Origin of the sequence: Ferrimicrobium acidiphilum DSM 19497, assembly GCF_000949255.1 — a bacterium.
Taxonomy (GTDB): domain Bacteria; phylum Actinomycetota; class Acidimicrobiia; order Acidimicrobiales; family Acidimicrobiaceae; genus Ferrimicrobium; species Ferrimicrobium acidiphilum.
Map to the genome: position 1 here is coordinate 57,672 of NZ_JXUW01000006.1, position 84,440 is coordinate 142,111.

General features: G+C 54.6%; 73 protein-coding genes, 3 tRNA genes and 1 pseudogene (1 of these 77 only partly in view). 48 read left to right on the top strand and 29 right to left on the bottom strand.

Going from position 1 to position 84,440, the window contains the following annotated elements; all coding sequences use genetic code 11:
* A protein-coding gene (locus FEAC_RS04540) for a glycosyltransferase family 2 protein (RefSeq protein WP_152623080.1) crosses the window boundary here: on the top strand, nucleotides 1-309 show its 3' portion. 3,387 nt of this gene lie to the left of the window's left edge; the window shows 309 of its 3,696 coding nt (coding positions 3,388-3,696); its start codon lies beyond the left edge, outside the window; its stop codon occupies nucleotides 307-309.
* 189 nt (nucleotides 310-498) lie between these two features.
* Complete coding sequence (locus FEAC_RS04545; RefSeq protein ID WP_035392542.1) at nucleotides 499-2,838, top strand: glycosyltransferase; 2,340 nt, start codon at nucleotides 499-501, stop codon at nucleotides 2,836-2,838.
* A gap of 702 nt (nucleotides 2,839-3,540) precedes the next feature.
* Here the strand turns inward: FEAC_RS04545 and FEAC_RS04550 are convergent.
* From FEAC_RS04550 to FEAC_RS04565, 3 genes are all read right to left on the bottom strand, one after another.
* Nucleotides 3,541-6,036 (bottom strand): glycosyltransferase family 2 protein, encoded by a 2,496-nt coding sequence (locus FEAC_RS04550; RefSeq protein ID WP_052565580.1) that lies wholly within the window; start codon nucleotides 6,034-6,036, stop codon nucleotides 3,541-3,543.
* A complete protein-coding gene (gene purL, locus FEAC_RS04555) occupies nucleotides 6,033-8,207 on the bottom strand; it encodes a phosphoribosylformylglycinamidine synthase subunit PurL (protein ID WP_081901320.1) in 2,175 nt (724 codons plus the stop codon). The genes FEAC_RS04550 and purL overlap by 4 nt, the downstream gene beginning before the upstream one ends.
* 1,158 nt (nucleotides 8,208-9,365) lie before the next feature.
* Nucleotides 9,366-9,746, bottom strand: coding sequence for a hypothetical protein (locus FEAC_RS04565; protein WP_035392547.1), 381 nt, complete (start codon nucleotides 9,744-9,746; stop codon nucleotides 9,366-9,368).
* 1,157 nt (nucleotides 9,747-10,903) lie between these two features.
* Here FEAC_RS04565 and FEAC_RS04570 point away from each other — a divergent pair.
* Genes FEAC_RS04570 through purQ form a run of 6 tightly spaced genes read left to right on the top strand, consistent with a single transcriptional unit; the run spans nucleotide 10,904 to nucleotide 16,634 of the window.
* Nucleotides 10,904-12,184, top strand: coding sequence for an adenylosuccinate synthase (locus FEAC_RS04570; protein WP_035392548.1), 1,281 nt, complete (start codon nucleotides 10,904-10,906; stop codon nucleotides 12,182-12,184).
* Entirely contained in the window at nucleotides 12,181-13,428 is a 1,248-nt protein-coding gene (purD, locus tag FEAC_RS04575; protein WP_035392550.1) for a phosphoribosylamine--glycine ligase, read from the top strand. The genes FEAC_RS04570 and purD overlap by 4 nt, the downstream gene beginning before the upstream one ends.
* A 49-nt stretch (nucleotides 13,429-13,477) precedes the next feature.
* Nucleotides 13,478-14,806: an adenylosuccinate lyase gene (gene purB / locus FEAC_RS04580; protein WP_035392552.1), complete on the top strand. Its 1,329-nt coding sequence runs from the start codon at nucleotides 13,478-13,480 to the stop codon at nucleotides 14,804-14,806.
* Nucleotides 14,788-15,675, top strand: a complete 888-nt coding sequence (locus FEAC_RS04585; protein WP_035392553.1) for a phosphoribosylaminoimidazolesuccinocarboxamide synthase — start codon at nucleotides 14,788-14,790, stop codon at nucleotides 15,673-15,675. Before purB ends, FEAC_RS04585 begins: the two co-directional genes overlap by 19 nt.
* Before the next feature lie 24 nt (nucleotides 15,676-15,699).
* On the top strand, nucleotides 15,700-15,957 hold the full coding sequence (gene purS, locus FEAC_RS04590; protein ID WP_035392555.1) for a phosphoribosylformylglycinamidine synthase subunit PurS: 258 nt from the start codon (nucleotides 15,700-15,702) through the stop codon (nucleotides 15,955-15,957).
* Entirely contained in the window at nucleotides 15,954-16,634 is a 681-nt protein-coding gene (purQ, locus tag FEAC_RS04595; protein ID WP_035392557.1) for a phosphoribosylformylglycinamidine synthase subunit PurQ, read from the top strand. The genes purS and purQ overlap by 4 nt, the downstream gene beginning before the upstream one ends.
* A gap of 378 nt (nucleotides 16,635-17,012) precedes the next feature.
* On the opposite strand, the gene FEAC_RS04600 is transcribed toward purQ, so the two are convergent.
* The 3 genes from FEAC_RS04600 to FEAC_RS04610 form a co-directional block, all read right to left on the bottom strand.
* Nucleotides 17,013-19,412 carry a hypothetical protein gene (locus FEAC_RS04600; RefSeq protein WP_152623081.1) on the bottom strand — a complete coding sequence of 800 codons (2,400 nt, stop codon included), beginning with the start codon at nucleotides 19,410-19,412 and terminating at the stop codon, nucleotides 17,013-17,015.
* 275 nt (nucleotides 19,413-19,687) lie between these two features.
* The gene (locus tag FEAC_RS04605; RefSeq protein ID WP_052565583.1) at nucleotides 19,688-20,548 is read right to left on the bottom strand and encodes a hypothetical protein; all 861 of its coding nucleotides are present in this window, start codon (nucleotides 20,546-20,548) and stop codon (nucleotides 19,688-19,690) included.
* A 666-nt stretch (nucleotides 20,549-21,214) separates the two neighbouring features.
* The gene (locus tag FEAC_RS04610; protein ID WP_201773839.1) at nucleotides 21,215-21,988 is read right to left on the bottom strand and encodes a PhzF family phenazine biosynthesis protein; all 774 of its coding nucleotides are present in this window, start codon (nucleotides 21,986-21,988) and stop codon (nucleotides 21,215-21,217) included.
* Between the two features lie 856 nt (nucleotides 21,989-22,844).
* On the opposite strand from FEAC_RS04610, the gene FEAC_RS04620 reads away from it, so the two are divergent.
* The 3 genes from FEAC_RS04620 (at nucleotide 22,845) to FEAC_RS04630 (ending at nucleotide 27,875) form a co-directional block, all read left to right on the top strand.
* A complete protein-coding gene (locus FEAC_RS04620) occupies nucleotides 22,845-24,323 on the top strand; it encodes a transketolase C-terminal domain-containing protein (RefSeq protein WP_035392562.1) in 1,479 nt (492 codons plus the stop codon).
* A gap of 191 nt (nucleotides 24,324-24,514) precedes the next feature.
* Nucleotides 24,515-26,833, top strand: coding sequence for a xanthine dehydrogenase family protein molybdopterin-binding subunit (locus tag FEAC_RS04625; protein WP_052565586.1), 2,319 nt, complete (start codon nucleotides 24,515-24,517; stop codon nucleotides 26,831-26,833).
* Complete coding sequence (locus FEAC_RS04630) at nucleotides 26,826-27,875, top strand: LacI family DNA-binding transcriptional regulator (RefSeq protein WP_035392564.1); 1,050 nt, start codon at nucleotides 26,826-26,828, stop codon at nucleotides 27,873-27,875. The genes FEAC_RS04625 and FEAC_RS04630 overlap by 8 nt, the downstream gene beginning before the upstream one ends.
* Nucleotides 27,876-27,904: 29 nt before the next feature.
* Here the strand turns inward: FEAC_RS04630 and FEAC_RS04635 are convergent, their stop codons facing one another.
* Nucleotides 27,905-28,966, bottom strand: coding sequence for an alpha/beta hydrolase family protein (locus FEAC_RS04635; protein WP_035392566.1), 1,062 nt, complete (start codon nucleotides 28,964-28,966; stop codon nucleotides 27,905-27,907).
* 394 nt (nucleotides 28,967-29,360) lie between these two features.
* Here FEAC_RS04635 and FEAC_RS04640 point away from each other — a divergent pair, with 394 nt between their 5' ends.
* The 12 genes from FEAC_RS04640 (at nucleotide 29,361) to FEAC_RS04695 (ending at nucleotide 41,741) form a co-directional block, all read left to right on the top strand.
* Complete coding sequence (locus FEAC_RS04640; protein ID WP_035392568.1) at nucleotides 29,361-30,290, top strand: NAD(P)-dependent oxidoreductase; 930 nt, start codon at nucleotides 29,361-29,363, stop codon at nucleotides 30,288-30,290.
* 84 nt (nucleotides 30,291-30,374) lie between these two features.
* A complete protein-coding gene (locus FEAC_RS04645) occupies nucleotides 30,375-31,661 on the top strand; it encodes an amino acid ABC transporter substrate-binding protein (RefSeq protein WP_035392570.1) in 1,287 nt (428 codons plus the stop codon).
* A gap of 100 nt (nucleotides 31,662-31,761) precedes the next feature.
* Nucleotides 31,762-32,640 (top strand): branched-chain amino acid ABC transporter permease, encoded by an 879-nt coding sequence (locus FEAC_RS04650; protein WP_035392571.1) that lies wholly within the window; start codon nucleotides 31,762-31,764, stop codon nucleotides 32,638-32,640.
* An 86-nt stretch (nucleotides 32,641-32,726) separates the two neighbouring features.
* Nucleotides 32,727-33,728, top strand: coding sequence for a branched-chain amino acid ABC transporter permease (locus tag FEAC_RS04655; protein ID WP_160290330.1), 1,002 nt, complete (start codon nucleotides 32,727-32,729; stop codon nucleotides 33,726-33,728).
* Nucleotides 33,725-34,501, top strand: coding sequence for an ABC transporter ATP-binding protein (locus tag FEAC_RS04660; RefSeq protein ID WP_052565588.1), 777 nt, complete (start codon nucleotides 33,725-33,727; stop codon nucleotides 34,499-34,501). Before FEAC_RS04655 ends, FEAC_RS04660 begins: the two co-directional genes overlap by 4 nt.
* The gene (locus FEAC_RS04665) at nucleotides 34,449-35,252 is read left to right on the top strand and encodes an ABC transporter ATP-binding protein (protein ID WP_201773840.1); all 804 of its coding nucleotides are present in this window, start codon (nucleotides 34,449-34,451) and stop codon (nucleotides 35,250-35,252) included. The genes FEAC_RS04660 and FEAC_RS04665 overlap by 53 nt, the downstream gene beginning before the upstream one ends.
* Nucleotides 35,253-35,318: 66 nt before the next feature.
* Nucleotides 35,319-36,320: an amidohydrolase family protein gene (locus tag FEAC_RS04670; RefSeq protein ID WP_052565590.1), complete on the top strand. Its 1,002-nt coding sequence runs from the start codon at nucleotides 35,319-35,321 to the stop codon at nucleotides 36,318-36,320.
* Nucleotides 36,321-36,355: 35 nt separating this feature from the next.
* On the top strand, nucleotides 36,356-37,609 hold the full coding sequence (locus FEAC_RS04675; protein ID WP_052565594.1) for a M24 family metallopeptidase: 1,254 nt from the start codon (nucleotides 36,356-36,358) through the stop codon (nucleotides 37,607-37,609).
* 24 nt (nucleotides 37,610-37,633) lie between these two features.
* Entirely contained in the window at nucleotides 37,634-38,638 is a 1,005-nt protein-coding gene (locus FEAC_RS04680) for a thiamine pyrophosphate-dependent dehydrogenase E1 component subunit alpha (protein WP_035392577.1), read from the top strand.
* Nucleotides 38,626-39,603 carry an alpha-ketoacid dehydrogenase subunit beta gene (locus tag FEAC_RS04685; RefSeq protein ID WP_035392579.1) on the top strand — a complete coding sequence of 326 codons (978 nt, stop codon included), beginning with the start codon at nucleotides 38,626-38,628 and terminating at the stop codon, nucleotides 39,601-39,603. The genes FEAC_RS04680 and FEAC_RS04685 overlap by 13 nt, the downstream gene beginning before the upstream one ends.
* 3 nt (nucleotides 39,604-39,606) lie before the next feature.
* Entirely contained in the window at nucleotides 39,607-41,064 is a 1,458-nt protein-coding gene (locus FEAC_RS04690) for an NAD-dependent succinate-semialdehyde dehydrogenase (RefSeq protein WP_035392581.1), read from the top strand.
* Nucleotides 41,065-41,159: 95 nt separating this feature from the next.
* Nucleotides 41,160-41,741, top strand: coding sequence for a P-loop NTPase family protein (locus tag FEAC_RS04695; RefSeq protein WP_201773842.1), 582 nt, complete (start codon nucleotides 41,160-41,162; stop codon nucleotides 41,739-41,741).
* Between the two features lie 76 nt (nucleotides 41,742-41,817).
* Here the strand turns inward: FEAC_RS04695 and pyrE are convergent, their stop codons facing one another.
* From pyrE to purF, 3 genes are read right to left on the bottom strand one after another with little or no spacing between them, the layout of a single operon-like run.
* Complete coding sequence (pyrE, locus tag FEAC_RS04700; RefSeq protein WP_035392583.1) at nucleotides 41,818-42,390, bottom strand: orotate phosphoribosyltransferase; 573 nt, start codon at nucleotides 42,388-42,390, stop codon at nucleotides 41,818-41,820.
* Nucleotides 42,381-43,385, bottom strand: coding sequence for a phosphoribosylformylglycinamidine cyclo-ligase (purM, locus tag FEAC_RS04705; RefSeq protein ID WP_035392585.1), 1,005 nt, complete (start codon nucleotides 43,383-43,385; stop codon nucleotides 42,381-42,383). The genes pyrE and purM overlap by 10 nt, the downstream gene beginning before the upstream one ends.
* An 11-nt stretch (nucleotides 43,386-43,396) precedes the next feature.
* Nucleotides 43,397-44,848: an amidophosphoribosyltransferase gene (purF, locus tag FEAC_RS04710; RefSeq protein WP_236684604.1), complete on the bottom strand. Its 1,452-nt coding sequence runs from the start codon at nucleotides 44,846-44,848 to the stop codon at nucleotides 43,397-43,399.
* A gap of 252 nt (nucleotides 44,849-45,100) precedes the next feature.
* On the opposite strand from purF, the gene FEAC_RS04715 reads away from it, so the two are divergent.
* The 8 genes from FEAC_RS04715 (at nucleotide 45,101) to FEAC_RS04750 (ending at nucleotide 52,187) form a co-directional block, all read left to right on the top strand.
* Nucleotides 45,101-45,601: a hypothetical protein gene (locus FEAC_RS04715; protein ID WP_152623082.1), complete on the top strand. Its 501-nt coding sequence runs from the start codon at nucleotides 45,101-45,103 to the stop codon at nucleotides 45,599-45,601.
* A 453-nt stretch (nucleotides 45,602-46,054) separates the two neighbouring features.
* Nucleotides 46,055-47,011 (top strand): PHP domain-containing protein, encoded by a 957-nt coding sequence (locus FEAC_RS04720; protein WP_152623083.1) that lies wholly within the window; start codon nucleotides 46,055-46,057, stop codon nucleotides 47,009-47,011.
* A 70-nt stretch (nucleotides 47,012-47,081) separates the two neighbouring features.
* A tRNA-Asp gene (locus FEAC_RS04725) sits at nucleotides 47,082-47,159 on the top strand.
* Between the two features lie 14 nt (nucleotides 47,160-47,173).
* Nucleotides 47,174-47,249 (top strand) — tRNA-Phe (locus FEAC_RS04730).
* Between the two features lie 197 nt (nucleotides 47,250-47,446).
* Nucleotides 47,447-48,079, top strand: a complete 633-nt coding sequence (locus tag FEAC_RS04735; RefSeq protein WP_052565596.1) for a TetR/AcrR family transcriptional regulator — start codon at nucleotides 47,447-47,449, stop codon at nucleotides 48,077-48,079.
* A 341-nt stretch (nucleotides 48,080-48,420) separates the two neighbouring features.
* Nucleotides 48,421-49,875, top strand: a complete 1,455-nt coding sequence (locus FEAC_RS04740) for a hypothetical protein (RefSeq protein WP_052565597.1) — start codon at nucleotides 48,421-48,423, stop codon at nucleotides 49,873-49,875.
* A 256-nt stretch (nucleotides 49,876-50,131) separates the two neighbouring features.
* On the top strand, nucleotides 50,132-50,803 hold the full coding sequence (locus tag FEAC_RS04745) for a response regulator transcription factor (protein ID WP_035391761.1): 672 nt from the start codon (nucleotides 50,132-50,134) through the stop codon (nucleotides 50,801-50,803).
* A complete protein-coding gene (locus FEAC_RS04750; RefSeq protein ID WP_035391763.1) occupies nucleotides 50,796-52,187 on the top strand; it encodes a sensor histidine kinase in 1,392 nt (463 codons plus the stop codon). The genes FEAC_RS04745 and FEAC_RS04750 overlap by 8 nt, the downstream gene beginning before the upstream one ends.
* A 320-nt stretch (nucleotides 52,188-52,507) precedes the next feature.
* On the opposite strand, the pseudogene FEAC_RS16310 reads toward FEAC_RS04750, so the two are convergent.
* A pseudogene (locus FEAC_RS16310) lies at nucleotides 52,508-52,997 on the bottom strand (transposase); the annotation flags it as partial.
* A 467-nt stretch (nucleotides 52,998-53,464) separates the two neighbouring features.
* Here FEAC_RS16310 and FEAC_RS04755 point away from each other — a divergent pair.
* Together FEAC_RS04755 and FEAC_RS04760 are read left to right on the top strand one after the other, a co-directional pair.
* Nucleotides 53,465-54,064 carry a helix-turn-helix domain-containing protein gene (locus FEAC_RS04755; protein ID WP_035391766.1) on the top strand — a complete coding sequence of 200 codons (600 nt, stop codon included), beginning with the start codon at nucleotides 53,465-53,467 and terminating at the stop codon, nucleotides 54,062-54,064.
* A complete protein-coding gene (locus FEAC_RS04760) occupies nucleotides 54,057-54,590 on the top strand; it encodes a DUF6036 family nucleotidyltransferase (protein WP_052565599.1) in 534 nt (177 codons plus the stop codon). The genes FEAC_RS04755 and FEAC_RS04760 overlap by 8 nt, the downstream gene beginning before the upstream one ends.
* A 499-nt stretch (nucleotides 54,591-55,089) precedes the next feature.
* On the opposite strand, the gene FEAC_RS04770 is transcribed toward FEAC_RS04760, so the two are convergent.
* The 8 genes from FEAC_RS04770 to FEAC_RS04785 all read right to left on the bottom strand — a co-directional run bounded on the left by FEAC_RS04770 (nucleotide 55,090) and on the right by FEAC_RS04785 (nucleotide 58,748).
* Nucleotides 55,090-55,866, bottom strand: coding sequence for a transposase (locus FEAC_RS04770; RefSeq protein ID WP_052565600.1), 777 nt, complete (start codon nucleotides 55,864-55,866; stop codon nucleotides 55,090-55,092).
* Complete coding sequence (locus FEAC_RS15095; protein WP_152623084.1) at nucleotides 55,853-56,029, bottom strand: transposase; 177 nt, start codon at nucleotides 56,027-56,029, stop codon at nucleotides 55,853-55,855. The genes FEAC_RS04770 and FEAC_RS15095 overlap by 14 nt, the downstream gene beginning before the upstream one ends.
* Nucleotides 55,986-56,090: a hypothetical protein gene (locus tag FEAC_RS16315; RefSeq protein WP_371525198.1), complete on the bottom strand. Its 105-nt coding sequence runs from the start codon at nucleotides 56,088-56,090 to the stop codon at nucleotides 55,986-55,988. Before FEAC_RS16315 ends, FEAC_RS15095 begins: the two co-directional genes overlap by 44 nt.
* A gap of 82 nt (nucleotides 56,091-56,172) precedes the next feature.
* A complete protein-coding gene (locus FEAC_RS14560) occupies nucleotides 56,173-56,442 on the bottom strand; it encodes a transposase family protein (protein WP_081901215.1) in 270 nt (89 codons plus the stop codon).
* A gap of 1,004 nt (nucleotides 56,443-57,446) precedes the next feature.
* Nucleotides 57,447-57,782: a DUF6922 domain-containing protein gene (locus tag FEAC_RS04775; protein ID WP_035391773.1), complete on the bottom strand. Its 336-nt coding sequence runs from the start codon at nucleotides 57,780-57,782 to the stop codon at nucleotides 57,447-57,449.
* The gene (locus FEAC_RS04780) at nucleotides 57,779-58,270 is read right to left on the bottom strand and encodes a hypothetical protein (protein ID WP_201773843.1); all 492 of its coding nucleotides are present in this window, start codon (nucleotides 58,268-58,270) and stop codon (nucleotides 57,779-57,781) included. Before FEAC_RS04780 ends, FEAC_RS04775 begins: the two co-directional genes overlap by 4 nt.
* Complete coding sequence (locus tag FEAC_RS15790; RefSeq protein ID WP_201773844.1) at nucleotides 58,267-58,467, bottom strand: hypothetical protein; 201 nt, start codon at nucleotides 58,465-58,467, stop codon at nucleotides 58,267-58,269. The genes FEAC_RS04780 and FEAC_RS15790 overlap by 4 nt, the downstream gene beginning before the upstream one ends.
* Nucleotides 58,468-58,529: 62 nt before the next feature.
* Nucleotides 58,530-58,748 (bottom strand): hypothetical protein, encoded by a 219-nt coding sequence (locus FEAC_RS04785; RefSeq protein ID WP_052565602.1) that lies wholly within the window; start codon nucleotides 58,746-58,748, stop codon nucleotides 58,530-58,532.
* A gap of 68 nt (nucleotides 58,749-58,816) precedes the next feature.
* On the opposite strand from FEAC_RS04785, the gene FEAC_RS04790 reads away from it, so the two are divergent.
* Nucleotides 58,817-59,176: a hypothetical protein gene (locus FEAC_RS04790; protein WP_035391776.1), complete on the top strand. Its 360-nt coding sequence runs from the start codon at nucleotides 58,817-58,819 to the stop codon at nucleotides 59,174-59,176.
* A gap of 300 nt (nucleotides 59,177-59,476) precedes the next feature.
* Here FEAC_RS04790 and FEAC_RS04795 read toward each other — a convergent pair whose 3' ends face one another.
* Genes FEAC_RS04795 through FEAC_RS04805 form a run of 3 tightly spaced genes read right to left on the bottom strand, consistent with a single transcriptional unit; the run spans nucleotide 59,477 to nucleotide 62,620 of the window.
* Nucleotides 59,477-60,292, bottom strand: a complete 816-nt coding sequence (locus tag FEAC_RS04795; RefSeq protein WP_052565604.1) for a class I SAM-dependent methyltransferase — start codon at nucleotides 60,290-60,292, stop codon at nucleotides 59,477-59,479.
* A complete protein-coding gene (locus FEAC_RS04800) occupies nucleotides 60,273-61,193 on the bottom strand; it encodes a 3-hydroxyacyl-CoA dehydrogenase (protein ID WP_081901273.1) in 921 nt (306 codons plus the stop codon). Before FEAC_RS04800 ends, FEAC_RS04795 begins: the two co-directional genes overlap by 20 nt.
* Before the next feature lie 35 nt (nucleotides 61,194-61,228).
* Entirely contained in the window at nucleotides 61,229-62,620 is a 1,392-nt protein-coding gene (locus FEAC_RS04805) for a G1 family glutamic endopeptidase (protein WP_052565607.1), read from the bottom strand.
* A gap of 234 nt (nucleotides 62,621-62,854) precedes the next feature.
* On the opposite strand from FEAC_RS04805, the gene FEAC_RS04810 reads away from it, so the two are divergent.
* The gene (locus FEAC_RS04810) at nucleotides 62,855-63,409 is read left to right on the top strand and encodes a uridine kinase family protein (RefSeq protein WP_052565609.1); all 555 of its coding nucleotides are present in this window, start codon (nucleotides 62,855-62,857) and stop codon (nucleotides 63,407-63,409) included.
* 43 nt (nucleotides 63,410-63,452) lie between these two features.
* Here the strand turns inward: FEAC_RS04810 and FEAC_RS15100 are convergent, their stop codons facing one another.
* Nucleotides 63,453-63,863 carry a hypothetical protein gene (locus tag FEAC_RS15100; protein ID WP_152623087.1) on the bottom strand — a complete coding sequence of 137 codons (411 nt, stop codon included), beginning with the start codon at nucleotides 63,861-63,863 and terminating at the stop codon, nucleotides 63,453-63,455.
* A gap of 417 nt (nucleotides 63,864-64,280) precedes the next feature.
* Here FEAC_RS15100 and FEAC_RS04820 point away from each other — a divergent pair, with 417 nt between their 5' ends.
* Nucleotides 64,281-65,459, top strand: coding sequence for an NAD-dependent epimerase/dehydratase family protein (locus FEAC_RS04820; protein WP_035391032.1), 1,179 nt, complete (start codon nucleotides 64,281-64,283; stop codon nucleotides 65,457-65,459).
* A gap of 82 nt (nucleotides 65,460-65,541) precedes the next feature.
* Here the strand turns inward: FEAC_RS04820 and FEAC_RS04825 are convergent, their stop codons facing one another.
* Nucleotides 65,542-66,324: an ArdC-like ssDNA-binding domain-containing protein gene (locus FEAC_RS04825; RefSeq protein WP_052565611.1), complete on the bottom strand. Its 783-nt coding sequence runs from the start codon at nucleotides 66,322-66,324 to the stop codon at nucleotides 65,542-65,544.
* Nucleotides 66,325-66,542: 218 nt separating this feature from the next.
* Between FEAC_RS04825 and FEAC_RS04830 the strand changes: the two genes are divergently transcribed.
* Both FEAC_RS04830 and FEAC_RS04835 read left to right on the top strand, forming a co-directional pair.
* Entirely contained in the window at nucleotides 66,543-67,694 is a 1,152-nt protein-coding gene (locus FEAC_RS04830; protein ID WP_035391034.1) for a Type 1 glutamine amidotransferase-like domain-containing protein, read from the top strand.
* A 16-nt stretch (nucleotides 67,695-67,710) separates the two neighbouring features.
* Nucleotides 67,711-67,783 (top strand) — tRNA-Glu (locus FEAC_RS04835).
* Nucleotides 67,784-68,530: 747 nt separating this feature from the next.
* Here FEAC_RS04835 and FEAC_RS04840 read toward each other — a convergent pair.
* From FEAC_RS04840 to FEAC_RS04850, 3 genes are all read right to left on the bottom strand, one after another.
* Nucleotides 68,531-68,926: a flagellar export chaperone FliS gene (locus tag FEAC_RS04840; RefSeq protein ID WP_035391036.1), complete on the bottom strand. Its 396-nt coding sequence runs from the start codon at nucleotides 68,924-68,926 to the stop codon at nucleotides 68,531-68,533.
* 18 nt (nucleotides 68,927-68,944) lie between these two features.
* Nucleotides 68,945-71,488, bottom strand: a complete 2,544-nt coding sequence (gene fliD / locus FEAC_RS04845; RefSeq protein WP_035391039.1) for a flagellar filament capping protein FliD — start codon at nucleotides 71,486-71,488, stop codon at nucleotides 68,945-68,947.
* Between the two features lie 121 nt (nucleotides 71,489-71,609).
* A complete protein-coding gene (locus tag FEAC_RS04850; RefSeq protein ID WP_035391040.1) occupies nucleotides 71,610-72,443 on the bottom strand; it encodes a flagellin N-terminal helical domain-containing protein in 834 nt (277 codons plus the stop codon).
* 234 nt (nucleotides 72,444-72,677) lie between these two features.
* Between FEAC_RS04850 and FEAC_RS04855 the strand changes: the two genes are divergently transcribed.
* A complete protein-coding gene (locus tag FEAC_RS04855) occupies nucleotides 72,678-74,045 on the top strand; it encodes a glycosyltransferase family 4 protein (protein WP_035391042.1) in 1,368 nt (455 codons plus the stop codon).
* Between the two features lie 71 nt (nucleotides 74,046-74,116).
* On the top strand, nucleotides 74,117-74,842 hold the full coding sequence (locus FEAC_RS04860; RefSeq protein WP_035391044.1) for a nitrogenase component 1 family protein: 726 nt from the start codon (nucleotides 74,117-74,119) through the stop codon (nucleotides 74,840-74,842).
* 18 nt (nucleotides 74,843-74,860) lie between these two features.
* On the opposite strand, the gene FEAC_RS15485 is transcribed toward FEAC_RS04860, so the two are convergent.
* A complete protein-coding gene (locus tag FEAC_RS15485; protein ID WP_156099310.1) occupies nucleotides 74,861-75,016 on the bottom strand; it encodes a hypothetical protein in 156 nt (51 codons plus the stop codon).
* Nucleotides 75,017-75,136: 120 nt separating this feature from the next.
* Between FEAC_RS15485 and FEAC_RS04865 the strand changes: the two genes are divergently transcribed.
* The 4 genes from FEAC_RS04865 (at nucleotide 75,137) to FEAC_RS04875 (ending at nucleotide 77,927) form a co-directional block, all read left to right on the top strand.
* A complete protein-coding gene (locus FEAC_RS04865) occupies nucleotides 75,137-76,216 on the top strand; it encodes an HAD-IIIC family phosphatase (RefSeq protein WP_169741683.1) in 1,080 nt (359 codons plus the stop codon).
* Between the two features lie 575 nt (nucleotides 76,217-76,791).
* Entirely contained in the window at nucleotides 76,792-77,061 is a 270-nt protein-coding gene (locus FEAC_RS14565; RefSeq protein ID WP_081901215.1) for a transposase family protein, read from the top strand.
* Between the two features lie 82 nt (nucleotides 77,062-77,143).
* Nucleotides 77,144-77,248, top strand: coding sequence for a hypothetical protein (locus tag FEAC_RS16320; protein WP_371525198.1), 105 nt, complete (start codon nucleotides 77,144-77,146; stop codon nucleotides 77,246-77,248).
* Nucleotides 77,205-77,927 (top strand): ISL3 family transposase, encoded by a 723-nt coding sequence (locus tag FEAC_RS04875; RefSeq protein WP_052565618.1) that lies wholly within the window; start codon nucleotides 77,205-77,207, stop codon nucleotides 77,925-77,927. The genes FEAC_RS16320 and FEAC_RS04875 overlap by 44 nt, the downstream gene beginning before the upstream one ends.
* A 141-nt stretch (nucleotides 77,928-78,068) precedes the next feature.
* Here the strand turns inward: FEAC_RS04875 and FEAC_RS04880 are convergent, their stop codons facing one another.
* A complete protein-coding gene (locus FEAC_RS04880; RefSeq protein WP_052574668.1) occupies nucleotides 78,069-78,428 on the bottom strand; it encodes a hypothetical protein in 360 nt (119 codons plus the stop codon).
* Nucleotides 78,429-78,731: 303 nt separating this feature from the next.
* Between FEAC_RS04880 and FEAC_RS04890 the strand changes: the two genes are divergently transcribed.
* From FEAC_RS04890 to FEAC_RS04905, 4 genes are all read left to right on the top strand, one after another.
* Nucleotides 78,732-78,911, top strand: coding sequence for a hypothetical protein (locus FEAC_RS04890; protein ID WP_052565624.1), 180 nt, complete (start codon nucleotides 78,732-78,734; stop codon nucleotides 78,909-78,911).
* 45 nt (nucleotides 78,912-78,956) lie between these two features.
* Nucleotides 78,957-79,268, top strand: a complete 312-nt coding sequence (locus FEAC_RS04895; RefSeq protein WP_052565626.1) for a helix-turn-helix domain-containing protein — start codon at nucleotides 78,957-78,959, stop codon at nucleotides 79,266-79,268.
* 973 nt (nucleotides 79,269-80,241) lie between these two features.
* A complete protein-coding gene (locus FEAC_RS04900; protein ID WP_035391052.1) occupies nucleotides 80,242-83,307 on the top strand; it encodes a glycosyltransferase in 3,066 nt (1,021 codons plus the stop codon).
* 558 nt (nucleotides 83,308-83,865) lie between these two features.
* Nucleotides 83,866-84,440 (top strand): helix-turn-helix domain-containing protein (locus FEAC_RS04905; RefSeq protein WP_160290331.1); only part of this gene is annotated, 575 nt, incomplete at its 3' end.

The window sequence follows — 84,440 nt, forward strand, 5'->3', positions numbered from 1 at the left end:
ACGACAGATGGGCTTGCGGTGCTTCGTGTGAAGCTCAATGGAGAGGAGGCGATTAGCGTGCAACCGCTCGATGACCTCGCCAAGGGAACAACGCTTACCTTCGAGTTTGATAGCAAGCAGTTGATCTTCATCTCCTCGGGTGGCATCTTGGAATGCACGTTCACACTCGCAAAAGCTACCTTTCCGGTTGGACTGCCGGTTTACCCCTCAAGCGAGGACTGGTCGCATCACCTGGATGGATTGTCGGCACATGCGTTGCACGTGGAGCTCGGATATCTAGAGGCTGTCGATGTAGCAGTGCTGCCATAGGTGGTCCTAACGTGTGTGGCCGATCTGAATGTGTGATTGCCGTCTGGTTATGGAGGCATTTAGCAATATGAGCTCACTTCAGATTCCTGGAGATTCCTCCTCGAACTAGAGTTGTATCGAAGATGCGAGTAGCAAGGCATCGCTAGCGCTGCTAGATATGCGTTCCTCGATGGACATTTGGAGAAGACATTGAAACCGACCAATGCTGCGGCTGTTCTCATCGCTGACAAGCTTCATCTTTTTCGGACATCTCGCAGTTTTGTCTTTGCAGAGCGAATAAGCCAGCTCACCGGCATGCGTGACAGGGCGTTACTGAAGGAGATCGCCGAATTGGATCAGATGCTTGCAGATCCAAACAAGCTCGCCGTATGGGCGGCAAGTAACGGCAATGCGAGATTGCGAGATCTCCTTGACGAGCTGGCGTCTTCGAAGATATATCTGATTGCTCGATCTAGCTCCCAGATCACCAATGCGTTGAAGTTACAGTTGGCGGAGCCCACCGCGTACTCTGAGCTCGCCCTCCTGCTTCGGCGATCATTGGAACCTGAGCCGATCCCGTTTTGGGATGACAATCTAGAGATGGCGTTGAGAGCCAATCCCTATCTTGGCACTGAACAGCCTTCCGTGGATGTTATCGTACCCGTGTACGGAACCTGGGCTTATCTCAACACTGCGATCATCGCCTTGGCGAGAACTGTAGAGGTGACATTTAACCTGATTCTTGTAGACGATAGGTCTCCGGAACCAGTACCTACCTGGCTCGAACACATTCCTGGGGTCACTGTGTTGAGGAGGGAGGCGAATGGGGGTTTCGCTGAGGCCTGTAACACTGGGGCACGCCATGCGAGAGCTCCAAGGTTGCTGCTGTTGAATATGGACGTACAGGTTCAGCCGGACACAGTTCAACATCTGATGAACCGTCTGGATTCGTCGGTTGATATCGGGATCGTAGGCGGCAAACTTTGTTATCCGAATGGGATGCTCCAAGAGGCTGGAGGGCTTGTCGACGCGGGGGGTGTGGTGGCAAACCTCGGTTACCAACAGGATCCATGGCACCCAGACTTTAACTTTGTCCGTCAGGTCGATTATGTCTCTGGCGCTCTACTCATGACGAGAACGGAGCTCTATCACGAGTTGGGTGGGCTCTCGACAGAATTCGGAAGCGGCTATTTTGAGGACACGGATCTTTGCATGCGTGTTCGTCAATTGGGTCACCGCGTTCTCTATGAACCCCGAGCTCAAGCCATGCATGCGGGTGGAGGATCGTTCTCCGAGGAGAACAAAGCAACACTGATGTCGCAAAATTCTGCACTTTTCTTTCGCAAATGGGAAAGCGAACTGAAACTATCGCCAAGATTGCGAAGTCAACGCCGATCGACACGTCCTCGGGTCTTGGTTGTCGATTCAACCGTTCCTGTTCCCAATCGAGATTCGGGCAGTACGGATACCTTCATGCTTATCCGCGCCCTTCGAGAACTAGATGTCGATGTTGCGATGTATCCGATCGAGAGTTCTGAGCTCGATGGCGTGGGGGCACAAGAACTCCAAGGGTTGGGAGTAGAGGTTCTCTATCACCCATATGTTGATAGTCCCGCTAGCGCTATCAAATGCATCGAGCCAGTTGATTGCATTTTTCTTTTGCGATATCCTGCAGGTGGTAGGCATATCGATGCTTTCCGTCAAGCGGCACCACAGGCAAAGATTATCTTTCTTCCTGTCGACCTTCATTATCTTCGGCAGTCGAGAGGATTGTCGCTTGGGCTTTTGAACATCAGCGACAAGGATGTGCTTGATATGCGTTCTAGGGAACTAGGAGCTGCAGAGAGTGCGGATGAAGTATGGGTTTTGGGCGAGAATGAGGCGAATGTGTTACATGCTGAACTGCCCAACCAAAAGATCCGGATTGTGCCCTTCTTCCGGAGTCCACCTACCGCATCGGCTGCGGTTTTGAGTTTCGATGGAAGGGCCGACATTGGCTTCATCGGGAACTTCGAACATCCGCCCAACGTGGACGCCGTCAGTTGGTTTATCGAGACGATATGGCGAGAAATACTTGCGGAGGAACCTGATCTCAAGTTGGTAATCGCAGGCTCCAACATCTCTCGTGCCCCGAGGGATATATGGTGCCAGGTGGATAACGTCGAGGTGGTTGGCTGGGTGCCCTCTGAATATGATTTCCTCAAGACCAAGCTTCTGTCGATCGCGCCACTTCGTTTTGGAGCTGGCATCAAAGGTAAGGTGGCGAGCAGCTTATTAGTTGGCACCCCTTGCGTAGGTACCAGAGTGGCGTTCGAGGGTATGAATCTCAGCGATGATCAGGTCATAGTCGCAGATGACCCGGAAGAGACGGTGGCAGCGGTGCTCGGGATCTTGCGGAATCGTGAGCGTTGGTCTCAACTCTCAAAGAACGGCTTCGAGCGCTCTCGGGCTCTCTGGTCGTATTCGGCAGGTCACGAGCGGCTCAGGGCCATCTTGAACGAGATGAAGCTTCTTCCGGCGACGGGGGTCGACGGCAGCGAGGCCCACTAAGAATACTGTTGGAGCTGACGGCGTCCACCTTGCTGTTAACGCCCGTACAGTAGGGCATCTATGCTGCGGAATAGGTGTATAGCAACCAGATGGCGCTCCCCGCCAACGAGCAGATAGCTGGAGATTATGATCGAGGTGTCGTGTAACTCCCTGTCGTCTACGGAGGCGACACCCTTGTGAGCTGGCATGCGACCTTCGGTTCAGAACTGCAGGCAAAAGCCGGTTAAAGTTATGATAATGCTCTCGCTGGAAGAGCTTGTACAAGACGGAGTTGATTCATGCCATCGCTATCTCCGGCGATTAGATCGCTGTCGATTGGCAGACGGAACAAGTGGATGAACTGGACCTCTTCATGGGATCTCGTCTACTACGTTCATGACCTCATGAGAAGTGGTTGCACTCCTCGATTCGAATGATGTCGCCAGTCGAATACGAAGCTCTCCACCATACCCCGAGGAAGTCTGGCAACCACTTGATGACAGGTAACCGGGTCTCCGAAAAACCAAGGCTGGTTTAGAGTCGATATCCTGCTAAATTTCGCGACTGCAACAGATAGCACCAGCCCTCAGCGCAGCCAAAAAGCTGATCTAACCTTTCGAAGCCGGCCGCCAACCTAGTGGAAGTGAACCAAAAAGCTTGGACGGATTCCGGCTCCAAATCTCACGATTTTTAGAGTTCAGGAGAATTCTGGAGTCTGTGGATTTACGCGAGCGCGCCACCGAAACCTGAGTGATGCTGTCGTAAGGTGACACGCAGCGAGCTACGAGTATCGATACTAAGGGCTTCTACGAGAACCGGAGTTGGCCCATTATGGCGTAGGTTCAGCGGAGCTTTGAGAACCCCTTCGTGTGCTTTGATCGTCACCGGATCAAGGTGCAGCCAGGATGGTGTGCTCTTTGCACTCTCTCCGTTGATCGAGAATTGATGGACCCAATTGGCCTTGGGTTCTGTCTCCATGACCCAGATAGTTACACTGTCAATCTCGGTCACGGTTCCCTCCGGTATCGATAGGCGACATTCGAGGTCACCATCCGGTTCGAGTAAAATCGGAGTTGAAGGGAAGTATCGGGCTGGATCTGGACATGGAAGTTCAATGCTGCGGCAAGAATCAAGCCATGGGATTCGAACCCTAGGTGGCCAAGCCAATCCGCCATCGACATCAGAGATCGAAATGTTTGGATTGTGGAAGGGGTCATTGAGGATCTGGGGTGCCCACTTTTGCCAATAACGGATGACCTCGGTACCATGACGTTGTCTCTTGGAGGGCTCAGCGTCAGTGCCACGGGATGCTGACTCATGATGGATGAGCTGGGCTGCTGGGCTGTAACCGACATGGTAGCCCGCCTGGATGAACCTCAAGCAGAGATCGATGTCGTTTAAGGAGATGGCGAATTGTTCGTCAAAACCATTGATTGCCTGGAAGGCGGTACGGGAGACAACCATGGCGGCACCGGTGACAGCGGAGAGACGCTGCGTGAGCACAATTTGACCGTTTGGTCCGGTGGCACCACGTTCGCTGTATTTGTAGCGATGGCCTGGTTCCCCGATGACATTCAATGTTATTCCACAGTGCTGGACAGTGTTATCTGGGTATAGCAACAGAGCCCCTACCGCCGCCATCTTGTCCTGCTGGCATAGACCGACCATCTCTGTGAGCCAGGATGGATTGATAGCCTCGGTATCGTTGTTGAGCATGCATATGTAGTCAGCCTCTACTTGGGAGATTGCCCAGTTGTGCATGGCGGCGTAGTTGAATGGGTGAGGGTAATCGAGGACGCGATGTCGAGGACGTGACTTTACCTCTTCGAGAAGGGTGAGAGTCTCTTGCTCATCGCTCTCGTTGTTGATGATCACGATCTCGTAGTTTGGGTAGTCGGTTATTGCAAGGCTTTCGAGGCACTGACTGAGGAGGTCAGCATGGTTCCGAGTGGGGATAATGATCGACACCTTCGGGTTGCCGACAGGACGAAAGTGGATCAAATGGTAAGCATCTTCAGCGACAGGCTCGATGGTTGCAGGCAGTCTGCGGCGTTCGATCGCCTCGGCGACCGCTCGCATTCCGTTCGCCATCGCTTGCGGTTTGAGTTGCACCTTGATCGCGGTCGAGCCCGTGGCCATCCGCCAGTGGTATAGGATCGCTGGAATATGTTGGATCTGGGATTCGTCGACGATCTCGGTCAGTCGGAGCGCGAGATCCCAGTCTTGAGAGCCATCAAAACCTAGCCGCTGCCCACCAACCTGATCGAGCTCGACTTTGCGGACAACGAAGAAGTGGGTCATGTAATTTTGGGCTAGAAGCAACAGCGGATCGAAGTCGGGCTTGAAGTAAGGGCTATAGCGTCGTCCGTCAGGCGTGAGTTTGTCCTCGTCGGAGTAGAGTATGGCGGTATCGGGGTGCTGGTTGAGCGTAGCCACTACCCAGGCAAGACTATGAGGGCGCAGCAGGTCGTCGTGGTCAAGGAGACCGACGTACTCGCCAGTCGCCATGGCAAAGCCGTCGTTGGTGGCTGCAGCAATGTTGCCAGTCTCGACTCGCATGTGCGAGATGATGCGCTGATCAACTTGGGTGTATTCGTCTATGATCTGGCGAACCATGGGTTCTGTTGAAGCATCGTCCACGATGCAGAGTTGCCAGTTGGGGTAGATCTGGGACCTGACCGACTCAATCGCCTCGCGCACGTACTCGGGTGGAGAGTTGAAGGTGGGCATCACGATCGAGACGACTGGCTGGTACGTTAACCCTCGAAGATAGGAGCGTATAGCCGGTTCGTCGATCTCGTTATCGTACTCACGGACCCACGCGAGGTAGGACTCGATATCGAGCTTCTCCTCTTCTGTTGAACCGTGTTGTGACGGTGGCTGGTCGATGAGCCGGCCCCCAAGGCCTGGACGGATGCGATCAAGGAGCGACGGGAGTTTAGGGTTACGGCGCGCCTCGGCAGCGAGTCGGGGGACGACATCTCGCTTCACTATCGCCGAGAGGGAACGTACCCCTTTTGTGAGCTGCCAGCTAGTTGATGCGAGAACTTCGGCGAGCTGCGCACTTCGAGTGGATAGCTGGCGGGCAAGATCATCGCGTTCGATAGCTCGATTATCGAGGACTAGGTGAAGGTATTCGACCTCGCTGAGAGCTTGCGCATGTGAAGTGCGGGTAATAGTGCTGGGGATCACGGCGCGACGCCGTTTTGGAGGGGTCATGCCACTCCTATATCAATCGAGAGCTGAAGCCAGTCTTCGAATTCAACACTGTCACCTCCGAGTTCGCCGATGACTGCCGTTTGCAATCCCTCGTTCCTGAGGTAGTCGAGTAGCTCAGCCGGCTTCTCCGTGGCGAGCAGGAAGCGGCTCGGGTGTTCGCCGAGCAAGGCCTCTACACTTGCATCCGCCAGCTCGATTCGAATTCCCTTTGCTGCAAGGCGAGCGAGCTTCACGGTTCCGGCGAGGAGGCCTCCAGCGCCTAGGTTGGTAGCAGCGTTGACGAGATCATCGGCTGTCACCAACTCTGCGATCACTCCAAGTAGGTGATTGAGACGCTCAAGGTCGATCGCAGGGAAGCTACCTCGTCTGTCGCCGATGATTTCGGCAAAGACTGATCCGGAAAGGCTTGGCGTCTCTCCGGTCGTCACCAAAATCACGTTCCCACTAGCTCGACGTGGATCAGGAACCGGATGGGTGGGAAGTGGCCGGTATCCGATGGTTGAGACCACCGGAGTTGGATCGATGTCACTTCCATAGGCTTCGTTGTAGAAGCTGACGTTGCCACCAATGACTGGGACGCCAAGTGCGGTGCAGATCTCCGTGATCCCATCGATCGCCTCTGAGAACTGCCACATCACCTCGGGGTGCTCAGGGTTTCCGAAGTTGAGACAGTCAACGAGTGCGACTGGAGTAGCACCGACGCAGGCGAGGTTAGCTAGCGACTCAGCCACCACCGCTAGTGTCCCCAATTTAGGGTCTGATCGTGACCAGAGCTGGTTGCCATCGACCGATAACGCCATGGCTAAGTCAGTGCCACCTACACCTGGTGCACGAATAGCGAGGAGGGAGGCGTCAGCACCGGGGGTGACCAGGGTATTGCGAAAGAGCATGTGATCGTATCGCCGGTAGATAGAGCTCGGGTCAAAGTCGAGCGTCTTTAGCACCTCGAGCGCGATTGGATGCCAGTCGTCGGGTGGTAGGACGCTTTGATCTGTTCGAACCCGAAACTCGGCAGGCTCTTGTTGTGGACGATCATAGAGCGGAGCCTCATCAGCGAGGGCGGCGGCTGGGATTTCGGCGACGAGCACGCCATCGAAGTAGGCTCGAAGTACTCCTCGGCCAGCGTAGAGTCCCTCCTCATCAGGTGGGGTGACCGTGCCGATCACGGTCGCTAGCACCTCCTCGGCCTCACAGATGGCTAGCACCTCCTCCAGATGCTCTGGAGCCACGATCGCGAGCATCCGTTCTTGCGACTCTGAACATAGGATCTCCATCGGAGTCATCCCGGTCTCACGGACCGGCACCTTGTCGACTATGACCTCCATTCCATTGCCGGCGTTGGCGGCGGTCTCCGAGGTCGCACAGGTGAGCCCAGCGCCACCGAGATCTTGAATTCCAACCACGAGTTTGGCGTCCAGCAGGCGTAGACACGCCTCTATTAGCTTCTTCTCCTCAAAGGGATCACCGACCTGTACCGAGGGTCGCTTGTCACTCGAGGCGTTATCAAAACCGCTCGAGGCGAGAACCGACACACCCCCGATGCCGTCTCTCCCGGTGGCGGCACCGAGGAGGACGACATGATTGCCGGCTCCTGAGGCCAGCGCTCGCACCAGTTGGGTCGTCTCGGCGATGCCGACTGCGACTACGTTGACGAGTGGATTCTCCGCATATGGTGGCGCGAAATGGATCTCCCCACCCACGGTTGGGACGCCTACGGCGTTGCCGTAGGAAGAGATTCCTCCGACGACGCCATCGAAGATCCATCGAGATCGAGGATCATCCTGGGTTCCCATCCAGAGGGAATCAAGGAGAGCAGTCGGGCGTGCGCCGACGGTGAAGATATCGCGGAGAATCCCACCGACTCCGGTGGCTGCACCCTGGGTTGGTTCGATTGCGCTCGGATGGTTATGGCTCTCCATCCGAATGGCGACCGATATCTTGTCGGTCGCGGCGACGACTCCGGCGTTCTCGCCTGGCCCCATGATGACCCGGGGACCGGACGTGGGTAGCCGACGAAGATGGATACGGGAGGACTTGTACGAACAGTGCTCAGACCACATGATTGAGAACATGGCAAGCTCAACGAGATTGGGTTCCCTTCCTAACTGGTGCACTATCAATTTGAACTCGTCGTCGGTGAGGCCAAGTGGCCTATATATTTCGCTCTCCACGCTCTAGGAGCTTACCCTATTTGGCATCGGTCACCAGGACTTGGTGAGATGGTTGCAGCTAGCGGTGCCGATTTGGCACACTGATAGGTTTCAGTGACCGTTAACAGCCGGATCTGGCGAAGAAACCCTCAAAGCCTCCGAACTCAGTACGCCCCGGCTCGAGATCCAGCCTTCGCTCGCTGTCACGGCTAACTCGACGGCTGTTGGAATCGGTCTAGCAGACTAGATGCGCGAACGCTCCGTTGAGGCAGGTTCTACCTTGTACTACTATCGCGCTAGAGAGTATGCGTTTGGAACCATGTTCGCAGCTAGCTTGATAACGGATAGGCACCAACTCAACTAGAAGACCATATTAGAACTGGGTCTTCCGAACGAGTTAGGCCCCCCACCAAGACCTGTCCCGGGTAGCTGGTACGCAACCGATCATGTCAACACGACCGGCGTAGGAATCTAGCCTGAAAATTGCTTGCCGTCTAGATGCGGTGGTGGAGATAACTATCCTCCGAAAACCAATATGTGGGAAATGTGCAACCATAAAATCAGCGGTGATAGTCAGAGTCAGCCATGCGCGGGCTCTCAGAAGCTTTTGGTCAAGGTGACGCAGATCGTTCTCCATAGTGCTACAAAAAGAGCCCTGTGTAGTGTCTGGAATCGAACCTTGTCTGCGACAACTCAGATTAGCAAGCCAAAGTTGGCGAACTCATCCGCCGATACCGGTTCATCGCCACCAGACAAGTTTCGAGTGGGCTGGTTTCCACTAGACAAGTTCCCACTGCGCCAGTTGGTCGGTACAAGCCAGTTAGTTGTGTTTGCATAATGGGGACGCTACTAGTTAACACAAACAGCGAAGCTGTAGGTAACTCAAACAGCGGAGTCAGAAGTCTGGTGCGCAAGGGCGAGCTGATTCACCACATAGAGAATGGTGCCTGTCCCTAGCGGCTAAAACCGATAGGACGAGGACAGAACGCGCAGTGGCTGCTACTTGAAATCCAATGGTACAGCTGAAAAGAAGCGAGAATGAACGCGGTCATTGCACGCGAAGTGGACGACACCAAGACCATCTAGTGGCCTCCTGCGCCTCACCTCCCTGTCCTCGTGCCGTCGTAAAACGACATTTTAGCTAGGGAAGTGAGAGGCGACTAGGAGTAAGGGTGTCGATCAGGCGTGTGGCCGAATGCCAGCTTTGGCAAGAATGGATGCTGGTACACCAGCCTCCAGCCAGGTCTCGTAACGGATTCCTTTGCGAGCTGAGTAGGAGGCGGCGTATTCCACGAACAACTTTTCAAGCTGAGTGCCATCGTTTGCAGAACCAAGTCGCTCTAACTCCTGGTTGAGATCGGCACGCTTTTGTAGCAGGTCGACTCGTCGAATCCCACTCACTTCGGCCAGTCTTTTCTCGATCTCTTCTAGTTGGACGCGCACCTTGCCAACGTCACGCTTACGACCTCTGCGGGGCTTAGAGGTCTCAAGGTGTGCAAGATAATCATTAATCGCCTTATTCTCTAGTCGCAATGAACTCGTAGTTCCTTTTTCTGCCATCTTCTAATCTCCTCATATTTTCTCAATTCCGCAGGCTCGTACTGGGTACTCTTTCACCTGTGGCTCAGTTTGTGAGATGGCGAACAGACTTAAACTTCCTGTTCATCCTCTCGACGCCCGTTTTTCCTGCACATCAGTGGCGTAGCCGAACCGTCGGAAGCTGATTACTTGCACAGTACAACCAATAATTCGATGCAATTGCCAGACCGAGGTCTTCATCTTGTAACTCCATGCCCGATGGAAATCGCAAGACTGTCAGCTGATCGTGTTGACATTAAGCAAAAATTAGCTATTACTCCAAGTTTCTCCGCAACCGAATATTCAGCCTTGGCCACCACCACACTCTAGTCTACTCATTCTTTCCGGTCCTATTGCGTTCTAAAAATGTCTAATTGTGTTTGTAGAAATCCTGAATTGTAGTTGAGACTGCGCTGAGTTTTGCTTATATGCTCTTTGCCCTGCTTCTAGCGTTGTGTCGCGGTAGAAGTAAGTGGTTGTTCGCTAGCGAATCGCTGCCTTTACCTCTTTTGCTGGTGGTGCTCTCTCATTCTGCAACGTCGTGGGCCCTGGCTAACCTTGCTGTTGTCGGTTAGTCGGTGTAGAGATGATTGTTGTATCAAGGTTATAGTAGACCAGGATTCGTAATCAGTATTGCTGATTATTCTCGATCGATTTACTCGGTGTTGCCACGCATGTGAGGTTACGTAACACGTGAGCAACCGAGGAGATTGAATCGGCATCGAGAGGGAGGCGCTCTCTCCTATTGTGTGGGCTGTGCTGGCGAGTCCACCCGCAACGCACCCAGTCGTCTCTCTTGCATGTAACCGGATGGTTGTCGATTGAGTACGAACTGGTTGGGATATATGGCAGGGTAGGTCTCGTACTGCCGGTCTCGTACTGCCAATTCTGCACTGTTGTGCTCCGACAAGCCCTTATTGCTCGTACTGATGCGCTCATGTAGAGTCGGGATCTGGATAACTCGCGTCTCCTACGAGTTCGAGACGCCGTTGATGATGGTGTATGCAGATGGATAGGCTCTTCTGCTCGGGCTGGTGCACTGCTCCATGTGCTTGTGGCAAGGGCGAGACAGTTTTGGCGAGTAAGCTGTTCTGCGGCTATGGCCGTCGTCGCGATGATCGCAAAGGGAGCACGTATCGATGAGTACCACCGTTGTTTTGGGAACCCAATGGGGCGACGAGGGTAAAGGCAAATTTACCGACCTCTTTGCCGCTGATATGGCGGCGGTTGTTCGCTACCAAGGCGGACACAATGCAGGTCATACGATCGTGGTCGGTGATGAGACTTTTGCACTCCAACTGGTCCCGAGTGGAATTCTCTATCCGCATGTGACTGCGGTTATCGCCAACGGAGTGGTGGTCGACCCGAAGGTGCTCTTCGAAGAGCTCGATCTCTTGGAGAGTCGAGGTATCGATACCTCGAAGCTGGTCGTATCGGGTAGTGCACATCTTGTGATGCCCTATCATCATGAGATCGATCGCCTGACCGAACGTTTCCTCGGAAAGAATCAATTAGGAACGACCCGTCGTGGAATCGGACCAGCCTATGCCGATAAGTCAACGCGTATTGGCCTCAGGGTTCAGGACCTACTCGATGAAAAGATCTTCGCCGAGAAGCTCGATGTCGTTCTGAAAGAGAAGAATCAGATTCTTGCAAAGATCTATAACCGCCTCCCTGTCGATGCCGAACAGATTCTCGCCGACTATCTCGGTGAGTATGCGCAACGGATGGCTCCACGGATCGTCGATACAGTCAAGCTTTTGCACGATCTATACAATCAAGGGCAAGGCATTTTGCTCGAGGGGGCTCAGGCCACCTTCCTCGATCTCGATCACGGAACCTACCCTTATGTCACCTCATCGAACCCAACCGCTGGTGGTGCCTGCACCGGTACCGGTCTTGGCCCACGTCAAATAGATCGAGTGATGGGGGTGGCCAAGGCCTACATTACCCGGGTCGGAGCTGGGCCATTCCCCTCTGAACTCACCGACGAGATCGGTGATCTCCTAGTTGATCGCGGTCATGAATACGGAACTAACACAAAACGTCGCCGCCGGGTTGGCTGGTTCGATCTGCCGATGTTGCGACATGCGGCAGCTCTTAACTCGTTGTCCGATCTCGCGATTACCAAGGCCGATGTGCTCGATACTCTCGACACCGTGAAGGCCTGCATCGGCTACACCGTCGGTGGCGAGTACACCGAGGACTGGCCCTACCATCAGTCGGACCTGCATAAAGCACGAGCCGTCTATCAGGAGTTCCCGGGGTGGAAGAGGGATATCGGTGGCTGTCGCGTGCGTGCTGATCTGCCCAAGGAGTTGATGTCCTACTTGAGCTTTCTCGAGGAGAAGAGTCAGGTAGCTATCTCGTGGCTGGGCGTTGGACCCGGTCGTGATCAGGTGGTAGATCTGCGCGCATGAGGATCGTCATTGTTGGTCAAGGAGGACGAGAGCACGCCTTTGCCCAGAACCTGTCGCGAGAGCACGAGGTGATCGTCACCCCTGGTAATCCTGGCATGGAGGCGGATGTAACCGTTAGCGACCGGGACCCGGCCACACTCGCGCCCGACCTTGTCGTCATTGGTCCTGAGGCACCGCTGGTCGATGGACTAGCGGATCGACTTAACCACAAAGGCATCACAGCACTAGGACCCGGTGCGGCCGGCGCCCAGCTGGAGGGGTCAAAGGCCTTCTTAAAACAACTCTGTGCCGAGGCAGGAGTCCCAACTGCTTCCTTTGGTGTCGCGACCTCGATCGAGGCGGGTCTCGAGTTGTTCGACCGCTTTGGGCCCCCGTACGTGATAAAGACTGACGGTTTGGCGGCCGGCAAGGGTGTGCTGGTGACCCAGGATCGTGCCGAGGCTGAGGAGGATCTGGCGGCCAAACTTTCTGGTCTATCCTTTGGGGCTGCGGGTACTCGGGTTGTTATAGAGGAGGGGATGCTTGGTCCTGAGCTCTCCGTCTTTGCACTCTGTAATGGAGAAGATTTTCTTCTCCTGCCGCCAGCACGGGACTACAAGCGCCTCCTCGATGGTGACCGCGGCCCCAACACCGGCGGCATGGGCTCTATCTCGCCGGTCCCGGACGTCACCGCGGGGGTGATCGATCTGGTCGCCTCGTCGATGATCGCACCGACGCTCGCTCGTCTGGGGGAACTTGGCATTGAGTATCGAGGTATCCTCTATGCCGGGGTTATGCTGACCCCGTCTGGACCAAAGCTAGTCGAGTATAACGTACGCTTTGGAGACCCGGAGGCGGAGGTGGTTCTCCCTCGGATCACCAGTGGACTCGGAGAGGCGTTGTTGGCAGCAGCTCGAGGTGAGACGATCCCTAGCGTTCAGGTATCCAATCAGAGCGCGATCACCGTCATCCTCGCTGCCCCTGGTTACCCTGACTCCCCGGAGCGTGGACTCGAGATCACCGGCGTCGAGGAGGCTCGGGCATCTGAGGAGGTATCGGTCTTTACGGCTGGAGTCGCGAGGCGTTCCGAGGAGTCAGCGGCCAGCAAGCGTTTGCCGTATCAGGATCTTGCAACCGATGGTGGACGTGTGCTTGCGGTGACCGGTATGGGTGATACACCTATCGATGCCAGAAGGCGAGCCTATCGCGGTGTAGAACTCATCCACTTTGATGGACTCCAGTATCGTCGGGATATAGGGTTTTGATTGAATCGGGATTCGGCCGTCTGGCCCTCTCGAAGCGAAGGAGAATGAGATGATTCCAAGGTATGAATCAGCGGAGTTGGCCGCGATCTTCTCCGATCGAAGGCGTATGCAGCTTTGGCGAGATGTCGAGCTGGCGGTGGTGCGAGCGATGACTGACGCTGGCGAGCTGAAGTCGAGCGAGGTCGCTCCTTTGTTTACACATGAGGTAGAGATCGACGACGATTTTGTCGCTCGAGTCCTAGCTCGCGAGGCGGTGACCAATCATGATCTAGCTGCCTTTGTCGACGTCCTCCAAGCCGATTACGACACCCCCGCTGCTCGCTTTATTCACTTTGGTCTCACCTCTTCAGATATCGTCGACACCGCCCTCTCGCTTCAGATTGTTGCGGCTATGGAGCTCCTGCTTGATGGTGTCGATCATCTGCTTGCGACCTTGCGAAGCCAATCGCTCAGATATCGTCGTACCGCGATGCTAGGCCGTACCCACGGTATGGCTGCTGAACCGACGACCTTCGGCGCCAAGTTAGCGCTTTGGACGCTGGCACTCGATCGAGAACGAACTCGGCTCGTGCGTGCGAGAGAACAGATTGCGGTTGGCAAGCTCTCAGGAGCGGTCGGGACCTATTCGAATATCGCCCCAGCGCTCGAGGCGACGGCTCTGTCAAGCCTTGGACTCGACCCTGCTCCTGCTACCCAGGTGATTGGCAGAGATCGACATGCGGAGGTGATCATGGCGCTCGCCTCAACGGCGGCGATGATCGAGAGCTGCGCACTTGAGATTCGTCACCTTGCTCGCAGCGAGGTGATGGAGGTGCAGGAGCCATTTGCTCCCGGCCAGAAGGGTTCATCGGCGATGCCGCACAAGCGTAACCCGATCCTCTCTGAACGCCTCTGCGGCATGGCACGGCTTGCCAGAGGCTTTGTAGTACCCGCTCTGGAGGACATCTCCCTATGGCACGAGCGAGACATCTCACACTCCTCGGTGGAGCGAATGATGGTCCCAGACGCCTTTCAGTTGGTGTTCTATATGGTAACTCGCTTTGACCGGTTAGTGGCCGACCTCGTGGTTCACGAGGAGTCGATGGCACGAAATCTGGCCAACACCCACGGACTCATCTACTCACAGAGTCTGCTTCTAGCGATGGTACGCACCGGCCTCGATCGTGATGAGGCCTATCGAATTGTCCAGGAGGCGACCACTCGAGTGCTCGCAGGCGAAGGTGAGCTCGGTGATCTCTTGACCAAGGACGAACGTTGCCCGCTGCCGGCGTTGATGATCGAGGAGTTGACCTCGATCGACCGACTTCTGGCGAACCTTGATCCACTCTTTGGTCGTCTCACTACATTGGAGGGCAGCCGATGGAACTCGAACTCATAGCTTCTGGCAAGGTTCGTGAGGTCTATGCCGTTCGCGATGACCCGACCAAGTTGCTCATGGTGGCTACCGATCGTATCAGCGCTTATGATCGCGTCTTCGCCGAGCCGGTGATCGACAAGGGGCGGCTCCTGAGTGCGATCAGTGCCGCCGCGTTCACTGCTCTTGGCGATCGATTCCAAACCCATTTTGTTGATGTCCCGATCGATGTCCCGGCTCAGTTTCTTGGTCGAGCGACGCTCGTGAAGCGAGCAGCGATGATCCCAGTTGAGTGTGTCGCCCGTGGATACCTAGTTGGGAGCGCCTGGGATGCCTACCGGACCGATGGAACGGTACAGGGTGTAGCCCTGCCGACGGGCCTCGGCTTTGGTGACCGACTCAAAGAGCCGATCTTTACTCCGACGACTAAAGAGGAGACTGGACATGACCGGCCCTTGACTCCTTTGGAGCTACGTGATCTTCATGGTATCGAACTCGCTCAACGTTTAGAGGAGTTAACCAAAGCTATCTATGTCGCGCTGGCTACTTGGTTCAGCGAGCACGGGTTGACTCTGGTCGATAGCAAGTTCGAGTTTGGTTGGGTCGATGGCGATCTGGTGCTGGCCGATGAGATCGCCACTCCTGACTCCTCGCGGATAGTGCGAGGTGAGCCAGGAGCTAGTCCAGAGTGGCTCGACAAACAGCTGCTACGCGATTGGCTCTCGGAGCACGGTTTTCGTGGAGACGGTCAGGCACCAGTGTTAAACGGCGAGTTGATTGAGAGCGTACAAGGAGCCTATCGCCAAGTGTATGAGACGCTTTCGGGCCGTTCGTTTGACGATTGGCCAGGTGGGCATGATGCCTATCGTGGCGTAGACCGCGTTCAGAGCTAGAAGACGAATGAGAGTGGAGAGGTCATGAAGTATCGTATCAGTGTCCGAGTGATGCCCAAGGCTGGGATCAGCGATCCCGAGGGAAAGGCGATTCATGATGCCGCCCTTCAGCTTGGCTATGGAGAGGTCGTGCAGGTCCATGCTGGTAGGTCCTTCGAGGTTGAAGGTGAGTACGACTCAAGAGATGCGGCCGAAAATGGTGCTCAGAAGCTAGCAGAACGACTGTTGGCCAATCCGGTGATTCAGACCTATGAGATCGTAGCCGTTGAGGAGCTCAGATGATTGGCATCGTGGTCTTTCCGGGCTCAAACTGTGAGTTCGATGTAGAGAGTGCCTTCCGCGAGCTTGGAGAGGTGAGCAAGTTCGTCAGTCATCGAGAACGCGAACTCGGGGACTATAAAGCAATCATCATCCCTGGGGGGTTCTCCTATGGCGACTACCTGCGTAGCGGGGCGATCGCTCGATTCTCTCCGATTATGGATGCAGTTTCGCGCTACGCCGACAATGGAGGCAAAGTGGTCGGGATCTGCAACGGTTTTCAAGTGCTGACCGAGGCCGGGCTACTGCCAGGGGCTCTGCAACGCAATGCAGGACTCAAGTTCGTGTGCGGAGAGGTCAAAGTAAGAGTTGGGACTACACGCTCGGCTTTGACGAACCTGATGGCGGAAGGAGAGGAGTTCAGTCTCCCGATCAATCACTTTGAAGGCAACTACACCGCCGATCGTGCCACCCTTGAAGACCTCGAAGAGCACCATCAAGTTGTTCTGCGATACGTTCAGAACCCCAACGGTTCGGCCAACGACATCGCAGGGATAACCAATCGCGAAGGAAATGTCGTTGGGCTCATGCCTCACCCAGAGCGTGCCGGGCTTGGCTTTGGATTACCCGGTTATGCGAGGCGCATGCTGGGCTCCGTGGTAGCCATTGATTCCGTCTCAGCGGTGAAGTCAGCCCATTAACGCGTCCGAGTTCACCATTCGGCATATCAAGTCTATGAGGAAAAAGAGAGTCTATCTTTGCTTGCGTTGTCAATGCGGTAGACCTTCAGATCATGGTGGGGACTCCTCCGTTGTGATGAGTTCTCTGTTTCGGGCATAGGATCACCGCAGGAGCCCCCTGGGGCGAGTGCAAACTAGATTGAGCTGGTCTTGCATATTTCGGTGGATCCGGATGGGTATGCTTGAGCGCTTCAGGCCAGGGAGACTGAAGTCGCTACCGTGACTGTGGTTCGCGTCATGTCCGGTCCTATCCCTTACCCTCCAGAATCGCGATTATAAAACAGCGACGACGAAGGCCATGTCCTCGCAGGGCTTCTACGGTAGGCAGGTGAGTCTTGTTCATAAAGCTCCCCGGTCGTGGATGAGTCTGTTGGGGGCCCTTGTTCGTCTGCGGTTCTGCACTCCAGCGGCGGCCAGCACGAGCCATAACAGAGAAACAAAGCTGAGACCAGCTACCCCAATACGAAAGCTCCAAATATCCAACTGAGTCGTATAGTTCAATGACACCGATGAGACCCCGGAGCCCGGCACTCGTACGGCAACCCACAATCCGCCGTCAACGGAGCGGCAAGGTCTTGCCTGTCCGTTGACGGCGCATGTCATGCCTGGAAGATAGGTATCTCGCAAGATGACTAGCCCGCTGGATTTCGCACTCACCCTAATCACCACTGACTCTGTCGTCGCTACCCGGCTGATTCCCCTTGTGTTGTCTGCAAGCTTAACGGAGTGCTTTGGATGCGTTAGGTATGCAGTCTTTGGCATTATTCCACCAGTGGCCTTTATTGCGCTGATTGATTTTTGCAAGCCTGCCTTATTGCTTGTTACTTCGATAACCCTGTTGGGCCTGGCAACGATCGGATCAACTCCTCTAAGCAGGTAACTATAGACTGAGGCGGAGTCCTTCTGAATGCTGCTACGTAGATCTGCTTTACCCAGATAGCAGAGCTGGTCTCCGTTGCTGGCAGTATTTGTAGTCGCTGCGCAAGTGGGAATCGTTTGTCCGCCGAGGGGAGATAGAGGACTCATACTGACAACCTCGTTCACCCCCAGACTTCTCAAGGCGACAAATAGGTGCTTAGTGAGTTTTGCAAAATAGAGGCTCGGAGCTATTCCATAGGTTCCCGGCTCTTTGTCACTGGTCAGCTGCGGTGGGGCTATTGTGTTCATTACTTGGCGATATGGGTTAGGCATAACGGGACCATATACTTGCACTGAATTGGTTAAGGATGGAAGTTGCTGAAATCCAGGGGCAAATACTAACTCACTTGATGGATTGATCTTTCCATTAACCACACTGGTGAGGACCGCATTTCCTGATGCAGGAAAGAGGTTGCTTGGTAACAAAATAACTGTCATCAGTGCGAACACCACAAACACTGGAGCGTTTGTTTTTAGTGGATGCGAGATTAAAATGGCTGCAATAAACACAACTATGGCTGCTATTGCGAATATCACCGCCCCATGCGCAGTGTCGATGTGTGGTGCTAATGACCCGGCGCGCAATTGAGTGTCAAAGCGTAAATAGAGGATGATATCGACTCCAACAGCTATAAATAGGCATATGATCAACTCATACACGCGATATTTACGACCAATCGTGATAACGAACCCGAGCAGTAGACACCATGGCAACCACCAGGCAAACTGCAGAAAGCGGATCATTAAAATGGGATCGAATGGGAAGATATCGAAGATTTTAAGGATACCAAATGTGTTGGCGTATTCGAGTATCCCAAAGCCGACTAAGAGAGTGCTTGGAATCACAAACCATAGAGCATCGCGGGAATATCGGAATGCTCCAATAATGGCGAGCAAAACCACAACACCAAGTACTGGAGTTCCCAATGTCCACACAGTTTGACCAAAATCTTGAGGTTGTGCCGTTAGTGCGGCACCAGCGATCCGCGGTATTGTGAGAGTAGCAAGCCAGAACTTGGGTACGGCTGTTAGATATGCGGTGGGCTGATTCGACCCCATGCCTTGGTTGATCGCGGTCAGGGTTGGAAGTATTCCTATGCTGCCAATGGCTACCCCAAACGCGCCTCCGATACCAGTTAGGAGGATTCTAGTCGCGTCCTTGTGGAGTGTGGAGAACTTAACTATCATGCCACAGACGAAGATTATGGTAATTACTAATTCAAGCGGTAGTACCTCTTGAAATCCGGATAGTGCGAGCATAACTACAGCGGTTACGAGTCCAACCCAATAGAGCAGACGCTTCGGCTTGTTGGGGTCGAGGAGATAACGCAGCGCAAGCAATACAAAGGGTAGGACCATGACTGGATTGAGCATTTCCATGTTGACGTTTGGGGGTGCAAACCCTACAAGACTAGCCGCGGTTCCGACAGCTAGGCTGGCGATCATCGATTGGCCAATTGACGACGCCAATAGATACGAGCCAAAGCTTAGGATGATTAGCCGCATCATATTCCACACTGAATAATTGTTAGGAAGGAGTAGATGCATTAGGATTTCGGGTGGGAACACAGGGACGCTTTGAGTGGCTAACAGTGGTAAGCCATAGGCCTGATAGGGATCGACTATAGGTAGGCGAAAATGAGCCCAAGCAGATGTTACTAACTGCTCAAGGGGCATAGTGATTGGGCCGCCTGCAATAGGGTCTCCTACGAAGAGGGGCCCTGATGGAAATGATAAGTTTGTCTTTAACGCTGCATGACCAGTGAGTACGGGAAAGTAGATAATGCCAACTAGAACAATGAAAAAAATTAGTGATGCCAAGTGGCGCACCCATGGTGGCCATGATCTGATGGGTGGAAGATAAGTCGTCATCTAAATTAGGGTCCTTCCTGACTGGCCAAGAGCTGATGTAGAAGCGTGATTGGAGTTAGGTAATCAATTTAGTTGCAACGGCCTCGAACGTGAGACGCGGGCCTTCTTCAACGCTGCTACGAGTGGCGCTGATGGGTTAATGCGGTCGAGGAACGTGAACCTCATGCATAGTAGTGAAGGATTAGCTCGAATCCGGATCGGTCTCGAGCCGCGCCAATGGAAATTTACCGTATGAATGGTGCATTGACCACGATGCCTCGTTGTTTTCGTGCGATGGCAACTTGCTGCGACATGGCTTCTTCAATGCGTCTTTGGCTTGGTGGCTCATCTGCTACAACCAGTGGCAACACTGGAGTGTTTGTGGCCTTAGCCAAGAAGTAAGCCCTTCGCTTGGCTCGTTCGAGGTCGTGCACTTCAATGGTAACGGAAGCTTCCACGGCTATATAGAGGTGCTCGCCTGTCGGCGTCTCGCCCTCAAGGATGGCGTCGAGCAGATCGAGCTCCTCCTCTTCGTTCTCTTCTAGTTGAGAGGAGAGCTCGTAACGCTCATCGTAGCTGAGCGAACGCACTGCACTCAGGTCTTTACGTCGAATATATGACCGGGGATTGGCTAATATGTCGCTTTCGAGGTGCCGTCCATCCATTTTGCCTAGCCGATTCTCAACCCGCTCAAGCCGATTCTCAACCCGCTCAAGCCGATTCTCAACCCGCTCAAGCCGATTCTCAACCCGCTCAAGCCGATTCTCAACCCGATCCAACCGCTCGGTAAGGGCAGCGATCTGAGCATCAACTCGATCCAACCGCTCGGTAAGGGCAGCGATCTGAGCATCAACTCGATCCAGCCGCTCGGTAAGGGCAGCGATCTGAGCATCAACTCGATCCAGCCGCTCGGTAAGGGCAGCGAGCAGGTTAGATGTCCGGTCCAGTTTGTCGCCGATCGAAGCTATCTGCCGAGTGTTTTCGCTTACAAGCTCGGGCAACGTCTGTAGACGTTCGCCGAGGATCTCCGCTCTGACGGCGTCTTTCCACTCAGGGTTCTCCCTGAGTGCCTTGAGCAGATCGCTTGTGGTGTTGATGACCGCCATTGATGCTTATCCTAGTTGAGCTGCCTTGTGCTGGTTGAACGAACAGGGGCGCGAGTCCTGTCCGTAATGTCGAGGTCGAGCGACTTCATTACTTGTCAGATTGCTGACTCGTAGTAGAACTATGAGTATACCTGAACGTTGACATCCTGTCGAGGGCACGACTTACCTGTTCTTTCGCGCCGCTCATGCCTATGGTGGGATATCCACTACATTTGGGGTCGGTCGGTCGATAGAACAACGTGATCTGTGGGTGCACGGAAGAAAGCGGCAGGTCTCCAGTAGTTTGTCAATACTCGAACTGGCCGAGGATCGCAAGGAGAGTTGGCCGAACGAAGGATCTTCCGCAATTCAGCAGCAGGTTTGGCGAGGCTTGGATCGTGTTTTAGGGCACCTGTTGGAAAGAGCTGGCCATTGCGGACGACCAACCTGGTGCAAGGCCGGAACCAACCAAGGCTATCCGGTGCGAAGTTTGCCTACCAGGTAGCTCCGCCGTAGATGGGCTCATGTGTTATTTCGTACGCATGGCTGGGTTGAATCCGGTTTCACTCGTTGATGCAGAGACATAGCACCTGTCTCGGCGGCGAGAGCAAACCCACCAGATTTAGAGGTTGCCTAGCTTGTGGTGGTCATTTAAAAATTGATCGCCACCCTGTGATATGGATGCCGTTAGTCGATTGCTAGCTTGAGGTGCCCTATCGTCACAGCGCTCCCACCCAAGGAGACGCGATCGCCGTTCAGGTTCATCGATACGAAGCCACCTCTTGGCGATGCTTGCTCAGCATATAAGCGATCCTTTTCGAGCCGCTTGCTCCAGTAGGCAGCGAGGGTGCAGTGAGCAGATCCGGTAACAGGATCCTCAAGTACACCGACTCGTGGTCCAAAGACGCGGCTGACACAGTCGATATCGGGGTGGTCTCCGGGTGCGGTGATGATGACACATCGGGCATCGATAGAAGATAACCCCGTGGGATCAGGGGTGTATGACCTGACGGCGTTGGCGTCATCGAACACGACCAGCATGTCAAAGACGCCTCTTCCGGTCCAGACTACTGATGAGGATGCGAATTGAGCAGGAGCATCAACCGGCGTTGGCGGGTCGAGTGGAAAGTCCATAGTGATCTCGCCGTCCTTGCCGTTGCTGCACTTAAGTATTCCACTAGCTGTGTGAAATGTGGCTACACCCCCTAAAGCGTGCGCCGCTGCCAAGGTCGCGTGTCCACAGAGTGCAACCTCGGTAGTGGGCGTGAACCAGCGCAGGTCGTAGCTACCGTCTGGTCGTGGCGCTACAAAGGCGGTCTCGGAGAGGTTCATCTCAGCCGCAATCGCCTGCAAGTAGTGGTCATCAGGGAAGCCCTCGCAGAACGCCACCGCCGCCGGATTGCCGGCGAATGGACGATCTGTAAAGGCATCCACGAGCTGTAGATCGGAGATGAAAGGCACGATGAGAGTCTATTGTCTGAAACCAAGCTGGTGACTTGCTCTAGTTATAGAGCCAGTCGTTTGAGTCGATGCCGTCAGGCGATCACCGTTCACCCAGCTGCTTGGCTGGCTGAATCTGACTTGCGCAGTGTCGCTTGACAGTCTTCATCTCTGCTTTCTAGATCTGGTGGGAGTTGGAGGTAAGCATTCTGTATTGGCATGGTCTTGCGCTAGTTTCTTCGTTCGTTATTGACAAATACCTATGGCGGTCTGACGGGCTATTGATCGATATCGGGTGGCGAACTCTTCGACTGGCATAGATCTAAAGAGGGTGGCTGGGTGTTAGATGCAGCTGATTTGCTCTCCATTCGAGTATCGCCAGATGATCCCCAGCAAGCTAGCCAGCCCAAGCAAGCTGAACCGTGGGTTGATACCTGTCTGTTCCTAAAGATCTTTGTATAGTTGCGCACGTAGTGAGATCTATCCACATCCGGTTGATAAGAGATCTTCGCCTCTTATATCATGCGTAGTTGTACGGAGAACGTGTTCGTGACCGTGGATCTACGCACAGCACGGGAGTGTCCCCATGTTGGTTTAAGAGTTGCTTGTTCCCTCATGGTTTGCGGCAGCTTGTCTGGCGGCGAATGGGAGGCTCTCTGGTCTGATCTGGGGCCTGAGTGTATCGAGATCGCTGTAAAGGGTAATCGCACCGTCGTGATCCAATGGCTACAAAGGGCTATCGCGTTTGGACTCGCCACCCTTGTCTGGTGTCTTTGCCCGGTAATCGGGCGACTGTTGGTTGAACTTGTGAGATATTTCTTCGAGGAATTTTGAAGGCGAGAGCTATTGCCATGTGAGGTGCTCTAGAGTGCTACCCATGGCCTTCCGATCCCGTCCACAGACACGTTTTCAAGCAGAGCTCCCGGCTCTAGAACTCGAGGAACTGGCGAGGCGGTACTGTTGGCTCCGTTATATCGATACGCTAGGAATCTACCGGGGATCGCCGCTTGCCTTACTTGGCCTTGCTCAAGGCTTGCGAGGCTCCTTAGGGTTGGGTGTCGCATCTGACCGTGGCGCGCTCGTCGTAGGTGGAGTCTCCCCGCTTGAGCACCTCTATCGTCCTAGACCGGCATCGCTCTCTGATGCGGTGGCTATGGGCCTTCTGGCCCACGGCCAGGCCGATGCTATCCTTGGGGAGCTCGGCTTCGATGGTGATCTTATCACCCAGGTAGAGCTACTCGGTGAAGCGGTACGATTGGGATTGAAGCTGGTAGTGATAGCTGAGGCGGATGATGCTCGGGGGGTTGACGCAGCCAGATCGCTGGGCTGGCGGGTTGAACAACTCGACGGTGGCGACCTCTTGGAGGGCTGGAATCTTGGGAGAGCTCTTTGGCATGGCCTTCAGGACCAAGCTACCCCGGTGGTGGTTGTGTTTAACGGATTTGCCGATACCTTCGACATCGACGAACTTGGCTACCTCGCACCACAGACACTTGATCGTTTTGAGCGCGAGGCTATCGCGGCGGCGAGTAGGTTGGCCGATGACCCACGACCGGATCTGGCTCGAACGGCGGCGAAGCGGCGACTTGCGATGACCATGACCGAGTTCGAGACCGAGTCGGTCTCCGAGCTTGTCACCACCCTCGCCACCACCCTTGGCGCCGGTTCCATTCTGGTGGCCACTGGAGTCGCCGATCGCCTGAGAGCTTTAGAACATCAGCAACTTGTACGACTCAGCGATCCACGTCCTCTTGCGGAGGCACTACTGCGCTGGGGAGGCTTCCCAGTCGTCGTAACTTCGAAGGCCCCGGATCGCGGTACGCAGATGGACGCTGTGATAATGACGTTCGACAGGGATATCCGTCCAGGACTCACGGGCATCTTCGTGGAGAGCCACGAAGAGCTGACCTACTTCATGGGTCGTCTGATGGGAGATGCCGTCCCACTTACACATGACTATCTTGTAGTAGGCGACCAGCTCAGCCGGGATGGCTTTGGCCGCGTCGAGAATCCGACTGGACGATGGTTACGCCCGGTCAGTGATCTCGCGGTGATCACCTGGGGTCGCGGCGTCCAGGTCGCCCTGCGTGCATGTACATTTCTAGAGGAGTCTGCTGGCCATGTCGGCGTTCTAGAGCTTCATCAGCCAGGGCTTGTCGACGAGAAACTGTTGGCACAGGCGATGACGGCGAGAAGAATCTGTATCCTCTATGACGGGACTCCAGACGTCGGCTATCAGCTGGTGACCTATCTTCAGGAGTATTTCTTTTCGCAGCTGAGCGCACCGGTGCTGCTCAGATCAGCCCGCCCTGGACCCGGGCCCATAGCGGTAGTCCTGCGTGGTCTGCTCCCGTAGCGAGACGCCAACTGTCTCCGATTGCTAGCTACCATTTTTGGCTAGGTTTGAGTCCCTATTTTTAGTCAAATGCTTGCCCATTCTTGTTGTTGAGGCAATGCAAACGATTGTAAGTTACACTAAGAGAGGGGAACATGGTTAGCGGTGTCGTTGCACGACTAGAGTGCGACGGCTTAGAGAGGAACATGACCATGGATGTTCGGAACAGCGGTGAAGGAATAGGCGCATCTCGCTGGCGGGATGAGGATCAGGATCTCCTTCGTGGGGCTCGCCGCTATATAGACGATATGGTGCTTCCCAACATGGTCCACATGCGGGTGGTCCGCTCCCCAGTCGCCAGTGGCCAACTTGAGGCGATGGACTGGTCTGAGGTGCGGAGTGCCGCTGGAGTCATCCTCGCTGCTGATGCAGCTAGTGATCCTGATCTGCGTGTGGTGGTACCCGCACCGCTGGTGCCAGATGCCGAGATCGTGCCCAAAGGCACGCCGACTCTGGCAGATAATCGGGTGCGTTTTGTGGGTGAGCCGATCGCGGTGATCGTCGCATCAACCCGGCGAGCCGCCGAGGATGCAGCCGATCTCGCTTATCCTACGATCACGGCAGACACCGGTGTGTACACCCTCGACGATGCGCTGTCGATCCGAGCGCTGGTGCACGATGATCTCCGAGACAACGTGCTAGCTAGCTGGCGCTCTGAAGTGGGTGATGTCGAGGCTGGGCTGCAGTCGGCTCATCGAGTGGTGGAGACGGAGCTGGCGCTCCCGCGGCTGGTGGCGGCGCCTATGGAGCCGAGGGGCTGTATCGCCTCTGTCGACTCGTCGAATGGGCGAGTCACGTTGTACGCATCGGCCCAGGATCCACACCGCCCCAAGCAACAACTGATCACATCTCTTGGACTCGATCCAGACGATGTCAGGGTTGTGGTGCCAGCGGTAGGTGGAGCATTTGGCTCCAAAGGTGCGATCCCACCCGAGTACGTATTGGCGGTTCTGCTGGCGAGGCGTCTTGGACGTCCGGTGAAATGGATCGAGGACCGGTCGGAGAACTTCGTTGGCGCCTATCAGGGTAGAGGGATGCGTGCCCGAGTGAAGATGGGGTTCGACAGCGACGCTCACCTAACCGTACTGACCGCCCGGATCGAGGCTGACCTGGGCGCCTACCTCTATCAGAGTACGCCAGTTCCAGGAGTGACGGCGGCGACGTTGATGGGTGGTGTCTACGACCTTTCTACTGCGCGCGTCGAGATGGTTGGGCTAGCGACCAATCGTGTGCCCACCGGCCCCTACCGTGGGGCAGGTCGGCCCGAGGCGGCCTACTTTGTCGAACGGACACTCGATGTTGCCGCTCACGCACTAGAGATCGATCCGGTTCTACTGCGAAGGCGTAACCTGATAGCCGAGGATAAGTTTCCTTACCGAACCGTCACTGGGCTCACCTACGACTCTGGCCAGTATGGTCGTGCACTTGAACAACTAGAGGCTCGGATGGAGACCCCGGTAGCCGAGGAGTCGGATACTCAAGGTGTCATACTCGGACGCGGTTTTGCTATGTATATCGAGCGCGCGGCACCGGGAGGATGGGAGAGCGCAGCGGCAACTCTCGATGAGGATGGGACGGTTATCCTGCGTTCAGGGTCGAGCGATCATGGACAAGGACATGCCACCAGCCTCGCCCAGATCGTGGTTAGCACCCTTGGAGTTCACTTTGATCGGGTCCGAGTCGATCAGGGCGACTCCGACTACGGAGATGGAGTCGGGACCTTTGGGTCACGCTCGATGGCTCTCGGAGGTGAGGCGGCCCGGCTCGCTTCCGAGGGGCTCGGCGAGAGGATCCGCGAGATCTGTTCGTCCCTGTTAGAGGCTGATGCTCACGATCTCTCGATCGAGGGCGATCGAGTCTTTGTTCGCGGCAGTGCGGACGTCGACATCTCCTTGACTGAGCTCACGCGACTAGCGCGAGAGCGAGGATTGCTGGCTGGCTCCGAGTGCCTCTCGGTGGCTACCCGCAGCAAGGTGGCTGGTCCAGTCTTTCCCTATGGGGCCTATGGCGCTGTGGTGAGCATCGACGTTGCGACTGGCGTCGTTCATGTTGTGAAGATAGTAGCGGTTGACGATGCAGGGACGCTGATCAACCCGCTCCTTACTGAGGGACAGGTGATGGGCTCCACCCTGCAGGGGGTCGCCTCTGCCCTCCTTGAGGCGGTCGTTCTCGATGAGGATGGTCAACCTCAGACCACCAGCCTGATGACATATCTCGTCCCAAGCGCGGCCGAGGCAGACTATGAACTAGACAGCAGCTTCCTCACGACGCCGACTCCGTTGACCCCTCTTGGTGCAAAGGGGGTGGGTGAGAGCGGGACGATTGGGGCTCTCGCCGCGATCGCGAATGCGGTTGCGGATGCGCTCTCGCTAGTGAATGTGACAGAACCGCTGGATCCACCTTATAGTCCCGATCGCATTTGGATTACGATAGAACGTAGTCGAGATAAGACTGCTGGTGAGGATGACTAACACACAACGTGCGAAGCGAGCGACGATCCGTGATGTTGCTCGGGTAGCGGGGGTACACCCGAGCACGGTTTCGCGTGCGCTAGGCAGTGATCGCCAGGCCAGGGCTTTGGTGAATGCGGAGACCAGGGCCAGAATTCTCAAGATCGCCGAGGATCTCAACTTTCGCCCCGACATAGCTGCCAGAACCTTGAAGACTGGACAGTCGCACACCGTCGGTGTGTTGTTGCCGGACTTGACGAACCCGCTGTTCCCCCCGATTGTGCGCGGGCTCGAAGATCGTTTTGCCGAGGATGGTTTTGTCGTTCTCCTTGGCAACACCGACGATGATGCGAGTCGTGGTGAGTTGGTCTTAGAGGGTCTGTTATCGCGTGGTGTCGATGCACTGGTGGTAGCTACGGCGCGCAGGAGCGGGTCTCAGTTTCTTGAACTCAGTCGACAGGGGTTGCCGATCGTGCTTATCAACCGCGTCTTTGACGATCAGCTCGTCCCCTCTGTGGCTACCGATGAGGTCGCTGGAATCCGGATGGCGGTGAGGCATGTGCACTCGCTTGGCCATCACAGGATCGCACACCTAGCTGGTCCACAGGATCTGTCTACAGGGCGAAATCGCTATCGGGGTTACCTAGCAGAGATGGACAGCCTTGGCCTGGATGTAGAGGAGTCGATGGTATGTATTGCCAACCTCTACTCACCCGAAGAGGGGAGGCGATGCGCTGTTGAGTTGTTGGATGCTACCGGAGCTCGCCCGACGGCGATTGTCGCCGCCAACGACATGCTGGCGATCGGCTGCTACCAGGCACTCCATGCGCTCGGTCTGCGCTGCCCCGAGGATGTGGCGATCGTTGGCTTCAATGATGCCCCCTTCTCTGATCTCCTCTCCCCTCCGCTGACCTCGATTAGATTCCCGCATTATCAGGTTGGTCAGCAAGCGGCCCAGCTTGTGCTGGAACGGATTGCTGACCCGACGGCGCCGATCAAGGTCATCTTCCTCCCACCGGAGCTCGTCGTTCGTGGTTCCACCTGCTCGCGGGTGCAGGGCTAGCCATCAAGGCTGCGGCGTCCGCCCGGTAGCTACGCGAGCTGGGCACGCATCCAGTCGGCTGTCAGATATCGATGCCGATATGAGAGATTGCTGCAGCCGTGATTGCCTTGCTCAAGCATGATGAGTTCGACCGGCCCGGAGACGCTGCGCCGGAGTTGGTAGGCTCCCTCTGTCGAGAAGAGACGATCTTGGGCGCCGAAGATGATCTGAAGCGGACAACGTATGGAGGAGGCCGCCTCCCTCAACGAGAAGGTCTCTGCGCATTCGCGAGCCTCTTTAATCGAAGCTGACTTCGTTCTCGCCATAAAAGCCCTCTTGGTGAGTTCGGGCAGGTGATCGAAGTCGTCACCGAGGTGGAAGGGACCAGAGAGTGCGGTGCAGGCGCGATAGCGTGGGTTGCCGCTAACCATCCTTGGTGCGTAGTAGCCACCGAGACTCACGCCCCAGACGCCGACCCGACTGGCATCGAGGTCGGAGCGCGTATCGATGAATGCCAGAATTGCTGCACCCACACCCTCCCAGTCGCCACGGGCACCAAGCTGATATTCGGCCTCTCCTTGCCCTGGTCCGTCGATAGACAGGGTCGCAAGTCCGCGGTCAAGGAAGAGTTGTTCTGTACTCCGAAACTCCTCTTTGGTGGAGTCGAGGCCCGGGATCAGTACCACCACCGCTGGAACCTGTGTGCTCGATCGAGGTCGGCGTAGGATACCAGCGAGGGAGGTGTTCTCGAAAGCGATTGCCACCCGCTCTCCTGCTGGTTGCAGATAAGGAAGCGCCTTGTCAAGGCACTCGACTGCCAGGCTATGCGCTGTGCGCATCTCATCTGGGTAGTCGACAAAGAGGAACTTGGCGAAGTGATAGTAGACAGCCGCCTGGGCCAGGTGGGCACCGGCCGACAGGTGTTCACCGCTTGCTAGTGCCTCCTCTCCCAGCAGACGGTGTTCGTTCCCAGCCTTGGACCAGGTCTTGCACCAGTCACTCCAGCGTTCGATCGAGGAGGTCAATCGGTTGAAATCGGCGATGTCAACTCCGTTGGTCACAAAACGTGGACCCCAATTTTCGATAGCACTGAGAACAAGGGCATCTGGCATAGGGCTAGTATTGCACTCGTTTGCGGAAGCTGTCAACTGATCTAATCGGTCGTGGAATCGCATTCGGGCGAGTTACGTCTTTGATTTCGCGCCCAGGTCCGTGCTCTCTAGTCAGCTGGAGTTCTGATCGTGGCTTTATAAATAGCTGATGAACTGGATATATGGGTAGCGTTGGTGGAGATGGTACAGCTAAGACCGGCTGTGTGTTACGCTTGACGGCCCGGTCAACAATAGAGTTGCTGAGATAAAAATAAGTTTCGTCAGCAGCCAATGTAGAGAAATTTTCTGAGTTTTCTTGCAATCGGTTGCATTTGGTGTTAACTTCATGTTACGTCAGGCGCGTAGCACTCGACGGATAGATGATCCATCAGATGAGGGTTAGGACGGTGGAGTAGTGGAACTAGATACATCGAGCGCAATCGGTTGGATAGGCGCGGGCCGAATGGGTAGTGAGATGATCGGACGTCTGCTCGACGCCGGTTATCAGGTGTCGGTCTATAACAGAACGCGATCAAAAGCGGATGCACTCGTGCAACGAGGAGCCAAGGTCGTCGAGTCGGTGGCTGATTTAATCGGATGCGATGCAGTCTTTGTTACCGTTAGCTCCTCTGAGGACTTCATCGAGGTGATGCTTGGAGACGAGGGTCTGCTATCGCGAACATCGGTGCCTGCTGTGATTGTGGACAGCTCAACCGTGGCGGTGGAGGCATCCGAGCGCGTACGCGAGGCGATCGCTGCGCGAGGATCGATGCTGCTCGCATCACCTGTGAGTGGCAACCCTCAGGTTGCAGCGGCGGGGAAGCTAACGATGGCAGTCTCAGGCCCACAGGAGGCCTATGAGGCGGTCGCTCCATTGCTCGACGCGATTGGAAATGGGAGCACCTACGTCGGTGAGGGCGACCTGGCGCGCTTGGTGAAGCTGTGCCACAACCTCTTCCTTGGAGTGGTGATGCAGTCAGTGTCGGAGATCACGGTGCTGGCTGAACGTGGCGGTGTCGATCGTGCGACCTTCCTTTCTTATCTCAACAAGAGCGTGATGGGGTCGATGTTCACCGGCTATAAGGCACCGGCGGTGGTGAACCTGGACTTTGAGCCCACCTTTACCTCGAAACTGCTTCGTAAGGACTTTGACCTTGGACTCGCTGCTGCACGTGCGCTAGAGGTGCCGATGCCGGTAGCAGGGCTGGTGTATCAGATCGTGCAGCAGCTGGTTGGAGAGGGTTACGGCGACGATGACTTTGCGACGTTGATCAAGCTGGTGGCACAGGGTGCGAACCTGGAGCTGGCGAGCGAGAACGCTCTTGTGGATGACGGATTGTCGTAGAAAGTTCTTCTAGTACTGAATTGGTGCTAGGGGTTGGAGATCTTGGCGGAGGGCCGCCGAGTAAAAGAGAGACAGGGGGCAAATATGCAATCGGTAGGAAGGATCATCGGTCAACAGGGGCGGCGGGGACGCAAGAGGATCCTTCGCGGAGGATTGACGCTGGCGGCAGCGAGCCTTGCTTTGGCAGCGTGCGGTAGCTCATCAACGAGCAGCACCTCGTCGAGCAGCTCGTCGTCCAAGGGACCAATCGTCGTCGGGACGTCGCTATCGCTTACGGGAGACTTTGCCTCCAACGGCATCGCCTTCCAACGGGGGTATAACGCATGGGTTAGCTATGTAAATTCGCATGGTGGTCTACTCGGCCATAAGGTCTCGTTGAAGATTTTGAACGACACCTCGAGTCCGAGCCAGGTGGCTACGAACTATCAGGATCTGATCACCACCGATCACGTGCCGTTGATCGTGGGACCATTCTCCTCATTGCTGACCGTGCCTGCGGCCAAGATCGCCAGCCGCTATGGCTATGCGATGGTTGAGGGGGCCGGTGGAGCTCCATCGGTGTTCTCCTATGGGTTGAAGAACGTCTTTGACGTCAGCTACCCGATCAAGATCGCAGTGGTGCCAACCGCCAAATGGATCGCCTCGCTTCCAAAGAGTGAGCGACCAACGACTGCTGCCTATGTGACCAGTAACAACATCTTCGCTCAACCACAGATCGCGCCGGCACAGGCGGTGCTGCAGAAGGCTGGAGTTCGGACCGTCTATAACCAGGTATTCCAGAGTGAGACCACCGACTTCACCCCGTTGGCAGATGCGATCGTGGCGAGCCACGCTCAGGTGGTGGTGCTCTCGAGCACCTCGGTCTCTAAGATCATCGATTTCGTCAAGGTCTTCACCGCTAATCACTTCTACCCGAAGGTGCTGATCGGCACCAATGGTGTCGGTGAGCCTACATTCGTCAATGCGGTCGGCAAGAGCGCGGCCAACGGGATTATTGAGCCCAACGGTTGGTATCCAGGGTACAAGAATGCGTTGAGCGCGGCCTTTATCAAGGAGTATCTGAAGCTCTACGGCGGATCGGCCGGCTCTATCACCGCCAGCAGCGCCGAGGCCTTTGGAACCGGTGAGGTGCTAGCGCAGGCCGTCCAGGCTACCCACAGCTTCAACCAAGCGAAGATCTTGAAGTATCTCCACTCCGGTGCAGTCTTCCAGACCGACCAGGGTCCGGTGAAGTTCAACTCCAAGGGTGAGAACGTCGACGGGATCGTTCAGACCTTCCAGTGGCAGAACGGTGGGACCAAGTTGGTTCAGATTCTTCCGAAGAGTTCGCAGTCGGTGGCTCCTCTGTTCCCCAGGCCAGCCGCTGGCTGAGAGAGAAGATGTGGCGGTGCTGTAATTGGCAATGCACCGCTCCACGGCACCGCCGCAACTTCAAACTCAACGCAACCAATACATTGAAGGAGAGAGAACGTTGAACTTATTGCTGATTGGTCTCATAGACGGAGTTCTGACGGGAGCTGTCTATGCCCTGATGGCTGCTGGCCTAACCCTGATATTTGGGGTGTTGGACATGATCAACATCGCTCAGGGGATCTTTGTGATCTTAGGCTCTTACCTGAGTCTGATCCTAGAACAGCACGCAGGTATAGGGCTCTTTCCGGGCCTTATCATCACGATTCCTGCGATGTTTGGACTCGGACTCTTTGTTGAGTGGGCCTTCATCCGCCGGATTGGCGCTGAGAATCGAGTGACGATGTCGATCCTCATCACCTATGCAGTGATGATCATCGTCGAGGGTGTACTGCTGCTTACCTATGGCAGCAACTATCAGAGCCTGTCTGCGTCCTACGTGACTACCTCATTTCAGATCGCTGGTCACTACATCCCAGAGATCTATGTCTACGGTTTCATTCTCTCGGTCGCCGCGGTGGTGGTGCTCTACGCGATCCTCTATCGGACCCGGCTTGGAACCAGCCTTCGAGCCTCGATGGATAACGCCATGGCAGCCAGCCTGGTTGGCGTGAACGTCAAGAAGGTCTCCACCCTAGCCTTTGGCATCGGCGTCGCCGTGACCGCGATCGGTGGAATGCTCTTTGGTGCGATCCAACCCTTCACTCCAAACACAGGCTATGACCTGATCTCGCGGCTGTTGTCGATCGTGGTACTCGGTGGTCTAGGTAGCGTTGGAGGCGCCCTAGGTGGTGCGATGGTGATGTTGATCATCGAGGATGTGGTCTCAACGGTCTGGTCCCCGACCTGGGCTCCACTGCTGTACTTCGCCGTGCTTATCGTGGTCCTTCTCGTGAAGCCAACCGGTATATTCGGACGTCAGGCGGTGCGTTCACAATGACCAGCCCTTTAACCCGGGTCAAGCGCCCAACTGGATCTGTGGGCCAAGTGGGCACTGAGGGTGGCTCGGCAGCTAAGGTGCCAGGGTTGCTGGCGCATCGCTCATGGTGGTGGGGAGTTGCGCTTGTAATCCTCATCTTCCTTCCCTTGGTGATCACCGGAGCTACCTTCACTACCATCGCTGTGTACTGCCTGATGTACATGGGAATCGCCACCGCCTGGAACTCATTCAGCGGCTTCTCCGGCTACGTGTCGCTAGGCCACGCTGTGTTCTTTGGCGTTGGTGCCTATACGATGGCGCTTCTATCGACCCACTGGAATATGAGTGGTGGGCTGTCTATGTTCGCGCTGTTGCCGCTCGCGGGTATCGTTGCAGCGATCATCGCCATTCCATATGGGTATATCGCCCTGCGAACACGCCGCCACACCTTCGTGGTGATCACTATCGCCTTCTTCTTCATAGCCCAGTTACTGGCGTTCAATCTCAGCTTTACTGGTGGATCTGCGGGCGTAGTCCTGCCGAACGGTCAGTTCAGCGCTAGCGACTACAACAACCCGTTCTACTACGCCTGTCTCATCGTCTTGGTGTTGACGGTAGCCGCCGTCATCGGGATCCGGCGTTCTCGTTTTGGCTTGCAGCTATTTGCGATTCGAGATGATGAGGATCGGGCACGAAGCCTTGGGGTGAAGGTGGGCCGAGTCAAGATCACCTCGTTCATGATCTCTGCGATCCCGGTGGCGATGATGGGTGCCATCTGGGCCTTCTTTATCGGCCAGATCTACCCGCAGTTCGCCTTCAATGCGGCATTGGACGTAACGATTGCGCTGATGGCGTTTCTTGGCGGATTCGGCACCATCGTGGGCCCGCTGTTGGGGGCTCTGGTGTTGGAGGCTCTGCAGCGCTATCTAAACCTTTACCTGGCGAATGCAGATCTCTATCTCGTGATCTACGGTCTGCTCTTCCTGGGGGTTATCTCCTTCCTTCCTGAGGGCATTCTCCCCTCGATCGGAAAGCGGTTGCGACTACGTCGTTTGAGGCGTGAAGAGGCAGAGGTGACGCCGGCGACTTCTGGGGAGGTGGCCCCGTGACCGATACTCTTCTTGAGGTCCGTGGTCTTCATCGATCCTTTGGTGGCGTCAAAGCATTAGCAGGATGCACACTCGATGTGATGGATGGGAAGATCAATGGTCTGATCGGCCCGAATGGCTCCGGCAAGACCACCATGTTCAACATCATTACCGGTTACGAGCGTTGCGACGATGGTGATGTCATCTATCGCGGCAACTCGATCCGTAATCGAACACCGGAGGCGGTTTTCGCGCTCGGTATCGGGCGCACATTCCAGCTCACACGGATCTTTGCGCGCCTAAGTGTTCTAGATAACATGCTGGTAGCTACCCAGCGCAGGGAGTCGTGGTTACGAAGCATGCTTCGTCCCACCGGTTCAGCGAGCGAGCGTGATCATGCGATGGAGCTTTTGGACTTCGTTGGCCTCAAGCGACTCGCTGGAGAGCTCGCAGGTTCGCTCTCCTACGGGCAGCGCAAGCTGCTCGAGCTCGCCTACGTCCTGGTGGCGGACCCATCGCTGATCCTGCTCGATGAGCCCGCTGGAGGTGTTAACCCGTCGCTGATCAACCAGCTGGCCGAAAGGATCACCGAGCTAAATCGGCAGGGTACCACATTTCTTGTTATCGAACACAACATGGAGTTCGTCATGGGTCTCTGTGACGCGGTCACCGTGATGAGCTACGGCAGTGTGATAGCGGCTGGTCCACCAGAGATCGTGCGTACCGATCCGAAGGTTCTCGATGCCTACCTTGGTGGCACAGAGGAGGATGATGACGACGATGATGAATCCTGATAGCTCGACAGAGGCGAGGCCGTTACTGGAGCTGCGAGGTGTCTTCGCGGGATACGGTGGCGGCGATATTTTGAAGGGTGTGAACTTCCGCGTCGCTGGTGGAGGTGTGACCTGCATAGTCGGCCCTAATGGAGCTGGCAAGTCGACGCTATTGAAGACGATCAGTGGCCTTGTCAAGCCGCGAGAGGGAGACATCGTCTTTGATGGACAGTCGATCCTAGGCAGCAGCCCTAGGCAGATTTTGCAGGCTGGTATCGTCCAGGTGCCACAGAACCACAGCCTTTTCAAGAAGATGACCGTTCGCGAGAACGTCGAGTTTGGCGCCTTTTTGCTGAAGGATCGTGACCTGATAAGGCGGCGCTTCGAGGAGATCGCTGAGCAGTTCCCGATCGTAGTTGAGCGTGGGAAGGAGAAGGCGGGGAGTCTCTCCGGAGGCCAGCAGCGCCTGGTGGAGTTCGCTCGTTGCCTGATGCTCGATCCGCGGATAGTCATCCTCGACGAGCCGTCTATGGGGCTTGACCCAGTAACACTAAAGCGGGTGTTCAAAACGGTTCGGCACATGAGTGCCAGCGGACGGACTGTACTGCTTGTAGAGCAGAATGCAAAGGCCGGCCTGCGCTTGGCTGATCACGGCATAGTGCTTGAGAACGGCATCGTACGACTGACCGGAAGCGGTCGTGAGGTGCTTGAGCATCCCGAGATAGGTGCTCTGTATTTGGGTGGCGCCGTAGTGAAGAGCGAGCAAGTATGAGGTGTGAGCTATCGTGAGGGCGCCGTGCGCCCAGAAGTTTGTGCGAGAGGGGATAGGGCGACGACAATGAATCCCTCTATTGGTCGACGAGTCGTCGACGTACATGCTCATTTTGCCCCATTGACCTCCTCGAGCTCTACCGGGCCTGACCCCTGGATCAGCCGCGATGGCTCAGCCACCGCCGTCTGGTACCACGGCTCACATGTCGACTCCCTCGTTCGTGAGGTTGTGGATCCGACGATCCTCATCGCAGGAGAGGAGGCGATCGGGATCCAGGAGGCCGTACTCTCGCCGTGGGTCGCACTGCTCCCTCAGACCGAGGATCCCAACCTAGCCGAGGCGGCATGTCAGCGTCTGAACGCCGCCATGGCAGAGACGGTGGCCAGGGAGCCTCGCTTGTCAGCCATGGCGGCGGTACCGATGATTGAACCAGCTCGTGCCATTCGTGTCCTCACGGAGGCGAGAGCTGGCGGGCTTACCGGGGTTGAGATCGTCCCGACGGTGGCCGGCGAGTTCGTTGGCGGTGAGCGCTTCGAGGAGTTTTGGGCCTCGGTTGCCGAGACTCGAACCCCTGTTTTCATCCACCCAAGCAGCAAGGGGATGGGGATAGACGCGCTCCAGGGTGGTTACCTCTGGAACTCGGTAGGGAACCCGGTCGAGACTGCGATCGTCGGCGCACAACTGGTGCTGTCCGGATTGGTCGAACGCTACCCCGACCTGCGGATCATCCTGGCTCATGCCGGTGGAGTGCTGCCCTCAGTTTTTGGTCGAATCGATCATTCGTTCAGCGTCCGTCCTGAGCCCAAGAGCCGTCTTAGTCACGAGCCGAGCTGGTCGTTTCGGCGTCTGTTCTACGACACTATCGCCCATGGGGAGCGTGAGTTGGCTGCGCTGTTGGCCGCGGTTGGTCCGTCACAGCTGCTGTTTGGGACCGATCATCCATTCGATATGGGTGACTATGACCAACTCACCGGCTTGGAGTCGCTGGGGCTAGATCCTGTGGCGCTTGAGGCGATCCTCGGAGGCACGGCTGCGCGCCTCTTTGGACTCGCAGCCGTGCAAGCGTGAGTGATGTGGGTGAGCTACCGAAGAAAGGAGACGAGATGTCAGAGTACAGATACGATGGATTAGTGCCCGCACCCGGAAGGATGGGGGTCGATTTCGAGGAACGGGTCGATTTCGACCGGCTTCGTTCCTATCGGCTCGCCAGGGCACGTGAGGCGCTTGCAAACTCTGAGCTAGGTGCGCTTCTCTGCTTCGACGTCAACAACATACGCTATATAACCTCCACCCAGATCGGTGAGTGGGTGCGCGATAAGGTCTGCCGATATACCCTCTTGACCCGAGATGGAGAGCCGGTACTCTGGGACTTCGGGTCGGCGGCCAAGCATCACCGGATCTATGCCCCCTGGCTAGAGCCGGAGAACTCGCGTGCTGGCATGCTCGGCCTCCGTGGTTCAGTCGCGCCCGATGCTGGTTTTATGGACCGGGCGGCGATGGAGATCAAGTCTCTACTCGAGGATGCTGGGGTGGCGAATGCCCCTATCGGTGTCGATATCGTTGAGGTGCCGATGATGCTCGCACTGATGCGAGCTGGCATCGATGTACGAGATGGGCAGCAGGTCATGCTCGATGCTCGCCAGATCAAGTCGAGAGATGAGATCATGTTGCTCTCGAGCTCGGCGGCAATTGTTGACGGCACCTACCAGCTTATTTCGGAGATCCTCAAGCCTGGTATCCGCGAGAATGAGGTGGTGGCGCAGGCGAACGAGTTCCTCTACGCCGCCGGATCCGACGACGTCGAGGCGATTAACGCAGTCTCTGGTGAGCGATGTTCGCCGCATCCGCATAACTTCTCTGATCGGATGATTCGGCCAGGAGACCAGGCGTTTTTCGATATCATCCAGTCATACAACGGCTATCGAACCTGTTACTATCGAACCTTTGGTGTCGGTAGGGCGACACAGTCACAACGTGATGCCTACACCAAGGCGAGGGAGTGGATCGATGCTGCGATCGCGTTGATCAAGCCAGGAGTTACCACCGACCAGATCGCACAGGTATGGCCCAAGGCTACCGAGTTTGGCTTCTCCGATGAGATGGAGGCCTTTGGTCTCCAGTTTGGACATGGTCTCGGTCTAGCGCTTCACGAGCGGCCGATTATCTCTCGGTTGAACTCGCTCGATCACCCCTTCACACTCGAGGCTGGGATGGTCTTCGCGTTGGAGACCTACTGCCCTGCGAGTGACGGATACTCAGCTGCGCGCATCGAGGAGGAGTTGGTGGTCACCGATGATGGGGCCAAGGTTCTCACCCTGTTCCCCGCTGACGAGTTATTCGTCGCCAACCAGTATTGAGATTAAGAGAATGAAGGGAGCACTATGGTGCAGACAGTAGAAGCTCAGATAGTAGAGACCGATCTCCGATTGCGTCTCTTTGAACGGATGGTCATACTTCGCCAGTTTGAAAAGCGGGTGTACGACCTGTTTTTGCAGGGATTGGTGAAGGGCACCAGCCACCTCTCGATCGGCCAGGAGGCGATCGCCGCCGGGTTCGGCGAGGCGATGCACCCCACCGACTGGACCTTTGCCACCTACCGAGGGCATGCGCATACGCTATCTCGTGGTGTCCCGATGGCACCGGTGATGGCTGAGCTGATGGGTCGCGAGGGTGGATTGATGGCTGGCAAGGGTGGCTCCATGCACCTAACTAGCGTCGAGCACGGGATGATGGGGTCGTACGCTATCGTCGGTGCCCACCTCCCGATCGCCGTAGGCGCCGCCTTTTCAGCGAAGTATCGCAAGAGCGGCCAGGTCGCCGTCTGCTTCTTTGGTGACGGGACGACCAACATCGGGGCCTTCCACGAGGCATTGAACTTCGCCAGCGTCTATCAGCTTCCAGTGGTGTTCGTCTGTGAGAATAACCTCTATATGGAGTACACGTCGATCCACGATGTGACCGCGGTTGAACACCCAGCAGCTGATCGCGCGGGAGCCTATGGACTCGAGCGGATCATCGTCGATGGTAACGACGCTACCGAGATGTATCGTATAGCTCAGGAACGGTTGCGATGGGCGCGAGAAGGACACGGCCCCTCTTTGATTGAGGCGATGACCTACCGCCACCAGGGGCACTCACGTGCTGATCCAGGAAAGTATCGACCAGATGCGGAGGTGGCGGAGTGGATGGAGCGCGATCCTATACCCGCCTACCGCAGCCGACTGGAGTCAGAGGGGATCTCTGCCGGTGCTTTGGACGCGATCGAGGAGCGGGTGGCCAGGGCGGTCGATCTCGCCACTGAGACAGCGAAGGCGTCGCCGGCACCGCCAGCGGATCTTGCGTTTAGAGATGTTTGGAGCGATGGAGGTTGGCAATGGCGGAGTTGAGCTATCGAGATGCGGTACATCGCGCACTCGCGCAGGAGATGGCGCGTGACGAGCGCGTAGTCTTTCTAGGTGAAGACGTAGCGAGGGCAGGTGGTGTCTTCAAGGCCACCTCCGGTCTGCTAGAGCAGTTTGGTCCAGATCGGGTCATCGATACTCCCATCTCAGAACAGGCCATTTTGGGTACGCTGATGGGGGCGGCGATGACCGGTCTTCGTCCCGTCGCTGAGATCATGTACTCCGACTTCTTCGGAGTCTGTTGGGACATCGTCGCCAATCAGATGGCCAAGACCCGCTACATGACCAATGGTCAGGTCACGATGCCGGTGGTGATCAGATCCGGCAACGGAGGTGGCCTCCGGTTTGGTGCCCAGCACTCGCAGTCGATTGAGAACTGGGCGATGGCGGTACCTGGTCTAAAGGTTGCCCTCCCCTCGACGCCACACGACCTCGTCGGCCTCTTTGCGGCTGCAGTTCGTGATGACGACCCGGTGATCTTCCTGGAGTCAAAGTCGCTCTATGCCACCAAGGGCGAGGTGGCCGATGGTGAGATAGTTGAGCCGCTGGGTCGGGCGAGGATCGTCCGTGAGGGAGCTGACGCCACGATTGTTACCATCGGAGCGATGGTACATCGTGCCACCGAGGCGGCGAACCGTCTCGCACGTGAGTTCGGCATCGACTGTACTGTGATCGACTTGAGAACCTTGGTGCCGCTCGACATCAGTAGTGTGCTCGCCTCGGTGACGGCGACCTCGCGACTGTTTACGGTGGAGGAGAATCCTCAGCTCTGTGGCTGGGGGGCAGAGGTGGTCTCGATCGTGACCGACGAGGGGTTCTATACCCTCGATGGACCCCCGGTTCGTATCACTACTCCACACATCCCGTTGCCGGCCGCCGCCGAGCTTGAAGATCAGGTGATTCCGTCGGTAGATCGAATCGTTGAGGTCATTATGAAGAGGATGGACTAACTCATGCATGTGTCAGAACTACCTAAGGGCGTACCTACGCAGATGCTGATCGGTGGATCATGGGTCGATGCGCGTGATGGTGCAACGACCGAGGTTATCGACCCCGCGACCACCGAGACGCTTGCGAGCGTTCCGCTCGCCACCGAGGCGGACGCGATGGAGGCGGTCACCGTCGCCTACGAGGTGCAACCGAGCTGGGAGAGGCGAGCGCCTCGTGAGCGAGCGGAGATTCTTCGCAAGAGTTACGAACTCATGGTCGAACGCTCCGAGGACATCGCTCGCGTGATCGTGCTGGAGAACGGGAAGGCGCTACCTGATGCACGTGGAGAGGTCGCCTATGCGGCCGAGTTCTTTCGTTGGTATGCTGAGGAGGCGGTTCGCCAGTCGGGGCTGATCCAGCGTGCACCCAGTGGCTCCAACCAGATTCTCGTCCTTCGTCAGGCTATCGGCGTGGCAGTCTTGGTCACTCCGTGGAACTTTCCTGCCGCCATGGCCACTAGAAAGATCGCTCCTGCGCTAGCGGCTGGCTGTTCGGTAATTCTGAAACCAGCCACCGACACGCCGTTGACCGCGCTGTTGATCGCCAAGATCCTGATGGATGCGGGTGTCCCGGCTGGAGTGGTTAACGTGCTTCCTGCCCGTGGGTCCTCAAACGTCGTCTCTAAGATGTTGCACGACCCGAGGGTGCGAAAGCTGTCTTTCACTGGGTCGACGGAGGTCGGTAGAACGCTGCTCCACGAGGCCGCTGATACGATCATCAACTCCTCTATGGAGTTAGGCGGGAACGCCCCCTTCCTGGTCTTCGCAGATGCTGATCTCGATGCAGCCGTTGCTGGTGCCATGATCGCCAAGATGCGAAACGGTGGAGAGGCGTGCACCGCGGCTAACCGGTTCTACGTTCAAGCCTCAGTGGCGAGTGCCTTCAGCGCCAAGCTGGCTCAGGCGATGGAGTCACTGAAGATGGGGCCTGGTCTAGCGGAGGGCACCGAGCTAGGTCCACTCATCAATCAAGAGGCACAGGACAAGGTCGAGGCGCTTGTGAGTGATGCGTTGGATCGGGGTGCTCGGCTGTTAAGTCGTGGTGAACGCTGGCAAGGGAAGGGCTACTTTGTCCAACCTGCGGTACTCGAAGATGTAGATCCGAGCTCGCAGCTGCTTGGAGAGGAGATTTTCGGACCGGTAGCACCGGTGACGAGCTTTGAGACAGAGGATGAGGCGATCTCGTTGGCGAACGCCACCGACTTTGGGCTTGTCTCCTATCTGTACACCGGTGATCTCGCGAGAGGTCTCCGGGTGGCAGAGGCTCTCGAGGCTGGAATGATCGGACTGAATCGTGGTTTGGTCTCGGACCCAGCTGCACCTTTTGGTGGAGTGAAGCAGAGCGGGCTTGGCCGTGAAGGTGGACAAGAAGGGGTGCTTGAGTACACCGAGGCGAAGTACATAGCTACCTCTTGGTCTTAGTAGACCGTTTTGTCATGACAGCTCTGGCCATCGTAGCCTCGATCTCGCGGCTACGATGGTGACATGGCTTCGACCTTCTGGATCTGGCGACCTAAGTGCCGCTGCTGAGTACCGTCGATCAACTCGACTTTGCCCCTAGTCGTGCCTTGGTAGCGGGGGTGTCTGGGTCTGGGAAGTCGAGCTTGTGTCGTAGGCTGAGTCGAAAACTAGATCTGACCTACGTAGAGCTAGATAGTCTCTTTCACGGGCCGAACTGGAGCGTGTTGCCAACCTTTGAGCTTGAAGTAGATCGTTTTATCGCTCAGAATCGCTGGGTTACTGAGTGGCAGTACGATGTCGTGCGCGAACGCCTACTAGCCCGTGCCCAACTGCTGATCTGGCTCGACTATCCGTTGCACGTGGTTATGAGGCGAGTAGTGCTTCGTACGCTGATACGTGGGTTTGCCCATCAGCCGCTCTGGAACGGCAATGTCGAGCCACCGTTTTGGACTATTTTCAACAAGCCTGAACATATCGTGCGCTGGGCCTGGCGCACACGGTCGAGCTATCCGCCACGGATCCGTGAGATCTTGTTAGAGCGCCCGCAGCTACCCATCCTGCGACTCACCCGCCCAAGTCAGGCTGATGAGGTGGTGGCAGCACTTGATTACCGCCTGCGCTCGTCGACTACGAGCTAGAACCTTTGGGGCGTGTGATCGTTGGCAGGCTGAGATGGATTTGGGCCAGCTGTCGATGGAATACCAACTAGCGAGGCTAGAGGCCCCCCTCGTAGGGGAGACCGAGATCAGGGGCGCTGACTAGGGCTACGAACGGAATCGGCGCAACGACTGAGGCGGCACTTCCGCCGCGATCTACCACCGCAAGCGCCTGCACGACCGTCGCTCCGGTCGCCTCGACCGCCTCTATGGCGGCCTGTAACGAGGTTCCGCGTGAAGGGGTATCTTCAACGACACAGACGCGGTCTCGGCTGCTCAAGTTCCCAGCGATGCGACCACCCTGTCCATACTCTTTGATCTCCTTGCGAACCGAGAAGGCACTCAGTCTCCGCCCCTCGGACTGCGCGATCGCTGCGGCTGCAAATGCGATTGGGTCTGCCCCCATGGTAAGTCCACCGATGGCGGTCACCTCTTCTAAGACTACGGCCAGCGCGAGCTGGGCGGTGTGAAAGAGGATAGGAGGTCGGCAGATGGCTCGTTTGGTGTCGATGAACCAGGTTGATTTGGCGCCAGATTTCAAGACAAAGTCGCCGTAGGTGATCGCATGTTCCTTGATGCTTGCAATCAGCTCAGCTCGGGCTGCAGCTGCGTTCGCGGTCGTTAGCTCCATCGTGCTCGTTCGTCTCCTTCTAAAACGTGACCGATCTCTACGGCTCCAGGATAGGAGCCAAGCACCGTAGTCACGTGGGTTGGCGCCACTACCAACGCCATGCCAACACCGAGGTTGAAGGTGCGCCGCATCTCGTCGAGTGAGATAGCGCCGTCCTCCATCAGTTGAGTGAAGATCGAAGGCCATCTCCATGCGTTCGGGTCAATGACAGCGCTTAGCCCTTCTGGGATGACCCGAGCGAGGTTGTTGACTAGGCCACCACCGGTGGTGTGGCTTGCGGCGTGCAGGAGTGACCGATCGACGAACTCGAGCATTATGGGTGCGTAGAGCACGGAGGGTTCGATTAGCGCCTCATAGAGGGTGTGCTCGCGGGTGGAGGCTCGCCCATCTTTAACCCCGGATAGTAGGTCCGCATAGACCGCACGCACCAATGAGAAGCCGTTTGAGCGCAGGTTTGGCGACGGGAGCCCGATGATTCGGTCGCCGGCCGCTACTCGTTCGGGCCCAATCGCAGTGGCTGGATCCACCAGTCCAACCGCAAAGCCAGCAAGATCTACCTGATCGGGGGCCATCGATCCTGGATGCTCGGCGATCTCGCCTCCGATAAGTGCCGTATTAGCTGACTTTAGAGCCGTCGCCATCGAGGCCACCAAGGTGGCGATCAGCGATGGTTCGTTCTTGCCAACCGCGATGTAGTCGAGAAAAAAGAGTGGCCTAGCCCCTGTGCAGACGAGATCGTCAAGACACATCGCGACGAGATCCTGGCCGATTCCTTCCCAACGACCCGCGACCCGCGCCACCTCAGTTTTGGTGCCGACTCCGTCGGTCGTGGCGACGAGGACGGGCGCGCCTTCATCTCCAAGTCGGAACAGACCACCAAACCCCCCTAGGTCTGAGATCACCTGAGGGTTGTAGGTGCTCTTGACCAAGGCAGATATCGCCTTCACCGCCTCCTCGGCGTTGACAAGATCGACGCCTGCTTGCTGATAGTCCACGGATGTCCTTTCTAGAGCACCTGTTGACCGGCGAGATGGGTGCTGAGTTCGACCGGATAGTTGCCCGTTAAGCAGGCGTCGCAGAATCCCTCTGGGGTTCCGATCGCCTTCCGTAGATCGCCGAGCTGGAGGTAGGCGAGGCTGTCAGCACCGAGAATTTCATTGATCTCCTCGACGCTGTGATGGGCTGCGATTAGATCGGGCCGATTTGGGGTATCGATGCCATAGAAGCAGGGCCAACGATAGGGTGGGGAGGAGATGCGGAGATGGACCTCGGCCGCACCTGCTTGCTTGAGAAGACGAACTATTGATTTGGTAGTCGAACCTCTCACGATCGAGTCGTCGACCACCACTACTCGCTTGCCTCGTACGTTCTCCTCGAGTACGTTTAGCTTGCGACGTATCGCGTCTTGGCGGCTCTTTACTCCTGGATTGATGAAGGTCCGCCCGATGTAGCGATTCTTTACGAGGCCCTGGCCGTAAGGAATACCGGAGGCGAGTGCGTATCCTTCTGCGGCTGGGACTCCCGAATCGGGTACCCCCATAACCATATCGGCGGCCACAGGTAGTGTATGAGCAAGGTACTCACCCATCGCACGTCGGGTGCCATGCACCTCCTTGCCGAGCAGTTTGCTATCCGGTCTCGCAAAGTAGACGAACTCGAAGATGCAAAGATGTGAGGGTTGCGGTTCAGCCGAAGGGAAGCTATGAGCGCCTTCGGCATCGATAATGACGATCTCGCCAGGGTCGATCTCGCGGACAAATTCGGCGCCAATAACGTCTAGAGCTGGAGACTCAGAGGCGATCACCCAACCGTTAGGAGCAATCGTGCCCAGGCACAGAGGTCGAAAGCCGTCGGGATCGCGAGCACCAACGATCCGCTCTCCATCGAGCATGGCAAGCGAGTAGGCGCCACGGAGTTCGGAGAGAGCGTCTCGTATAGCCTTTGCGTAGGCTTCGGTGTTGCTTGGTCGTGTGCGAGCCACCGAGACCGAGACGAGCTGGGCGATCAACTCGGTATCAGAAGGTTGTCGAGCGATGGTGTCGAAGAGTCGATCGACAAGCTCGTGTGAGTTGGTCAGGTTTCCGTTGTGGGCTACAGCGATACCGTACTCGCCGCTGGCACGAAAGATAGGTTGGGCGTTGTGCCAACTACGGTCGCCAGCGGTGGCATAACGGGTATGCCCGATCGCCATGTCGCCTGGCAAGGAGGCGAGCGTTGAGTCATCGAACACTGCGCTTACAAGGCCGAGGTTCTTGATCACCGTAACTTCACCGTTTTCGGCGACCGCCATGCCAGCTGACTCTTGTCCGCGATGCTGTAGCGCATAGAGACCATCGAAGGTGAGATAGGAGACAGCCTCGTTCGGCAAGGAGATACCAAAGACCCCACACGCCTCCTCCGGATGGTCACGTTCTAGCTGATCGTGCTCCGGATGGTTGTTCTGAGGATCTTCGATCACGGTATGTAAAGCCTACCAGCTATTGAACCTAGAACGATGGCTCCCACAGTTTTCTTGTTGTGCCTCTTGATGTAGCGCCGGATATGGCGTCGGATTCGGATAGTGGGTGCCACTTGAAGGAGGTCTTTTTGGCGGCGCCCTGGCTGAGAGCTCGAGTCTCTAGCCCTTTATGGATTTGCCGACATATTCAGTCTAAGCGACGCTCGATTGTGATAAGGTGCTCTGCATGGTAGCGATTGTTGGCTGCGAATGATGGCACTAGCGGCGATTACCACCTCTTTGTCTGCGTGGATAGTCGGTCTTGTCCTCATAGGCCTCGGACTAGTCTATGTCCCGCTTCGCCGCATGCTATGGAAGCGTACTTCGGCATCGACTGTTTTGGCCTCATACCCTCGCGATTCTCGCCATGATTGGGTCCAAATGCTGCAGGAGCTAGGCATTTGGTGGCCGTGTGCACCGGTTCCGACTGCGTTTTTGAAGGCTGAGCTTGTTCGCTTGCGTATGAATCGCGTCCTCCTCTGGCTTGGGGTTGGTGCCACAGCGGTCTTGATGCTCGGGGTCGGGTTGATATTTCCTGTATGGGGAAGTCCAGGATCGCCAACGTTCTGGTTTATGTTGAGTGGTCTCATCGCCTACAACGTGTTGACGGGTAGGGGACGTGCGGCCTCCTATCAGCGCCACCTCGAGGTTCTGCTGGCTGATCGCCTTGGTGAGGTGCTTGAGCCTCCTTTCGACCCAAGCCGCGATCTCTGACGCAGGTACTCCTAGCCATGCGTAGGCGCTGAGTCGGTTCGGCCGCTGTCGATGACGTGGCGATGGACTATTGCGTTAGCGCTCGAGTATCGATCGCAGAAGTCTTAGAGTACAGCGACGCTATCAGTTGGCGTTGTGCGCGAGAGATCTTCGTTCAAGCGAATCGGTCGATGAGTAGAGAGCGGCCCACTCGGCTGACGGTCCCTGTCTGTCATATCGGTAGTTCGTGACGTCTGCAGGTTCTCTGGTCAGATCCAAATTTGGCGAACGGAGCAGAAAATAGGTGGCCTGGATGGAGCTGCTAGCGATGTCGATGACTGTCTTTGGGCACTAACGAAGACAGAGATTTGGCGTAACCATAACCGTCGTGGACACGCGACGTTCGCACTCGAGCCCCAGGATTGGGAACAGACACGATCAAGACGTTTAGCTCTGTTATTGCTAGATTTCGTCATGATTAGGCGGTCTCCAGTTCTCGCGCTTTGGTGGCATGCTGTGTCGGTGGAGGGCGCGAATGTCTCCGATGAGGGGGTGATGGCTAGACTCGGATCCATGACAGCCGGGTGCGATCTCCATCTTCATTCTGACGCCTCGGATGGATCGGTGGCCGCGGCACAGCTTGCGACAGATCTTGGTCATGTGCACATGGCGGTTTTGACAGATCACGATACGCTGGCTGGGAGTGAAGCCTTTGTCCAGGCGCTTGATTCTGAACTATCACCCCCTGACGGTGTCGAACTATCGCTACGTTGGAGCGGGGGGACCTTTCACCTTCTTGTCTACGGATACTCACTTGCCTCCACAGAGCTCGCCCTAAGAATTGACGAGTTGGCGATGGCGCGACGCAACCGCAACCTTGAACTCTTGGAGCGTGCTAATCAGGCTGGACTCGAGATCACCGAGGCGGAGGTGCTTGCAGCGGCAGGAACTACCGACTTTTTGGCTAAAAGTGTAGGGAGGCCCCACTTTGCCAAGGTGTTGGTAGATCGTGGATACGTCAGCAGCATCCAGGATGCATTTGACACCTATCTGGCCAAGGGCAGGCCACTGTATAGCCCAAAGACGTTGTTCGGGCTCGAGGAGATCGGCCCTCTCTGTGCTGATCTTGGACTCGTGGCCGTCATTGCACACCCTCTAAGTCTTGGAGTGCCGCTCACTTCGCTACCAGATACGCTCGCAAAATTTCAGCGCCAGGGTCTGGCCGGGGTCGAGTGTTACTACGCAGGTTACTCCCCTCAGCAGCGGGTTGAGCTAGCGCAATTGGCGAGTGGATTGAAGCTTCTTATCACCGGCGGCTCAGATTACCACGGGAGTTTCAAACCAGGACTGGCAGCGCTGAGTGGATTCGGCGACTTGTCGGTCGCGGCAGATATCGGCGACCGATTGATCGAGCGTCTTCACGACCGCTGAGTTTTCCTGGACCTGCAGTGGGAGTGATGCAGTGTCTTATATACTGGTCTACCTGCAAGCGATTGCGTAGGGACCCGTGGTGCAGCCTGGAGTGCACGCCGGCCTGTCAAGCCGGAGGTCGCGGGTTCAAATCCCGTCGGGTCCGCCACAATCGTGCGTTGCGGTCGGATAGCTCAGCAGGTAGAGCGCACGCCTGAAAAGCGTGAGGTCACCGGATCGACACCGGTTCCGACCACCAGTATCTGGCTCACATGTAGCTAGTCTCACCCAACACTCGCTTTTGGCTGTGTTGTTCCCTGGCCATATGTAGCTACTACTCCAGGAACTCGATGCAAGAATCCGTCATGCGGGTTCGCTTATGCTCAATATGAGCCTTTATATCACTGACTGCTTCGAATCTGGTGAGTTTTCAATCGAAGCTCCTAGGCTGTGGCGATGGATCAACGTGACAAAGGTAACTCCAGACGCCAACAGCTCACCGAACAGGCGACCGAATACCTGAAGACCAACGGCCTTGCTTCACTCACATATCGAAAGTTGGCCGATGAACTCGGCGTAGCTCCAAATACGCTCGAGCATCACTTTGGCGCCAAGGACCAGCTGCTGGAACAGCTGCTGGCACGGCTTGCAGATGAACAGCGTGGCGGACTTCAGAGGATGCTGAGCCAGACAGATGTTGGTCCCGAACTCTTCACTCGCCATTTCAATGCTGCCATGGTCGATATTCTCAATCCAGACAACGAGGACGCCAACAAGCTCTTCTTTGAACTAGTTGGCGCGAGTGTGCGCAATAGGGAGCTATATGACGAGTTTCTCAAACATGCCATGGATGATTGGATCGACTTCCTCTGCACAATTTTGGTGGATCGCGCTGGCATCCCTGAGGAACGAAGCAAGGTTGTCGCTCATCTGATCATGGCTATGGTCAGAGGGGTCATGCTGAGCCGTACGATGGTCGAGCCGAAGGACTATCACCTGATCGACGAGGCGGCGGACCTGTTGGGGCCGCTGATCGAGTCGGTTCTACGAGATGAGGCAGGGCCGCCAACTCAATCAGGGAAGTCGTAGCTCCCAAGTACACCGGCTTGTTCGTGTTACCCATCCAATATGCAGACTCCCTGTACCTAAGGTGTCAATAACCATACGACTAGTGCCACCGCTTAGCTCCAGAGTAAATATGTGTCGCCTTTCCTAACTCAAATGCATTGTATAAAGGTGGAAGTACCCAGGCGCACCGATGGTGATATAGTTATGAATCTCTGTCTCTTGGTTTGATAAGGATTCAGAGCCGACCTAGTCGACAAAATCCCAACCTTAGGATTCATGGATGATACTTCCGTCAAAGTTGTCATACTGCCATCATCTGGCGTTCCTAAGCTCACTGCATTCGTCGAATTCGGAGGTATAACGTGATCAAGCGATCTATGGTAATTGGGCTCTTGTCGGCCGGTGTAGTGGCGGTTCCTGGCATGGCTCTCGCAAGTGCTCAGGTGAACTCGACACCGATCATCCCTGTATCAACTCAGGCCACTGTATCTACGACGGCCGCGCAGGCGGACCAGGCAGCATTAGCTGCAGTTGGGGGCGGTACGGTAACCAGTACGTCTACTGACACCTACCAGGGTGCCTCAGTCTATGACATTCACGTGCTCTTCAACTCAGTTGTCTACGACGTCAAAGTCCTGCAGTCAAATGACAGTGTTGTCCTGAAGAAGGTGTCAAGCGAGAGCTCAACTCAGGCCACTGTATCTACGACGGCCGCGCAGGCGGACCAGGCAGCATTAGCTGCAGTTGGGGGCGGTACGGTAACCAGTACGTCTACTGACACCTACCAGGGTGCCTCAGTCTATGACATTCACGTGCTCTTCAACTCAGTTGTCTACGACGTCAAAGTCCTGCAGTCAAATGACAGTGTTGTCCTGAAGAAGGTGTCAAGCGAGAGCTCAACTCAGGCCACTGTATCTACGACGGCCGCGCAGGCGGACCAGGCAGCATTAGCTGCAGTTGGGGGCGGTACGGTAACCAGTACGTCTACTGACACCTACCAGGGTGCCTCAGTCTATGACATTCACGTGCTCTTCAACTCAGTTGTCTACGACGTCAAAGTCCTGCAGTCAAATGACAGTGTTGTCCTGAAGAAGGTGTCAAGCGAGAGCTCAACTCCTGCTGCCACTACCCAGAGTGCCGCGCAGGCGGACCAGGCAGCATTAGCTGCAGTTGGGGGCGGTACGGTAACCAGTACGTCTACTGACACCTACCAGGGTGCCTCAGTCTATGACATTCACGTGCTCTTCAACTCAGTTGTCTACGACGTCAAAGTCCTGCAGTCAAATGACAGTGTTGTCCTGAAGAAGGTGTCAAGCGAGAGCTCAACTCCTGCTGCCACTACCCAGAGTGCCCCAGCTGAAAGCCAACCTCCAGAAGGTAGTTCCAGTTCTTCGCAGACTACATCTGGTTCCACTACCCAGAGTGCCCCAGCTGAAAGCCAACCTCCAGAAGGTAGTTCCAGTTCTTCGCAGACTACATCTGGTTCCACTACCCAGAGTGCCCCAGCTGAAAGCCAACCTCCAGAAGGTAGTTCCAGTTCTTCGCAGACTACATCTGGTTCCAGCAACCCTGTGGTCTCAACAAGTGGCATCACTTACGGAGTGAAACTGACTGCGGTGCCAAGCATATTTCAATCTTTTGTGGCACAGGCGTTGACTCAGAATCATGGGACTCTGAAGTGGGTAAAATTTACTGCGAAAACTGGAGGAGAGACTCAAGCAAACATCAAGATTAGTTTGAGCCAAGGAGGAACAGTTAAGGTCATCGACTTAATTTCTACCACGGGCCAACTTATAAGTCAGACCGTGAATAGCTAGCATCGTTGCACCCGACCAACTGGTCAATAGTTTTGTAGCTTTTCCCGCTTTTCATCGTAAAGACTTTCATGACAGTAGAGATTGTACGTCTTGGTAGCACAACGGAGTGATACACTTAGACGCGGACGTTCATTCTGTCACCGCAGAGACTGTAGGAGTTTGGTTCAGCGAATGGCATCTCGACGTGAGATTCCGGCAATGGTGTCAAGGTGGGGATCCCTGACGAGCTAGATGAATTAGCGACACGAGGTGTAAAGTGCGAGTTCTAATCGTGGAAGATCACCCTGAAACGGGGAGATGGCTGCTGCAAGAGCTCTCAAGAACTAGCTGGAAGTGCGACCTCGCTGCCACGGTGCAGTCTGCCAGATCACTAGCTCGGCAAGAGTCGTATGACGTGGTGCTCCTTGATGTCATGCTCCCAGATGGTAGCGGTGTTGAGTTCTGTCAGGAGCTACGCATCCTAGGGAACTTTGCCATCATTATGGTGACTGCACGGGACGACGTTACCGATCGAATTGATGCGCTGGATAGAGGCGCGGACGACTACGTTATTAAGCCTTTTGCTATCGGAGAACTGATTGCGCGGATCCGGGCTGTATCTAGACGGATGAATGGCGACAGAGGCCCTGTACTTGAGTGTTTTGACCTACGTCTTTGGGTGGAGGAGAGAAGCGTTGAGCAGGGTGGTCATTTACTTGAATTAAGCCGTCGTGAATTCGATCTTCTCGCTGTATTTATGAGAAATTCGAAAAAGGTGTTAACTCGCGATCAGTTGCTGGAGTTGGCATGGGGGTATGTATTTTATGCGGAATCCAATGTCGTGGATGTGACTGTTAAACGTCTCCGCGAACGTTTGGATCCGAACGGTAAAGTCATAATAGATACGGTGAGGGGAGTCGGATACGTCTTAAGGCCAGCCCGTGAGTAAGAGAGCTCTCATTCATCGGTGGCGTATAGCATGGGTGCTTACCATCGGTATTGAGTTAGCTGTAATACTAGCTGCACTTGGTTCCGGTTACTTTGTCTACTCCTTAGTCCGCAGCACTCTAATCAAGCAGGGAATTAGCGGGGTTGAGGTTTCTGCAAGAGCTGCAGCCGCCAAACTAAGGTCTGAATATAGTTCTCATCCCACCAAGGCACCGGTCGAGGATTTGGCGTACCTTACAGTCTCTGGTGACCAGTATGTCCTCCTCACTACCAGTCGAGGACACTTAGTAGGTGCGAGTGGAACGAGGCCACCGGCGTCACCTCTTGGAGGGTGGGCTAGCGTGGGAACATCAGGATGGTTGCAGTTTGGTAGCATTCCGTACCTTTATGCATCTGCTCCGATTCTTGTCGGCAGCTCCAATTTGCGGCTCATTGTTGCCGAGAGTCAGAGCCATCTTGCTTCACTTCTCTCCACATTACGGATTGCGCTAGTGCTTGGTGGTCTGGTACTGATAATGAGTACGCTAGCTGCCATCTCGGTCATTGTGCGTCGGGTTGCGGATCCCTTGTTGGAACTTGAGGAGGTCGCGAGAACCGTGACGTTGAACGTGAATGAGGCTGCGTTTGCCAGTATTGATTCGCGGTTAGCTGAAGTCCATTCGCTTGAGGAATCGTTCAGCAACATGCTAGAGCGATTGGGACGCACCCAGACGCGGGAACGTGAGTTTATCAGCAATGCGGCGCACTCTCTCAGGACGCCAATCCATGTAATTCAGGGGAATATAGTTTCGCTTGGCCGCCTACTGAGTGAAGACCCGGATTTAGCACGCCATGATCTTAAGATCTTAACAAGAGAGGTGCAGGCGATGGCTACCCTTGTAGATCGGCTGCTACAGCTCTCTAGGTCGGAGTCGGGTGTGCTCGCTAAATTGGAGCGTTTTGATCTGCAACTTTACCTCGACCGGATAGCTGGAACTCTGCGAGACTCCTGCATGCATCACGCCCTTCTATTTAGTACGCATGACTTGGACGCTCGGCCGTTTGTCATCTCGGATCCGGTGCTATTGGAGGTGGTGTTGAGAGTGTTGATTGAGAACGCCGATGCCTATGCAGAGGAAGATTCTGCGGTAACTGTTTATGTAGCAACTGCTGAAAATCTCTCTGATATTCGTATCGGAGTCCGTAACTACTGTGATCCAATACCTGTCTCTGTGTTGGACGAGCTCTTCGAGCGGTTCTATCGAAATGAGCAAGCGGCGTCCAGTGAGCACTATGGTCTTGGGCTCGCAATCGCAGATAGCATCGTGAGACGTATCGGAGCCAAATGGTTTATTGAAAGTCGTCCCGAGGGCACGATCTTCGCTTTAGATATTCCCAGCGGATAGAGGATGTGTGCATGAGTCTAATTCGTGTAGCGTTCCGGAAGTTCTCCGGAAGTTATCAGAAGTCGGCTGAGAGGCATGCACAAATGTTGTGTACGAACCGACTTCAAAACCGTTATCGGAACCAGTTTGGGTGGCGGTTGATAACCGGTTAACCAATCGGGTGTGATTCGTACTTAGATGTCAGCAATCAAGTTAGCAGGAGTTCTGCCAGAGTCGTCGGGGAACGATGGATTGGGCCGGCACCCATTGCTTTGGGTGCCGGTATTAACTCAACTGATATTTATGGCCCAGCTCTAGGCGGTGTAGGTATCTTGGCGTAGTCAGTCAACGAAGACAACGCCAGAGATGACCTCTGCGATACGTTCGTGACCGGTGATGCGCCGCTAGGACCTCTCAGCCTCGAGGCCCAGTTGGTAGAGCATTCCCATGGCGGTCTCGCTGGAGAAGGCACCCTGTACTTTGATGGTTCTATGACGGACCATGGAGAAGGTCGACTCGGTTAACTGGTATTGGATTACTTGTCCGAAGGTGTACCCAGTGCTCGGCGCCGAAGTCATAGAAGGCCAAGAGGGCATCGGTATCCTTGGTCAGGCAGTGAACGGCCTTTGGGTACTTGGCTCCGTACTTGGTCTCAAACGTGGCGATAGCCCGCCCTAGTCATCAGGCCCTTTGGCATGATCCCTGGTCGGAGACTTCCAAATCTCATGTATATCCTCCTTAACCTTTGGACACAGAGATTTGGGCACGTAGTTGGAAGATATTGGCCGTCTTGTGGAACCAGCAGCGTTGGTGCTTGGTCCCGGGATAGATGGCCCTTGACAACCGCCTAGGCCCATAACACCACACCGGCGTTTCCATTGTGAGGTGCAAGGCGGAGCTACTTGGTCTGGGTAGATCGCTGCGGCTGATCGGGAAGTATCTTAAGACTCGGCATAAGTTCAATGGTATGACAGCGGCTCGCCCCGCCGAGCGAGCAGGAGTGTCCGATCGAACGGTCCTCGCGATCGAGCCAGGATCAGACAGCGGCAGCAGCGAGAAGCTAATGCGTGTGTTATAAGTCTTCGGTCAGATGCCAAAATGGTCGCGGCGACCCACCTTCCCGACACGGATATCGGACCGCTACGCACCCACGAACATCTCGCTCAACAAGTAAGGAGGTAACGGTGTTGCCTATGCCAGCTTCAATCGAAATGGCTGGGATGTTTGGAGCTCAAAAGGCCGTTGTCGGTCTATAGAGGGGCCTCCAAGCGTGCTATCATATCTGCTAGCATGTGTACATGAACCAAGATTGGAATCACTTTGCTGGCGATTTGCTACGGCACTCCAGAAATCAAGCTGGGTTGACACAACGCGATCTTGCGGTGCAAGCAGGCGTTAGTGCTTCCGAAGTTGCGCGGATTGAGTCCTATCGGGTCCAGCCCAGCATTCCGGTTCTGGGCAGGTTGCTCGACGCTATCGGCTTGGGCGTTGTGTTGAGCGGTGAGTACGTCGATAATAGATCTAACGCAAGGGAGACCGCTGACTCCATTGGGCAGGCGCTTGCAGCAAATGATGAGCATCGGGCTTTCCTGACTTGGCTAGTTCTATTGGATGACTTAAAAGCGGTGACCTCTGTTCGCCTCGTCGAGCTGATACAGGATCCTCCGAGAACCACCGGCGACTCTCGGTATGATGCGCTCATAGCTGGATTAGTGGAGTACGTCTGTATGGCCAGAGGGATAGTTCCCCCCACTTGGGTAGATGATTCGTGGAGAACTACTGAAGGCTGGTGCATATCAGGCATCTCAGATCTAGCAGAAATCGAGCGGAGGGAAAGCCCTCCACCTTTTTCGAAGCGAGGGGTCTATCTGGTTGAACAGAGTCTGAGCCGTGCCTAACGAACCTCTAACACGAACAGACCTGATTGTTGTCTTGCATGAATTGGCAGATGCTCTTGATGCAGCGGGGATTGAGGCCCAGCTTTACATCGTCGGCGGAGCTGCGATGGTGTTAGGTTACTCAGCGCGAGACGTAACACGTGATGTGGACGCACAGTATTACCCCAAAAATGCTATCAATAACGTTGCCGCCGCTATAGCTAGGAGACATCACTTGCCAAATGATTGGCTAAATGACAACGCTGCTATGTTTATTTCACCAGTCAAGGATGATGAAAAACGTCGATTATTTCTATCCAAAGGAAGTGTGACCATCCAGACTGCCTCAGCGGAGGCATTGCTCGCGATGAAGATTAGGGCGAGTCGACCGCGTATGGATAATTTCGACATCGCATTCCTGTGTGAACATTTAGAGATCACCTCCATCGTGCAAGCAGTCGATCTCTATGAAACATATTACCCAGAAGATCGGTTGCCAAAATATGCGCTTACCATTCTGCGGGCTATTCTAAAATTGGACAAATAAGCAGAGTATCTCCCCTTCCAAGATGAGACACACCCATGTTTATCAGGCTGACAACCCGGGAGACGATAGGTTATCCTCAGCTTCCATAAGTGCGTTCGCCTCTACGGACCTCGACGTTCGAGTCCGCGCAACTCTTTCAAAAATGAGGCATCTCTGACGCAACCGTCTCGCGTGCGAGCTGGCAAACTGCGTTTTCGTTAGCTCTGGCTCGATCGGCTCTGCTGTGACGTCAGCGCATTCAGCACTGTCAATCATGTCGTGTGTCACTCGTCCTCCTAGGGAAACGATTACGGGATCTGCTCCGCTATCGAAGTGTTGTTGTGGGACGGATCCTACCTGCGGAGTGTAGCCACCATTTTGTCGATAGTTCCCGAGGCGTCCGTGTTGACTGCACATCCCAACCAGTCTAGATAAACGCTGGTCAGAATGATGTCCGGACAAGATGGATGAAAAGCCCTTAGACGACCCTCGCGGGTGCATGTATATACGCATGCACAGGTCAAACCGATCGCCGCACCGTGACCATTACGCCCGGATGGCTGGGTTGTGCGCGAACAGCAGCTAGTGGTATAGTCGGCTCTATTGACATCCATGTGGATAAACTCGCCCTTTCATAAGGTAACTTCAAGTCAATCGGTCCACAAGCTAGCATCACCAGGGCCAGGGTAGCCTTGGCGGAGTGAAACCCATACGAGCGGGCAATGATTGAGCGAACTTTGGTGTTGAGTCCCTCGACCCTTCCATTGGATACCCCAAGTCTGATGGAGGCAAGTATCCCGTCTCGATGAGTTCGGATGGTCTTTGAGAGTCGGATGAAACTCGATAGTCGTGAGCGTGAGGCTCGCTTGCACCAGTGATCGAGCATCTCATTCACCTCGTCGATCTCGAGGTCGCCAGCGAAGATCGCCCGTAGGGATTCCTTCATCTCATAAGCCCGCCATAGGGCTCCCCCTCGTTGTTTGATGGCTAAGAGGGCTAGTCCTTGACGCTTGGTTAGGGTTCCTGGATTCTTCAACAGTGCCCACCTTGCCCCGGCGAACTTACGGGCAAAGGTAGGAGATGGGAGCTTTCTCATCTCCCGCCAAAGGTCTTTGCGTACCTCCTCTAGGGCCTCGGTTCCCAACTTAACCACATGAAATGGATCGAGACAGATCTCGGCGTTAGGTGCCTTCTCGCGGAAGGCCTTGGCAAAGGCTGGACCGAGATCCATGGTGGCTGCCTTGATCTTGGCAATCCGTTCTTCACCCAGGTCATCGAAGAATTCATCTAGACTCATTCGCACTTTTCCCCTCTGCCCCATAGACGATCTTGCCCGTCTCGTGATTGGTGACAAGCGTTAGGTAGTTGTGGTGTTTGCGATAACTGATCTCGTCAACTCCAAGAATGAAGAGGTTGTCAAGACGGTTGGGATCGAGCTCTTGGCGTGACGACTCGTTCACAGATCGTTCCTACCGTGCGCCAGGCGACTCTGAGCAGTTTTGTCACCGTGGTCTTATCCATCTTGGCACATGCCCAAGCTACCAAGTGCTCGAAGTCCCTCGTAAACCGAGACTCCCCAACTGGTCGGGCAAATGGTACTGCCTTAAGTGATTACCCCGTGAGTTGGACACCGGAGTCGTCTTAGTTGGCACGAGAGCCACGTCTGGTGAGTCCCGATGTCGAGGTGTCTCCAACGGGAGTCGAGCGTTCTCGTGTCATAACAGGACCGGGTCGTATAGGAGCATTTCGGGCATACCAACCGCGATCGGGTAAGCCTGAGCTTTACCAGCAGTTCGTGTGGACGAACTAAAACCTCGACGACGGTGACACTGCGAAGCCCCAGCATCTGCTTAACTAGAGAGGTAGCGCGCACGGTTCTGAGCTCCTTTTTGATGGCAAACCAACACCAAATTTAGAGCTCAGAAACCGTGCGCGTTTCTTATGCAGCTATTTCAGCCTCAAATACCCCCACTGAACTGGGGCTATGGATCAGATCCAGGCCAAATCTATCCACATGAATGTCAATAGAGCCGTATAGTCTCACTGCCTAGGCGCGCGGCTGTCAAGGTGATTCTGTCGATGAATACGATCTTTACGCGCTATTCGCGATTGGATCTAAAGCGGTCGTTGCTATTGCATCATGGCAACGAGCTGCCAACGGGATCAACGACCTCGAATGGCATAAGGCACAACATGAGCGTTCACGATTGTTAGCCTACGATTTTCCTCTCTCGACAGCCATGCCGATCTCGCTGACATACTTTATTCATCCAGAAGAGTACGCCTGGAATGTGGAGCACGCATGTAGGCATGCACAGATGTTGTCTACGAACCGATTTCAAAACTGTTGTAGAAGCTAGTTTGGGTGCGGTTGATAATCGGTTGATTCCTCGGGTGTATTCGGTATCCCAATGTCATCAATCCAGGCAGTGGAGGATGTCTTGATCCGAGGCCAGGGGACGATGGATCGGGCCGGAACTCATGTGGTTTTGTTGTCGGTGCTACCCCAAACTGATGGTTCTGGTCATCTCTAGGCGGTGTAGGTATCTTGGCGTACCCCGTCAACGAAGACAACACCAGTTATAACCTCTGTAATGCACTCATGACCGGTCTCCAGCCATAACTGCTTGAACCGATAGTTTCGCCTGGCTAGCCAAGGATAACTATTGCTAGTCCACTGAGATAACGCCATAAGGTGATGTTTTCAGCCAATGAGCTGCTCCGACTGTTGATTCATTTTACACTTCACCGGATCCATTACGAGCGTGCGCAAGCGCTGTTTTAGTGCCATAATGGCTACCGCCACTAATACCTTGCATGGCCATGTCCTGTAAGTCATGGCTTTGCTAGCGCATCGTGTGACGCAGAACAACCAAGCTAGCGCAACTCGTCGGGCCACCAATCGGGCAGAGCATCCGCAGGGATGAGTCGTCTCCCGTTGCCACCAGACCATCGGGGTGTCTCGTGCGGTTTGTGTAAAAGTGCACAGGTCCAAAACCACTCAACGCGAGCGGATAGTTGAGCTGCCATAGCCGGATCGGCAACCCATTCGCGGATAGTGTCTGTGCCATAGGTCCCAAACAGCCAGCGCCAGTCGTCCACCGTACCGTCCTCCAACACGGTCTGAATGATGAGTGACTGATACGTCGCGGTGTCTAGCCGATCCGCGTGGTAACGATAAAACAGGCGTTGAATATCGTTCGGCAATCTCATGAGTGGGGGCCTTTGGGGGACTTGGGTTGGTGTCGCGCAAGTGTGTCAATCCATTCCTGAACTAGTCTTTGCAGGTCCTGCTCGACAATGGTGAACGATTGTGGTTCTATCATCAGGCTTACTGCTTCGTCTTTATCCTTGTCGGCAAGATCGTGCGTGTATGTGAGTTGTTGTAGAAATAAGCGTGGTGAAAATGCATTCCCATAGGTGTGTTGCGCACGATCTATTATCTCATCAATGCTCATGAGTCCTGCTTTCATAATGGCATGTAAGTCGATGTAATCACGGGCTCGCGCATGCCTTCCTAGGGCGTAGGCTTTTTGCAAAGCAATGTCTTTGGGGTCTGCTACCGTGATGCCTCTCCAGGTACGAAAATCGAAGTCATGCGCGAATGGGTAAGCGAGCAAAGTAACTGAAACCCCGTCAAGTCTCCAATCGATTTGTTCCGGTGACTTATGTATCCATTCTACCCGTCTGAAGCGTTTCAATAAGTTGTCCAACTCCGGCGCTCCGGCAATACCTCTAGTGGGTGTAAGGTGAAGAAGTCAAAATCCTTTGAACGGCGATGACCTTTCTGTAAAGCTAACGCAGTCCCGTCAGATAGGTAGAACTTCTGCATAGGCAACCATGACGCTAGAGTGGAAGCGGTCTCTACTGCTCCGTCCATTAGTACAGATTCAATCATTGGACCACCCGCAAAACAGTGTACCATGTTGAATTCGCTGGACTTGAGCTGCTAGTGCTTGCCTATTCAATACGGTAGCAACCGGGTTCGTCGTCCACCTCCTGGAAGGCCTCTTGTTGTTGAACCACGACTGAGTCGTGGTTCACGATCGCTGCATCCGAAACTGCGTTTCCTTGAATCTCCCCGTCTGCAAGGGCGGGGAGATTCAAGAAGATCGCATGATTCTTACGTGCCCGCATCCTGACGGGGTGATCGAACATTATTACATCACACCGCAGCACTTAGCCAGCCTAGCTGAGGACGGAACCATTATCTTTGCAGGCCTCACAAAGGACATGTCCACGCATTGGTGCGTGAACTCTTCGGGGCAGGAGCCCCGTTTCGGGTATTAGTCGTTCTCGACGAGTACCTTCGTGATGAGTACAGCAATGTCGATGTTCCTCGCGTAAGCATTTGGCTTCGAGGGCGACTACTGCCCACTCGTGAGCGCCACGATGACGAAGTTAGGCTCGAGGGCGGTGCCCACATCATTGCAGGTGGTTTTACCGGAGAAGGCGGTTCCGAGACGAACCATTCGCCCGACTTCTATCGAGGAACCGTATTGGAAGTTGATGGAGTGAGTCTGTTCTCCGGCAATAGTTCTGTCTTGTCGATTTCGGGCGTTATGCTTGTCGACCAAGCTACCCTACCAGCCATCCAGAAGAGGTGAACGAGCTAGATGTATAGTTCAAGGCACTGCACGATCTGATCTGTTATTGCATCTAGGCGAACCGAGATAACGTCTGATATGGCATCTGCTTTACCGCGAGTACATGCCACTACGATGAGCCTGTACAGAAGGATCGATGTATGTTTCGTTTGCTTATGTTAATAATTGTCGTGGCGATAGTTGCCTTTCTTGTCATCTACTCTTGGCCGTCCGTATCTCAGTTCCTTATGTCCAAGCGCTAGTGGGTCTCAGTATCATGTTGCAGTTGGCATGCTCACTTACACGCAGGTAACAATCGCCTCACTGGTTGCGCGGGCGCTTGGCACTGATGAGAATGACCTGTGTGGTCACCTTGAACTCACTGTCGCGCGTGATGAGTGTGCTAATTCGTTCAGCTAGGGCTGGCAAGAGTTCGTACCCTTGTTCGTTGGTGGTGAGCGCTGCGGTTGTGGAGGCCGCATAGTTCACCAGCACTTCCGGATCGCTGATGTGGAGTGAGCTGGTGAGGAGATCGAACTCGACATCGTCAAAGCTCCGTCTGAGCATTGCCAGCAGATGATCAATCGGTAGTTCGAGGTTCATGAGCCTCGAATCGGAGTCGGCGAGATCGATGCCAGCGTCTTCAAGGAGTTCATCCCAGATCTGCCGAACTTCGATCAAGTGTTGTTCGGTGTTCGAGGTGGCTACCAGAGTCCCGGCGGGGCCAAGAACTCGCGCAAACTCTGTTATGGCGCCTTCAGGGTTCGGTACGTGATACAGCATGTGAGCTGCTAGAACTCGATCGAAGGATCCGTTAGAGACTGGGAGCCTCTCCGCATCAGCTTGCAGACGCGCCCATAGCCCTTGTAAGTTGGTGAGCATTCCGCCAGATAGGTCCATGGCAGCGACATTCGCGCCTTCGGTTGCCAGCGCGCGAGCATAGCGCCCATTTCCACATCCCACATCGAGTACAGTCAAGCCTGCAACAGAACCCATGGCGTTCAGAACTTCTTGTTCGAGGTTGATTTTCGGCTGTTGGTAGGAGTAGATCCCAATCCGAGTCTCAAGACGGTCGGCGTTGGCATAGGCCTGGTGCATCAGGTAAGTGTGGTCGACCCTACGATGGTGCGTGGTCATTGGCGTCCTCCAGGGCTCCAGCATCGTTGATCTTGCGAACTTGCTGGTGTGGATAATGATAGAATCCCTCGCCAGATTCGATGCCGAGTTTCCCTTGGTCGAGGAGGTTGGTCTTGAGGTAATTAGCGAACTCCTGTTGGGTGGAGTCGCCGGCTGTCGAGACAGCATAGGCGGTACGGATACCGATGACGTCAAAGACTTGGAACGGCCCTGTCGGCGCTCCGGTGGCCTTGCGCCATGTTAGATCGATCATCTCAGGGTCGGCGATTCCTTGCATGAACAGACTGCTCGCGGCCTGAAGCCAAGGGACGAGGAGGGAGTTCAAAAGATACCCGGGTTGCTCTTTCTTGAGCTCGATAGGCACCATGCCAATCTCTTGAGCGAAGGTGACGATCTTTCTATATAGATCGGGATCTGTCTCCGTTGTGGCCATGACCTCAGCCGTGTTGTGAACCCAGATATGGTTGGCGAAGTGGAGTGCGAGAAATTTGTCTGGTCGTCCGGTTGACTCAGCAAGATCACTCGGAAGGAGCGTTGATGTGTTGGTGACGATGGCGGCGGTGGATGATAACAGTGGCGCAAGTTTGTGATAGAAGTCTCGCTTGAGCTCAAGATTCTCTGGAACTGCCTCGATCACAAGGTCGGCATCTCTAGCTGCGGTCGCGAGATCACTAGTGAGTTCGATTCGCTCTAGCGCGTGCTCTGCACGCTTGCGATCAGCCGGGTCTGATCTTCGGGAGTATCGATCTCGTAGCTGCGCTAGCCTGTGGAGCCCGGCCTCAAGGGCATTGGCGTCAACATCATAACCGCTGACCTCAAACCCCGAATAGGCGACTTGGAAGGCTATTTGTGAGCCCAAGACACCGAGTCCAGCGACCATGACATGAGCGAAAGTTTGCATGCGCCAAGCGTACTACTTTTGCGGCTGTACTACTTTTACAACTTGGCACTCGAACTCAGCAAGCCAGCAGTTGAGCACGGGCCAGTCTGTGGTGCGCTAGATAGTTGCGTGATCTGGAAGCTGTTGTTGGCGAGCGTGCCTGGCTGATCAGGAAGAAGCTGGCAAAGGTAGCTCTGCACCTCGCTCGAGATTGACCCACTCGTAGCGGTGTTGACTCCTAGATTCGTAAACTCGATTGGAGAGCTGAGTGTTGGCACCTCAAGGATCGCCTGATTGGTCGTCGATGGTGCTTCGGCGATCCATTCAGCTGACGCAGCGGGCCCGTTATATGGCTGCTCGGTGCTGAAGGCGTTACCGGTGGTGTCATTGATAATTTGGATCTCCCAGACGTTCGTACTCTTGGTGCGAAAGATATTGACCGTGATCTGATCACCAGGGGCGATAGCGAGCGAACTGACGTTTGTCTGTACGTTCGGCAAGATCTCCCACCACGGGTAGATCTGCTCAGTAGCACCATTTGCTTGAGGCGTCAGCTCGACCCCTGCCTGAATCAAAGAGCTATTGGTTGCTCCGTCGATCCCGACCCACTCTGAGAGTGAGCAGCCAGGAGATCCCTGGGCGCCTTCGCAATATGCTGGTTGGTTTGCGGGTAGAGACGGAACGGTGAACGTGCCGGTGATCGCCTTGAAGCTTCCTGGCGAAACGTAGTAGCCGGCCCAGTTCGAGGAGGCCATAGAAGTTGGGTTGGTCGTCTGTCCCTGGAGTGGTTTGGTGATCGACAACGGAATGGATTGAGTTGTGGTTGTCTTCTCCGTATCGGTGGCGGTAATTGTAAGAGTGCTAAGCCCAGCGGTGGTGGGTGTGCCTTCGAGTGTGCCGTCTGGAGTGAGTGTCAGTCCTGGAGGAAGACCAGTGGCGGTCAGGGTTGTAGGTCCAGCACCGCTGGTAAAGTTGATCGATGCCTTGTAGCTTTGATCGACCACCGCACCTGGCAGTGCTGTGGTGGTGATCTGTGGTGTCGAAGAGGGGGCGACAGCAATTGCCACGATAGGGGCGGATATCGTCTTGTTGCCAAGACTGCCATAGAAACTCGCGTTCCCAAAGTCAAACACGCCACCATCAGCTGCAACCAGCCAATACCCGCCACCGTTTGGCACCGCCGCCATCCCCACGATCGGGGCATTAAGTGGGTGCGAACCTCCGAGCCCGGTGAGTCCGTAACTATAGGTAGAGCCAAACGACTGGGTACCAAATGCGTAGGTCGATCCATCGCTTCCTGCCAGGTAGTATCCAGCGTTTGGCTGCTGGCTGCTCGATGCCAGTTTGGCTGAACGAAGCATTGCAGGCGCGTTGGATCCTGCATGATCCAGTAGCGAGAGCGTGGCTATGAAAACAAGAGCAATGGCCACAAGGGTCCGACGCATCATCTAGTTTTTCCCTGTCTGACCTTGGCTACCTGAGCCACCTCTGTAAGCAGTAGGAATTCTAGCCTTCATTATCTCCTCAATCAGCGATTGCCGAAGCCAGTCTTTGCTCAGAGTTGCTGTCAGGGTGCCGACCTAATTCCAGTACAGCGCAGCTCTCGGCGTTAGCTAGACTCTTCGAGCACACTGGGGTTGTCTTGGACGGGTTGGTATCGGACTGACGAACAGAGGAGTGCTGTGCCCATACTGCGGGAGCTGATTGATTTAATCGAGGGTTCCGAACCACCTCCACCTTTGTCGACCCGGATTATCGCTATCGACGGTCTCGGCGGGGCCGGCAAGACGACGCTTGCCGGCTTGGTTTCTGGCGCCCTCTCCGACTGTGCTGTGATCCACACTGATGACTTCGCCTCTTGGGAGAACAACCTCGATTGGTGGCCACGTCTTCGTGAACAGGTGTTGGGGCCACTGATGGCGAATGAGGTTGCCCGTTATCAGCGTTATGACTGGTTGAGGCGAGAGCTAGCGGAATGGATTGAGGTGAAGCCTGCGGACTATGTGGTCCTTGAGGGGGTAGCGTCCTCGCGTGCTCAATTTCAGGAAGCGCTCGCGGTGAGCATCTGGGTTGAGACCCCTCGTGATGAACGATTGAGACGAGGACTAGCGCGAGATGGCGAGGCGATGCGTGACTACTGGTTTCAGTGGATGCGTGATGAGGATCGTTATTTCGAGGCCGAGCGTCCAGATCTTCGTGCAGACATGATTGTCGACGGTCTGCTCACCTGGTCGTGACGACCAGGAATGCTGCGCGTCTGGTTGACAACCAACGCGAAGATCAAGAGAGGGATCGGCTCAGCGTATAGTGCTTGCCCTCGAAGACGTAGCTGAGCGTAACGTGTTGAAACACTCTTGATTTGCCGTCAACAGTTAAAGGATCCGAGAGGGTGACCTTCGTGTGCGGATAAAAGTCCATGGAGGCGACCTTGCAGACCGGCGTACAGGGTGCGACGCCCAATCGGGCAGTCCCTGTCGCACTGTCGGCACCCCAATGAGTCCAGATGGCGTCGGACAGCAGGAGCGATGATGTAGAGCAGTCGAGAATTAAGAATGAAGGCTCGCTTAGCTTCTCCTTGGAACATGAGAGAACCCAGCCGTGGTTTGGGGGGAGCTTGTGGCTCGCGACGCTGGCAGAGCCACAAGCACTCAACAACAGCGTGGCTAGCACCACAAGGAGAGTTTTTCTCATCACCTGGTTAGCCTAACTTGGGTGACCAGGTTTGTCGAAGCCGGCTTCACAGGTTTAAGGGTCTTGCTTTGTCGAAGCGGTTCAGGTACTAACGGCACCTCGTGATTGCGCGAATTGTCACCAGTGGCCTGCCTCGGGGAGATGACGAGCGTTGCGTGGTTATCTCTTATCCGAATCCCATGATCTACACAGCGATTTACCGTACCGTTATCTCTTGTAGGACTTACGCAAAGAGAGGTTGGCTTTCCCAGAGGTTGGCTTCGGCCCATGATTTTTGAATCAACTAGTACATCGATGCCCTGTGTCAAGTGGTATTTGTGGTACGATATCGTGTTGAGTTTCATGGATTGATCAGTTAGCCTGAGCATGCACAATTTGCAGTTGACGGTGACCACCCCGGAGTGGAAAAGAGGAAATATGAAGATAGTTGTTTTCGGTGGCGATGGCTTTTGCGGTTGGCCCACCGCTTTGCACCTCTCCTCTCAAGGCCACGATGTAGTGGTTGTTGACAACTTCTCACGCCGAAAAATTGACATAGAGATGGAGACCGAGTCTCTCACTCCGATCTCTCCGCTCAGCGTCCGAATTGCAGCTTGGCATGAGGTCTCCGGTGCGACGATTCGCACCCAGTTCATGGATTTGGCTACCGAATTTGATCGCCTTCGCGCTTTTCTCGCCGAAGAGCGACCTGATGCAGTCGTACACTTTGCGGAGCAGCGCTCTGCACCCTACTCGATGCGAACGATCGATACCAAGCGTTATACCGTCGACAACAATATTCGCGCGACTCACAATCTCTTGGCCGCGATATCCGATACCGACTTGCCGGTACATCTTGTCCACCTTGGCACTATGGGTGTCTATGGATATGGCTGGTCAGATGATTCCTTGATACCAGAGGGCTACCTTGAGGTGATGCTCGAGACACCATCGGGGGTGGTCAAACGTGATATTTTGCACCCCACCAGCCCGGGCTCGGTCTATCACATGACCAAGACGCTTGATCAATTAATGTTTGCCTTCTATGCGAAGAACGATCGCATTCGTGTGACCGATCTCCATCAGGGTATCGTCTGGGGAACGCAAACTCCGCAGACGGCTATTGATGAGCGACTTATCAACCGCTTCGACTACGACGGTGATTACGGGACTGTGTTGAATCGTTTCCTGATGCAGGCCGCTATCGGTCATCCGTTGACGGTTCATGGTACCGGTGGTCAGACGCGGGCCTTTATCCACATAACCGACACCGTACGCTGCATCGAACTCGCTATTGGCAATCCTCCGGAGGCGGGCGAGCGTCCCCGGATCCTGAACCAAGTTACAGAGACCCATCGCGTCAGAGACCTTGCTGCTCTTGTATCTGAGCACACTGGTGTCGGAATCCAGCACCTTGATAATCCAAGGCTCGAGGCTGATGAGAATACTCTTAGAGTCGATAACCACACGTTCCTTGAACTCGGTCTCAACCCGACGACACTTTCTGATGGTTTGATGGCTGAGGTGCGAGAGGTTGCTGGCAAGTACGCCTTCCGCGTTGATGACTCCAAAATTCTCGCTCGTTCTCTCTGGCGTAAGGATATGAAGTCACGGTGATTTCACATATCGGGTCCGCCAATCCACCCGATTTGATGACTCTCGTCTCTGACGCAATCTGATAGCTGAACGCCTTCGCTGATCACGCAACATCCTTTGCTGCGTCATGGCCGACCAGGTTTTGCGCCTGGTTCACAATCATCTCCGCCGTTGTGCGGATCCGCTCGCCCGATGCCAGGATAGCCTCTAGAGCCTGATTCGGTCCTCCAGCCCACTGCGTGATGTAACTGAAGCTGTAGCTAGCGCTTTCGATTCCAAACGCGTGACAGACGAGGTAGGCGACGGACTCTGCCTCGAATTCAGCGATCGCCCTTGTTGTACCTGGTTCACCATGGAGATATGCATGGCTTAGCTCGTGAGCTAGTGTTTTGGCCCGGTGGCGTGCCGATAGGCTGTTCGAGATGGTAATCGTACGGCCAAGATGTGAGCATAGGCCGTTGATGCCGTCGGGCAACTCTCCTTGGGAGACTATGAAGTTGTAGCCGCTAGCTACCTCAACAAGGGCATCAAAGAGACCGACAGGATCATCTCCTAAGAGCAGTTGAGGGGTGACAGGGAGCCGAGCTCCACTGGTCTGACTGATGTCAAAGACAGAGACGGTACGAAAACTCACACTCCCGTTTGCGTGTTCGACAGGGGCAACGATCTTGATCGCTCGCGAACCCTTTACGACCTGCCGATCGAGCGATTGCCAGGTTCGATAGCCTGCTACTTGGGTAGCACCCGGGCACTGTCGTGCGATCAAGATCCCGTTGCGAGCGCTGTAGCTGCGAAAGCGTGACTGGACCTTGAGATATTTTTCCCACTCACCTTCGGTGGCGAGTGCTCGAATTGCGTCTTCTAGTAAGGTTACGGTGATGGACATCTCTCTCCTTGGTGTCTCGTTGTAGAGGCCACATGGGCGAGGACGCGATCATCGTCGAGATCACACTTAGCCGCTGGCTCTGACAGCGTTCGGATCTCAAGGCGATGTGAACTGTCGTCCTTGACAGTCCTGGCCACTTCGGTGCAGAGGCGATGGAATGAGATCTAGCACAGAATCGTTAAGGTAAACGAACAGCTCAAAAGCAGAAGGTGTCAAAATTGTCAGCTCGTATTGCATTGATGGGATCAGGAGAGACGGCTCCTTCGATGGTGAAGGTCCACCGGGCTCTTCTCGATTCTCTTGGGGATAAGCCTCGCGCGGTCCTCATCGACACCACCTATGGTTTTCAGGAGAATGCTGATGAGTTGACCGAGAAGGCGCAAGACTTCTTTGCTGAAAGCCTTGTCACTAGCCTCGGTGTCGCTACGCTCAGGCGTGCCAAGGACGCCACCGCTTTGGAGGTGACACGCTTTCGTCGCGAACTGGAGGCGGCTAACTATATCTTTGCTGGGCCAGGCAGCCCTAGCTATGCGCTCGGCAATTTACATCAGGTGGGTGCTGGCAAGATCCTCCAGGATCAGCTGAGCCGAGACGCGACACTGTGTTTCGCGAGCGCGGCTGCGGTGACCACTGGGCGATGGTCGATCCCTGTCTACGAGATCTACAAGGTTGGGGCCGATCCCGAGTGGCAGGATGGCCTTGATCTCTTGAGCGTATTTGGGATTGAGGCTGCTGTGGTGCCTCACTTTGACAACCATGAGGGCGCTACTCACGATACCCGCTTCTGCTATATCGGCGATCGTCGTCTGAGGATGCTTGAGGCTCGGCTGCCGGACGGTGTACCGATCATCGGGATTGACGAACACACCTGCGTTACTATCGATGATGATGGCAACGTCGAGGTGTTGGGCAAGGGCGTGTTGACCATCCGACGCGATGGGGTGGCTAAAGAGTTTCCCTCCGGGTCGGTACTTACCGTCGAGTCGCTCGGGCTATCGAATCGTGCCCCTACGCGACAGAGTCCAGTGTCCGATGGGACTGATTCTCGACTTGAGCGTTTTCGCACTGCCCTTGTCGCTTTTGATGCCGAGCGAGCGATGCAAGAGCTTGCAGCAGCTGTCTCTGGTGATCAACGCGATGACGCTCTGACGATGATCGGAGAACTCGACGCTGTGCTTACAGATGGGTTTGTCGATCGTAGGGCGCTGTTGAACCCGCTGGTGGAGCTTATAATCGAGCTGCGCGCGAGTGCACGAAGCTCAAAGGACTTTGCAACCTCGGACAGGATTCGAGATGGGGTGGCTGCATGTGGGATCATCTTTGAGGATAGTGCCGACGGCACAACCTGGAGATTCGCATCCTCCGACTAGAGTAATTTGGTCCCGAGCCCCCATCGTCTAGCGGCCGAGGACACCGCCCTTTCACGGCGGCGACACGGGTTCAAATCCCGTTGGGGGTACTTAGTATTCGCGCAGGGTGGGACTGTATCCGCCCTCTGGTCGGTCGCGTATACCCGGAGGGGGTAATGCTGGGTATCAGCTGTTAGGACGTGCAGGAGACCGTTCTCTAATCCATGAGGAGTTGCAGCGACGCTGGGCGAGAAGTGGGTGCTGATGCCAAGGCGATCAGTTGGCGCTAAAGTTGATGACGGTGTGGTCTAACTATTTGTAGTGTCGTGTTGGCAGGCGAACGCATGGAAAAGATTGTCGAGGTTACTCGGGATTTCACGATGAACCCTGAGCCAAGATCATAGAGTGCATTCCGCATCGTCGAGAGGCGAGGAGCAGCTCAGGAGCCCATTGGTCACTCATATGATTCGACTACTTTGTCAACTACGATCTCCCTGTTCAGCTTGCGGCCACAGGAGGCAGCCAGTATGCAGCGTCTGAAGACGACTCTCTTCCAGATTTGCATGTGTTAAAACTGGCGACAAGTTGCTGCTCAAGCTTGGCCACGTGAGAATACCGCATACGGGGACGGAACAATCGTGTTGGGCGCGGAGCGCTGACATCATTTAGATCACGGCCATGATAGAAGATTTGCCGGCGCAGCAGTCGCCAATATGTTCCTGTGTCCGGGGATCAGTTGAGGCCTGCGGCGACCCCGACAGGTCCTGGATGACCGAACCTATGCAATTGCAATCCAATGGGAATCACCCTCACGGTGCTCAAACGCTATCCGTTGATAACTCAAAGAAAGCGACCATTCAGCTGTTAAGGCTCGCAAGGTCATCCGTTGATACCATCTTGGCTGCCTTTCGCCAAGCATCCATGAGGGGTAGCAACACCTCTTGAGCCTCTTCGAGCAGCGTTCGATCTTTGTTGAGGTTTGAGCGAACAAGACGATCTAGTGCAAATTCATATAGACGGTAGATGTCTGCTGCTGCGTCCCAGATGTCAAGCTGGAGGCTATCGCGAAGCAAGGCAACTATCGCCTGTGCATTCATCAAGCTGCAATGGATCTCATAGAGATCGTTCTGCTCATAGCCTCGTTGCGCTCGCGCAAGTGAGGCATCAAGTTGATCAATCACCATCACCAGGCGAACTGCCGGAGATGCGGTACCTACTGCATTCGCCTTGTAGCTGTCTCTACCCGAGGGCACTTAGCAATTCCTTTCCTGTTACCCACCCGTTGGAAGTTGAGCAATCGCACTAGCGAGGGAACTCCCTTGGTTCTTAAGTGAACCAAGCTGCACTTCCATATTGCTGAACTCCTGTTGGAGCATCTTCTGTTCTGATTGAATCATCGGCGTGTAGTTGTTGTACTGTTGTTGCAAACTCGAGATTTGCTGGTTGATACTCGAGATGGTGTTAGAAATAGATCCGGTGATCGGATCCGAGGCACCGTATCCTGTAGCACCCATGCCACCTGCTACGCCTTGTGTGTAGACAAAGTTCCCGAGGTTGGTGGCACTCGTAATCCCATTAGCTGTAACTTGGAGAGAGAGGCCGGCAAGGGTCGGGTTATTTATAGGAGCGCTAAGGAATTGTCCGCTACCTGTGGCGGTTACTCCATTGATCGTCCCAGCAACGTCTGTGCCGGTATAGGTCGTACCGCTTGCAGTGAGGCCCAACTGGCCAGTTGTGCCGCTGGTGGCGACACTAAAGCTCGACGCAGAACCGTAGTTGTCAGAGGATAGTACCAGTTGTGATCCTGATGAAGTAGTCTTCACCGATGCGTTCATCGCCATACCAGAGGACGCGAAGGCCGCATTCAGCCCTGTGGCGATATTGGCTAGAGATTCCCCTGCGCTTGCAGCGTAGGTAGCGGTAGAACTACCTGATGTGATTGAGAGGGTCTCAGCGCTCGTTATCGAGCCGCTTGAAATCACGCTACCAGTGTCAACAGCTTGAGTAGCGGAGTGCGATACTACGACTGCGTAACTGCCAGGTTGGGTTGCGTTGCCCGCGTAGCTTAATGTAACCGAGCCTGAGTATGCATTGGACGATGCCTGCAGTGTCCCGCCTTGGATAAACAACGATGCGACCTGCGATGGGTTGGCGTCGTAGGCTTGAGCGAAGGTGGTTGCATTGAAGTTGATGGAGCCATTCTTGTTCAGCGTGATGCCGTCGTTGGCCGCCGTTGTGCCATTCAGACCGACCGCACTAGCGACGGTACCGAGGATCTGTGATGTGAGCGCATTGAGGTTAGGGTCGCCCATAAGCGGGCCACCTTGCTTTGTAGTTGCGTTGTAACCGGCGTACTTGTTGATATCCGCTAGTGCGGTGTTAGCGGCGGTGATGAGCTTCTGTACATTAGCAGCCATCTTGGTCCCGTCAGGAGTCACTGAAAGTGTTACTGGCGACGACCCTGGTGCTTGGGCAGAGACAAGATTAATACTGACGCCTGGCAGAACTCCGGTGACGGTGTTGGTCTGTGAAGAGAGCTCATAGCCGCTACTGCCACCGACGCTGATGACGGCATTTTGCCCCGCCGTTACTGTGTTAAAGCTTCCGAGAGCCGATGAAAATGGCGCAGACTCAACTGTTATGTTTCCATTGGTCCCGGTGGTGTTTGACGCCAGCTGAAGGATGTAGGCATTCGTACCAACCTGCACTGCCGAGGCGGTAACGCCCGAGTTTGATGAGTTGATGCTGCTCACTACCGAACTCAAGCTCCCACTGCCAGCGGATACCTCAGATGCGCTGAAGCTACCCTTTGAGAGTCCAAACGAGCCAATCCCCATGGTTACCGTTCCGCCAGTGCCGTCGGTGAGCGTCGTGGTCGAGCCTGATTGAATGTTGTTGATCGCAGTAGCCGTACCATCGAGCGTGATCGAACCAGCAGTTCCGACAGAGGTGGTTGATTGCGTGCTTAGCCCGAGAGAGGAGAGCGCTGTGCCTCCGGTGAGTTGCAAAGAGGCGGAGCTACCGAGCAACGATGTTCCAAGTTGGAGTTGCCCCCGAGAGTTCACTTGAGCATTGAGTAGTGGAGTGCCCGAAGCACTTGTTGCGGTGCTGATCGCTTGTGCGAGCTGAGATGGCGTGTAGGTGCCACTCGCGATTGTGAAGGTCGTGGCAGTTCCATTTACAGTTGCATTGATGGTGTCATTGGAGGACCCGATAGTCACGGAGCTCGCTAAAGCGCTCGTACCGGTCGCGGTGCCACCGGTGAGTGCTTGGGTAACGTTGAATGAGTGAGATCCAACAGCGAGAGAACTGCCAGCCAAGGAACTGACTCCGAACCCAGCTGCGCTTGAGGAGAGTAGAAAGTTGCCTGAGGCAACAGTAGAAGATAGCGAGCTTACGGTGTTTGCGCCAGCTAAGACGTTGGCTTGGGCGAGTTGATTGACGTTGAAGCTGATGGTAGAGGGGGTAGCCCCGGTCGAGGTGGTGGCTGTCGCGACACTCGAATTCGAGGTGGTGGCGGAGGTCATTTGCCAGTTCGAAGATGACGTTAGGTTGTTTGCGGCGGTTTGGAGGTTGAGGAAGTCGCTGGAGAGCTGTTGGTAATCGTTCAGGTTGTTTTTTAACGATGTGATCTGATTCGCAATATCAACTTGAGGCTGTTCATAGGCCTGCATGAGCGCGTTGATGATTGCAGTGGTGTTTAGTCCTGATATCACCCCATTGAATTGAATGGCGGGAGCGAAGGGGCTGGTGTAGTTGTTTGTGCTCGTAGACGTAGTAGACGACGTACTCGAAGTGGGTGAAATCGCAGACATATGACCTCCCTAAATGTCTAGATGAATATTGTTCTTAGGTAATGTTAAGAAAAACGCGATGGCGAAACCCAAAATGGGCCGAGGATGGATAATCCCCGGCCCATAATAAGAATACGGGAAACTAAGGGATCAGTTTCAAGATGAGCTGTGGCAGCGCTTGAGCTTGTGACAACATCCCGACGCCAGCCTGCATCAGTACCTGCTGGGACGAGAATGTGGTCATCGCCTTGGCCATATTGGTATCAACCAGCGTCGAGTTCGCCGCCGTCACGTTTTGCTGGGCCACGGTGTCGTTCGCGATGATAGCTTGAATCTGGTTCTGAGCCGCACCTACGCTCGCCTCAGCGCTGGCCACCGCAGTGATAGCTGCCTGAACTGATGCCATTGCAGACAATGCAGCCGACGACGTACTGATATTGGTAGATGCCGTACCGACACCTAGCGATGCAGCACCGAGGTTGCCGATACTCACCACAACCTGATCGACAGAAGTTGCATAAGCACCAATCTGGAACGACTGGTTGCTATAGGTTCCATTCAGCAACTGCGTACTACCAAACTGGGTAGAGTTAGCAATCTGATTGAGCTGATTTTGCAGCGCAAGAAACTCTTGTTGCTGAGCATTGTTCGAGGTCTTGTTGTTCGCGCCAGCGTTCGCAGCTTGGGTAGCCAACTGGTTCATGGTCTGCAAGATCGAGATCTGCTGGTTCATGGCACCTGTTGCAATCTGAAGCACCGAGACGGCGTTCTGACCGTTATTGATAGCCACACCGAGGCCATTCGCCTGAGTCTGGAGGCCCTGAGAGATGACGTAGCCAGCAGCATTATTAGCTGCTGTCTGGATCTTCAGACCTGAAGACAACTGGTTGATCGTCGTCTGCATCGCGTTGTTGGTTGCGTTTAGGTTGTTGTACGCCTCAATCGCCGAGATGTTGGTATTAACTGATAGGGACATGAATCCTCCTTGAATTCCCTTGTATTCATATACGTAACGTTTGGGAAGACCAAGCGTCTTTGAGTGCATCGGTAGTTAGATCGGGCAACTTTATAAGTTTTTCATCTAGTTGTACTTCATTTCCATTCTCGTGTGTCGATGCCAGCATGCAACGGACAAGAGGATAGGTGCACGGAATGTCTCGGTCGAGCGGATGTTCTGAGCCAGTGGGTCGGGAAATAGGAGTTATGTGACATGCAGATCGTCTTTGAGGGTAATACTCGCTTTGACAACAGCTATGGCATTGTCAACTTAAACCTTGCAGATGCGTTGAGGTCACGTGGGCATCGAGTGTTTGTCAACGCTTGGGACCAGAGCCAAGAAGAGTGTGACGAGAGCTGTGTGACACTCGGGCTGTTCCCCTTTTCGCCAAAACCGGTAGAGGAACAGGATATCTGCATTCGACAATTCTGGCCACCACACTGGGATCGGCCGAAAGCTCGTGTCTTTATCGTGATCCAACCATGGGAGTTTGGTGGCGTGCCACTTCAATGGATACACCAGCTAGATCACGTCGATCAGATATGGGCATGTACTAAGTTCGTAAAGTCGTGCTGGGTCGAAGGTGGTGCAGAACCGACAAAGATCCACATTGTCCCTAACGGAGTACATCAAAGCGAAGATAAGACGGTGACCAAGAACCTGGGCCAACTTCTGTTTTTGGGGGGAGGTATCTGGCGTAAGGGTGTGGACCTGTTCATTCAAGCAGTTGACGGGTTGAATGACGATGAACTGAGCCGAATATCCGTAGTAATCAAGGAGTCAGGTGTTGATTCGTTCTATCGGAATCGATCACTGGTGGAGATATTCTTGGCCAAGTATCCGCGAGTAGAGGCGGTGACCCAGCTCCGGGGCGAAAGCATGAGCCGTAACGACTTGGATGACTTGATCGCACGCTCACAAGCACTCGTTCATCCCTACCGGGCTGAGGGTTTCTATCTCGGTGGACTAGAGGCGATGAGCCTTGGAACCAACGTTGTCATTACTCGAGGTGGCGCCGGAGACGATTATGCCAATGATAACAATGCAGTAATGGTTGATGCAGTCACAGTGATCAGAGATGGAGAGACTATACACGACCAGGGTCCAATTGGGGGCATGAGTCATTGGCTCGAGGCCAGAGTCGACGATCTCACTCGAGCTATTCGCGAGGTACTTACTCCAAGCGAGGTAATGGAGAGTCGTGCCATCGCAGGATATCAGACTGCCGCCAAGTTTTCTTGGGATAATAGTGCTCGTTGTGCTGAGTTGGCCATAACTTCCGCGCTCACCGGCGATTCGCGGATTGATGAATTTGTGAGCGTCGAAAGCGCCGTTGATACTGTTCTGACTGAATGGACGCCAGAATCGTTGTCTTTCGCGGTCGGGTTGTTAATTGAGAAGCACGACTTTCATGGAGCACAGGAGTTAATTGCTTGCTATGCGCCTCATGACCTCGATGGTTATACAAGTAGTTTGTCGGAATATCTCAAAGTAATTACCTTGAGACAAGTCGACCTGTGGCACGACGCTGCCTATCGCATTCGCATTCACAGTGTTGTCGATACTTTGGAAAGCGCCTAGACGGACCACGGAAGAGTCCAGAGGTAAATGTCACTAGGTTAAAAATTGGACCGTGAGATAAAGGGGAACAGATGTACTTCAAATTAGGCTTCTGCAGCGCTGCGGACCTGGCCGAGGCGGAACGACGAGCGGTGCGCGCCCATTGGCCCCATTTAGTCCTCGTCTCCCTCATGCCAGATGCGGCGCTGGAAGTGGCATTAAGCAACCTTGCATCGCATGTCAGGGCCGTGGTACTGCCAGCGATTGGATCCGCACAGGTAATCGCTGTACTGCGTTCGCTTGCGGCAGCTGAATTGCAATTACCGCCGGGAACACCACTACTGGACTGGGATGATGTCGAAAATACTTATCAGGCTTGGATGCACCAGGTATATCTACCTTTCCAGAGACAGGTGTGTCCTTATGATCCCGAGGGATTACGGCCAATTAGTGAACCGCCCGAACACTTAAACCTCGAGGTAATAGGTAGCTGCACCGCGGAGTTCTTGACCCACTATGCCCCTATTGTCGTAGAGCAACTAGAGACTAAGCTCACGGTGCAACACGTCATCCAGAACCATCCAGTGACAATTACGAGGTTTGGTAATACACCCGACATCCAGATAGTAATACCACCGCTGCGCTATATGCACCCGCAAACATTCGATGATTTTATGGCGTGGGACGACTATGACCGCAAGTTCGAAGAGAGCGTCGTTCATATGTACCGCTACCTTGACACGATCGTTAATGGCATGCCATGCAGCCAACGTTATGTTACCAACTTCATGGAACCATTTAGCAATCCTCTTGGCTAAGATTTCGATCGCCGCAACCTAAGCAACTTCAAATATTTCTTGGCGAGCCTCAACGAGGCCATAGTTGAGTGGTGCGACAGGCAGCCCAATACCTGGCTTATCGATGCCAACGAAATCTCTGCCTTGGTCGGCCGGTGCCGCTCGGATGAGGAACTCGTTGCCTTTTATGGTCACCGCACCCCCTTCGATCCTCACGACGACTGGGTTGAGAGCGAGAACCCGCTCTCCCCCTACCCTGTCATCGAGAGTTTTCAGATGGACAGTGGTCTTTTCTACTGTACACTCTTGCGTCACATGCTCTCCCGGAGGCTTACTCTGCTCGGCCGCTCCCCTGTCAAGCTCGTGATAACCGACCTTGACAACACGCTGTGGCGCGGGGTGGCTGCCGATGGTTCTATTGGCGAGTGGTCGGGTAGACCATCTGCCTACGTCGAGGCACTCCAAGTCATAAAGCGACGCGGAATCCTTCTCGCAGTCGCCAGCAAAAATGACGATAGCTATATTCGAAGTCACTGGAATGAAATAACGTCGTTCGGCCGCGATCCATTGGGCATGAATCTCAGCCTGGATGACTTCGTGATGACCAGGATCAACTTTCGCCCCAAACCAGATAATATTGCTGAGATTCTCGCTGCCACGAATATTCTACCAGAGAACACTGTTTTCATTGACGATAACCCGCTCGAACGGGAAGCAGTGCAAGCTGCATTCCCTCAGATTCGCACCTTAGGTGCCGAGCTGAATTATTTGCGACGCGAGCTGCTATACAGCCCATATACACAGCGCTCCATGCTGACAGATGAAGATCATCATCGAACCGAATTGACACGAACACGAATTGACTTCTTTGAAGTAGTGAATCACGCTAATGTAGCGGGAGAGTTTCTTGCACATTTGGATTTAACTTTGCGAATTGGTCGATGTGATGAAGTGCGAAGCAAAGCGATGGTTCGGTGTGTTCAACTGTTCAATAAGACAAATCAATGGAACATCAATGGTCATCGATTGACTAACGAAGAAGTGCAGACCCTAATGGATCAGCAGCATATCCTAGTATGGGGTGAGGTCGAAGACAGAAATGGATCATATGGTATTGTGGCTGCTGCCATGATCGATGTCACCCAAAGAATGGTGACTCACCTTGTAGTTAGCTGTCGCGTTATTGGCATGGGAGTCGATGAGGCTATCGTTGATCAGCTGTGCCAGGCCTTCGGTCCGCTTAGGATTGATTTTGTACCAACAGACCGCAATCGAGCTGCGCAGTCCTTCATGTCTAACTACGACCTGAACGATTACTTCTATCCCGGTATTGCGCCGAACCACATACATGTACTCCAGCCATTGCTGGCAACTGAGCCAAATTATATTGAGTAACGTCGGATTTTGTAAAGGCCGTGCGACACGAGTATTCCAGACAAGGAGTTGCAGAAGTTGGTGCCCCATGAGACATCTTGGGCTTTATTGACACTCATGTGTTTAGACGTGACGCGAATTTAGTGTGTAGAGCTAGGTCGGCGAGGGTATGTGTGGTCGTAATTGCTGTATGATAATCACGCACAGGTTTTGAGTTCTGGTCCACAGAAGCTCGAAAGTCTTGCTGTAAATTGATGGATTTGGTGATTATGGCAAGTGAGTCAAGATCAGTGTCGCTCGCTTGAATCCGGTTGGCTACCACTGTGTTTAGATTCTCGGTGAGGGTAGCAAAACTATGGACTGACGCATGATAGTCGGCGATATTGGTGCTCGCCTTTGCCCTAGGCCCCCTCTGGTATCCCGGTCTTTAATTTGGCTCTATTGATGACATTCATGTGGATAGATTTGGCCTGGATCTGATCCATAGCCCCAGTTCAGTGGGGGTATTTGAGGCTGAAGTAGCTGTATGAGAAACGCGCACGGTTTCTGAGCTCTAAATTTGGTGTTAGCAACCCATCAAAAAGGAGTTCAGAACCGTGCGCGCTACCTCTCTAGTTAAGCAGATGCTGGGGCTTCGCAGTGTTACCGTCGTCGAGGTTTTAGTTCGTCCACACGAACTGCTGGTAAAGCTCAGGCTTACCCGATCGCGGTTGGTATGCCCGAAATGCTCCTATACGACCCGGTCCTGTTATGACACGAGAACGCTCGACTCCCGTTGGAGACACCTCGACATCGGGACTCACCAGACGTGGCTCTCGTGCCAACTGAGACGACTCCGGTGTCCAACCCACGGGGTGATCACTTAAGGCAGTACCATTTGCCCGACCAGTTGGGGAGTCTCGGTTTACGAGGGACTTCGAGCACTTGGTAGCTTGGGCATGTGCCAAGATGGATAAGACCACGGTGACAAAACTGCTCAGAGTCGCCTGGCGCACGGTAGGAACGATCTGTGAACGAGTCGTCACGCCAAGAGCTCGATCCCAACCGTCTTGATGACCTCTTCATTCTTGGAGTTGACGAGATCAGTTATCGCAAACACCACAACTACCTAACGCTTGTCACCAATCACGAGACGGGCAAGATCGTCTATGGGGCAGAGGGGAAAAGTGCCAAGAGTCTAGATGAATTCTTCGATGACCTGGGTGAAGAACGGATTGCCAAGATCAAGGCAGCCACCATGGATCTCGGTCCAGCCTTTGCCAAGGCCTTCCGCGAGAAGGCACCTAACGCCGAGATCTGTCTCGATCCATTTCATGTGGTTAAGTTGGGAACCGAGGCCCTAGAGGAGGTACGCAAAGACCTTTGGCGGGAGATGAGAAAGCTCCCATCTCCTGTCTATGCCCGTAAGTTCGCCGGGGCAAGGTGGGCGCTATTGAAGAATCCAGGAACCCTAACCAAGCGTCAAGGATTAGCCCTCTTAGCCATCAAACAACGAGGGGGAGCTCTGTGGCGAGCCTATGAGATGAAGGAGTCCTTACGGGCGATCTTTGCTGGAGACCTCGAAATCGACGAGGTGAATGAGATGCTCGATCACTGGTGCAAGCGAGCCTCACGCTCACGACTATCAAGTTTCATCCGGTTATCAAAGACCATCCGTACTCATAGAGAAGGTATCCTCGCCTCCATCAGACTTGGGGTATCCAACGGGAGGGTCGAGGGACTCAACGCATGAGTCCGCTCCATCATTGCCCGCTCGTATGGGTTTCACTCCGCCAAGGCTACCCTGGCCCTGGTGATGTTAGCTTGTGGACCGATTGACTTAAAGTTACCCTATGAAAGGGCGAGTTTATCCACATGAATGTCAATAGAGCCTTTAATTTTGAGCCAAGTTTTCAAGCAGCGGCTTTGAGTTTTGCGTGTTCGAGATAGTTGCCGACATAGTTATCAAGCGTGTTGAGTGCGCGCTGTAATCCGGTGGGGGCCGGCTGTTGATTGGCTGCAAGAAGGGTGGCAGAATACGCTGACCTAGCTTGGTGTAGGTAATAGCAAAGCGGATCCCTTCAGACGTGAGCGTATAGCTGTTGGTGTGGGGAATCCTTGTGATGAGACCTTTGAGACGCAGTTTACGCAGGGCATAGGTCATCTGCGTGGCGCTATAGGGACCACCAAACAGCTGGGACACCGAGGAGCGAAGGCTCTTGTTGGTGACGCCGATGACGGTATTGAGCGCCACGTGAGAGCGCACCGGCTAGGGCCATGTGCGCGTTTATCCCCAAAGCGTATCACTACCGTTCTTCTGCTCTCCTGTAGCGAGGGCCGTGAGATCCGTTCCCAAAGAGCACAGTCTCGATGCCACAGCCCTGACCGGTACGTTGGATGTCAAGTAGCCGATGATTGGCCTGGCGAGCCTTGTCGATCAACTCGGCGAGATTACGGAGGTGACGTTGCGCACCAAGGTCGGTTGGACTATTGACCACGGTTTCGATACGGGGTGCACTACCCTCCTCGAGGTATTCCTTGATACGAGGATACGAGAGTGTCTGTAGAACGCGTTGATGGTGACATCGGTGCCGCGGGTCACAATCGTGGTTGCAAACTCAGCGCGGTGTGTTTTGCCTATCTGGTGCAGATTTCGGAGGTTTTCGGACACCCGTTTCGGTCCAATCCGGACACCCGTTTCGGAGTTTTCGGACACCTAGACAGGGTGGGCCACTGAGGTAGCCATACTGAATCGGACAACGAGTTTTCCGAGGAGGTAGTTGTGTCACGTCCCCGCATCATCATGCGCCAAATCAGAGAAGTACTAAGGCTCTCACTTTCCGAGCGCCGCTCAATACGAGAAATCTCTCAAGCCTGTTCGCTCCCAAAGAGCACGGTATCTGACTATGTCAAACGGGCAAAGCAAGCTGGGTTGAGTTGGCCGCTTCGAGAAGACCTTGACGACGATGGTTTAGAGTCCCTATTGTTTGGGGCCAACACGCCACCCGTTCATGCTAAACCAATGCCCGATCTTGGCTATCTACACCGGGAGTTGAAGCGTCCCCATATGACGTTAATGCTCCTCTGGCTCTGAGTACCGAGAGGCCCATCCCGATGGCTATGGCTACACCCAGTTCTGCGAGTACTATCGACGATTCACGTGCGTATTCCTGCGAAATGTGCCACCCATTCTCGCTGAAATGTGCCACCCCCTAGAGGGCGCGAGACGGACTGTTTGAAGTGTATATCTAATGGGTCGGGAATTGGCTCCTTTCGATTGATTTATGTGCACCCCAAAGGTCGGAGCTCTACTCCCTTTGGATGGTTGTATCCTCAGTTGAGAAAATCGTTGAGCCGACTAGCGAGACGCTGTGCACCATCTCTGCTCTGACCGATGACAACGATCAGTTCGTCGTTGTCGCGACGTAGCTTGACCATCCACGACCGCTCCTCGCTTCGATTTCTTGTACTAGCGGAACCAAAGTGCACCTCTGCTGTGACCGGTCCTCTCCTTCGTCGTCGATGAGCAGCTACACGACAGGCGGCCGAGCAGTACCGTGCCGGTCTTCCTCTGGGTTGTTCGTCCAGTATCTGGTCGCATCCCGGCCCCTCGCAGATCCTTGACAACGATGGTTTCGTAACGTTACGTAATAGCTCTCGACTTTGTTCTTGTCGGCTCACACTCATGCCTTCTTTGTCCTCATGGAGGTCCCGCCCAGAGTCTTCGCTTTCCTAGTTTTCCGTTCTTACGCGTCTCCCATGCCTATATTCTCCTTGCTTTAAGGGAGAACCGTGTCCCGTATCGTGAGTAGTTTCACCAACGGGATCTTCGCTTCTATGCAAAAATATCTGGGCCCTATTGTTTCTGAGCAAACTTCCGATGAGGGACACTAGCTCCAGCGTGTAGCGCTGCGCCTGCCGCGTTGTACCTTCGTTAGTTGAGAAATTACGATCCTACAGGCAGCTCGGAGCTATATGGGTACTTGAAATGTGTAAAGACGGCTGGCTCTGTACCGATAGAACGTCATGGTTTTATCACAACTGCTCTCTAAGCCGTGGTTGGGCTTATGAAGGTCGTCATTGAGGGTGCTACACGTCAGACGAGCAGTCGTGGCATCGTAAATGTAAATCTCGCACATGCTCTGGCGCTGCGGGGCCTAGATATTACCGTTTCTCCTTGGGACTGCACCCTTGATGAATTGGATGAGTGTACGTCTGTTATGTTTGCAGGAGCCCGCCAGTTCTGTATCGGTGATCCTCATGACGATGTTGATGTTCGCATCCGTCAGGTTTGGCCACCTGTCTGGTCTAAGCCGTACACAGCAGAGCTATTCATTGTGATTGAGCCATTTGAGTCTGGTTCTATCCCGCTTTCCTGGTTGGCAGATATTGAGTCAGTAGATGCACTTTGGGTCCCATCAAATTTTGTTAAGCAAGCTTATGTTCAGGCGGGCGTTCATCCTGGAAAGGTATGGGTTGTGCCAAATGGCACTGATGCACCACGATATCAGATTTCTGAAAGAAAATTGTTATATGACAAAGATGAATATCGAATTGGATTCATAGGCGAATGCAATTCTCGAGCAGGTATTGATGTAGCATTTGCCGGCCTTAATGCTCTTAGCTCAAGCTATCTCGATAAGTGTTCGTTTATCATCAAGGAACCAGGCAGTGATGGCTACCTTGGCGACCCGTCATTACTCGAAGCTCTGATGTCCAGGTACCCTCGTGTCGCGCCAAAGTGCGATTTGGTTACCGCAAGTCTATCTCGAGTGGAAGTTCTACAGCTGGTTCATTCCTTTGACTTGCTTCTTCACCCATATCGTTCTCAGGGTTTTGGATTGCCGCCGATCGAGGCGATGTCTCTACAGACCCTAGTAGCGGTTACAGCTAATGGCGCGACCTCTGAATTTGCAGGCCCCGAGAGTGCAATCATGATTGCCTCTGAATTAGTAATAGAGCATATGCAGACTGTTGACGGTCAAATCATGGCAAGCACCGTATATCATTATGAGCCAAACGCTATATCACTGGCGAATGGCATTAGATCGTACATTGACAATCCTGGTGTCTTTTCTGAAGTTATAAGGAATGCGTATGAGAGATCGTGTCAGTTTACTTGGGATCAAGTGGCTACTATCGCCGAGCAGTCGTTAGAGGAAATTTCCATTGGACGTCAACCATCTGACAAATTTACGACAGCACTGGCTGATCTGAGCGAGTCACTCAGGCTTTCTGATGCGGCCAATGTGGAAAGATCGGCTATGTCGCTGCTTGGCATAGGCGATTTGGTAACTGCATCAAGACAGTTTGATAGGTATGCTTCTACCCAAGGTGCATCAATGGCTGCGCGGACCTTGGGGCAAACGTTCAGACTCCAGTCGCAAGGATCCCCCGACCTGTGGAGCGGAGCAATCTACCGCGAAGGTCTTTATTCAGGGTGTGGAACTGTGGTTGCCGAGGGAGCTTATGTCCACATGTTCGAGGGCGAGGAGAAGGCATCTGCCGAGATCGCTAGTTATTTGGCCCAGTTCTTTGCTTCGTGCCATTCAATTCTTGATATTGGCTGTGGACAGGGCGCGTTGATGAGGAGGCTGCGGGCGCAAGGGAAACAGGTGCACGGGTTGGATAGTGATCCTAGTCTAGTCGGTAGGCTGAACGCTGAGGGTTTTGATGTCATTCAGGGAGTTGTGCCCGACGATCTGCAAAAGATCGATCAATTCAGTTTTGATGGAGTATTCATGGGACACATTGTAGAGCATCTCGAGCCCAAAAAGGTAGTAGAGATCCTGTCTTGGGTTAGGCAACATATTAGTGGTCGAGGCACCGTAGTTATCCAAACTCCCAATTTTGCCAATGACTTTGTGGGAGGGTTGAATTTCTGGCTGGATGCCTCTCATGTGAGGCCCTATCCTGTTCCGTTGTTGCGTACGTTGTTGGAGGTCACTGGCTTCGTGCCCAATATCGCGCACTGTCGAGAGGTAGGTCCGGTTGCGCCCCTTGATCTGATGGCGGTCGGTCATTGTGGTGTGCAGCTTGAGGCCCCTTTAGTTAATGATGCGACTCCTCAATTCGCAGCCCGCAAGCGGATTGCCCACTTTGGCATCTTCAGGGAAGGCGTTGGCTATGCATATGGTGGCTTAAATATTCTTGATGCAGTGGACCTCTCGGACGAAGAATGCGAGTTCATCATGGTCAATCTTGATTCGACGGGATCAGGTCATGAAGATTGCCTATCGTTTGATTCGGTGCCCCCCGATGTGATTTGGGATACGGCGATTGTTGATTGTCCAGCAGCATGGTTGCCATTAGTGATGCCGATGATTAAGAGTGGCAAGTTGATATGGCGAGCATTTATAGAGAGCTTCCCGCTTACACGGGAGGTAGCTGCAGCGGTGCGCCGATGCGATCAGATTTGGGCTGGGTCCGAATATGTTAAAGTGCTGTTGGCGCAGTCGGGTATTGATGAGCATCTTATTAGGGTCATGCCTCCCTCTCGGGAATTGGTTTTAAAAGCTCCTACGTTGGGATCGAGAGTTCCCAGGGCAGCTCGTAGGTTTTTGTCCATCTTCAAATGGGAAGCGAGAAAGGCACCTGACGTGCTCCTAGAGTGTTTCGCGGCGGCTCTTGCTCTCGCACCAGATATACGTCTAACTATTAAAACTTCAGGTGTATCAGATCGTGAGTTTTGGGAGTTAGTTGATGAAGTTGTTCATGACCGAGGTGAAATTCGAAAATTGCGGTCAGTGGTAGAGGTAATTGCTGGCGACCTCAGTCGGAGCGCTGTTCTTGAACTTTATCAGGATGCGGACGTCTTCTTGCTTCCAAGCAGGGGAGAAGGATTTGGACTACCGTTTTATGAGGCGGTTTCACATGGTATCCCCTGTATCGCACCAGCCGAGGGCGGACAGCGTGATTTCTTAGACGAGTCGAATTCCTTACTGGTCGAGTCGAAGCTCGTCCCTGCGGCACGGTCAGGTGGTGGTACTGCTTTTGCGGGGCATTATTGGAGGGAGGTCGATCATGCAGGTTTTACCCAGGCGATACTTTCGATTGCTTCCGATCCTGATATGTTCCAACGGCTTCGTGCTGGAGCTTTGACTTTTGCTCGTGATGCGATGGTTTCATTGTGATCTTCAACTAGGACCTGCTCTAAGTCGATATGCTCCGACAACCAGAGGGGTGGGTGAGACGTATGAAAATAGCTAGTATCGAGAAGCCATCGATTCAGCGTGCGCAAACTCATTGAGGTCTATGTTGTTCCCCAACGTGTGGATCACGCTAGATTACCTTTGTCTGTTGATGCACAACCGCATTCAAGCGTTTCCACTCATCTCTGAGTTACAGCCTTAGAAGGCGCTTGCTCTTCGTGAGAACATTGGAAAGTCGCACTCTTCCCAGAAGACTCGTCTACCGGCATGGAAGAAGATCGATGACATTGCATTTGCTAGCGATGCTGAAATCCTTGATTAGCTTCGATGTTGGGTCGAGCTTGATGAGGCACTTGCTGCAAGCGAGGTGCAACAGAATAAGGCTCTATTGACATTCATGTGGATAGATTTGGCCTGGATCTGATCCATAGCCCCAGTTCAGTGGGGGTATTTGAGGCTGAAGTAGCCACATAAGAAACGCACACGGTTTCTGAGCTCTAAATTTGGTGTTGGAAACCCATCAAAAAGGAGTTCAGAACCGTGCGCGCTACCTCTCTAGTTAAGCAGATGCTGGGCCTTCGCAGTGTCACCGTCATCGAGGTTTTAGTTCGTCCACACGAACTGCTGGTAAAGCTCAGGCTTACCCGATCGCGGTTGGTATGCCCTAAGTGCTCCTATACGACCCGGTCCTGTTATGACACGAGAACGCTCGACTCCCGATGGAGACACCTCGACATCGGGATTCACCAGACGTGGCTCTCGTGCCAGCTGAGACGACTCCGGTGTCCAACCCACGGGGTGATCACTGAGGCAGTACCATTTGCCCGACCAGTTGGGGAGTCGCGGTTTACGAGGGACTTCGAACACCTGGTAGCTTGGGCATGTGCCAAGATGGATAAGACCACGGTGACAAAACTGCTCAGAGTCGCCTGGCGTACGGTAGGAACGATCTGTGAACGAGTCGTCACTGAAGAGCTCGATCCCAACCGTCTTGATGACCTCTTCATTCTCGGGGTTGACGAGATCAGTTATCGCAAACACCACAACTACTTAACGCTTGTCACCAATCACGAGACGGGCAAGATCGTCTACGGGGCAGAGGGGAAAAGTGCCAA

Excerpts from the sequence above, each read along its gene's own strand:
- FEAC_RS04855 (WP_035391042.1), top strand. The coding sequence starts at position 72,678 with ATGCAGATCGTCTTTGAGGGTAATACTCGCTTTGACAACAGCTATGGC.
- FEAC_RS04795 (WP_052565604.1), bottom strand. The coding sequence starts at position 60,292 with ATGACCACGCACCATCGTAGGGTCGACCACACTTACCTGATGCACCAG.
- FEAC_RS04625 (WP_052565586.1), top strand. The coding sequence starts at position 24,515 with ATGGATGTTCGGAACAGCGGTGAAGGAATAGGCGCATCTCGCTGGCGG.
- FEAC_RS04635 (WP_035392566.1), bottom strand. The coding sequence starts at position 28,966 with ATGCCAGATGCCCTTGTTCTCAGTGCTATCGAAAATTGGGGTCCACGT.
- FEAC_RS04605 (WP_052565583.1), bottom strand. The coding sequence starts at position 20,548 with ATGGCGGTCATCAACACCACAAGCGATCTGCTCAAGGCACTCAGGGAG.
- purQ (WP_035392557.1), top strand. The coding sequence starts at position 15,954 with ATGATTGGCATCGTGGTCTTTCCGGGCTCAAACTGTGAGTTCGATGTA.
- FEAC_RS04900 (WP_035391052.1), top strand. The coding sequence starts at position 80,242 with ATGAAGGTCGTCATTGAGGGTGCTACACGTCAGACGAGCAGTCGTGGC.
- purB (WP_035392552.1), top strand. The coding sequence starts at position 13,478 with ATGATTCCAAGGTATGAATCAGCGGAGTTGGCCGCGATCTTCTCCGAT.
- FEAC_RS04630 (WP_035392564.1), top strand. The coding sequence starts at position 26,826 with ATGACTAACACACAACGTGCGAAGCGAGCGACGATCCGTGATGTTGCT.
- FEAC_RS16315 (WP_371525198.1), bottom strand. The coding sequence starts at position 56,090 with ATGGATAAGACCACGGTGACAAAACTGCTCAGAGTCGCCTGGCGCACG.
- FEAC_RS04685 (WP_035392579.1), top strand. The coding sequence starts at position 38,626 with ATGGCGGAGTTGAGCTATCGAGATGCGGTACATCGCGCACTCGCGCAG.
- FEAC_RS04675 (WP_052565594.1), top strand. The coding sequence starts at position 36,356 with ATGTCAGAGTACAGATACGATGGATTAGTGCCCGCACCCGGAAGGATG.
- FEAC_RS04670 (WP_052565590.1), top strand. The coding sequence starts at position 35,319 with ATGAATCCCTCTATTGGTCGACGAGTCGTCGACGTACATGCTCATTTT.
- FEAC_RS04550 (WP_052565580.1), bottom strand. The coding sequence starts at position 6,036 with ATGACCCCTCCAAAACGGCGTCGCGCCGTGATCCCCAGCACTATTACC.
- FEAC_RS04645 (WP_035392570.1), top strand. The coding sequence starts at position 30,375 with ATGCAATCGGTAGGAAGGATCATCGGTCAACAGGGGCGGCGGGGACGC.
- FEAC_RS04690 (WP_035392581.1), top strand. The coding sequence starts at position 39,607 with ATGCATGTGTCAGAACTACCTAAGGGCGTACCTACGCAGATGCTGATC.
- purS (WP_035392555.1), top strand. The coding sequence starts at position 15,700 with ATGAAGTATCGTATCAGTGTCCGAGTGATGCCCAAGGCTGGGATCAGC.
- FEAC_RS04755 (WP_035391766.1), top strand. The coding sequence starts at position 53,465 with ATGAACCAAGATTGGAATCACTTTGCTGGCGATTTGCTACGGCACTCC.
- FEAC_RS04850 (WP_035391040.1), bottom strand. The coding sequence starts at position 72,443 with ATGTCCCTATCAGTTAATACCAACATCTCGGCGATTGAGGCGTACAAC.
- FEAC_RS15100 (WP_152623087.1), bottom strand. The coding sequence starts at position 63,863 with ATGAGAAAAACTCTCCTTGTGGTGCTAGCCACGCTGTTGTTGAGTGCT.
- FEAC_RS04570 (WP_035392548.1), top strand. The coding sequence starts at position 10,904 with ATGAGTACCACCGTTGTTTTGGGAACCCAATGGGGCGACGAGGGTAAA.
- fliD (WP_035391039.1), bottom strand. The coding sequence starts at position 71,488 with ATGTCTGCGATTTCACCCACTTCGAGTACGTCGTCTACTACGTCTACG.
- pyrE (WP_035392583.1), bottom strand. The coding sequence starts at position 42,390 with ATGGAGCTAACGACCGCGAACGCAGCTGCAGCCCGAGCTGAGCTGATT.
- FEAC_RS04715 (WP_152623082.1), top strand. The coding sequence starts at position 45,101 with ATGGCACTAGCGGCGATTACCACCTCTTTGTCTGCGTGGATAGTCGGT.
- FEAC_RS15790 (WP_201773844.1), bottom strand. The coding sequence starts at position 58,467 with ATGATTGAATCTGTACTAATGGACGGAGCAGTAGAGACCGCTTCCACT.
- FEAC_RS04565 (WP_035392547.1), bottom strand. The coding sequence starts at position 9,746 with ATGGCAGAAAAAGGAACTACGAGTTCATTGCGACTAGAGAATAAGGCG.
- FEAC_RS04805 (WP_052565607.1), bottom strand. The coding sequence starts at position 62,620 with ATGATGCGTCGGACCCTTGTGGCCATTGCTCTTGTTTTCATAGCCACG.
- FEAC_RS04770 (WP_052565600.1), bottom strand. The coding sequence starts at position 55,866 with ATGAGTCTAGATGAATTCTTCGATGACCTGGGTGAAGAACGGATTGCC.
- FEAC_RS04860 (WP_035391044.1), top strand. The coding sequence starts at position 74,117 with ATGTACTTCAAATTAGGCTTCTGCAGCGCTGCGGACCTGGCCGAGGCG.
- purD (WP_035392550.1), top strand. The coding sequence starts at position 12,181 with ATGAGGATCGTCATTGTTGGTCAAGGAGGACGAGAGCACGCCTTTGCC.
- FEAC_RS04825 (WP_052565611.1), bottom strand. The coding sequence starts at position 66,324 with ATGTCCATCACCGTAACCTTACTAGAAGACGCAATTCGAGCACTCGCC.
- FEAC_RS04775 (WP_035391773.1), bottom strand. The coding sequence starts at position 57,782 with ATGAGATTGCCGAACGATATTCAACGCCTGTTTTATCGTTACCACGCG.
- FEAC_RS04720 (WP_152623083.1), top strand. The coding sequence starts at position 46,055 with ATGATTAGGCGGTCTCCAGTTCTCGCGCTTTGGTGGCATGCTGTGTCG.
- FEAC_RS04865 (WP_169741683.1), top strand. The coding sequence starts at position 75,137 with ATGCTCTCCCGGAGGCTTACTCTGCTCGGCCGCTCCCCTGTCAAGCTC.
- FEAC_RS04680 (WP_035392577.1), top strand. The coding sequence starts at position 37,634 with ATGGTGCAGACAGTAGAAGCTCAGATAGTAGAGACCGATCTCCGATTG.
- FEAC_RS04620 (WP_035392562.1), top strand. The coding sequence starts at position 22,845 with ATGGCCTTCCGATCCCGTCCACAGACACGTTTTCAAGCAGAGCTCCCG.
- FEAC_RS04735 (WP_052565596.1), top strand. The coding sequence starts at position 47,447 with ATGGATCAACGTGACAAAGGTAACTCCAGACGCCAACAGCTCACCGAA.
- FEAC_RS04820 (WP_035391032.1), top strand. The coding sequence starts at position 64,281 with ATGAAGATAGTTGTTTTCGGTGGCGATGGCTTTTGCGGTTGGCCCACC.
- FEAC_RS16320 (WP_371525198.1), top strand. The coding sequence starts at position 77,144 with ATGGATAAGACCACGGTGACAAAACTGCTCAGAGTCGCCTGGCGCACG.
- FEAC_RS04585 (WP_035392553.1), top strand. The coding sequence starts at position 14,788 with ATGGAACTCGAACTCATAGCTTCTGGCAAGGTTCGTGAGGTCTATGCC.
- FEAC_RS04800 (WP_081901273.1), bottom strand. The coding sequence starts at position 61,193 with ATGCAAACTTTCGCTCATGTCATGGTCGCTGGACTCGGTGTCTTGGGC.
- FEAC_RS04665 (WP_201773840.1), top strand. The coding sequence starts at position 34,449 with ATGCCTACCTTGGTGGCACAGAGGAGGATGATGACGACGATGATGAAT.